This window comes from Vibrio sp. M60_M70, assembly GCF_037162085.1.
In the GTDB taxonomy this organism is placed as follows: domain Bacteria; phylum Pseudomonadota; class Gammaproteobacteria; order Enterobacterales; family Vibrionaceae; genus Vibrio; species Vibrio diabolicus.
Map to the genome: position 1 here is coordinate 2,537,546 of NZ_JARLUL010000001.1, position 115,343 is coordinate 2,652,888.

A 115,343-nucleotide genomic window follows, 5' to 3' on the forward strand; every position below is an offset into this window, starting at 1 on the left:
GCACACTGAGCACCAATCCAATTGTTCAAGGCAAGACTTACAGCTTGACCAGCAAAGATGTACGTGCAGCGCAGTACGTGGCGTTGGTGGATAACGGCCGTTCGAACATTCTTCCTCTTCATGCTAAACAGAATTTACGTATTGCGTTAGAAGAAGCATTAGAGAAGCAGTTTTCATCTCAAGGCTTCCATGCCGATCTAAACAGCAACAATGCAATTGAATTAAACGTTCAAGAAGCATTAGTTAACGTAAAGCATTCGGTGATGGAAAATGAGATGGACGCAAAAGTCGTGCTTGAAATCACCGCAGAAACACCAGAAGGCAAGCTGGTCAAAACTTACACAGGCACTGCGAAGCGTTCTGGCACATTGAGTGCGTCTGATGCCGACATTGAGCAAACACTGAATGATGTAGTGACATTAACACTTAAAGAAATTGCCAATGATCCTGAGCTTCGTCAGTATATGCAGGAGCGTTTCTAATGTTACGCAAGGCAATTCTTTCTCTCGCGCTACTCAGCTGCAGCGTTTGGGCTGGACCAAAAGTGGCGTTTGAAACAACGTTAGGTTCATTTACTGTCGAACTGAATGAAGATAAAGCGCCGATTACGGTAGCGAACTTCCTGAAATATGTAGAAGACGGTAGCTATGAAGGCACTATTTTTCACCGCGTTATTCCAGGCTTTATGGCGCAAGGTGGTGGCTTTAACCAAGATATGCAAATGGTGAAGACTTACGCTCCAATCAAAAACGAGGGTAATAACGGTTTAAATAATGACCGTGCGACGATTGCAATGGCACGCACCAACGCGCCTGACTCTGCTACTCGTCAGTTTTTTATCAATTTAGTCGACAATGATTTTCTAAACTACGGCGCTCGTCCACCGGGTTATGCGGTATTTGGCGAGGTCACGGAAGGATTCGACATTATCCAAAAAATGGCAAAACAGCCAACTACGACGACTCGCGGTATGCGTGATGTTCCCGAGACTCAAATCGTCATCACTAAAGCAACACTACTTAAATAGCCAAAACGATAAGCCCTTTGAATAATCGAAGGGCTTTCTCTTTCAACGGCTTCATTTTATTGGATTGATTTATGTCTTCATTACCTTCCATCACTTGGTTGGAAACGGTAAAAAGTTACCTCGATAAACGACTCATGTGGGTTTTCATGTTGGGCTGCTCTAGCGGCTTTCCGTGGGTACTTATCGGTTCAAATATGTCTGGCTGGCTAAAAGACGCTGGTTTGACCCTATCCGCAATAGGTTACTTTGGTAGTGTCTTTGCGGTTTATGCAATTAACTTTCTCTGGGCGCCACTCGTAGACCGGGTGAAGCTACCAGTGCTCTATCGACTACTTGGACAAAGGCGTAGCTGGATTTTCTTCTGTCAAAGTATTGTACTCGTCGCGACGGTATTTATTGCGGGCGTGAATCCAGCAGAGAACTTGGTGTTTGCGTCTCTACTCGCCTTGTGTATTGCAACCGCATCAGCAACACAAGACATTGCGATTGATGCTTTTCGTATTGATACTTTCCCAAAATCAGAAGAATCTAAGCTGCCACAAGCTTCTGCAATGGCGGTCATTGGCTGGTGGACAGGTTATTCACTACCGGGTTATTTAGCGTTTGTTAATGCTGATAGTGTCGGTTGGAATGGCGTGTATTACGGGATGGCGGTGATAGTCGGCATTCTAATGGTCTTTACGATTTTAGTCGGTGAACCGAAGACTCAACGCGAACAACTTCAGTCTGCCGCTGAACAACGCCACAAAGAAGTGGTTGGTTCAAAAGTCGTGGCTTGGTTTACTGTGACTGTTGTAGAACCTTTCCTTGACTTCTTTAATCGCAATGGCGTCCGTGTCGCGATTACTCTTTTGCTGTTCGTTTTCCTATTCAAAATTGGCGAAGCGTTTTTGGGCAGGATGTCGATCGCGTTCTATAAAGATATTGGTTTTAGTAACGAACAAATTGGTTATTACTCCAAACTGATCGGATGGGGAGCCACTATCTTCTTTACCTTTGTCGGAAGCATGTTCAACGTCAGGTTTGGTATTGTACGTGGATTAATGATCGGCGGTATTGCTATGTCTGCCAGCAACTTGATGTTTGCTTGGATTGCATCGGTAGGCCCAAATGAGCACCTGTATTTAGCAACCATTATTGTCGATAACTTTACGACTGCTTTCTCAACCGTTGCTTTTGTTTCATTTTTGACGATTCTAACCGGACAAGCATTCTCGGCAACGCAGTATGCGTTGCTTGCCTCTTTGGGCAACTTCGGACGAACTACTCTTGCTTCTTTCAGTGGAGAACTGGTGGACTACCTCAATGACTGGAGCACGTTCTTTGTGCTTACCGCTGTTATGGTCGTGCCAAGCTTGATTATGTTGTACTCGCTACGACATTACTTTGATGCTCTATTGGAAAAAGCACGTCACAAGCACTAAGAAGCGCATCAAAAAACCACCGAATTCGGTGGTTTTTGTTTTGCGAGATATGAGATAAGAGGTCTATGGGTATAGCCCTTTACCAAACATATTAAATATACGTGCCACACCTTGAGTAAAGATCATCGGCTCAGTCAGTACGGTTAAACACAAGCAATCTTCTCCGGCCTTAGTGTAAGGGCTGTGCTTCACTGACGCGTCTCGAATCATCAAGTCGCCCTCTTCATATTGGCCGTCCTCATCACTAAACCCACCATGTAGGATCAATGTAGATTCTAAGCCTTTGTGCGTATGTTGAGGGATTTGCACATCTTCTCCGATGTACATTAAGCTAACACGAGCATCTTCCCCTAGATCAATCTGAGCACTGAAAACCTTGCCTCCGTAACTTCTCCATGACCCTACGAGGTCAGAGAAACGCGCTAATGTTTTGGGAAGCTCAAAGCTCTTTCCTGCAACATTCACTGCGGCAGGATCTCGGATAACGATGTTATCTGTCGCTGGCTCCGCATTGATAATATCATTGAACATATCGTCGAATTCAGGGACATATTCAGAGGGGATGTCGCTCACGATATTCGCTTGGCTGGCTTCGACTTGGTTCACATAAGCTCGGCACTTGGTGCATGTTTCTAAATGGGTTGCGACCACAAGACCAGAAACTGCATCAATGCTTCCCGAAGCGTATGCTTCTAACAAGCTGTTATCTGGGTGTTTGTTCATAGTTGCTCCGTATGCATTGAATGCCTTAGCTTTTCTACTGCAAGCCTCAGCCTGGATTTTACGGTACCGAGGGGTATATCAAATAATTCAGCGACCTGCTGATGAGGTAGCTCCTCAAGATACACCGCTTGTAAAACGTCTCTCTGATTTTTCGGTAAAATATCTAAAAATTTAACCACCTGCTCTTTCAACATGTCTTGCTCTGGTGAATAGTGATCAACAAGATCTGGTGGATAATATTCTGACGGCCAAATGTCATCAGAATGAATGTGTAACTCCTTACCTTTCTGCTTTCTCAACAGATCAAAGCATAGGTTTCGGATTATGGTGTATATCCAAGTCGATAACGCGCTCTTTTCCCCATCATAGAGGTGCGCTTTCTGCCAAACTGTCGCCATGGTCTCTTGCACCATCTCCATAGCAACTTGCTCATTACCAACATGTTTGTAAGCGAATTGCTTCAGCTTGGGTGCGTAAAAACGGAATACAAAAGCGAATGCGTCTTTATCTCGAGCCTTCACTTTGTCCATGTAATCGTTCCAATCACTGCGCCCCAGTTTTTTTGGGCTATCACTCATCATAATCGGCCTTAATTTTAGGGAGAAGTCATCTCCTCCCATTCGTCCTAATCGGTAACGTCATCAACCAACAAGTTGAAGCCACCGTTGTTCCCATCATCAATGGCAACCACCTGATACACAACACCATTCATCACATTGACTGGTGCTGAATCAACAGCAACCGTACTTGGATCGCCTGCCACTGTCACGGTTACATAATAGGTACCTTCAGCGACATATAATCCCTGAACGCTATCTTTGTACGCAAAATTAGCAATAGTTGGATCACTTCCATCTATTCCAGCGCTTGTAGTGAGATAAATATCCACCATTTCCGCTACGGGATTCGCCGCCGCATGTGTCACATTCAGCGTCGCGCTAGTTGCCACTGCACGTCTCATGTCTTCAACAACTAGAGGTTCGATATCAATCGCTGGGCTAACAACACCGACTGCGTAAACACTGTAATCCATTCCGCCCGCAACCATTAATCCGTCAACATCGATAATAGGATTGGTTGTTGTGCCATCCACGTAAACGTCAATATCGTAAGCGCCAGCATCGAGATCCAAATAACCACGAATCTCTTTGAACGCTAAGTCGGCAAGAGGACCGAAGGCCGCCCCGTTAACGTTGACATCGACGATTGGCGCTCCATCGACAAGATGTCCAACTCTTACTTCAGCTTGGCTGCCCATATCCTCGATTATAGAAGATCCTGAACCATCCAATACCAACAACTTAACTGGTGACGTGCTATTTGAATCTCCGGTACTGATAGCGGCAATCGTCAAGTTTGAATTAGCAGCAAGAGATATTGTGCCCGAGTCAAAAGCAACGCTATCCCCAACAGCAAGTCGAACTTGGTACTCACCAGCGGGGATGTTCAATACGTCTGTAGATGCTTTATATGCAAGATTCATAAGCGGTGTCGCGCTAGCAAGATCAGCCCCGGGCTCAGTGACGTAGAGATCAACGGCAGGAACGCCAGACGCTGCATGGACAACTTGAACATCTAAACTATTGGCATCAGCCATTGAATCGGCGCTGCGAGTCACAACTAAAGGTTCTACTGGGTTTGGCGAACCATCGGCATCACCAACAACGAACACGTTGTAATTGAGGTCTGAATCGAGATCTAATTCTGTTTTAGGTATTACAGTCGCGGTTTCATCGCCTGGAAGTTGAACATCAACTTGAATTGAGTTCATGCCCTCACGTAACTTCATGTAACCAGAACCCATACCATAATCAACACCTGTCAATGATGATTTATCGTTTATCCACACATTTGCAAGCGGCGCATCAGAAGACGCATGTACTGCTTGCAAATTGGAATACTCGATGGTGTCGCTGTCGGAGCCACACGCCGCCAGTCCTAATGCCGCCACCATAGTTAGCGCAGCTCTGCTAAATCCTTTCATATCCTTGCCTCTTTGTTAGTCGGGGCTTCTATGGCTTCTGTCAGAAATTGCAACGCAGGAATGCAGTTCTCTGCGCCAACGAGCTGTTCGAACAGATTGCAGTCTAAAGGAAGTAATTCAAGCCAGCGCTGGGTCACCCAAGCTGAGTCATCGTAAAAACGATGCTGGTAGAGATTTCCAAGTTGAGGAAACTCTTCATAAACATGGGATAACTGCTTGCTTAAATAGAAGAAATCTGGTGAGTTGTCTGGATGTTGCCAATTTTCTAACCATTCGACCTCTGCATGGCGTAAGCCGTCCGCATCTGCACGAACTCGTTTGACAACAAAGCGTTTCTCACCAGCGACTGTAATACCAAGAAGACCATCACTGAGTGTTTCAAAATCAACGATCCTGACCAAAGTTCCGATAGATGAAACATTTCCCACGTCTTTAGGGTCACCTTCATTACCTACTAGGCAAACTCCAAAACCCACATTTTGTAGGCTGCATTCCTTTACCATTCGCTTATATCGTGGCTCAAAAATGCGCAGATTCATTTTACCTTCAGGGAGTACAACTGAAGTGAGTGGGAATAACATGACTTCTTTCATTCAAACGTCCTCTTTGATTCACCGATACATACGAATCCCTTATCACTCCGATCACTAACGATTTATGTTGGTTAATCGACTGGCTTAAAAAGTCATAAAATCGCTTACGCAAACGATCCAAATCACATATTTATTGCAATCAAATGCAACAAACAAAAAGTTCCGTAAATAAAGATAATTTCGTGACGCAACTCACCAAAAACGTTCAATTTTGCACCCTTTATCACTTTCATTTGGGATTTTTATCGCTATTATTCCCGCCAATTGGAAAGCGCAGCACAGATTGCGTGTTCTGAATCATTACAAACATAGAGAGTCCCCTTATGCGTAAATCACTTTTAGCTCTTAGCCTTCTAGCGGCTACTTCAGCTCCAGTTATGGCTGCTGACTACTCAGATGGCGATATCCACAAGAACGATTACAAGTGGATGCAGTTCAACATCATGGGCGCAATAAATGAGAAAGGTCCTTACGAATCAACTCACGATTACCTAGAAATGGAATTTGGCGGTCGCTCTGGTATTTTCGACCTTTACGGCTACGTTGATGTATTCAACCTAACTTCCGACAGCAGCAGTGATAAAGCTGATAAAGATGGTAAAATCTTTATGAAGTTCGCCCCTCGTATGTCTCTAGACGCTATTACTGGTAAAGACTTATCTTTCGGTCCAGTACAAGAGCTTTACTTGTCTACTCTTTTTGAATGGGACGGTAACAATGGCGGTGTTAACACTCAGAAAGTAGGTCTTGGTTCTGACGTAATGGTTCCTTGGTTTGGTAAAATGGGTCTAAACCTTTACGGCACTTACGACTCAAACCAAAAAGATTGGAACGGTTTCCAAATCTCGACTAACTGGTTCAAACCATTCTACTTCTTCGAGAACGGTTCATTCATCTCTTACCAAGGTTACATCGATTACCAATTTGGTATGAAAGACGAGTATTCTCAAGTTAGTAATGGCGGTGCTATGTTCAACGGTATCTACTGGCACTCTGACCGCTTCGCGGTAGGTTACGGTCTGAAGCTATACCATGACGTATATGGTTTCGAAGATGGTACTGGTCTACCATGGGATTCTTCGACAAAATCTGAGTCTTCAGGCGTAGGTCACTACGTAGCTGTAACTTACAAGTTCTAATTGAACCACTAAGTTTCATCAAAAATGGCGCCTTTCGGCGCCATTTTTATTTGCTTTCCTTTTTTCCCTCATTATCCTTGCAGCAAACCTTTTTAATGAGAGCGTTTGGTGAATATCCTTATCCTCGGTCCAGGTGCGGTGGGCTCACTCTGGGCAACAAAATTTCAGCTTGCCGGACACAATGTTTCATTGTGGGGAAGAAGTTCAGAGAGACAACAATCACTTCAGTTGGATGACACACCTGCAACCGTATTCAGTAATCAAGATATTTCCTCCGTAAATAAAGCGGATCTCATTTTGATCACGGTAAAAGTTTGGCAAGTGGAAGACGCCATTCAGCCTTTACTGCCTCATATCAACGCTGACACGATTATCATGCTGATGCACAATGGTATGGGTACCGCCTCTGGCGTGGAGAAGGCTCTGCCAAACAATCCGATAGTGCTCGCCACAACGACGCACGGCGCATACAAACCAGATAACCAACACGTACTGCATACCGGTCACGGAACAACGCAAGTGGGTGGTTATAATGACAAAGGAATGCAGTGCGCTTTTCTGCAAGATGTTATGCATCATGCCCTTCCAGAGGCCATTTGGAATCCACACATCCAATCTGCGTTATGGACTAAGTTAGCAATTAACTGCGCGATTAACCCACTGACTGCGATTCACCAGTGTAAGAATGGTGAGCTTGCGCAGCCCGAGTTTAAGATACAACTCGAAAGCATCACTCAAGAACTGGTTGAAGTAATGAGTAAAGAAGGTATTGCTATCGAGTATCGCTCTCTTTTCGATACGGTAATGCAAGTGGTGAACGCCACAGCTGAGAACTATTCTTCAATGAAGCAAGACGTATTCCATCAACGTCGAACGGAAATTGATTTTATAACCGGATACTTGTTAAAGGCTGCCGAGAAACATCGCATCAATACGCCTGAGAATTTAAAACTTTACCAACGCATCAAACAAATAGAACAAAGCTGGACAGAACAATGAGTAAGAAAATCTTAGTGCCAATCGCTCCGGGCACCGAAGAAATGGAAGCCGTCACCGTTATCGACATGATGGTTCGCGCGGGTTATGACGTTACGGTAGCGAGTGCTGCTTTTGATGGCTCATTGACGATGAAAGCTTCTCGCGGAGTCACATTAACAGCCGATTGTAAGCTGGTCGATATCGCTGATGATGAGTTTGACGCCATAGCGCTTTCTGGTGGTGTTGGTGGTGCAGAAATTTTTCGTGATAGTACGGTGATGATAGAAATCCTTAAGCAGCACATCTACGAGGGAAAGTTGGTCGCTGCTATCTGCGCAGCACCGGCGTTGGTATTGCAACACCATGATCTTTTCCCACAATCACTGATGACCTGTCACCCGAGCTTTCAGTCACATATCCCGGAAGAGAAGTGGCGCAGCAAACGCGTGACCTTTGATATCAACCACAACCTGATCACCAGTCAAGGTCCGGGCACTGCTTTAGAGTTCGCTATGGAAGTAATCATTCAACTCTCAGGTAAAAAACACGCATGGTCAGTTGCTGAACCAATGATCCCTCTGCCTACTCTGCATTACCATAAGCTTGGTGAAGAATAATGTTTGACGTAAATGCTGTACGTGAGCAATTTCCCGCTCTAAATCAATCCGTCTACGATACGCCCTTAGTGTATCTAGATAGCGCAGCGACAACGCAAAAACCGCAATGTGTGATTGATGTCATCAGTCATTACTACAGTGCGCAAAATGCCAATGTTCACCGTGGCAGTCATAGTTTAACGGCTAATGCCACCAGCCAATTTGAAGCGGCACGAGAACGAGTGGCAAACTTTATTGGTGCAAACAGCTCTAAAGAAATCATTTGGACGCGAGGCGCGACCGAAGCACTTAACTTAATTGCACAAACTTACGCCCGCAGCACGTTACAACCGGGTGATGAGATCTTGATTAGCGAGATGGAGCACCACGCTAACATCGTGCCTTGGCAAATCGTGGCAGAGCAAACGGGCGCCAAAGTCATAAAAGTTCCAATGACATCAGATTGCCAGTTCGACATCAGCGCGTTTAAGGTGCTTCTGTCTGACCGCTGTAAAATTGTTGCTTGTGCGCAAATCACCAATGTGACGGGCTCTCGTCAGCCTATTGAGAAAATCATCTCCATGGCACATGCGGTAGGCGCGGTTGTTGTTGTTGATGGTGCACAAGGTATTGTTCATGAACCGTTGAACTTGGCTGAACTCGATGTTGATTTTTATGTCTTTTCTGGCCACAAGCTGTATGCACCTGCAGGGATTGGCGTGCTGTATGGCAAGCTTGAACTTTTAGAAGCGATGCCACCATGGCACGGCGGCGGCAAAATGGTCGAAAGAGTCTCGTTTGAAAAAACCACCTTTTCTGCCTTGCCGGGTAAGTTTGAAGCGGGTACACCGAACGTCGCAGGCGCAATTGCTTTAGCAAAAGCTATCGATTGGTACCAAGGCTTTAACCAAACCGAAGTAGAGGCACATCTGCATTCTCTGCAGTACAAAGCTTACCAAGCACTAAGCCAGTTGGACGACATTCAAATCCTCGGTTACCAACCGAGCGCTTCAGTGCTTACCTTTGTGATGGATGGCGTTCATCACCAAGACATGGCGACGCTGCTCGATCAACAAGGCATTGCGGTACGAGCAGGACACCACTGCGCTCACCCATTGATGGATGCGCTAAACGTTAAAGGCACGGTACGCGTTTCTTTTGGTATTTATAACACGGCTGAAGATGTGGATAGACTCATCGCCGCCGTAGAAAAAGCCGTCGACATGCTATAACCCCAACGGTTTGATTTGGAGTAACCAACAAGGTTACTCCATCTGCCTATCCAGAGTCGCCACGCAATTTCTGCCATTTCTTTTCGCAGCATAAAGCGCTTTATCTGCATGCGCATACAAACGTTTGGTGGTTTCATTTCTGCCTATTTCCACCACGCCTACACTCACCGTGACCGGAATTTCAATCTTTTCAAATTCGAACTGACAATTTTGAATGTGGGAACGAACTTCCTCTCCTACCTCTTTCGCCGCCGATAGAGAGGTTTCTGGCAAAATAATCGCAAACTCCTCCCCTCCGACTCTTGCAAAAATTTCGTCTTTGACGAGTAAGTGAGAAACCAAATCAGCTAACGTCTCTAAGACATAATCCCCCGCATCATGACCACGTTTATCATTGATGACTTTAAAAAAATCCAAATCAAATAATAACAACGCGGAGTGATAATCCAGAGCTTGGGATTTAATAACTTCTTCTGTGAGCTTTTCGAAAAAGATACGTCGATTGTAGATGTTGGTAAGAGCATCAATTTGGCTTTGATGGCGAAGAAGGGTTTCAACTCGGTGGCGATTGGAGATGTTGCGTGTAAGAATAAGGACAACGCGACGACCTCGGTATTTTATAGTGAGTGGGCAGATCTTGCCTTCGTAGTATAGGTCGCCTCTTGGCCCACTGTTAGCATCTATTCCCTGAATGCTGTCGGCGCACATCTTGTACTCGATCGTCACAATACTGTCTTGTTTCAGTGACCGATTTATCTGTTCGATAAACCAGTCAGCTTTATCTTTCTCAAGTACGCTGTGCAGCGTCTCACCTATCAAATTACTTCCATCGTGATAGGCTTTTTTATCTGTTCCTCCAAAAACATCAATATAGATACCATCTTCACTCAGAATAAAAGTGGGGTCTGGCATTCCGGATAACACGTCTTGCGCATGTTCCAAGGTGAATTGCATATAGGGAGGTTCCTAGCATTTGTATCTAAGTAACCCAATCGCTTCCAAGTGTGTTTCCACATTGGGGAATAGGAGCGAATGGGGCATATGTCTATTATCTAATATAGACAAATTTTAAATACAATTGAGTTTATAAAAACCAAGTGGGCAATATAATGAACCAGGATCAATAGAATGGTTAATTAACGCTAAAATAGTCGACCATTTGCATACTTTTTATCCATATGCAAAAAATATCTCAACTCAGATACAAAAAACGCCAAACAGCTAGGCTATTCGGCGTTTTTTTAAGAATTGGGAAAATGACTCGTTACACGGCGGTTTGCTTAATCTGCTCTACAATAGCTTTCAAGCCATTACCACGTGACGGGCTTAAATGGGAGACAAGCCCCAGTTGATCAAAATAAGCATCAATATCAAATGCTTGAATTTGATCGGCCGTTTTACCGTCATAAGCTGCCATTACCAAGGCAATCAACCCACGGACGATACGCGCATCGGAGTCCGCACAAAAATGCCAAACGCCATCTTGCTCTTGGCTCACTAGCCACACCAAGCTTTCACAGCCCGAAACGGTAACTTGTTCTGATTTCAGCTCTTCTGGCATTTGTGGCAGCTTTTTACCCCACTGAATAACCTGACGGTAACGATCTTCCCAGCCTTTAAATTGCTGCATAGTCGCTACAATGTCTTCGCTGGTGATATCTGTACCAAATGGAGAAACGGGAAAATCTGTCATGATGCGCTCTTCTTCTAGTTTACTTCTTATATTTTGAAATCAACTTCTCAACGATTCGCGATACCGCGACAAAGCCAAACGTTGCAGTTACAACAGTCGCCGCACCAAAACCGCTAGCACAATCCATACGTTTTGGGCCTTCCGCTGTCGACTTCACACCACACACTGAACCGTCTGCTTGAGGATACTTCAGCTGCTCGGTTGAAAACACGCAATCAATACCAAACTTACGAGCCGGATTCTTAGGGAAGTTATGATGACGACGCAAGGTGTCTTTGATTTTCTTCGCTAGAGGATCTTGGATCGTTTTCGTTAAGTCAGCGACCATGATCTGCGTTGGGTCAACCTGACCACCAGCACCACCCGTGGTGATCACTTTGATCTTGTTGCTGCGGCAATACGCCAACAAAGACGCCTTCGCTTTTACGCTGTCAATGGCATCCAACACGTAATCAAACTCTTTGCTTAAGTACTCATGTTGATTGTCTGGCGTGATGAAATCATCAATCAGATTAACTTTACACTCTGGGTTGATCAATTTGACACGCTCGGCCATCACTTCAATCTTGCTTTGGCCAACGGTGCCCGTCATCGCATGAATTTGGCGGTTAATGTTCGTGACACAAACATCGTCCATATCAATCAGAGTTAGCTCACCGATCCCCGTACGAGCCAGCGCTTCCACCGCCCATGAACCCACGCCACCAATACCAATAACACAAACGTGTGCAGCGCGAAGAATGTCCACTTCGCTGTTGCCATAAAGACGACGAGTGCCGCCAAAGCGTTGATTGTAGCTGTCAGATGCTGGGGTATCGAGTTCACGCATATTGAAGTCCAGATGATCGATAGAAAAACAAAGAGTGCGATTTATACGCACTCTTTGATGAAATGTCTAGATAAGAGAGTGTTCCTCTCTCTTGGACGACTATTGTAGCTTTTCTGGCGGTAAAGCCCAAGGCGCTTGAGTTGGTGAGTTTTCTAACCCAAGTTTCCACACTCGACCAAAATGCTTGTAGTGCCCTGCTTCCGTTCCTGCTCTCGCACCAATGCCATGATACAGATCCAAATGGTTCTGTTTTACCGCACCACCAGTGTCTAAAACGATCAGCATTCGCAGTTGATGCGCACCACTCCACGTACCATCGGCATTCAGCAGGGGCACTTCCGCCAAGATTGGCGTACCCATTGGTAAGATAGAACGGTCACCCGCGACGGCGGCCATTGGCAACAACGGAATACCAGCCGAGCCTGTTACTGGCGCTTCTGCTTTTGGCGCAAAGAAAACGTAAGAAGGGTTTTGCTCCAACAACTCGCGCACTGTCGAATCGTCGTTGTCCATCACCCACTCTTTGATTGCTTTGAGGGACATTTTTTCACGCGGGACTTCACCACGTTCAATCAAAATGCGGCCAATGCTGACGTAAGCTTTATTGTTTTTACCCGCGTACGCAAAGTACTCCAACGTATCATCATCTTCAAAATGCACGTAGCCACTGCCTTGCACTTCCATCATAAATGGGTCGATACGATTAGGCGCGTAACCTAGCACCAAACCTTGTCCATCTAGTGCTCCATTGTAGATCTCCGCGCGAGTCGGACAATCTGATGAGCAGTTTGGCTTGCCATAAACTGGGTACTTAAAAATGTCGTTTGGTGTATGACGCAGTTCCATCACGGGAGAAAAGTATCCGGTAAACAACACATTACCTTTTTTATCACCACCACCCAATTGCGCGGCTTGAATGCCAAACGCACTCAACGCACTGGTATCTCCGCTCTGTTGCGCCCACTCACTTAATCGTTGATATAACGGTTGGTACATCTTCGCCATGGATGGTGACTTTATCACCACTTGCTCAGCTTGCTTGTTAAATTCAGTAAAATCGCGTGGTTTGTTAGACTCAACCACATCCACTTGATTGAGGATCTGAGGAAACTCACCATCAAGATATTGCTGAGCACGATCATTTTGTTGAGCACAGCCAAAGAGTAGGCTCAAAGAGATAATAGGAAGGAGTTTTTTTAACACGTGTCTTTTCCGTAAAAGAGAATAGCAAAAGGATGGCAAACAAATGCATACGACGCAATTGAAAAGCAACGACAAAATGTTTCAACGCTAAGCCAATCCGTTTACTCGTTGTGAATTCATTCAGTTAATGCAACATGATAGCAGCGGAAGAATTACGGAATTGTCCGGATTATGTTTGAAAGTAAGATTTACTGATTGAGAGATGAAATTGTGATCATCCATGTGACTCACAGACGCAAGGACTCTCAGCTTAAGAGACAATAATAAAAACGACTATCTTACCGCAATCCTTGCACGCCCCTCCAAACGGAATACAGGTAGATAATGTGCATTGGCATCCAGTTTCATTTCTGCATGCTGCTTACCCACAAAATTGAAGTGCCGCTCATTTGAACCCATTCGATACGAAAACGAATCCCCATCGAATTCAAAACTGGTAGCCACTGTAGAACCATTTACGGTAACACCGCGCTCACTCAACACAAATTCTTCACGAGCATAAGGCGCAACATCTTGCTCAACCCAGCGACCATAAATAGTCGATTTAGGAATAGGCGGATTAATGGTTCGAGTAATCAAATCACTATACAGCATGCACACGACAACGGTTCCAACTATCGCTATAAGCATGAGAGAACGCTCTAGCCACTTACGAAGCATTGATTTAGATGACGTTTTTGACAGATTTGAAGCAGTGATCGCAGCATTCTTATTAACAGCAGAAGACATGAGGTTCACGTATTGAGAAAAGACGCGCTCATTGTAACTCTCCCCTTCAACGGGACCAAGAACCTACCTCAATATGTTTGTGCTTTATTCCAAAATTTCACCTTGCCACCAAGTGAATAAAAAGGCATTATTTTGACATAATTAAACAAAGGAATGGCTGTAGTGAAAATTCGTAGTACTGCTCTCGTAAAAGGATTCCGTCAATCAACACCTTATGTCAATGCTCACCGCGGAAAAACCATGGTGATCATGCTGGGCGGAGAAGCCGTCGCACACAAAAATTTTGGCAATATTATTAATGATATCGCACTCATGCACAGCCTCGGAATTAAAGTCGTGGTGGTATATGGTGCACGTCCTCAAATTAATCAGCTGCTAGAAAAACAAGACCTCACTACGCCTTACCACAAAAATATCCGCATTACGGATGAATCGGCTTTATCTGTTGTTATGCAAGCTGCCGGACAACTTCAACTTGCGATTACTGCGCGCCTATCAATGAGCCTCAACAACACTCCGATGGCAGGCACCCAGCTCAATGTCGTTAGCGGAAACTACATCATTGCCCAACCACTCGGCGTTGATGATGGTGTGGACTATTGCCATAGTGGACGTATTCGCCGCATTGACACCGATGCTATCAACCGCACTCTTGATCAAGGTTCAATTGTTCTGCTAGGTCCCATTGCTAGCTCTGTGACTGGCGAGTGCTTCAATTTATTATCGGAAGAAGTCGCCACCCAACTAGCGATAAAGCTGGGTGCGGATAAGCTGATTGGTTTTTGCTCCGAACAAGGTGTCATTGATGACAACGGCAATGCTGTCGCCGAGTTACTGCCAATTGAGGCGGAGCATGTCATCAAAACACTCTCTGAAAATACGTCTCCTGACCTAGATTACAACACTGGGACACTGCGCTTTCTTAAAGGCTCTATTGCCGCTTGCCGTGCCGGAGTACCTCGTAGCCACTTGATCAGTTATAAAGTAGATGGCGCCTTAATTCAGGAGTTGTTCTCTTTCGACGGCATCGGAACCCAAGTTGTTATGGCGAGTGCTGAACAAGTGAGGCAAGCTAATATTGACGATATTGGCGGTATCTTAGACCTCATTCGCCCGTTAGAAGAACAAGGTGTACTGGTTAGGCGCTCTCGAGAGCAGCTAGAGCAAGAGATTGGAAAATTTACCATCATCGAAAAAGACGGTTTGATTATTGGCTGTGCTGCCCTTTATCCATACCCAGAAGAGCGTAAAGCTGAGATGGCTTGCGTAGCAATTCACCCTGACTATCGTGATGGAAACCGAGGTTTGTTACTGCTCAACTACATGAAACATCGTTCTAAATCCGAAACCATTGATCAGATTTTTGTCCTCACGACACACAGTTTGCATTGGTTTAGAGAGCAAGGTTTTTACGAAGTCAGTGTCGACTATTTGCCTGGAGCCAAACAAGGGTTATATAACTTCCAGCGTAAGTCCAAAATCTTAGCGTTAGATTTATAGCTTAACCTTAAATCAGGGAGCGAAACTTAACGTTCCACTATACCAACTAACCTCAAAGGGCAGGATTCAGTTCATTAACGCTCAACCCTGCACATCGAGCTTGTTTAGGAACGAGTTTGTTTAGGAGTAAGGCCACACATAAACCCTACTCCGGACTAGCGGGTCATCATGTAAACCCAACTTAGAAATGCGCAAACCATTGCTTGATTTTTGTTCCAATCTTATCTTTTAAATATACATTTGGTTGGCTATACTCTGCTCGCTAGTGATTGGTTTTTAACCAATACGAATGGATCTAGGTGATGTAATGTAGCCTTCACCCTAAAATACTGGGCAATTGAAAAACTAGTTAGCTCCGTATTGCACACCAAGGACAGTTGTTAATCTGACTTTAAATAAGCCGAGACGAGCACTGTTATGAGAACAATCATTTGTAATTCGCTTCAAAGCTTCTGGGATATGGCTGACAATCAGTTTTTAGAAGGCCTAGACGTCCACTGTGTTTTCCCCGTAAATGACGCTGTCCGAGATTTTATTCTTGCTTATCAACAGCAATACAAAATACGCAGCGTGTCTTTTACCAATGCGTTTGCAAAACATGCATAAAAGAAGACCGAGCCATAAGCTCGGTCTTCTTTTACGTACGTAATCAATTCAAAACAAAATCATAGCCAACAAAGATGCAAAAATAGTGACTACGATAAAGATTAAAATAGTCCAGTACACTACCCCAATACTTATGAACCACTTTGGGCAAACTCTACGAATATCTGTTAGCTTTCTTTTTTTGGCCAACTTAGGAAATGCAACTGCGGCAACAAGGGCTAATCCATGTATTAAGGCCCCAAAGTGACATCCAGAAACTAAAGCAAGCTCAATATCTGTATAATGCTCACTAGTGTACGCATAGCGCTTTACTTTTTGCGGCGTGGTAACAATAAGCAAAATACCTACTATCAGGTACCAAAAAACTAACAAAGCACCTGCAACAAAAAATGTAATAAAAGAAACTTCTAATAACTGCAAACTTCACCGACCTTCTATTCCAGCTCTCAAGTAATAGACATCCAAACCACCATTGAGCCTAAAGTGATCATAGCTAGAAGCAATAAAACGCTTATATAAATACGGCAAATTCCGATGAATAGACCGGAGCAAACTTGATGAATATCAGCAAAGCCCCTTCTCCTCGCTAAAGTTGGTAAAGCGACCGCCGCAACTAAGCCTACACCATGTACTAAAGCACCAAAGTGAAAACCCGAGACTAAGGCTAACTCTACTTCTGAATAATGTTTCGGATTAAAAGCAAACCGCTTCACCTTTGGCGGTATAAAAAATATAAAAATTGCTCCGATAATAACGAACCATAAAAACGCGACTCCTCCGGCGATAAAGAAGGTTAGAAAGGACGAGTCGAGCAAACTCATATTCAGTTGCCTTTGATATGCGAATGAGAAAGGAGAAATATACCTTTAAGGAAGAATATTACTCAATAGCAATCCATTTTTCATGAAAACGAAATGGCGGATATAAGACCCGCCACAAAGAATCATCTTCGAAAATGTCACAATCACAAGTAAAAATTAATTCGTAAGCCGCTGTACTAATCCACTCGTGCGAGTCGTTTTCACCTTAATACCTCGCTTCAGAACGTTGAGTTCGGCGTAAAGAGCTAAACGCTTTTTCGCGCGGGTAATGCCTGTGTAAATCAACTCACGAGTTAATATCGGGCTAAAGTCTGGTGGCAAAATCATCAGGGTGTAATCAAATTCACTGCCTTGCGATTTGTGGATGGTCATGGCGTAAGCCGTTTCATGTTCAGGTACTCGGCTTGGCAAGACCGATTTCACACTGCCGTCAGGTAACTCGAAAAAGACTTTCAAACGCGGTTCTTCTTCACTGTCATCTCGCATGCAAATACCAATATCACCGTTATACAAACCTAGACCATGATCATTACGCGTAACCATGACAGGTCTACCGTGATACCAAATTTCATCCTGAACCTGAATGAACTTGCGCGCCGCGAGCGCTTTCTCGATGCGCTGGTTTAGCCCAGCAACACCAAAGTCACCTTCACGAATCGCGCAAAGCAGTCGGCATTGGTTGAAGGTATCTAATACCGCTTTGGCTTTACGCGTTAGCGACTCTGGCTCTCCGGTTTCAGGATCGGTTTCCTGTTGTCCAATGCGTTTGAGGTAACGACCGTATTCCTGCACCAACGTCTGCATCATTTGGTTGTAGTGCTGACTACTTAGCGCGAAATGTTCGATATCAGAAAAGTCACGCGACCAGACGTTATCTACGCTCGCAGCAGAACCGGAGTTAACCGCTTTTGCCAACTGACCAATGCCTGAGCGAGCGTCAAATCGGTAACTCTTTTGCAGCATACATAAACTATCGGCAATGCTAGATGCACTGTTACCCGTATGGGCTAAAGTATCGAAACCCGTCAGTTTTGCAATGGCTGACGCCTGCTCTTTTCCATAACCCAATGCATGGAACGAACAGATATCACCCAACACGGCCCCTGCTTCAACTGAAGCAAGTTGATCTTTATCACCTAGCAAAATCAGCCGCGCATGTTTCGGTAAGGCATCAACCACTTTGTACATCATTGGTAAATCGACCATCGACGCTTCGTCGATAACTAAAATATCCAAATGCAGTGGATTTTGCTTGTTGTGACGAAATTCTGCGCTATTTGGAATCGCGCCCAGCAACCGATGCAAGGTGCTCGATTCAGTCGGAATTTTGGCTTTTAGCTCCGGAGAAACTGGCAGCTCTTGCACCGCTTTACCAATGGACTCGGTTAATCGCGCCGCCGCTTTCCCCGTCGGGGCCACCAGCTTGATGGTTAGGTTTTTCTCGTGCGTCGCCTGTTCAATCAAAGCGGCAAGCAATTTGGTTACTGTCGTCGTTTTACCCGTGCCTGGACCACCAGAAATCACAGCAAATCGACGGGTTAACGCAACTGCCGCCGCGACTTTTTGCCAGTTCACGCAAGCCGAGAGTGGTACGAGTTCATCCAGTATTTGCAAATCTTGAACCTTGCGCGCATTGCTAAGCACGGAATCAATGGCGTGCCAATCCAACGATTCGCTTGCAACTACGTCAAGGTGGTCACACACCAATTGCTGACGCAACACTTGGTTGCTGCTTCCCGCTTCTACTGCTTTGCCTAACGCGTTAAACAGAAAATGGTATTGGCGTGCAAACAGATGGTTGAGCAAGTCCGATAATCGCGCTAACTCTTGCGACTGCAAGTTCACTACAGCGCCCAACTGATTGAGCTTTTCCGCCAGTGTCACTTCATAATTCCAATAGCGGTGCAGATACAGACGCTCACCATCGAACATCAGCGGCAAGGCTTCTCCTTGCGCGCCAACCACGCTGGAATTTTGTAATACTTCAATCCAGTCTATGCCTTGCAACTGTGTGTTGAGCGCCAATGCCGACTCACCAAACAGCCCTAGCTTACTGGCTAAATCCGTAGATTGCCCTTGTGCATCGAACAGAGACAGACAGATATGTCCTTTGCCAAGCTCACTACTGACAACACCCGCGATAAACGCCAATGCTTGGTTGTCAGGCTGTTCATCATTAGTTTGAGAATCAATAAAGCAGGCGAATTGGTAGTCGAGCTGACGAAGCGCGCCTTTGTGCGCCAAGCGTTCCAACACTACCAATAGGCTATCTTGGTCAGAATGAAGATTGTGATTTGTCGTCATTAAAGTAGCTCCATCTGCCCGGCTTGAGTTGAGCGCGTTTCAAGTACTTGACCATCAATCAAACGATCCATCTCTTGTAAGAACTCTAAGGTTGGTTTCGCGGCAAAAATGCCGTGGTCACTCTGCCCATCCATGCCGCGCAAGAACAAGTAATACACGCCACCGAAGTGCTGCTCATATTGATAATTCGCCAATCGGCTGCGTAGGAAACGATGCAGTGCTAACGCATAAATCTGATACTGCAAATCGTAGCGGTGATCCGCCATGGCCGATTTCAGAGCCTCACCATGGTAGCTCGTTACATCGTCGCCAAGATGATTCGATTTCCAGTCAAGCACGTAGTATTTACCTTGATGTTCAAACACCAAGTCGATAAAACCTTTGAGCATGCCTTGCACGGTTTGGAAACCTAAATCCCCCGCTTTCGCCGACAACGGATCGTGACGTTGAATGACTCGGTTTAACGCCGGTGCAGACAACACTTCAATCGGCAACAAAAATTCCATCTCCACCAAACGTTGCGACGGTGCTTTTTGATTCAGCAGCAAAGACTTACCATCCAACGGCGTTGCGAGTACGGTATCAATCAATTGTTGTAAAATGGGCAACCACTCTTCATCGAGCTGTTCGCTTTCCATCAAACCAAGGATGATTTGTGTATTCTCTTCAGTAGTGGCTGGCTGAGTAAATTCAATTTCCTCAAACAAGCTGTGCAGGAACGTACCCGGACGCGCACCACGAGGGAAGGTAAAAATAGAGCGCTCTGGCTCCACCAAATCCGCTTCGTCTTGCTCTTCAGATGAGTCGATATCAAAACCCGTAATCTCAATCGTGGCATCATGCTCGGCGTGATGAGAGCCTTGCTTGACCAAGCCAGAATAACTGGTGATGCGCCAGTTTCTGTCGATAGGGTTTTGCAGTTCTTTCGCGCTAAGATCGTGTATTTCTTCTTGTGGCGCTACGTACTTCTCTTCGAGTTGCTGCGGCGGTTCGGCCACAACGACACAATCAAGCTCGTCTTGTTGCTTTGTTAAACCTTGGTGCAAATCGTTGATGCCACCTTCTTGACCATTTTGAATCAAATAGCCAATCGCACTGCGGTGTACGCCGGTTGGCTCTTTGGTCGAACGGCCATTGCGCAAAGGTGAGGCACCGATAAAACACGCATACACAGCACGCGTTAGTGCCACGTATATCAAGCGTAAGTCTTCCGCCAAACGCTCTTTATCCGCTTGCTTCATGGACGCATCGTTGCCAGTGATATCCAGTACCGTGCGGTCATTGGCTGCATCGTAATATTTGGCTTCACTGGCTTCTCGATAGCTGAACACAAACGGCAGAAATACGAGGTCATACTCCAAGCCTTTTGATTTGTGAATAGTTACGATCTGCACTAAGTTACGTTCCGATTCTAAACGTTGGATTTTGTCATCACTGCCACCCAAACCGTTTTCCGCATCACTGATAGACTGAGCGAGCCAACGCAGCAGACCGTGGTCGCTATCCAGTTCATTACTGGCTTGTTGAAGCAGTTCACCGATGTGCATTAAATCGGTAAGTACTCGCTCACCATTCTCACCCTGTGAACTCGCACCTTCTTCTAGTAATCGCTCGGCAATATGGCGTTTGCTGATCACCGCGCGTAACATCGGCAGCACACCACGCTGAACCCAAAGTTTGCGATATTCTTTGAATTCGTTTACGGCATTTTCCCACACCACTTCATCGTTATTAAGCGCATCCAAACTTGCTGCATCGAGGGCAAACAGCTCAGAGGCAAGACTTGCACGCAGCGCACGGTCATTTTCTGGAGTCAGCACCGCTTGCAGCAAACGCTGTAGATCCTGCGCCACCGAACTGGTAAACACACTGTCTCGGTTAGACAGGTACACACTGGCAATGCCTTGGTCTGCTAGCGCTTGTTTGATCATTCGACCTTCACTACCTGTTCGAACCAACACCGCGATATCGCCCGCTTGAACCGCTTTCTGTTTTTCGCCATTCACCAGACACGCTTGCCCCTGTTGAGCCTGCGTCAAAATAGTTTGGATTTGGCTTGCGGTCGCCTCTGCCATTCGAGTCAAATACTCGCCTTTTGGTAGCGGTTTATCGTCCGCTTCTTGCAACCAATAAGTCAGCGCGGGTTGCTTTTGGCCACCCATAGTCCAAATGCGTTTTTCGGCATTGGGACTGTACTTAACGGGTAAGAACGGAATATCCGAATCATAGATAAATGGACTGTCTGGCAAAGCAAATACTTGGTTTACCGCCTGCACCATATCGGCACTTGAACGCCAGTTGGTTCCTAACGTGTAGTGGGCACTTACTTGGTTACGCGCTTTGATGTAAGTGAAAATGTCTGCGCCACGAAAGCCATAAATCGCCTGCTTGGGGTCACCGATCATAAACAAACCACATTCCGGGTTGTTCAGATAAATACGGCTGAAAATACTGTATTGAAGCGGGTCAGTATCTTGGAACTCGTCAATCATTGCGACAGGGTACAAAGTACGAATACGCGCCGCTAAAAGCTCGCTTTCGTCCGTATCGATAGAAGCAGAAAGTTGCGTCAGCAAATCATCGAAAGAGAGCCACTGTTTTTGATTTTTCGCATTGGCCAGCATCACACGACAATGCTCAATCGCATGCGCAAGCAGTGGCGCTTTTAAGCTGATTGGATTGGCAAGAAATGTTTCAATGGCTTCAAATACCGCGTGCTGCGGCGCACTGCCTTTCGGTGTTTTTTCCAACAAGACGTTTTGCGCGAATTTCTCCAGCTTGTCTGGATAATCGTAACCTGTAGTTTCCGTTGCCGCCCAAGCGTTTACCGCCTCCAACCACGTCGGCAGAGACTTTTTGGTGTAGCTGCGCTTGTTAATATCTGAATCTGAAATCAGCGTTAAGAAGTCATCTTGGCTTTCTCGCCACTGTGCTTTTAATTCATCAATTTTTTTCAAATTTTCAGTATGAAGATCAGCCAAACTGCCTTTCATTGCAGGAACAGAAAGGCTTAACGGCGCACCGGTTAAGTAATTGCTGATGTCAGACAACAACGCAGATGGAGAGCCCCATAGCTGGCGAATTTCTCCAGCCAAGGTAAATGGCAACGGGTAAAAGTTGCGGCGCCAGTAATCGGCTACAACTTGCGCTTTTAGGTGACTTTCATCGGTCACAAACTCGTTATTAAATCGGCTGCCAGATTCAAACGCATTTTGCGTTAGCATACGTTGGCAAAAACCGTGAATGGTGTAGACCGCCGCCTCGTCCATCTGACGCTCTGCCTGCAATAAAATTTCTGCGGCTTGCTTGTGATCGTCAAACTCATTAAGCAAAGGTTGGATCACCGGATCGGAACTCTGTCCACGCGCAAACGCGATTCGCGCGTCATGGATCCTTGCCCTGATACGATCGCGCAATTCCGCAGTTGCCGCTTCGGTAAAGGTTACGACCAGAATTTGGTCGACCGTAAGCGGTACGCGATGTCGAGTTTCCTCGCAGCCGTGACCAAGCAAAAGGCGCAGATATAAACCTGCAATAGTGAAGGTTTTACCTGTACCTGCTGATGCCTCGATTAACCTCGCGCCATGCAGAGGAAACGTCATCGGTTCTAGTGGCGTTGGTTGAGGTTGCTCTGTGCGGTCTAACGTATGTAGAGGGCACTCTGCACCTGACATTTGATCCATAACGCTGAATCTCTCCGGATTATTTACTAGGACGTATCACCTAATAAATGTGATCTATAGTTAAAAATTCTATTAATATGTTTAACAAGTTGGATAATTTAGAGCTTTGTGAGATCTTTCTCACGGTTATCCATAAGACGTACCGTTAGTATGCGCCCCACGAGATAAGCCAAACCTTTTTGGCGGCACAACTCAAATGAATTAAACAAAAGTATCATGGTCCCTCTGACCTTGTGGCCGTACAGCGAACGCCCTACAAAAAATAATGATTTTCTGGCGGCCACCCTACTCTTCCTTCTCTTTATCCAACTGTCTTTATTACGCTTTTACGTCATCAGCGTCTTGAACCGCTAAGCGCGCACCTTGCAGTACTAATGCTGTCAGCAAACGAACTTCTGAGGCCAACTCATCATTCCAAGCAGGCCAAATTCGAGAGATGTACGCATTATTGCCTTCGCCCGGGCTCATGAAGCCATCATTGAATGCGTCAGCCATTTTCTTCAAGGATTTCTCTTCGTCATCGACCCACTGACCGCGGCTAAAGCCCGCTTCAACACAAGCCAACGCCGTTTTCGGGAAATAAGGCAAAGGCTTAGTCATGCCTTCGAAGAACAAGCGAACTAATTCAGTCAGTAGCTGTTTGGCATACTGCGCATCGGCAATTTCTGGGTAGATCAAATGCAGCGCGCCTTCTTTACGATCGTAGCCAATCAGATGAGTTTTCTTGGCATAACCCGACGCCGACATGGCAAGGTGATCGATCCACGCTGCAAGGTAATCCTGCGAGCGAATCTTACCGCTTCGGTAACGAATCAACCCAGATTGGTAACACTGGGTTAGCCAACCTGTTAGGCGAACGTTTTTCTCTTCGCCTTCATTTCGCTCAAACAAGGAATCAAACGTCAGGTCGATTTCCAAATCGTCTTGAGGCGCACCAGATAAAAACGCCAGTTTGTCCACCAGCTCTTCCGCCTGAACTCGGTTGGTTTCAAACTCGATATCACCAAACGCCCCCACCGGCAGTTTGCCTTGCGCGCGCTGTTGACTCATAAAGTGTTTAAGCACCTCTGTTTTTTTCTCTGGCTGCATCAATGTCGTTTCAAGCAAGGTTTCTAACAGCTCATCACGCATTTGATAACTTTCCAAACCACCTAAAACAAAGGGTTCGTCGTCTTCCATCACCGGCAGTGGCGGTTCAAAGATTACTTTTAAACGACGATTGAAAAAATACTGCACAGGTAAGCGCCAGAAACGTTGCAACTCGACTAAGTCGAGCTCAAGTGGGTACGTCGCTCCTAACAGATAGTCGTCTAATGCCCGATTAAAATCACGACGAACATAGCCTTGCGATTGACTACTTTGAGTCAATGCCGCTGGAATCCACTCTTTCGCGTAGCTAGCGTGCGTGCCTTGGAACGCACTTGGGCTAAACGGCACCATGGCGTGGGTATTCACCAACGCATTTAATAAGTTGTCGCCAGACTCATCAACGGGCAACGCTTCATCACCACTTAAACAATAGTTTTGGTGGCAGTATTCCATCAGCTCAGAAACCAGAACCGAAGGCACTCGCTCGGTGTTGTCTTGGATTGAACGGCCAACATAACTGATGTAGAGCGTTTGCTGTGCAGACAACATCGCTTCGAGGAATAGGTAACGGTCATCATCTCGGCGCGAACGGTCGCCCGGTTTGGCTCTTCCCGTCATCAAGTCAAAGCCTTCTGGCGGCATGGAACGTGGGTACACGCCGTCATTCATCCCCAGTAGACAAACGGTTCTAAACGGAATAGAGCGCATCGGCATCAGAGTACAAAAGTTCACTTGACCAGCCAGGAAGCGCTGGCTGACTCGTGTGCCAGATAATTTGTCTTGAAGGTATTGGCTGATGATCGACGGCGATAACGCATCATCAAATGCGGCATCAGCTAATTGCTCTTTGAGTTGGTTGAGCGTATCGCGAATGGATTTGAGCGCCATTTCGCCTTCTAACTCAACTGAGAAGAAATCATCCAGCAGTGAAACCAAAGTCTCTCGCCAACCATCAATAGTCTGAACATAAGAAAGTTTGCTGCGATAAGTGCTAATTTGTTGGATAAAGTGTGCCAACTTACCCGCAAGCTCTGCACCCATGCCTTGCACTTCGTTGTACGGAGACAAACTGCCTTGCTCGGTTTCAAACAAACCTGCGGATTCTGGCATCGCGTAGCCGAGCAACATGCGTTGAATACCAAATTGCCATGTGTTTTGACGGGTTTCCGGCAGTTCAAATTCGCGTCCGGTATTGGCATCCAACCCCCAGCGAATTCCCGATTCCTCAACCCATTGTTTGGCTTGTAAGAAATCATCTTCGCTGAGTTCAAAACGCTTTAATATCGCCGGAGTTTCCAGAAGTTCGAGTAGTTCTGATGCCAAACAGCGCGTATTGGGTAAGTTCACCAACTGCATAAATGCGGCCAGAATTGGGCTCTCTTGATCGGCGGTTCGGTCAGAAATCGAATATGGAATAAAACGCTCACCCGGCGCGTTACCAAAGACCGCCTGAATCGCAGGGCTGTAAGCGTTGATGTCCGCGACCATCACGATAATATCGCGCGGTTTTAACGTTGGGTCAGCATCGAACATCGCCAACAGTTGATCATGCAGCACTTCCACTTCGCGCATCGGGCTGTGACAAGCGTGTAGGCTCAGTGATTTATCACCCAAGCTAACCACTTGTTTGTGATGACTGTTTTCAATCTGTTGGTCATCTTGATGTTCTTCAAGATTGAGAATATCCGCTTGCAATTGATGGAGCAGACTGTCGCGCTCAACATCAACAAAGGCTTCAATTTCATGAGATTCCAGCTGAGACAACAGATACATATTGTCGCGCCCGAGTTTACCCATGGATGCCAACAGACTGTTTCCGACCACATCGGTGTGCAGCTCATCGATCACATTATCTTCCAGTGATCCTTTCAGTTGCTCAGTTTCACCTTGCACTTCCGAGTGATCGTCCTGCCACACAACGTGCTGACGATGTTTCGCCGCCAAACGAGCCAGATATTTGCGATCTCGAACTTCACCCCAGTAATAACGACATGGGTTGGTGAACATCAGATGCACGTCGATGTGTTCGCCAATTGCTTTTAGCGCATCCATATAGCGAGGCGGCAACGAAGAAATACCAAAAACAAACAAACGCTGGGGTAAATGGTCAAAATTGCCGTTAAAACTCTCTAACGTGTCGATAAAGTGCTCATAAAGGTTGGCACGGTGATAGGGAGACTGTCCTAATGACACAGTGTGATCATACAACGCTTGCCATAAGATCGGCTGCCACGGATGCTCATCTTCCAGCTCTGGCACACTCTGCCCAGCTTCCCAACTTGCGATCCATTCCGGACGATACACCAAGTAACCATCGAAAATATCGGCAATTTTCTCAGCCAGCTGATACAGCTTAGAGTGATCACTGTCATCTTTGAGGTACTGCGCTAACGGCGAAAACACGTCTTGGTTGAGAAGCCCCGGTAGCAGATGCATCAGCTTCCACGTCATCGCTTCTTTGTTAAACGCACTGCGCTTGGGCACGTCTGGCAACACCTGCGTAAACATTTCCCAAATGAAGGTTGCAGGGAGCGGAAAGTCAATGTTCGCGGCAACACCAAACTCTTTGGCCAATTCCATTTTTAGCCACTGGGACATGCCCGGACTTTGAACCAGAATTTGTTCTTTTTCGAACGGGTTTTCCAGCGGACTGATTCGAATCAGTTCGACAAGGAGTGATTTAAGAACGTCAACTTGGTTGGAGTGATAAACAGTAAACAAATTGGGAATACCGAGCGCCGATTGAAACTGTTAGCTAGCTTAGCACAGCCCGATTTAAACCCGCAGTGATCTCGCGTTCGGAAAAAACAAAAGGTTATATATCACTCAAATAGAGTATGAATCTTCTGAATTTTCACATGTCAATCAAGTATGACACTTCCATACAAAATGTGACATTCGTCGCAACTATTCCATAATAAAAAACACTGTTTTATACTCCCTCTACCCATAATTTATAAACAAACAAAAAGTATGTTTCGCAAACTGTCTTCCAGCAGCGCTTGGCTGATTGCTTTTTTTGCTTGCTTTGCAGTGTATCTGTCGATCGCTTGTTATCCTTTTGTGTTGTCTAACAATCAGAATGAACCGCTAACCTTGTTGCAAGGTTACTATTTAGTTTCGACTCAATATGGCTGGCTGGGCTTGATCGCTCTTCCATTTATGTTGTTGAGTTTATTGCTCTCTTTTCTACCGACTCGAGCATTCAAAGGCATCGTGATCGCTATCGCGATCTGTCTATTGATCATGTTTAAAATCGATATCCTCGTTTTTCAGCAATACAAACTTCACATCAACGCCCTATTAATCCGTATGTTTTTCGAAGGTGGCGGTGATGTCTTCGATATTTCTTGGATGAGTTGGCTAATCTTCATCAGTGAAATTGCCATTCTGGTGATCGGGCTCGCCTGTACCGTTTGGGTAAGTAATAAACTGGCACAAAGCCGAGCTAAGTTCGTTTTGATCAGCGTCTGGTTTGCTGTATTGCTCAGTACACAGATGATTCATGCGTACAAAAACGCGCTTTACGACGATGAAGTCAGTCAGTTTTCGAATAACTGGCCACTTTACTACCCGCTGACGGCCCGTAAATTTATTTACAAACACGACCTAGTGGATGAGAACATTGCATCGAAGAACCGCGTAGAGTTAACCAACATTGAACGTAGCTCACTCAACTACCCGCTTGCGCCGATTCAAGTGCAAAGCAAAGAGAAACAGCCCAATGTTTTGTTTATCTTGGTTGACGCGTGGCGCTACAGTGATGCGACGCCGGAAGTCATGCCAAATGTCAGCAAGTTCGCCGAAAAGACAGTGAATTTCACACAACACATGAGCGGCGGCAACTCAACTCAAGCGGGTATTTTCAGCCTGTTTTACAGCTTGCCAGCGACCTACTGGGAAAGCTTTTACGCAAGCCAACGCTCTCCTGTTTTTATGGATACGCTGCAAGCAGAAGGCTACCGCATGGGCATTTTTGGCTCAGCACCGCTCACCAGCCCGCCACTTTCTCGCACGGTATTCAAAAAAGTGTCGGACTTGACCTTGAAACAAACTGGGGAAACAGCTGTCGAGCGCGATCAGCAGATCACAGACAAGTTCATCGAGTTCCAAAAGCAGGACAGCGACAAACCGTACTTTGGTTTTCTGTTCTACGATGCCGCCCACGGCACGGTGTTTCCTGAACCTGAATTTGCGAAATTCAAACCATACTGGGAACGCGTTGACCACATTTTACTCAACAACGATTTTGACGCTTCGCTTTACCACAATCGATACAAGAACTCGTTGTACTACATCGATAGCTTGATTGGTGATGTGCTGAAAAACGTCGACTTAGACAACACCATTGTGGTGATTTCATCAGATCATGGTGAAGAGTTTAACGACCATAAGATGAACTATTGGGGCCACACGGGTAACTACAGTGACGTTCAAGTACATGTGCCTCTTTACGTGTACATGCCAAATCGTCAACCAGAGCAAATTGATTACCGCACGACCCATTTTGACGTCGTGCCAACCATGATGAATACGCTGTTTGACGTTCAAGGCACAACGAGTTCATACAGTGTTGGTCATAACTTGTTTGATAGCTCTGCCCCTCGCGATTGGTATATTGCTGGCAGCTACTACAACTATGCATTGGTCGGCAAAGAATTGATGCTTGTGGTCAATCCTGGCGGGCACTCTCAGCAACTGAATCGCCAGTTAAAAGTCGAGAAAGAACAGAAAGTTCCTGTCGATATCATTCGTCATTCTCTGGATGAGATGTCGCGATTTTACAAAAAAGGCTAGTGTCCAACATCGACGCCGATTGAAATAAAAAAGCCTCTTGGTTGTAAGACCAAGAGGCTTTTTCCTATCTGCTATTTAAGCGTGATGAGCGTGCATCAAGCGTGGCTGAATCAACAAGTTGTTGATGTATTGTAAGGCCACATAAGAGACAACAAATGTTGCCACAATCAACTCAAGACCAGCTAAGCCTCGCACTTGTTGAACATAGTGCGCAGCCAATCCTTGCAACTCCATCCAATTCGCCATTTTAAACAGCGCCGTCGCACCGATCACCATCGGGAAAGTGAACGCCGCATAGCCTGGGCTAAATGGCAGTCTAAGCAATTTAAAGAATGCGAGGTAAATGATGGCTGTCATCAATACCGCGATACCAAATAGCATAGCGATGATCACTGGTGATGGTGTCGCAGTGACCGTTAAGTACCCCGCCAATGATAGACTTGCTGGCGCTGCCATGATTGCCATTGTTGGTTTCGCTGCATCCGGAATTTCATGGGTAAACATGAAACGGTAAATCATCATCGGCAACATGATCGCGTACGCCACCATACCAAACATCAATGCACCTTGTGCCACTGGCGCTAACATCGGGTTGCCAGAGAAAGACACATCCGCAACGATGATACCCACTGGCGGTACAAACCAACTAGGAACCATGTGGTGCAATTCAAAATCTTTGGCGCGATGGTAAACAAAGCTCACCAAGAACACGATGTGCAAAACCACCGCAATCAGCCAAAGCGCATCGCCAGCTAATGGGTAAAAATGGCCGAGAGAGTTCGATACCACCATAGTGCCCATCGCAAATGTCGGAACCACGCTGCCCACAACCGGATGAGCCAGATCTTGTCTCAATAGATGGTTATGTAGCAAAAACTTGGTTGCTAATATAGCCAACAATACGCTCGCGATACCCGCACTAATCCACTGTCCGTAGCCATGTAATTCGGCGAAGTTTTCCCAGCTCCAGCCTAAGCTTGCAATACCAAGAGCCAAACCCGCCATCGGAGTTGGTGCTCCCATTACTTTTGCTTTTGTTCTTTGAATCATGATGACCTCAACCAGACTCACTCTTGATGGAGCGTATAATACGCTTGCACTTCGTTCTGATATATCTAATTATTTAAAACAAACGTTCAAAATTACTTAACGGTGGGGTATGGCAAGTCACATTTCTCTTAAACAACTGAAAGTGTTTACGACGATCACGCAGCACAAAACGCTCACAGCAGCTTCTGATAGTCTCTTTTTATCGAAAGCGGCAGTGAGCATGGCACTCTCAGAATTAGAAAAGCAGATCGGCCATCACTTGTTTGATCGTGTTAATAACCGACTAATTTTGAACCAAGAAGGTCAAAAACTGCTGCCACTGGCGGATGAATTACTCAACCGAGCCAAAGACATCGAGAGCATTTTCGATGGCGACCAAGCGCTATCGGGCCAACTTCGCATTGGTGCCAGCGACACCATTGGCAACCAAGTCGCGCCCTATTTGCTTAGCGAATTTCGTCAGCAAACGAACCATCATTCTCAAAGTCTGTTCATTTCTAACTCCGCACAAATCTGCGACATGCTGACCGATTACGAGTTAGATATAGCCCTCATTGAGGGCAAAACACTTCACCCTGAATTGCAGTCCACCCAGTTTAGCGAAGATGAAATGTGCGTGATTTGCGCGCCCGATTACCCAGCCGCGCACAAAGGGCCAGTAAACTTAACCGAGCTAGAAAACAGCGAATGGATATTACGAGAGGCTGGATCTGGTTCACGCGAATTTTTTATGCGCGTTGTCGCGCCGCGCTTGGAACATTGGCATGAAGCTTTTCAGCTCAATACCACCGAAGCGTTGATCAACTCAGTATCGGCGGGGTTAGGCTTGGGCTGCTTGTCACGCTTGTCTGCTGAGCCTGCTATTCGTGACGGTCGCGTGCAACTGCTCGACATGCCTTTGGATATGAAACGTCGCTTCTGGCTACTGGTTCACAAAGAGAAATACCAAAGCCCACTACTCAGAACGTTTATCGAATTTTGCCAAGATTGGGAACGACCAAATAACCTTTATCTAGAGAATACGCCCTCCAAGTGAAACGGAGATAGTTTAAATGCTGGTCAGTTAGTTGTACGTGTCTCTCATTCTTAGGCTTGTCGCTAGACTTAACTGGTCAAAAACTGTATAAAAAGCCAGTATCAATACACCAAGTTAGGGGACCAACCATGGCTGTAATCGTCAAGTACGTGGTAGAACGCAATGGAGAAGAGAAAATGACTTTTACCTCTAAAGCGGAAGCTGACGCATACGATAAAATGCTAGACATGGCAGACGAACTATTCACGCTGCTAGGTAAAAGTGAACTTCTAGAAGACGAAGGTAAGCAAGAAGATCTTGCGATGTACCTCGCTCAAAACAAAGAAGAAGTGCTTTACGCACTGGGTGCAAAACGCAAACCAGCACCAAAGAAAGCAAAAAAGCTTGAATCTGTAGAAGACGACAAGCAAGAAGACGCTGCATAAGCCTCTCATTTATTAAAGAAACGCCGCATCATGTGGCGTTTTTTGTATCTGAAGGCATACATCATCATGGAAAGATCGCCCTTTCTTTCGAGCACAGATACGACAAATCGCCTTATTTCATTTCAACAAACACCCGCTAATTGACCACCTCACAACCACATTTCTCATCAGACAGACATATCTCCCAAAAGACAAAAGGTATCCATCTACAGACTTTATCTATTTCCCCTCTTTAAACTCCCTAGCACTCTCATTATGATGGCTGACAACTTAATTATTTCTTGTCAGTGAACAGACGAGACACAAGACTCAACATATGGAGATCAACTATGGCTTTCTTTTCTCTAGCCTTTGGTACAGCGACTAAAAACCGCGATGGCAAAATCATTGAAGCGTTTTTTCCAAACCCAGTTCTTAACCCAAATGAAGAGCTTGTTAACGCACTAGCAGCAGTAGCCGGTTACGAACAAGGCAACCAAGCTATCGAGATCTCTGCAGCACAAAGCGCAGAACTTGCGGCGGCTTTCGAAGCAAACGGCGATGCAGCAAACGCATCTTTCGCAACCAAAGCAGCAGAATCAGCACAGCCGCTTGTACTGGTTATCCTAGCTACGGATGAACAACCACAATCTGTTGCTGAAGGCTTCCTAAAACTTCAACTTATCTCCAACCGTCTAGTTAAGCCACACGGCACAGTACTGGATGGCATCTTCGGTCTACTACACAACATCGCATGGACTAACGAAGGTCCAATCGACCTACCTGAACTGGCTGAGCGTCAAATCGAAGCTCGCCTAGCTGGCCGTACGCTAAGCGTAGATTGCGTAGACAAGTTCCCTAAAATGGTGGACTACGTGGTTCCAACTGGCGTTCGTATCGCAGATACTTCTCGCGTACGTCTTGGTGCACACGTTGGCGAAGGCACAACGGTAATGCACGAAGGCTTCATCAACTTCAACGCGGGTACAACAGGCGTGAGCATGGTTGAAGGTCGTATCTCTGCTGGCGTAGTGGTTGGTAACGGCTCTGACATCGGCGGCGGCGCATCTATCATGGGTACGCTATCTGGCGGCGGCAAAGTGGTGGTTTCTATCGGTGAAAACTCTCTACTAGGCGCGAACGCAGGTCTTGGCTTCCCAATGGGTGACCGTTGTACTATCGAATCAGGTCTATACGTAACTGCTGGTTCAAAAGTGCGCATGCTAGATTCTGCTGGCCAAGAAGTAGAAGTAGTGAAAGCACGCGATCTTGCCGGTGTTTCTGACCTACTGTTCCGTCGTAACTCTGTAACAGGTCAAATCGAGTGTCTTGCAAACAAGAGCGCGGTTGAACTGAACAGCGAATTGCATAAAAACAACTAATAAATAGTTAAGAAAAATCCCCCAGCAGGAAACTGTTGGGGGATTTTTTAGCTTACAGCAAAATGCGTGATTACTGATTTAAAAAGCTGACCGCTTTATCTGGGAAGTCAGTAAACAAACCATCCACCTTCACTTGGTTGTAGTACACATCCATCATGCCTTCAAAACTGTCCGTGTACGCTGGAATGCGTCCTGGATCGGCACGGAACGTGTATGGATGCACTTGCAAGCCAGCGTCTTTTGCAGCCTTCATCAACGGCTTGATGATGATATTGTCTTTGGTTGACTTATCATCCACCAGCATCGGCTTCCAAGGTCCAATACCTTCGGCGTAACTCGCCACTTTCTTCATGCCGTCGGCTTCGAACATCCAATCATAGCTGTATGGCGTTGCTGTATCGCCTTTGTACACCATAGTTTCGTTCCAATCGGTGTAAGCCATGAGCTGAACGAGCTTTAAATCCATGTCCATTGCGGGCATCAACTCACTGTTAATGCGTTGCAGTTCGTTCGCATCAAAACACTGCAGGTAAACTTTGTCGTCTTGCGAGTCGTAACCGTACTGCTTCAAGACTTTAAGCACCGCTTTAGAAATGTCCTTACCTTCATGACGATGGAACCAAGGCGCTTTAATTTCTGGGTAAATACCGATGTCGTAACCCAACGTCTTGTTAAGTCCTTGGATCAGCTCAACCTCTTCAGCAAACGTCGGCACGGTAAAATCCGATTTCCACATTGGGAATCGTGTCGGATAACCAGCGACCTTATTACCTTTGTCATCGATATTAAAGCCTTCAGTTACTCGCAGCGATTTGATTTCCGCCAGTGTGAAATCAATCGCGTAGTAGCGACCGTCTTTGCGTGCGCGATCAGGAAAACGCTCCGCAACATCCGTTACACGATCTAGATAATGGTCATGCAACACGACCAACTGGTCGTCTTTCGTCATTACCACATCTTGCTCTATGTAGTCAGGTTTCATTGCGTAAGCAAGCGCTTTGGCTTCTAGCGTGTGCTCAGGCAAGTAACCCGATGCGCCACGGTGTGCAATTACAAGCGGTTTCGCAATCGCACCAGCTGAGAGGCTAAGTGCTAAAAAAGTAAGACATACTGACTTTGTTTTCATTGTTATTTCCTTGATAAAGCGAAGAGGCAGTATTCCACTGCCTCTTTAAATAAATATTACGCTAGCGCTTCCTTTTCGCGCTCTTTTTGCTCGTGGTGCGCACGCTCACCTAAGAAGGCGTACATCAAACACACAATAGAAGTAATACAAGAACCAACTAAGATGATAAAGCCACCATCCCAGCCAAAGTGGTCTACCGTGTAACCCAGAATCGCGTTTGCAGCCACCGCACCACCTAAGTATCCAAATAAACCAGTAAGACCAGCAGCAGTACCGGCGGCTTTCTTCGGAGCGAGTTCAAGTGCGTACAAGCCAATCAGCATAACCGGACCATAGATTAGGAAGCCAATTGCAATCAGCGCCATCATGTCCACCATTGGGTTACCAGCAGGGTTAAACCAGTAAACCATCACTGCAACGGTCACTAACACCATAAATAAGATGCCAGCAGGTGCACGACGACCTTTGAACAATTTGTCTGAAATCCAACCACACAATAATGTGCCTGGAATGCCGGCCCATTCGTATAAGAAGTAAGCCCATGACGATTTATCTACCGAGAAATCCTTCGCTTCTTTTAGATAAACAGGTGCCCAGTCCAGTACGCCGTAGCGAATTAGGTAAACAAATGCGTTTGCAATTGCAATCGACCAAAGCAGCTTGTTGTTGAATACATACTTAAAGAAGATTTCCTTGGCTGTCATTTCTTGTTCGTGCGACTTGTCATAGTCATCAGGATAATCGTCTTTATACTCTTCGATCGGTGGCAAACCACAAGATTGAGGCGTATCGCGAACCGTCATCCAAACAAACACAGCAACCAACGTGGCGAAAAATGCAGGAACATAAAATGCAGTGCGCCAATCATCGTTAAATGCCCACAGGCCAAGAATAAATAGTGGACCAATCAAACCGCCACCCACGTTGTGTGCCACGTTCCAAACCGAAACGATCTCACCACGCTCTTTACGTGACCACCAGTGCACCATGGTTCGTCCACATGCGGGCCACCCCATGCCTTGGAACCAACCGTTCAAGAAAAGCAAAATGAACATCGCAGTGACGCTGCCAGTCGCCCATGGCATAAAGCCAAAGCAAAACATCACTAATGCAGACATCAGTAGGCCGCCACTAAGGAAATAGCGAGGGTTGGAGCGGTCAGAAACGCTGCCCATTAGAAATTTAGAGAGACCATATGCAATGGAAACAGCTGCCAGCGCGACACCTAAGTCACCGCGGCTAAAGCCTTGCTCGATAAGATAAGGCATCGCCAAACTGAAGTTTTTACGAACCAGATAGTAACCGGCGTAGCCAACAAATATACCGATAAAGAGTTGCCAACGGAGGCGAGAGTAGGTGCTATCGATACTGCCTGGGGACAGACGATCAATGTGCGCCTTAGGTTTGAATATTCCAAACATAGGAACCTCATTATTTTGTATGCGATGGTAAAAAACACAAAAGGAGCGAACGAAACAAATAAAATCTTCGTTCGAAAGTTCATGAATTGTATTGAGTTAGGATTTTATTTCTGTGACAAATGTTGCACATGAATTAAATATAAGTAAATACAGTAAATTAGAGCGCATTAATTAGACCATCGTTCAACTTTACTCATAATTAGTTAATATGAAACTGATGTTTCAACCTCTCATTTGAGCATTCCAATTCGAAACCAATGAAACAAAGGCTCGAATAAGAACACAAATTAACCGTAAAAAGGGTGTTTCACATCCATCCTTGTTACGCGAAACCACTAAATAACTAAAAAGATGAAAAATGTTCGCGCTTAGTATCAAACGAAATAACAAAACTAATGTTATCTGAACTCAAACCTAGACAGTGATTCACGAACACAAGACATAAACCATATTTATTTTCCTCTCCATTTTCATAATTAACACTAATTTGGATAACAAGTTCCTCTCGAGATATAAACATAGCAACGCATTTTCTTATATCACCGCTAGTCCTTGATGTACTTGACCTCACCTTACCTCTTTAGGGTTAATTACTACGCAAAATCTGAGTAATAAATCCCCAAGCACGTAGCAGCTTCACAAAACTCCTCTTACCAGTTGTGCATTCTTTTTCACATCGGTAATTTGAGCGCTTCCAAAACACACTTCGTAGCAAAGAAGTTCTTTTCGTTTTTTTCTTTTTCGATTAAAAGATGCGCCATTTAACAAAAACGAAGACTTTGATTAACAATTTTATGCTCAAACGCTCACTTTTAACGCGCGTTTGTTTTCGCAAACGTTTATATGTGCACAATAGTATCGTGCTAGACAGGCAAAAATGATCAAAGGACTTTTAACATGACAACGAACAAACACCCCTCTCTGCTCGGAGAATGTTTGGCCGAGTTTATCGGTACAGGACTACTTATCTTCTTCGGCGTAGGCTGTGTCGCAGCCTTAGTTCTAACAGGCGCATCATTTGGACAATGGGAAATCAGTATTGTATGGGGCCTAGGTGTCGCCATCGCTATTTACTGTACTGCCGGCGTTTCAGGCGCGCACATCAACCCAGCGGTAACCATCGCACTCGCTATGTTCCATGGTTTTGATAAGGCGAAAGTGGTGCCATACATCATCGCCCAAATGCTTGGCGCATTCTGCTCTGCTGCGTTGGTTTACAGCTTATACAGCAACCTTTTCACCGACTACGAAATCGCACATAACTTCGTCCGCAGTAGCCAAGATGCACTAGCAACCGCTGGTATCTTCTCAACCTATCCACATGCTTCCCTCTCTTTCTTTGGCGCTTTTGCTGTGGAATTCGTTATCACTGCCGTGCTGATGTTTGCGATTTTGGCTTTGGGCGATGAAAATAACGGCGCTGCACGAGGTGCAATGAACCCGCTGTTAATCGGTATTTTGATTGCCGTAATCGGTGGTTCTCTTGGCCCACTAACTGGCTTCGCGATGAACCCTGCGCGCGACTTTGGACCGAAACTGTTCGCTTACTTCGCAGGCTGGGATTACGCTCTGACAGGTGCTAAAGACATTCCTTACTTTATCGTGCCTTTACTTGCTCCGATTGCAGGTGCGTGCTTTGGTGGTTGGTTGTACCCAAAAGCGATTGCAGCTTACCTTCCACAACAAGGCCACGGCTGTACAATTCCAAACCAATGTGAGACGGAAGAAGAAACAGAAGAAGCTAGAGCTTAAAACTGACGCAACTCGAACATTTACTAAAATATAAATAACGAAACAAAAGGATTCTTACCATGACTGAGCAAAAATACATTGTTGCCCTAGACCAAGGTACGACAAGCTCTCGCGCAGTAATTCTTGATCATGACGCGAACATCGTAAGCGTCGCACAGCGCGAATTTACTCAGATTTATCCAGAGGCAGGTTGGGTAGAGCATGACCCAATGGAAATCTGGGCAACACAAAGCTCTACGTTGGTAGAAGCTCTAGCTAAGTCTGGCATCCGTAGCGACCAATTGGCGGCTATCGGTATTACTAACCAGCGTGAAACCACCATCGTCTGGAATAAAGAAACAGGCAAACCCGTTTACAATGCGATCGTATGGCAATGTCGCCGTACTGCTGACATCTGTGAAGATTTAAAAGCGCGTGGTCTAGAGAACTACGTACGTGACAACACAGGTTTGGTGCTTGACCCTTACTTCTCAGGTACCAAAGTGAAATGGATTCTGGACAATGTTGAAGGCGCGCGCGAAGACGCAGAAGCAGGCAAGCTGTTGTTCGGTACCGTCGATACTTGGTTAGTTTGGAAGATGACTCAAGGCCGCGTTCACGTGACCGACTACACTAACGCATCGCGTACCATGCTATTTAACATCAACGATCTATGTTGGGATCAGAAAATGTTAGATGAGCTTGGTATCCCAGCATCTATGATGCCAGAAGTAAAACGTTCATCGGAAGTTTACGGTAAGACCAACATTGGTGGTAAAGGCGGTACTCGTATTCCTATTTCTGGTATTGCTGGCGACCAACAAGCTGCGCTTTACGGCCAAATGTGTGTTGAAGCGGGTCAGGCGAAAAACACTTACGGCACGGGTTGTTTCTTGCTAATGAATACGGGCCAAGAAAAAGTCACTTCGACGCACGGCCTACTGACAACTTTGGCTTGTGGTCCGAAAGGTGAGCCTGCTTATGCGCTTGAAGGTGCCGTATTCATGGGTGGTGCTTCTATCCAATGGCTACGTGATGAATTAAAAATCCTGAACGGTGCAGAAGACTCTGAATATTTCGCAACCAAAGTGGATACCTCAAACGGCGTTTATGTCGTGCCTGCCTTTACTGGTTTAGGCGCACCATACTGGGATGCCTACGCACGTGGCACGATTGTCGGCCTTACTCGCGGCGTGAACTCAAACCACATTATCCGTGCGACTTTGGAAGGCATCGCTTACCAAACTCGTGACGTACTGGATGCGATGCAAGCCGATTCAGGTATTAAGTTGGCGAATCTTCGCGTCGATGGCGGTGCGGTAGCGAACAACTTCCTAATGCAGTTCCAATCCGATGTATTGAATACAGAAGTACACCGCCCTCAAGTAACAGAAGTGACGGCTCTTGGTGCAGCCTACCTTGCAGGCCTTGCCGTGGGTTACTGGGACAGCATTGACGAGTTGCAGAATAAAGCGGTGCTTGATCGCACGTTTGAGCCGCACGATGATGAAGAAAAGCGCAATCGTCGTTACAAGGGGTGGAAACGCGCAGTGAAATGTGCGCAAACCTGGTCTGAACTTCACGACGAAGAAGATTAATCTCACCTCCATACGAAAAAAGAGCGCCATTTGTGCGCTCTTTTTGCGCTTTGCCCCTGATTCCTGAACTCGCTTACTTCTCACAACGCGCAAATTCGAGCACAATAGAGCTTCGAATTTGAAGCATTGGCCGTTACCAATGCACAAGGGAGTGGTAAGTGAAGCAAATACCTCGACACCAACAGATTGTTGAGTTGGTGAAAAAACAAGGCTATGTCAGCACGGATGAGTTGGTAGAAAGATTCAATGTCAGCCCACAAACCATCCGACGCGATCTCAATGAACTCGCCGACGACAACAAAATTCGTCGTTATCACGGTGGTGCAACCATCCCTCTCAGTTCTGAAAACACATCTTACAACACGCGTAAAGCGCTCAACTTCAATGAAAAAGATGTCATTGCAGACGAGGTGGTCAAGCACATTCCTGATGGCGCGACTCTATTTATTGATATCGGCACCACACCAGAAGCGGTTGCGCGAGCGCTCAATAAAAACCATAAACAGCTACGCGTGGTTACCAACAATATCAACGTGGCAACCATTCTCTTCCCCAACCCAGAGATCAAAGTCATCTTAGCTGGCGGTGAAGTTCGAAGTCGCGATGGAGGCATTGTTGGAGAAGCCACTCTCGACTTCGTTAAACAGTTCCGTCTCGACTTTGGCATTCTTGGCATCAGTGGTATCGACTTTGATGGCTCGCTATTAGACTTTGATTACCACGAAGTCAGGGTCAAACAAGCGATCATCGACAACAGCCGCAGTGTATTTCTCGCCGTCGACCACACCAAATTTGGGCGGAATGCCATGGTGAAGCTAGGCAATATCGCTCAGCTCAACATGATCTTTACCAACAAGCAGCCACCAGAAGAAATCTTGTCGATTTTAAAAGAAGCTTCAATTCCGCTTGAAGTCGTTGAAGCGAACGAGACAAACTTCGAAAACGAGTAGTTTCAATCATTAATTTGCCTCTCAAATGACCTCTGTCTTAATTAGGCAGAGGTTTTTTTGTGCCTAAATCACACAAAACGCTCACAAACGAAAATAATAGATGATCACAAACGAAACCTAAGCTAGGATTAGATCATGTTCTAAAATGCTCGTTCGCTCACCAAGAGGTCAAATTTATGAGTATACAAAAAAATGCTTCCACTACTAGCTCATCCACTACCTTAGACTTGATCGTAATTGGTGGCGGCATCAACGGGGCTGGTATTGCGGCAGACGCAGCTGGCCGCGGTTTGAGTGTTGGCCTATACGAAGCAAATGACTTCGCGTCCGCTACTTCTTCGGCAAGTTCTAAACTGATCCACGGCGGTTTACGCTACCTTGAACACTACGAGTTTCGTTTGGTTTCGGAAGCGCTCGCAGAGCGTGAAGTTATTCTTCGCAAAGCGCCTCACGTTGCCCTACCAATGCGTTTCCGTTTGCCTCATCGCCCATTCCTACGCCCAGCTTGGATGATTCGTTGTGGTCTGTTCCTTTACGATAACTTGGGTAAACGTACGACTCTGCCAGGCAGCAAAACAGTCAACTTAGCGAAATCGGGCTTGCTAAAACCAGAAATGAAAACCGGTTTCGAATACTCTGACTGTTGGGTTGATGACGCGCGTTTAGTATTACTTAACGTTCTGGCTGCTCGTGAAAACCATGCAGAAGTACGTAACTACTGCCGCGTAGAAAAAGCACACCGTGAAGGTGGTATCTGGCATGTCACAATTCATGACGTGATGACAGACCAACGTTTCGAACGCAAAGCAAAAGCACTAGTAAACGCAGCTGGCCCTTGGGTAAAACAGTTCTTTGATGATGGATTAGAGCAAGCCTCTCCTCGTAACATTCGCTTAATCAAAGGCTCGCACATCGTTGTTCCTCGTATCCACAACGAACCGCAAGCCTACATTCTTCAAAACAAAGACAACCGCATCGTATTTATGATTCCTTACTTAGATAAGTTCTCAATCATTGGTACAACAGATGTGGAATACAAAGGTGACCCACGCGAAGTGGCAATCTCAGATGACGAAGTCGATTACCTCATCGACATCGTAAACCAACACTTTGTCCACCAGCTGACTCGCGAAGATGTGGTTTGGACATACAGCGGTGTTCGTCCTTTATGTGACGATGAATCTGACTCTCCGCAAGCGATCACACGAGACTACACGCTAGAACTCGATGCGGAATACGACCATGCACCTCTGCTTTCTGTCTTTGGTGGTAAGCTGACGACCTACCGTAAGCTGGGTGAAGCGGCAATGAAAAAGCTAGCTCCTTTCCTACCAGAGATGGGAAGCGACTGGACGGCAAATCAAACCCTACCTGGTGGTAACTTCAGCTGTAGTCGTGAACAATTAGCTAAACAAATTCATGCTAAATACGCTTGGGCGCCAGAAGCATTGATTCTTCGTTACGTGACACAATTTGGTACCCAAACGTGGAACTTAATGGAAGGCACAGCAAGCGAAGCTGACCTTGGACACGCGTTCTCATCGCAAGCCGGCGGTGTTTACCAACGTGAGATCGACTACTTAATGAACCATGAAATGGCAATGACCGATGAAGACATTTTGTGGCGTCGTACCAAGCTTGGTCTGTACATGAACGACGAAGAAAAGCTGGCTTTATCGGACTATTTAAAAGAAAAGCTACAGCAGAAAGTGGTTAATCTTTCTCAAGTTGGCTAGCTGCTCCTCCCCTCCCCACTAGAAAGCCTGCCTCACTGCAGGCTTTTTTATTTTGCTGTTTTTACACCACACTTTGGCTTGCTTCACTTGATTACAAATAAGAGCAACTATTCATAGACATTTAGCGTTAAATGCAATCATACTCATTTAAATAATTACCCCTGAATAACTTCATGGCGCTAGGTTCAGAACGTTATCACTGATGCACTTCCCGGAAAATAATGCAGCGGAAGAACAGGCTCTTTCCGAGTTATTTGGGGAAAGGCTCAGACAAGGAAAAGAAAATGGGTTTTATGATTGAACATTGGGATTTTTCAACCCCAGAAGCAACTCAGCAATCCACAACGGCGGAGCAGATTCAAGCCAAACATTGGTACCATTGTGAGCGGCTGCATCCCGATATTCGGGGCTGGCTAGAACAAAACCAAGTGCCACGTGCCACTGTTGATCACCTGTTAGCCGACGAGAGCCGACCGTCTTTCCACCCTTTGGATGACGAGAACTTCATGTTGATTTTACGAGGCGTCAATATGAATGGCGATGCTTCACCAGAAGACATGCTCAGTATTCGAATTCTCTATTTTCAAGGCGCACTGATTTCAACACGTAAGATCCCATCGCGTGCCATCATGGAAATTCGTCAAGCCTTGGCGGAACACAAAGGTCCGAAAAGCCTTGCTGGTTTACTTCATCAGATTATTGAAGGATTAAATAGCAAAATAGACGTTTACCTCGATACGATTGAAGAGACGTTAAACCAGTTTGATGTGAATGATGAATCGACGTACAAGCATATGGCGACTCAAAAAGCGCTTATCTCCATCAAACGTTTTATTCGCCCTCAGCAATATGCTATTCGAGATCTCGTTGAATCAGAGTCCGAGTTGGTGGCTTTAAGGCCCCATCAATATCGCTTCGCCCACAATAATATTACGCGCATAAATGAAACACTTGAGTTTTATCTTGGAGAAGTCGCTCTCTTTCAAGAAGAAATCAAACATCATCGTGACGAGAAAACTAATAAAAACAGTTATCTATTTACCTTGGTGGCGACTATTTTCTTACCAACCAGCTTCCTAACAGGTTTGCTTGGCATCAACATTGGCGGTATGCCAGGCGTGGAATCCGCCATGGCGTTCACCTGGTTCTGTATCGCTTTAATTGTCATCTTTGCTCTAGAGTGGTGGCTATTCAAACGCTTGGGGTTCACGAATAAAACGGACGACGAAGACGAATAAGCGCTAATCCTATAAAGAACAAAAATCAAAAGAGGAGCGCGCGGCTCCTCTTTCTCTACTCACATTAGCGCCCTATCCGGGATGACCATCAACGCGAGGGGTAATAAGCATCACGCCAAAGCGCCAAACAAACAGGCCAAATGCGACAATCCACAATCCGCCACTGATATTAATCCACAGCATCATATTTGCAGGATCAAATATCACGGCAAAACTGCGAACCAAAGCTGCCGCGGTAATCGCCGCAAACGCAAGGCTCATGTTCGGACCTTTGTAGATCATGCGACCAGTATGTCCCATCGTCACGCGTGCGATCATCGCTAAAATCAAGCCGCCTAATGCACCTATCGCAAACAGGTGAATCAGGTTATGGCTGGCAAATGCATCTCCCCAAGTGCCTCGCAAAATTAAGCTTAGTGGCAAACACAAATACGCAGCATGCAGCGACCACACTAAAGGCTCGCTCAGGGTTAACCAAGGTTTCCAGCGAACAAAACGCACCAACTGAGCAACTCCTGCAAACAGCATCAACGGATTACCTAGTTCTGCAAACGTCACAGGGAAAAAGCTCAGCACAAATAGCATTACCAACGGCAAGTTCGCGAACCAATCTAACCAAGCCAATGGTTGCGCTTTTTCGAAATTAAATCGACGCGCAGTAAAGAATGGAATCACACGCCCGCCCATGACCGACAGCAACAACGTAAACCACCACAACATCGCCTGCCATACAGCAGAAGAGCTAAACGGCGGCATGCCTTTTATTGTTGCGTAGCTTGCAAAGTTCGCAAAAATGGCCAAAAGAAACAGCGGCACAAAAAACAGATTACGCCAACCTTTGGCTCGATAAACACGAATGCCTACCTCATAGGCAACAAACAACAAAAATACCGCTTCAATGCTGCTGGTTAACCATAACGGCGCTGGCGTCCAAAGCAATATTCGGGGCGCGAGCCATAAGCCAAATAAGACCAAAAGCGTGTAATGCTTGGTACCATTAATGCCAGTCCAGTTTTGTACCGCGGTCAGTACAAAACCAACCACAATCGCCATCGAAAAGCCGAACAACATTTCATGTACGTGCCACCATAATGCCGGTACAGCTAATGCGTTTGGCTGTCCGCTCTGGAACATCCACACCCACAACGCGATCGCAACAATGGCGTAAATCGACCCAAACAGAAAAAACGGCCGAAAGCCTAATCGCAGCCATGCGGGGATTTTTTCTTCCACTTTTTTATCGGTGATATTCAGCATTATCTTGCCCTCAAGCGTCTCTTGATGCTGGTTAACTCAACTACAATATTGATGCTACCACAAACATGCATAAAAAATACATGTTAAGAGTTAAGATTATACTTAAGAGGTAAAGTTGTGCTTCAGAGGCGGGTTAGGTATAAACGGTGAGAGACACAACCATCAGTTAAGGGATGCAACGAAGATGTACATATTTGGCTATGGCAGTTTGATTAATTCTGCGTCACGTAAGTTAACCGGACAAACGGGAGAAGCCATTCCCGTCATTGCTCATGGACTGGTGCGATACTGGGGAAAAATTGATGACAGCTACACTCTGTCTCCTCTGGTTGTAAACCAAGGCGATGGGCAGGTCAACGGCGTTTTACTCGAAGTGAATGAAGAGGCTCTCGCAGAATTCGATCGCCGTGAGCGTGGTTATCATCGTATTCAAATTCAGCCAGATCAAATCGAATCGGACGCGAACTTTAACCAAGAACATAGCATCTGGGTTTACGTAAAAGATGAGCCATTACCACCGTGCGTAAAAAGCCCAATCATGCAAAGCTATGTCGATACCGTGCTAGCAGGTTGCTTGGAAGTATCTCATGCGTTTGCAGAGCATTTTGTGCGTCACACCATTGGCTGGCAACACGCAAAAGAAAATGACCGCCACCAACCTAAATATGGCAACCTTGCAGGCGTGCAAGAGCATCATTACGAGTTGATTGATAATCTAATCAAAAAAGGAGCCTAACGGCTCCTTTTTAGTATCTATGTTTTGCTTATGCGAGCTTAAAACTTGTAATCAACGCCAACGTACAGGCTGTCAAAATCAAATTCAAGATCGCCACCACCTTCAACATCGATGGTTACTGTAGAAGCACGGTAGCCACCAGAAACAACCAGACCTGAAGCAAATTCATAACCCACTTCAGCACCATAGTTAAAGCCTGCATCGCTACCATCAGTCTTACCAGTGAAACCAGAAAGGTTTGATTTTGCCTCTAAATCAACCCCCGTTACACCTAGACCAACAACAGCACCAACATAAAAACCAGTGCCAGAGAATTGGTACTTAGGTTTAGCATTAAGGTTGAATGAATAACCTTCAACAGTAGCTTCTAACCAATTACCCGCGCCCGATGCTTTTTCTTCGAAGCTACCGTAGTAAATGTACTCACCTTCTAAAGCCAATTTGAAGTTTTCTGAATATTGCAGCTCTTTACCTACCGCAATACCCAAACCTGTAGCTGAAGAGCTGTAAGAGTGACCTTCAACTTCAAGATCAGAGTTAAGAATATCTGCGCCAACATACCAGTTACCTTTTGCTTGAACTGACGCTGAAGCAACCACTGCACCTAAAGCCAATAATGGCAATACTTTTTTCATTATAATTTCCTATATTTTTCATACTGTTAAACAGTTTTTAAAGCGCGGAGATTATGAATAGAGTTGAATATATTCCTATTGATTTATTTATAAAATGAGACACAAAACATAAACACGAACAATAAAACGTTTGCTTGATTAAACTCTAAACAACTCTCACCCCAGTCGGCATCGCTCTTTCTGGCGTTAGCAACACACTTTCGGATTCATCATCCGTTTCTGCGCACAACAACATACATTCTGAGGTTTCGCCGCGCATTTTGGCTTTGGCAAGATTACACAACACGACCACTTGTTTGCCCATCAACTCTTCCTCGGTGTAATAAGGTACTAAGCTGGTTACGGTTTGCAGTGTTTTTTCACCAATATCAATTTGCACAATGTACAGCTTGTCTGCATTTTGATGACGAGCCACTTCAATGATTTTTCCGGTACGAATTTCCAGTTTGGCAAAATCAGAGTAAGCGATAGTTTCCATAATTAAAACCTCAGTAAAGTTTTACTAAAAAGATAACGTTTACACTATCAGTAAGCTTAATAAATACAAGTGGTAAAGATCTCATTTCCGAAAGCAACCCCCTATCAAATTGCACTTATTACACAATGGGTGTTTAATACTTCCAGTCAAAATTTTTAGCCACTAAAGGTTCTATATGGCAACGATCAAGGATGTCGCGAAAGAAGCCGGTGTTTCGGTCGCAACGGTTTCTCGCGTGATCAACAAGTCCCCAAAAGCCAGCCAATCATCGGTAGAGTCGGTCACCAAAGCAATGAGCAAATTGGGTTACAGACCCAATGCCGCAGCTCGTGCCTTGGTGAGCCAAAGCACAAATACCATGGGTGTGTTGGTGAGTGATGTGTCCGATCCTTTCTTCGGCACACTGGTCAAATCAGTCGATAATGTCGCGCGCGAAAATGGCAAACATATCTTGATTGGCAACGGTTACCATAATCCAGAAGATGAGCGTCAAGCCTTAGAATTGCTGATCAACAGCCGTTGCGATGCAATAGTCATCCACTCGAAAGGCTTATCTGATGAGGATCTAATTGGCTACGCCCAAGAAGTAAAAGGTATGGTGCTTATCAATCGTCATATCCCAGAGCTGGCTGAACGCTGTATTTCCCTTGATAACCGCAAAGGAGCATTCCTCGCAACAGAATATTTGATTCGTCATGGGCATCGCAAAATCGCTTGCATTGCCTCATCCCACGATATCGAAGATACCGATGAGCGCTTGCAAGGTTACCAAGCCGCATTGAAAGAACATGGTATTGAACTCTCCAAAAGCTACATCGAATACGGTGAGCCCAACAGTGATGGTGGCGAAGTTGCGATGACTAACCTGTTAACCAAATCTTTGGAGATTACTGGAGTAGTGGCCTACAACGACTACATGGCCGCTGGCGCACTGGCAGCGTTGGATCAAAATGGCATTGACGTACCAAGTAAGGTTTCTATGGTCGGGTTCGATGATGGCTTAATCGCCCGCTTTGTTCACCCTAGCTTGACTACTATTCGCTACCCAATCGAGATGATGGCAGAACGAGCCGCCCGTTTGGCTTTGGCGCTATCTCGTGACGAAAAAATTGAAGACGAAACCATTATTTTTAGCCCAACTTTAGTACGAAGAAATTCTGTTGAGCGTTGTTGATGGTGGATAACCTGTAAATTGAAAACGAAAGCCCGCTCAGGTTATTGAGCGGGCTTTTTCTTTGAGCACTTGTCGAGACGATATGGATTCTAGCTCAAGGCTTCGTTCGGTTTTGCAGACTTCACGTCAACGCCTTCCGCAAACTCACCACGCTGTAATTTTTCTCGTAAAATCGCGTGTTGGTCTTCGGTAAATGTGTAGCGAGACATAATGAAAATGCGCACTAGAGCTCCCAATGCCGGTAGCAACGCAATACAGAAGAACATACCACTGAGCGCGGTTTCCGGTTGCGCCGCATTTGGTACATAGCCAATCATCGTCAAGATAACCCCCGTTAAGCCGCCCGCTACTGCAACAGAGAGTTTGCCTGTAAAGGTCTGTCCCGAGAACGTGATCGCCGCGGTACGTTTGCCGCTGTGGTAGTAAGAGTACTCTACTGTGTCTGCAATCATGGCCGAGATAAGAGGGTTGGTCATCATAAAGATGCCTGTAATCACCGCTAACCACGCCATCACGACCGTTGGATTATCATAGCCAGTAAAATAGAACCCAATGCGAGCGATGATCTCTAAAACGCACAGCGCAATAAAGATGTCACGTTTTTTGAAACGCTTTGTCAGCACAGGCGTAGCTAAACACGCAATCGCACTTACCAAAGTGATGGTACCAATCAGAGAGACTAAACCTGCGTCACCCATGTTGTATGTGAAGAAGAAAATGTATAAGCCATTCACCAGATTGAAGAACACATTCATGAAAAACGCTGCCAGAATAAAAAACAACGGCTTGTTTTTACGAACGGCTTGAAAGGTTTGTTTTAGCGTGACTTTTTCACAGCTCTTCGTCGAGATGCGTTCTTTGGTGTTATAAAAACCGTTCAGCATGAAGAACAAACCCGCGATCATCAACACAATCACAGCTGGTAAGTAACCCTGATCTGCTCGGCCATCAGCGAAGTAAGCGCTCAGTTTCGGGAACACAACCAAAGTTGCACCAATACCTGCATTCACCCCTAACATGGCACAAGTTGCCGCTTTTGCTCGCTCTTGCGGTTCATCCGTCATAACAGAAGACATAGACCAAAACGGCACATCAGAAATGGTGTAAAGCGTACCCCAAAGAATGTAAGTGATACCGGCATACATCACTTTTGTCGACGTATCAGCATCAATGTTATAGAACGCGGCAACCGTGACCAGAACAATCAGAATCGGCGTAAACAGCATGTAAGGGCGGAATTTACCAAAGCGAGAGTCTAGCGTGTCCATGTATCCGGCAATGAGCGGATCGTTCACCGCATCCCACACACGAGCAATCAAAAAAATCGTACTCGCCGCAATTGGAGAAATGCCCAAAATATCGGTATAGAAATAAAGAATAAAAGAGCCGACTAGACCAAAGCTAAAGCACTGGCCTACCCCATAGCCGAAGTAAGACATCAGCTCCTTATTGGTGAGTTTGTTTTGTAGAGTAGTCATTGTTCACGTCTCAATTGATTTTATTGTAAATAATAAACCGACCCATTTCTCAGAGTCGGCTCACAGGCAATTAATCCACTTCTGCGAGTGTTTTGATCAATTGCACTTCGCTTGCGTCATACGGCTGTCCTTGCTCATCAAGCAGATCGTGGAACCATTGGCTCGCATAGTTTGCATCGCTACGTTTTATCTCTGGCCAAGGCAGATGCGTTTGTGTTTTTCCTTTCACTAATCCCCACTGGTAGCAGCCAATGTTTTTCTGTTTAAAGACCGGAAGCTGTTCGTGCATGTACGATTGCGCATGACGAGCAAGCCACTCAGTACACATCATTGGTCGGTTGTAGCTTTCTACAATTTCAACGGCTTTATGGAACAGATCGAGTGGTAAGTAAGCGTGGAAAGTAATGATGTCCGACTGCTCCATCGCTTTGCGATCGGTTGGGTGTTCATAAATCGGCAGGTTTCGGTCAAGAATGCTTGGCGCATGCCAAGCGCCGACGGTGAGAGGCTGAGTTGGGTTTTCTTCACGTGCCCACTCAAACGCTTGTTCCATCAGCTCATGACTAAAGGTTTCCATTTCTTCGTCGTAAGCAATCTCACCCGTGGTGGTGAAAATCATGCGGTTGGTTGGCTCGTTATAGAGATCCCAAATAACGATTCGAGGGTCATTTTTGTAGGTAGAGATGATGTCGCGAATATACGCTTCGACCTCACCCCACATAGATTTGTCCATCACCACATTGCGACCAGGACTTGCTGCTGCTTGGCTGTTGTGCAAATCCGGTACTGGCGCTTTTTGTTCACCAAGATAAGGATGGTCGCCCGAAAAACCGCAGTCATCCATCGGCGTGAGCATCACTTTGATTTGATTGCGTTCGCAAATATCCAGAAAGCGCTCAATTCGCGCATGTAAACCATCGCGATCCGCTTGCCAAACTATAAATGGTAAGTTGGTACGTAAAGTGTTGTAACCCACATCATGCGCCCAAGCTAACTCTTGTTCCATCACCTCAGGTGCAAAAGATTCCGCTTGCCACATCTCATTCCAGTTAACCGCTGTGCGCGGTAAATAGTTAAAGCCACGTAGCCAGCCATGCTCTTTTTGCCATTGCCACGCTTTCTCTTCCGACCATCTTTTCATCTTACTCACCTTAAAACTAAATTACTAACTAATAATATTAGCTAATATATTAATTAATAATTTAATGACTAGGTGCTCAAAGAATAAACGTGGTGAAAATCACAGCTTTTAAGTTGCTCTGACTTACTTTTGTGATCTTTATCTTTAAAGGATGATCCGAACTTAATCTTTAGCTAATATCTTTAGCTAACGAAATTACGTAAAAGAGCAGAATGGCTAAAAAAATCACCATGAGTGACATTGCGGCGGCGGCTGGCGTCTCTCAGTCGACCGTATCGCTGGTATTGAATGGCTCAACTTCCGTAAAAATCGCGGAAGCGACCAAACGTAAAGTGCTCGAAACCGCAGAATCACTTGGCTACAAAAACAAAAAGGTTGCCCATGCTTTGGGACGCCCTAAAAAGATCGCATTGGTGATCAACGGCTTAACCAGTTATGACCCATTTATCGATGCCATCAATGCAGCGAGAGAAGAAGCGTGGTCAAACGACTACATTTTGGTGACGTTCAATTACAGCCATGATGAAGTGTTGGCAAGCAAGATTGAGTCGGAGATCAACGGCGGTGATTACGCAGGCTTGGTTTACGCATCCAGTATGACGCGAGAGTTGGAGCAGCAACGCGTCACAACTTCCTTACCGACTGTGCTGCTGAACTGCACCAACGAAGAACACACCGAAACGCCAAGTATTTTGCCGGCCGATATGATTGGAGCTTACAAAGCAGTTTCACACCTCACAGCGCAAGGTTATCGTCGCATTGCCATGCTGTCTGGTGAAAGTTGGATGCTAGCCAGTAAGCAACGTGCCGATGGTTATCGTCAGGCTCTCATTGATGCAGACATCATTCCTAACTCAGAGTATTTAGTCGATGCAAACTGGTCGCTAAAAGAAGCGCACCAGCAAACACTGTCTCTACTGAATATGGAGCAGCCGCCGGAAGCGATTTTCTGTGGCAGCGACTATATGGCAATGGGGTGCTACCAAGCGATAGCGGAATTGGGGTTGAAGATTCCTCAGGATGTTGCCGTTGTCGGTTACGATAATCAGCAAATCGCCTCTGAAAGCTTTCCAGCATTAACGTCGGTTGAACTGCCCTACTCAGACATGGGTAAACTCGCAATCGAATCGTTGATGGCACTGATTGAAGGGCAACCGTTGCTTTCTAACAAACGCAAAGTAGAGGGTGAGCTCATCGTTCGAACCTCTTCGATAAAAACAAAAAAGGTGGGTATGTAGCCCACCATAACACCCAAAGTCGTTGGAGTTGCAGCATCGCTGCCGCTGCAAGTTCAAAGGGCAGAAGTGCTATCTAAAATTCAAACTGATAAGTAGTTTGATGCTGATAGCAATCCCCAGAGCTCAACACCCCATTGTTGAGTCCCCATTCTGGTTTGTTTGGCCCGTCTGGAAAGTACTGCGTTTCCAACGCAAGGCCGTCATAGCGTTCGTAAGTTTTACTTGCACCTGGCGTACCGGCTAAGAAATTACCTGAATAAAACTGGATGGCAGGCTTGGTGGTTTTCACCTTCATCACCACATCTTCTTTTGGTGCAATTAAAACCGCAGCGACAGATACGCCATCGGTCACTTCAGGCATGAATACAAAGGCGTGATCGTAGCCACCAGCAGTTTTCTGATCTTGCTCAGCAAGAAATTCTTGGCCAATCGATTTTGGCTCGGTGAAGTCGAAACTGGTACCCGAAACTGTTTTTTGTTCACCGGTAGGAATTAACCCCGCATCCGTTGGCAAGTAATGCCCAGCATTGAGCTGTAAAGTATGATCCAAACTTTTCGCGCGGCTCGCCTCACCAGCCAAGTTAAAGTAGGCGTGATTGGTTAAATTCACTGGTGATGTTTTGTCGGTCGTAGCATCATAGGCGATAGCTAGTTCATTCTCGTCAGTGAGCGTGTACGTCACCTTCACATCGAGATTTCCCGGATAGCCTTGGTCACCGTCCGGGGAGCGAAGTGAAAAAGTGACCTGTTGATCATTTTGCTCTTCAACCTTCCAGCGGCGTTTATCAAACCCTTCTAGGCCACCGTGCAGTGAGTTTTCACCGTTATTGATACCAAGTTGATACTTCTCTCCGTCGATCTCAAACTGCCCTTTCGCAATTCGGTTAGCAAAGCGGCCAACAATGGAACCGAAGTAAGCGTCTTGCTTCATGTGTTCAGCCATATTTGGTGAGCGCAACAACACTTCACGGTTTTCACCATTTACCGGTAATGTGCAACTCAACCACGTCGCACCGATATCCATAAACGACGCTGTCATACCATTCGCGTTGGTCAAATGAATCAGATTCACAGTTTGGCCATCAAACGACGGCGTTTGCGCCATCGCTTGTTCTAGTTGTTGAAAATAGGCTTTCATCATCATTCCTTACAGCACTTCAACCAAACCCGCACCATTTTTGGCTTGGCAAACATAAATCGACTCTTTTAAGCCCGTAGCTGCTTGGTACTTCACTTCAACTGCCGCTTTCACATCATCAACCAGTGCTGGCGGTACAAGTGCCACGATGCAACCACCAAAGCCACCGCCAGTCATGCGCACGCCGCCTTGCTCGCCAATCACTTCTTTCACCATCTCAACTAACGTATCGATTTCTTTGACTGTGATTTCGAAATCATCACGCATAGAAGCATGAGACTCAGCCATCAGTTCACCCATACGCTTCATGTCGTGTGCACGAAGTGCTTGTGCTGCTTCTACCGTGCGGTCGTTTTCTGTGATTACGTGACGAGCACGTTTTGCTACTAGCTCGTCAAGTTCAGACACTTTCTCGTTAAACTGTTCAATGGTCACATCACGCAAAGCTTTCACACCGAAAATGCGCGCCGCTTCTTCACATTGCTGACGACGAGTGTTGTATTCACTGTCGACCAAACCACGTTTTTTATTCGAGTTTATGATCACGACGGCCATGTCTTCTGGCATAGAGACCGCTTCTGTTTCAAGGCTACGGCAATCTAATAGCATCGCATGATTTTCACGCCCTTCCGCTGAAATCATTTGATCCATGATGCCGCAGTTGCAACCGACGAATTCGTTCTCAGCTTGCTGACCGTTTAACGCGATTTCGGCTTGGCTGATTTCAAGATTGAACAGCACTTTAAACGTTTGACCGATCACCACTTCCAATGCCGCCGATGAGCTCAAACCCGCGCCTTGAGGCACGTTGCCGCTGACTGAAATATCCGCCCCAGTAAACTGATAGCCACGCGCCAGAAGACACTTCACCACGCCGCGAATGTAGTTCGCCCACATTTTGTCTTGCTGGAAGGTAATGGCTTGCGTGATATCGAATTCGTCAACTGCGTTGCCGTAATCGACCGACACCACACGCACGATATTGTCTTCACGCTTTGCCGCCGCCACGACCGTTTGGTAGTTAATGGCACACGGTAGGACAAAACCATCGTTGTAATCGGTGTGCTCACCAATCAAGTTCACACGACCAGGCGCTTGAATAATATGGCTAGGTGCGTAGCCCAACACTTGCTCAAATGACGCTTTCACATTTTGGATAAGTTCAGACATAGGGACGTTCTCTTAAAATAGTAATTTGTGTGGGATAGCGCGTTGAGCCTAACTTTCTATCTGTAAAGTCGCGCTATCCCGTTATTCGTAATCAGTCCAATTTAAAGACTTAGCATTCTTTGTAGTGGACATCACTCACATCACGCAGACGCTGCGCCGCTTGCTCTGCGGTGAGGTCACGTTGGCTTTCTGCCAGCATTTCGTAGCCCACCATGAACTTACGAACCGTGGCACTGCGCAGTAGTGGCGGATAAAAAAGTGCATGAAGCTGCCAATGGTCGATGTCTGTGCCCTGGTCAAAAAACGGCGCGTAGTGCCAGCCCATCGAGTAAGGGAAAGAGCATTGGAATAAATTATCGTAACGGCTGGTCAGCTTCTTAATCGCTAGCGCTAAATCGTCTCGTTGCTCATCGCTGAGTTCGCTCATGCGACGAATGTGCGTTTTCGGCAACAACATGGTTTCGAACGGCCAAGCAGCCCAGTAAGGCACCACCGCCAGCCAGTGTTCGGTTTCCACCACGATGCGTGAGCCGTCTTTGAGTTCCGCTTGTACGTAATCCACCAGCAAGTTGCTGCCGTGTTCTTGGTAGTAGGCTTTTAGGTTGTGCTCTTTGCGCTCGATCTCATTTGGTAAGAAGCTGTTCGCCCAGATTTGACCGTGTGGATGCGGCTGAGAACAGCCCATGGTTTCACCTTTGTTTTCGAACGCCTGAACCCAAACGAACTCTTTGCCGAGCTCTTCAATTTGTTCGTTCCATGTATCTATCACGCCACGAATTTTATCCACTGGCAGCTCTGGTAAGGTTTTGCTGTGATCTGGCGAGAAGCAAATCACTCGGCTCAAACCACGCACGCCTTGCGTTTTGAATAGCGGGTTGTTTGACTCCGGTGCATCTGGTGAATCCACCATCAGCGCAGCAAAATCGTTATTGAACACATAAGTGCCTTGGTAGTCTGGATTAACATCGCCAGAGATACGTTCGTTGGTTGGACAAAGGAAACATTTACCGTCATAGCTTGGTAGCTCATCCAACGCGGGCTTTTCATCTGCGCCACTCCAAGGGCGTTTTGCACGGTGAGGTGAAACCAAAATCCATTGCCCAGTCAGAGGGTTGTAACGGCGGTGTGGATGATCCACTGGGTTAAATTCGACATTCGACATGTTACTTACTCAACTCTTTAAAATTCTTCAAACTCAGCTTCCCAAAACCGTGAGAAGCGCAGATGGCAACGCGGCGACTGCAATTACTCCGGGGAATAGCCACTAGGGTTATTTGACTGCCAGTTCCACGTATCGGCGGTCATTTCAGCTACCGTGCGTGTTGCTTTCCAACCTAGTTCACGCTCGGCTTTTTCCGTGCTTGCCCAACATTCAGCAATATCCCCAGGACGACGCGGGCATAACTCGTAAGGCACTGGTTTACCGCAAGCGGTCGCGAACGCATCCACCATCTCAAGTACGCTCGAGCCTTTACCTGTACCTAAGTTGTAAATGTGCAAACCCGATTTCTCACCCACCGATTTCAAAGCCGCAATATGGCCGTCGGCCAGATCCATCACATGGATGTAATCACGTACGCCAGTGCCGTCAGGGGTTGGATAGTCGTTACCGAATACCGCGAGTTTTTCTCGGCGACCAACAGCGACTTGGGCGATAAATGGCATCAGGTTATTGGGAATGCCTTGTGGGTCTTCCCCCATGCAGCCCGATGGGTGCGCGCCAACTGGGTTGAAGTAACGCAGTAAGGTGATGCTCCAATCGTTTTCAGCATGGAACAGATCGCTTAAGCATTGCTCCACCATATATTTGCTGCGTCCGTATGGGTTGGTGGTTGCGCCTGTTGGTGAATCTTCCGTAATCGGCACTATTTCAGGGTCACCGTAAACCGTTGCCGATGAACTGAATACGATGCTTTTCACGCCCGCTTTACGCATGCTGCGCGCTAACACCAATGAGCCATTGACGTTGTTGTCGTAGTACTCAAGTGGTTTTGCCACCGATTCGCCAACCGCTTTGAGGCCAGCAAAGTGGATCACGGCTTGGATGTCGTGCTGCGCGAATACCGTATCCAAAAAGGCTTCGTCACGGATGTCACCTTGGTGGAACGCAGGCTGTTTGCCAGTCAGCGCTTCAATACGGTTTAACACTTCCAGTTTGGCGTTACACAAGTTATCAACGATGATAGGTTCCATTCCCGCTTCAATCATCTGAACGCAAGTGTGACTACCGATGTATCCCATACCGCCTGTGACAAGAACTTTCACTTTTTGCTTCTCCACGTTTGCTGCTTTCTGTTCATACCTCACTCTGATGCGCTAAAAGCCAATCGCCATTGCATCGAATCGGTACGCCCATTTCTTAACTGGCTAAAAGTCTAGCAACCAATCTCGATCCAGATCCGTGATCGAATTCAAACTGTGTAAACGTTTCCACAAAATTACAAAAAAGCCTTATTTTAGATGCAGACTTTAGTTAAATTAAACCGGGAAGATGATGAGCAGTGAAGATGAGTCGAACAGATACCGCTCTCTTTCGTGGATCGCACGATTTTACTAAAAGTTTGTGCATCCCTAAGTAGCTGTTTACAATAGCCAGATTATTGAGTTCTCACTTGGAGAAGTGAGCAATGCCAACGGGAAATGTACATGGCAACACTAAAAGATATCGCCACTGAAGCGGGCGTCTCACTTGCAACTGTATCGCGAGTTTTGAATGACGATCCGACGTTGAGCGTTAAAGAAGAAACCAAACGCCGCATTTTAGAAATCGCAGAAAAGCTGGAGTACCGCACCAGCAGCTCGAAGAAAGCCACCAAAGAAGCCAAGCAAAAACATCACTTTTTGGCCTTGTACAATTACAAACAAGAAGCAGAAGTGAACGACCCGTACTACTTGTCGATTCGTCATGGGATTGAAACTCAGTGCGACAAACTCGGCATTACGCTAACCAATTGCTACAACAGCGAAATTGATGTTGAAACGCAGAAGATCACGGGTGTCCTTTTAGTCGGGAAAGTCGACCAAAAGGTGGTCAATAAGTTACCTAAACGCCTAGCCGATAGCATCTGTTACATTGACTTTTCAGATCCAACTAGCCCTTACGATTGCGTTGATATCGACCTTGTAAGAATCAGCAAGCAAGTGGTTGATTTCTTTGTACAACAAGGCTACGAGCGCATCGGATTTATTGGTGGACAAGACGAGCCCAACACCGCAGACATTCGTGAAAATGCGTTTGTGGACTACGGCAGTCTAAAAGGTGTGGTTTCTGAAGACGACATTTATCGTGGCGATTTCTCTAGCTTGTCCGGTTATGACTTAGCGAAAGAGATGCTGGCCAAAGGCGATTTCCCAAAAGCGATGTTCATTGCTTCGGACTCCATTGCGATTGGTGTGTTACGAGCAGTGCATGAGTTTGGTTTAAACATTCCTGATGATATTGCGCTGATCAGCGTGAACGACATTCCTACCGCGCGCTTTACCTTCCCTCCTCTATCTACCGTTCGTATTCATTCTGAAATGATGGGGATTCAAGGCGTGAACTTGTTAGTAGAAAAATACCGTGACGGACGCGCACTGCCCCTTCAAGTGTACGTTCCAAGCAAGCTCAAGCTACGCGGCACAACTCGATAAAAACCCTCAAAACTGCTCAAATAAGGCACTGAATTTTCAGTGCTTTTTTATTTCTTCTTTTATTTTCTACCGAATTTTTACTGTTTTTACTTTCCAAAACAATCTAGAACGCATTCCTTTACGCTGATCACATCTTGCTCAACATTGGTCATTTAAAATGTGACCAAGTCAAAGTAAAACGTTTTCACCAATTTATTTTAGTAAAACTTTTACTAATATCTTTCTCAGATTATTCATAAGCATTTTTCACAATACATCGGCCGTTGTTTTTGCACTGATGTTGAGCCGCGATGAAACCAATCCGCACTCCAACATAAGCGCACCAAGCCGAGGGGAGATCAAAACGTGAACAATTGGGAAAACTTCCAACACTTACACGAGAATCGTATGGCACCGCGTGCGTACTTTTTCTCCTACGACTCTGTTCAGAGCGCACAAACCTTTCAACGTGAACTGAGTCGCCGCTTTATGTTGCTCAGCGGCCAATGGACATTCCGTTATTTCACCAACCCAATGTTGGTACCTGATGAGTTTTACTCACAAACAATGAACGACTGGGGACACATTACCGTCCCAAACATGTGGCAAATGGAAGGCCACGGCGATCTGCAATACACCGATGAGGGCTTCCCATTCCCGATCGACGTCCCGTTTGTACCAACCGACAACCCAACGGGCGCTTATCAACGCACATTTACACTTGGTCCACAGTGGGATAACCAACAAACCATCATCAAGTTCGACGGCGTGGAAACCTACTTTGAAGTGTACATAAACGGCGAGTACGTCGGCTTTAGTAAAGGCAGCCGACTCACAGCGGAATTCGACATTTCCAAGTTCGTCCAACAAGGCGAAAACTTACTCTCTGTACGCGTGATGCAATGGGCTGATTCCACTTACATTGAAGACCAAGACATGTGGTGGACGGCGGGGATCTTCCGTGATGTTTACCTAATCGGAAAAGAGAACATTCACGTCCAAGATCTCACCATTCGCACCGATTTCGCCGACGATTACCAAAGTGCGACGCTCAGTGTTCAAATCGAATTGGAAAACCTTTCCACCGCTATCGCGTCTGGCTATACGCTAGAATACGCGCTGCATGACAAAGGCACTGTCGTAGCCAGTGGTCAATGCGATTCACTGACTATCCAAAACCACCACTCAACAAGCTTTGAGATTGATATGGTGAACCCAACTCATTGGACGGCTGAAAATCCTTACCTTTACCACTTGTTCATCACCTTAAAAGATCACCAAGGCAACATAGTGGAAGTGATCCCACAACGCGTGGGTTTCCGTGATATCAAAGTGCGTGATGGCCTGTTCTACATCAACAATCAATACGTGATGCTGCATGGTGTCAACCGTCATGACAACGACCACCTAAAAGGTCGCGCAGTGGGCATGGACCGCGTGGAAAAAGATCTGATTTTGATGAAGCAACACAACATCAACTCGGTTCGCACTGCACACTACCCGAACGACCCACGCTTCTACGAGCTGTGTGATATTTACGGCCTGTTTGTGATGGCAGAAACCGATGTGGAAACCCACGGCTTTGCCAACGTTGGCGACCTGAGCCGTATCACCAATGATCCTGCTTGGGAAGCAGTGTTTGTCGATCGCGCAGTGCGTCATGTTCATGCGCAAAAGAACCACCCTTCTATCATCATGTGGTCACTCGGTAACGAATCGGGTTATGGCTGTAACATCCGTGCGATGTATGCAGCGACCAAAGCAATTGATGACACCCGTTTGGTTCATTATGAAGAAGACCGCGATGCTGAAGTCGTCGATGTGATTTCGACGATGTACTCACGCGCTCAACTGATGAATTACTTTGGCGAACACCCACACGAGAAGCCACGCATTATCTGCGAATACGCACACGCGATGGGTAACGGGCCGGGTGGTCTGACGGAATACCAAAACGTGTTCTATGCGCACGACCACATTCAAGGTCACTACGTTTGGGAATGGTGTGATCACGGCATTCTAGCGCGTGATGAACACGGTCAAGAGTTCTACAAATACGGCGGCGATTACGGCGACTACCCAAACAACTACAACTTCTGCATGGATGGTCTGATTTACCCAGATCAAACCCCGGGCCCTGGCCTGAAAGAATACAAACAAGTCATTGCACCGGTGAAAATCCGCGCCGTTGAAGGTTGCTATGACCGCTTTATCGTTGAGAACAAATTGTGGTTCTCCAACCTCGATGATTACACCATTACTGCTGACGTGCGTGCCGAAGGTGAAACCTTGCGAAGCGTGCAGTTTAAAGTCGAAGCTTTGGTCGCCAACAGCGAACGTAAAGTGACCATCGACCTGCCAGAATTGGATGAGCGCGAAGCCTTTGTTAACTTCACCGTACGCAAAGACAGTCGCACGCTTTACAGCGAAGCCAACCATGAAATTGCGGTGTATCAGTTCCAACTGAAAGAAAACACCGCGACGTTGCCTGCGCTGGTCAACCACAATATTCAACCCTTGGCGCTTGAAGAAAGCCGCCTAGAGCACGTGATCACAGGTCATAACTTCGCGCTTACTTTCTCGAAAGTAAACGGCAAGCTGACTTCTTGGCGCGTAAATGGCGAAGAGATCATTCAATCAGAGCCTAGACTGAACTTCTTCAAACCGATGATTGATAACCACAAACAAGAGTATGAAGGTTTGTGGCACCCAGCGCATCTGCAAATCATGCAGGAGCACTTCCGCACACTTGCTGTGGAAGCAACCAATGATTCCGTCTTGATTACGACCACCAGCATCATTGCGCCGCCGGTCTTTGATTTTGGCATGCGTTGTACCTATCGCTATCAAATCAATGCTCAAGGCCATTTGAACGTGGAACTGAGCGGCGAACGTTACGGCGACTACCCTCACGTGATTCCGGTCATCGGCTTGGATTTGGGCATTAACGGCAGCTTTGACCAAGTGAGTTACTACGGTCGTGGCCCAGAAGAAAACTACCAAGACAGTCGCCAAGCTAACCTCATTGATGTTTACCACAGCACCGTCGAGGACATGTTCGAGAACTACCCGTTCCCGCAAAACAACGGCAACCGCCAACACGTGCGCTGGGCCTCACTCACCAACCGTCATGGCACAGGGTTATTGGTGAAACCTCAGCAAGAAATCAACTTCAGTGCGTGGTTCTACACCAACCAAAATCTGCATGAAGCACAACATACGATCGAGCTAGAAAAGAGTGGCTACATCACCCTTAACCTTGACCATCAAGTGATGGGCTTGGGTTCAAACTCATGGGGCAGCGAAGTGCTCGACTCTTACCGCGTGTACATGGACGAGTTCCGTTACGGTTTGACGCTGATGCCACTGCAAGCAGGCGATTGCAACGCACACGTGATGGCAAACCATGATTTCGACAACGCGTTTTTCACTCAAACCAATACTCAACCAGTCAACGAGGCGTAACCCATGATCGTGTTAGACAGCTTAGAGCAATTCAAACAGGTATATCGCAACGGTCGTAAATGGAACCGCTGTGTGGAAGCCATTGGCAACATCGGCAACATCAAAGATGGCGTGATGCACTCGATTGGCGATTCACTGGTTTACATGGTTGAAGATGGCATCGCGAAACAAACCGAAACGTTCATCGGTAACCGTCGTTACTTCGATGTGCATTACTACCTCGAAGGCCGAGAAACCGTTGAGTTCGCGGATAAAACCGCGTTGACACTAGAACAAACTTATCGTGATGAAACCGACCGCGAATTTTTTTCTGGTCAGGGTGAAATACGTGAGCTTTGCGAAGGCCAAGTAGCGATTTTTGAAAACAGTGAAGCGTACCGCTTCCATGGAGACAACCGCGTAAGAAAAGTGGTGCTCAAAGTGACCATCGAAGATGGCTACTTCCTAAATAAATAAAACAAGAGAAGGGCTGTGGTCACAGCATTACAAGCCCTTCCTCCCTACAATTCCAACGTGATTCACCGGAGATAGAACATGTCTGAATCCAAACGTAATACGATAGGCAAATTCGGGTTGTTGTCCCTCACCTTTGCTGCAGTATTTAGCTTTAACAACGTAATCAATAATAACATCGAGATCGGTCTAGCTTCTGCGCCAATGTTCTTTCTGGCGACCATTTTTTATTTCATCCCTTTCTGTTTGATCATCGCAGAATTCGTATCTCTGAATAAAGATTCTGAAGCGGGGGTCTACGCATGGGTAAAAAGCTCACTCGGCGGTCGCTGGGCGTTTATCTCTGCCTACACTTACTGGTTCGTTAACCTATTCTTCTTCACGTCCTTGCTGCCGCGTGTTATCGCTTATGCGTCTTACGCGTTCTTGGGCTATGAATACATTCTGACGCCATTCACCACTACCGTGCTCAGTATGATTTTGTTTGCGTTTGCGACCTACGTATCGACGAACGGCGCGAAAATGCTGGGGCCAATTACGTCGGTGACCTCCTCCCTCATGCTGCTACTGACAATGTCGTACATTTTACTGGCTGGCGCAGCGTTGATCGGCGGCGTAGAACCAGCTGACCCAATTACTGTAGAAGCGATGATCCCTGATTTCAGCTGGGCATTTTTAGGCATTACTACATGGATCTTTATGGCGGCAGGCGGTGCGGAATCGGTCGCGGTTTACGTAAACGATGTGAAAGGCGGCTCGAAATCGTTCGTTAAAGTCATCATCATCGCAGGTATCTTTATCGGTGTGCTTTACTCAGTCGCGTCTGTGTTGATTAACGTATTTGTTCCTAGCGAAACCCTAAAATACACGGGCGGATCGGTTCAAGTATTTGAAGGTTTGGCTGCGTACTTTGGTTTGCCAGAAATATTGATGAACCGCTTTGTAGGCTTGGTATCCTTCACCGCTATGTTTGGCTCTCTACTGATGTGGACAGCAACGCCAGTGAAAATCTTCTTCTCTGAGATTCCAGAAGGCATTTTTGGTAAGAAAACCGTAGAGCTGAACGAAAACGGTGTGCCAGCTCGCGCAGCTTGGTATCAGTTCCTTATCGTCATTCCATTGATGATCATCCCAACATTAGGTTCTAACACCGCTCAAGATCTGATGAACACGGTGATCAACATGACGGCAGCCGCCTCGATGCTCCCACCATTGTTCATCATGTTGGCGTACCTGAATCTGCGCTTGAAACTGGACCACGTCGAGCGTGATTTCAAAATGGGCTCACGCAAAATGGGCATCGCTACCGTATCGGTACTGATCGCTATCTTTACGGTTGGTTTCTTAGCATCGACCTTCCCTACTGGGGCCGACATCATGACCATCATTTTCTACAACGTTGGCGGTATCGTGATTTTCCTTGGCTTTGCTTGGTGGAAGTACAGCCAATACGAAAAATCATTGAATCAAGAAGAGCGTATAAAAGAAGCCGCGCCAGCTTCGCAAGCGGTATAACACAGACTCTCAATGACAAACATTCTGGGCACCCTTTGGTGCCCTTTTTTATATGTGAGAGGTGATGGTCGAAGAAACCAGCTCGCGTAGCCAAATGCCTTTGTCTTCATTGTTTCGGCTTGAATGCCACAGCATGGCAATATCAAAATCCGCAACGGCGATCGGCGGCTTAATAGTAATGAGATCGTCCGAAAAGCCCTCCGCCAACGCCATTTTTTCTGGCACGATGGCAATGAGATCGCGCTTTTTCAATAAATGCCGAATAGTGAGAAAGTTGCGCGACGCCACGGTGACTTTACGGCTCAAGCCATGTTCTGCGAGCTTTTGGTCTACTTGTGTCTTTAAGCTCCCATCGGGACTTACCAGAGCTTGCTCTATGTTCGCGAACGCTTCCAGAGACAGCTGTGTTTCCCCTTTCAATACCTGTTTATCACACATACACACGTGTTTTTCCGTGTACAAGTACAAGCTCTCAAAGTTGTCATCCAACACTGGCATGCTGCCAATAATGACATCGAGCTTTTCGTGCTCAGTTAATGCCACGTAGTTGCTACGATTGACGTTAATAAAACTGATCTGGGCCTCTGGTGCGCGCTGGCGTATTTCGTCATAAAGCCGAGGAGCAAAAATAAACTCGGCATAATCCGTTAACCCAATGCGACATACACCTGCATAATTTTCAGGCTGGAAGGCAGACTTAGTGAGCAAGTCTTTGGCGATAGAGTCCAGCAAATGATGCACGGTTGGCGCGATGTGGTGAGCGTGCTCGGTGGGCTCCATCTTGTGCCCTTTTCGCTCAAAAAGCGGGTCGTCAAACAACAACCTTAAACGAGACAAACTATGACTCATCGCCGACTGGCTAACGTAACTTTTCTCTGCCGCGACGCTAACGCTTCGATGGCGATACAAGTAGGAAAACGTCACCAATAAGTTCAAGTCAATGTTGCGCCACTGAATGTCCTCTTTCACCTCAGCCCCCTTATCCCATTTCATTCATAAATGAAATTAAATTTATCAATTTGAGTCATTTTAGAGCATCCGATAAATTAGCAACAATGCTTTTTAGATAAACAGGCTCGACATGTTCACCATCTTCAAAACTTTTTTCTGGCTGGGTTGGTTCAGCTTCGGCGGCCCTGCGGCTCATATTGGTTATTTTCGCCAAACCTTTGTTGAGAAACTGAAATGGCTTGATGACAGCGAGTACGCGCAAATTGTCGCGCTCAGTCAGTTTTTGCCGGGACCGGGATCAAGCCAAGTTGGCTTTGCTTTAGGCTATAAACGTGGCGGTTTAGGTGGCGCATGCGCAGCATTTGTCGGATTCACGCTTCCTTCGGTGATCATCATGTTGGCGCTGGCGATGGTGAGCAGCCAAATCACCGACACCGCAGTGTTCCAAAACATCGTTCACGGCCTAAAACTGCTCGCAGTCGTCGTCGTGGCGGATGCGGCTTGGGGCATGTACAAAAACTTCTGCCAAAGCAAACTGACCGCGGGTTTGTGCGTCGCGACTGCGATTGCGTTGCTGGTGGCACCAAGCATCATGACGCAAATGTTCGTGTTGCTCGTAGCAGGTTTTGTCGGTACGCGATATCTGAAGAAAGACTCCGCGCCATCAACCGAGCCGTTTAAACCGTCTATAGCGCCATTGGCTCTATTTGCGGTGCTTTTACTCGGCTTACCGTTAGTGGCTCATACGTTGCCTATGCTTGGGCTGTTTAGTGATTTTTTCCAAGCTGGTAGCTTAGTGTTTGGTGGTGGTCATGTGGTTCTGCCGCTTCTGCAAAACATTGTTGGCGACCAGCTTAGCCAAGATGCATTTTTAACAGGCTACGCCGCTGCACAAGCTGTACCGGGGCCAATGTTCACCTTTGCGACTTTTATCGGTTATGAGCTTTCGGATACGCCAATTTTAGGTGCTCTGATCGCAACGCTTGGCGTATTCCTCCCAGGGTTTCTTTTACTGCTTGGCGTTCTTAAAAACTGGCAAGCACTGGCAGGCAAACCGCTGGTCTCCGGCGCCATCAACGGTGTCAATGCCTCAGTAGTAGGATTGCTACTCGCGGCACTTTACCAGCCAGTATTTAGCAGCGCAGTTGTTGCTCCCATCGACATGGCGTTAGTGATTGCGGGTTTCTATCTACACAAAAAGGTCAACCTATCGCTGCTGTGGATGATCGTGTTTTTTGTGGCAGCAGGCCTTGTCACTGGCATGATGTAAAAATCTTAAACGACAAACTCTTAGCGGGCACTTAAATACAAGTGCCCGTTTTCTCAACTAAGCTTAATGACATTGGAAGGATAGAGATGATGGATCGTCGATGGAACAAGACAACAATTACCAGATCAACGTAAGTTGGCAGCAAAAAGCAGCGACTTGGCTCCAGTCTATGAAGAACGAGTTATTGATCGATAAGATTTTCTACACCTATTGCTTTATCTCGACTGCTGTCATTTATCTTTGTTCTTTATATCTCGATTTTCCTATTGATTACTCTTTTACCACTTACCTTGAAACGCTCATGCAAGCTTTGTATGTCACAGGTTTAAGCTGGTGTATCTATTATTATTTCTATCTCATACTGCGCAAAGAAAAACAGCCAGCAAAGCGCTTCATACGAAAACTGAAGCATCTTATTTTTCCACTGCACCGCCCTGTATCAGTGTTTGTTTCGATGATGGCACTTAACCTGATTTTCTCTAACCACACGTTTTTGAAATCACTTATTCCAATCATCAATCCTTTTAAATGGGATCTAACCTTTGCGAATATTGATACGCTGTTGCACTTCGGCGTTGCACCTTGGGAATTGACCCATGCATTATTCTCCAATGCTTGGGCCTCACTGGTGCTAAACGTTGCCTACAACGCATGGTTTTTTTGTATGTGGGGGATACTCATCTTTTTCCTTATCTACAAAAAATACCCGTTGGTAAGGCAACAGTTTTTACTCACGTTCGCATTGTCTTGGATGATTCTTGGCGTTTTCTTCGCCACGTTACTTTCTTCAGCAGGTCCTTGCTACGTGGAGCTTATTACTGGAGATGAACAGTTTGTTCCTCTGATGAAAACGCTCGAAGCCCAAAGCCAATATCTTACCAATGTGGACGCAGGGCAATTATGGGCATTGCCTACACAGCAATATCTTTGGAATGAGTACATCGCGAATGCCAATGGTATTGGCTCTGGCATTTCGGCAATGCCGAGTTTGCACGTTTCCATTGCTGTTTTGATGGCGCTATCAATTTATAGACTCAACAAAACCACCGGCTACTTTGCTTACGCTTTCGCCGTCATCATTCAAATCGGTTCGGTACATTTAGCCTGGCATTATGCGATTGATGGTTACCTCGCAACACTCTTAACAGTGATGTTATGGAAGATAGTTGGTTGGGCTTTGCGGCGCTATGCTTCTTACCCTGAAAGAAGCGAATGAACGGCTACTTGAACAAACACCTTTGCAACGGCACTACTCCCCAGACATGAAAAAGTCCCCAAAAATGAAAAAGCCACTCCATCTTGCTGAGTGGCTTTATTTTTAAATAGACTGTGAAGTTATTGGAGAAGCGCGGTAGAGGTATCCCCTCGCTCTCTTACCATTGCTAATGCTCGCTCTAAGTTTTTATTTGCCAGTTCATAGTAGGCCGGATTCTTATCAATAGCCTGTTGCAGATAAGGAATCGCCTCGCCTGGTTTGCCTTGAAGGATCAAGAAGTAACCAACATTGTTGAGTGCTTCCGGCTCTGTCATGTGTCGACTAAAAATACTCAGAGCTTGTCGTGGTTGATCTTTTGCCAGTGCAATGAGACCCAAGTTATTGATTCCCTTTTCATCCCCCGGCTTAATGCTCAGCGCAGCTTGAGTAAAGTGCGCCGCTTTTGAATAAGCTTTTTCCATGTAGTAGGAATAGCCTAGGCTGACTAAAGCGTTGACGTTTCTTGAATCAATATCCAACGCTTTTCGAATTAATGCCTGCGCAATATCGTGGTCGCCACGAATGTCGTAAAGCACACCTAGACCAGAGTAAGCAGAAACCGGTGATTTATCATCATAGCGATACGTTGCAACGCTCTCAGCTGTAATATTGTCTTTGGTGATAATAGGATCGCCATCCATACGAATTTGGTCAGCATTCAAAGCGCGGATGTAGTAACTCTTCCCGACGTCCTTTTCGCCACGTTTCGTATACAGAGTGCCAAGTTCTGTGAGGGAGCCAATGTGATCAGGGTTCTCTGCTAAAGATGCTCGAAATGATTTATCCGCAAGTTCTGAATTCTCTCTTGCCAAATGGATACGCCCCACGGTGTATAAGGTTTTGTCTTTATGGACCGCATTCGGGAAAGAGAGCGAGCGAATGTATTCATACAACGCTAAGTCGACATTTTTATTGCTTAATGCAATATCCCCTCGAGAGATTGCCTCCTCCTCTGTTTTTGGAGGTTCATCATTGGTGAGTGACTCAACGGGCTTACCTGAGTACAGCGTTGAATCGAAGTCTGATGACTGTTCAGTTGTTGAACATGCGGTAAGCACCAACAACGAGATGATGACGTATTTCTTAATCCACATAACGATCCCTATTTTGCTTTTTAATTAGAAAATGCCTCAGCCAATGAAATTAACGCAGGTCCAATAGCCACGATGAAAAAACATGGCCAAATAAACAGCACCATTGGAAACATCATTTTGACTGGGATTTTTGCAGCAATTTCTTCTGCAGCTTGTTGACGCTTATCCCTATAGTCTTCGGTATACTCACGCAAGGAGTTGACTAAGCTCCCACCTATTCGAGAGGCGTGGCTAAGCATGCTCACCAGCCCCATCAATTCTTCTAATCCTGTCCTTAATACTAGCTCTCTTAAGGCTTCAGGCATTGGTTTACCCGCTTTAATTTTATTGCACACCGTGTCTATTTCATCGGCAAGCTCTGGGTGCGAGATAACCAGCTCATCTGCAACGCGACGCAAAGCCGCATTAAAGCCAAGCCCTGACTCGGTACAAACCACTAGCAAATCGAGCATGTCGGGCACACCTGCACGAATCGCTTGCTGACGCTTGTTGACCATTCGGCGCAACATAAAATCAGGAATCAGAAGCCCAATAAATACGGATAACGCCATGTAGGTGTACAGATATTTAGATTCCGGAATCGAGAAATACACCAGTGCTGCCACCATCACACCTAGTATTGTTGTGACCGATTTAATGGCATAAAACATCGACAATGCATTGCTTTCATGAAACCCAGCATGCATCAGTTTATTGCGTGTCGTTTGGCGCTCTTTTTCACTGGTTGGCGAAGTTAAAGGCGCTAACGACTCCAATGTGTCAGCCATTTTTTTGTTGTGGTGAGAGACTTCCTTTTTATCACCAGACAGTTCGGCTAACTTTCTTTTAATTGGCGAGTTGACCCCGATAATTATCGAGCCCAGCGTCATCACCACTAACACGGTGGTGATAAGGATCAACCCCATGAGTAACGTCTCTTGGCCGACAGCAAAACCGTTTAACCATCCTTGAATGCTTTCCATAGCTACACCTCAATATTGACGATTTTACGAATCCACAGCGTGCCGATAAATAAGGCCACCATCCCACCAATCACCATTTTGATCCCCATTGGGTGTGTATGAAGCAGCTCAATATACTCAGGCCGAACGAGTGAAATGATGACGTACAACCCAAAAGGCGCCAATACTAATACCCATGCCGACATTCGAGATTCCGCCGAAATGGTTTTGATTTTTCGAGCGAGTTTGAAACGAGCACGTAGGATATGAGAGAGCTTTTCAATGTTTTCGACTAAGTTACCACCCGTTTCTTTTTGCAGTAACACCGCACTCGAGAAAGCAAGCATGGATACCGTAGGGGTTCTTTCCGACATTTGCATAATCGCCAAGCGGAGGTCATAACCATAGTTGAGTAAGTTAAAGGTATTCATGAACTCAGGGCCAAGCGGCGCACTGACCTCTCTGCCTACTTCCCCAAACGCTTGTGTAATTGGCTGACCGGCCTGTAGTACTCGCTTAATGATATCGAGCGCCTCTGGCAGTTGCTCTTCGAACTTCATTAAACGATCTGCAATTCTTTTCTGTAGGTAGAAGTAAACCGACACCCAACAAGCGACAGCAACACCGGCACAGAGGTACCAGACTTGCCCGAATAAGAACAGAAATAGCCCAACCGCAACCCCACCGAGGAAGGTGAGAAAAATAAACCGACTGAACCCCATGTGTATCCCAGCCAATTCCAATTTCTTCTTAAAGTTATCGAATAGGCTGAACCTCACAAGCCATCGCTCTAATGGAGAAAGGTTTTTGAGCGAGTTTTCCCTTAGTAGGGAAATACTCTCTTGATCGATGTGTTTATGGCTTTCGTGTATCCGCTTAATTAACTGCTTATGCTTAACCTTTTTACCCGCAGAAGGCAGAATTAATGCCTGGCTAATAAAGAATACGGACAAAAAAAGCAGCACAAGAAAAAGGGGGAATTGACTATCCATAGCAATCTCCTAACGGGCTTTTTCATTGAATATTTCAAATGGTACGTCTAAGCCTCGTTTTACTAATTGGTCATGACAGCTTGGTACAATCCCTGTTGCCATGTAATCACCTAACACATTACCTTCTTGATCGACCCCTCTCCTTTGGAAGGTGAAGATCTCCGACATGGTGATAACGTCGCCTTCCATGCCATTGATTTCTTGTACGCTGACCATGCGGCGTTTACCGTCTTCTTGGCGATCCATTTGCACGACAATATTGATGGCGGAGGCAATCTGCGCTCTCAAGTTTTTGGTCGACACATTCCAACCCGCCATCGAGAACATATTCTCAATACGGCTCAACGCATCCCTTGGTGTGTTAGCGTGAATGGTGGCCAGCGACCCATCATGACCCGTGTTCATTGCCGATAACATATCCACCGCTTCTGAGCCACGAACCTCACCAACAACTATCCGGTCAGGACGCATACGTAGCGAGTTTTTCACTAAATCGCGCTGAGATATTTCGCCTTTACCCTCGATGTTAGAAGGACGTGTTTCTAAGCGAATAATATGTGGTTGTTGGAGTTGTAACTCTGCCGAATCCTCAATGGTCACAATACGTTGATCACTTGGAATGAAGCCCGACAAAATATTCAGAGTGGTTGTTTTACCAGAGCCTGTACCACCAGATATCAGGATATTCATTTCCCCCACGACCGCAGCATTGAGAAACTTCGCCATCTCTGGAGATAACGAACCAAGCTCTAATAGGTTATCCATATTCAAACGTTCAACCGCAAAACGTCGAATAGAAACGGAAGGGCCATCAATGGCAAGAGGAGGAATAATCGCATTGAAACGCGAACCATCTTTGAGTCGAGCATCCACCATTGGTGATGCTTCATCGATTCTTCGTCCAACCTGGCTAACAATGCGATCAATGATGTTGCGCAAATGGCGCTCATCTAAGAAGGTATGGGGCGTTTTCTCGAGCTTACCAAAACGTTCGACAAAGATATTTTTCGGACCATTGACCAAGATATCTGAGATCGTTGGGTCTTCAAGCAGCGGTTCCAGCGGCCCTAGACCAAACACTTCATCTTCAATTTGATGTATCACGCGATTGCGAGCTTCAGAGCTCAACGGGTGTGTTTGATCTTCAGCAATGAGCTGAACGACCGCTTCGCGTAACTCCTCTTTCGCGCGATCTTCTTGCAAGTGCGATAGAAGCCCGAGATCCAAGGTATCCAGTAGCTTTTTGTGATAGTAGTGTTTGATCGAGAGATCTTGTTCTAGCTGTTTTTTCTGCTCCTCGATCGCTTTCATCTTGGCTTCAACAGGCGATAAAGCCCTTTGCTCATCTGACGTATCTTCGTCAGATTTTGCCAACTCGACATTCACAACTTTGGATTCTTTTGTTTCATCTACGGAATTGAAAGAACTCCCGACGCCTTTCCGTTTGAAAAACATAACTCCCCCTTACTAAGAAAATAGTTTTTTGATCCAACTTTGATTCTCTTTGGTCGGACTTTCTAATAAGTGCGATATTTCAGCCAAAGAAGCTTTCAGCGCACTATTTTTCTTAGATTGAACAATTGGGTTACCCAAATTAGCGCTCTCGATAGCAATAGCAAAATTATTAGGTACTAAATGTATCGCATGTCCACTAACTGCATTTTCAATGTCTTTCAAAGATATTGTTGATTTCTTTTCAAAACGATTAACAATCAGTTCAACCTGATGACTACTTAAACCATAGTCTAATTCTAAAGAACGTATGTAGCTGACAGCATGCTTAACCGAAGTAACATTCTGCTGCATAATTAAAAAGATATGCGTAGCCGGAGAAACAATTTGTTGATAAACATGCTCAACACCATGAGACAAATCCACAATAATATGTGAGTAAAACTGTCTCAGAATAGGTAATAACTTACTGACTTGAACGGCGTGTTTATGATTATCCTTGGTATCATTTTGGTTAAAACATAAATAATTCAAACCTGAAGGATGTTGATATACGAGACCTTCTAGTGATAACTCATCCAAATCATTAACAGAATCAATCACATCATTAATATTGTATTTTGGCTTACAGTTTAAATAATCGGCCGCATCACTAAACTGCATATCTAAGTCAATGAGCAATACTTTACTCTTCGCGTAACTTGACAGTTCTATCGCGGTGTTGATCGCCAGTGTTGTTGCACCCGAACCACCTTTTGTATTGATAAATAAAGTTAAATCGCCCATTTGTTTATTGGCAATCTTTTCATCCGCGGTCGATTTTAATAGCGGATAAAGCTCACCAAGATCAACAGAACGCGACAAATAGTCTGTTGCACCAAGCCTCAATGCCATTTTGAGAGATGCCGTATCGTTTTCATCACCAAAGACAATCAAAGCGGTGTGATTATGCTGTAAGCTACTGTCACTAGAGTACACATGAGCCACTTTCTGCGCCCAACTTTCACCGGTTTCAATATAAATAAGATCGGGAATTTGCTTATTTTTAACAAAGTCTAAATTAAAAGACTCTAGCTCTATCCAATCAATATTTAGATTGACACATTCGGATAATTCATCAGCAATATGAATTTTAAAGTTTGACGTAGAATAAACTATCCAAACTATCAAGTTAGTTTTTAAACTTTTATATGTTTCTTCATTTATTTTAACTGGTTTCAACATAAAGCTACTCCATTAGCAATCCGTAATGACATTGGTCCCTTCGGGTCTAAGTATTCCTAAACTCTCTGCAGGCAATATAGTTTCAAAAGCTGGAGTACTCCCTACTGCATTAATTAAAGCAGCTAAAACAAAAAACTGAAAAGTATAATTTACCGCTCTTGCTCGAACATATTTAATTTGAGAAAACTGCGCATTTAATACGTCATTAGACGCTGGAGGGGTAGAAAGAAAGCCTGATACATCAACACTTGCACCAGCTTCATCAAGATAATCTATCTGTAAATTACTCGCAGAAAAGCCTGATGGATAGAGATCTGATACAGCTGGTAAGTTAGGAATGTCATCCCTATCAGCGATATAGCACACGGTAGCAAGCCTCGCAGCTCTTCGTGTTACCTCATTGACCATTTGCACCGAAAAGAAATAGATCGCAAACTCGATGATCAAAAACAGGACTAATATAACGGCCAAAGCGATGACCGAGAACTCAAGCTGCGTCACTCCTTTTTGTTTCGTTATCAATCGTTTCATGGGCCTGTCCTCATAGACGTGGTCGCCCCAATGCTAAATTGCAAAGAAGTGGTCGAAAAAGGTAAGGTCGAGAATATCGGCACGTAATTGTAAGTCGCCGATAGAGTGACCACCTTATTGGTACTCGTTGGTTGGGTAATGACAATATCATCCACACTGATATGGTCTATCACAGGTGTAGTAGAGGCAATTGGGCTTCCATACACAACGACATTCTTGATGCTGGTTTCGTCAGCAATTGACTCAAAGTTCAACGTGCCGTACGTATCAACGACGGCATACCTTGCCCCATTCTGCAGCGCTTTATTGACCTCGGTATACTGAATAAAAGCTCGGCTCACATCGATCACTAAAACGGTTAGCATCAATAGCACTGGCAAGGCGAGAATAAACTCTATGATTGCCAGCCCTTGTTGACTGCAAATATTTGGCCTTTGATGCTTTCTATTTGAATACAACATATCAAGAGGCCCCGCTAAACGGATCTTTGTATAGATGGATACGGTAGAAGCCTTTATCTGTCGGATCCGTGCCAGTAGAACCGTTATTAATTAAACAATCATAAAGAAATTGCCCAAATACTGATGATTGACCTGAGTTACTGACTTTTTGTAGTAAAAAGAAGCAACCAAAGCCCAAAACATCAAAATCAGACTTACCTGTCGAGGCCGTACAATCTACGATAGGGATACGCAAAATACGGCGTCCGTTCAGACCACCATCACCGGTATAACTACTGCCATCACAAGCACCACCGCTTTCACAAGAGCTTAGCTCCTGACGATAGTTGGCGTAATACAGGTCACCTGCGTACTCCGCATCGGTCTCAGCCAAAACATCGGGCTGTCTCACGTATTTGTCTGGTAAAACCGTTCCGTCATTTTTAATCGGTCCCGAAAAGTCGTTGAGCCTCACATTCAGTCCCTGTGCAACTGGACCTGCACTATTACCTGGTTTAGTCGTAACGGTATCGCCAATTGAGGCGCAACCGTTGTAAGCACCAGACAATGCATCACGAACTAAGGCTGCACCACTATTACCCGTTTCTTGCCCAAAATCGAGTAACTGAAAGTTCCCGGGCCCCATATCGGTGTTATTCTGATCCCCGACTTTCAGCTCATGCACTAGAGAAGGATCCATATCTACATTAGGGTCGTAACCCGGCGGACGATACCCCCATGCATCACTCACATCACCAGCAGGATCACCACACATGGCGATTGGCGTTAAATTACACGTATATGCAATAGCCGCACTCCGCCCTGCAACCGCACTCGCAGAGACCTCTTTATCAATCCCAAACAAACCACTCAGATACTGCGTTAGGCTAATATCGGTGACCGCTACGCGGACATAAATATCGTACTCCCCCAATGGCGGTGTAAAACTTGCTGCACTTACAAACGTCTGCATATCATGCGAGAATGTCACCGCTGTATTACTGTCACTAAACGTCAGCTCAGAATTTCCAGGCTCGGTTGATATTCCACTAAGCGTTGTTCTCACTGCTGTTTCAGCCTGATTCACATCCTCTGTCTTATCGGCAACGACAGCACCTGCAAGGGCCGCAGTATCGACCGCATTCTGTAAACGTGTTTTATTAAGAACTTGGTGGTTTAAATCAATACCAAACGCCGCAACGCCCAGTAGAATCAACAAAACCAAGCTTATCAACACTAAGGTAATCCCTTTCTGGGTTCGCCTTGGTGCTATATGCATATTCCTTCGCATAGCCCCTCCTAAGTGAACATATCACTTACTCATCTTTGGCTACCCCGTTGTTGTTATATACCTCTAAGCTAACTTGTGTACGCTCACCACTACCTTCCGGTAAATAACCCAAATTCTCATACCACGCTTCTGGATTAAGAGTTTGTTCAGCGCGCAACTGGCTAACCGAGATACCAAGCTCGGGGTCATTCGCACAGCCAAACAAGCCGAATGATGTGAAACAAATGGTCATTATCATTATGCTTTTCATCTTGCTCTCCCACTTATAGACTGTGCCCAAACTTGCCCTCAGAGCCACCTTCTGACGAACCGTATTGAATAAAGTTGTTGTTAGTATCTTCTTCGCTGATGTCGTTTAGCTGGTATCTATCAAAATCCAACTCAGCACCTTTACCAAGCAAATAGAACTCCACATCGTTCGGAGCCACAAAGCCATCCGTTGGCAGTGTGATTCGACGTCGATCGATTGGGGTTGCTAATCGAGGGGTGACCAGAATGACAAGTTCTGTTTCCCCTGAGGTAAACTCTTCACTCTTGAACAAGCGCCCCAAAACAGGTAAATCACTCGCTCCAGGTATGCCATCCGCGACATTACGTGCGTTTTCACTCAATAAGCCTGCAATACCAATGGTTTGGCCATCAGCCAGCTCAATCGTGGTGCCAGCACTTCGTTTGGTGATTGGCGGAATAAAGAACGTGGCATTCACTTCGTTTGGATTAAACGTCAGCACACCTGAGTTGGAGATTTCACTCACATTGACGTTCAATTTGAGGTTGATTCTCTTATCACTCAAAATAAACGGAACGAAGTCGAGTTGAACACCGTACTCTTTATAATCGATGGTAATACCATCTTCATTTGGTACTGGAATTGGGAATTCACCACCAGCGACAAACTCGGCTTGCGTACCACTTAATGCGGTAAGGCTAGGCTCTGCTAACACTTTCGCCACGCCATTTTGTTTCGCCACATCAAGCGCGAAGGTAAACAAGGTATTACTGTCGATAAACGACCCAAGAAAACCGAAATCTTCGACTGTTGGAACGTTCAAAATCGGTCCAATGCCATCGATACCGCCACCAGCAGTCGTACCACCCCAGGTAAAGTCTCCACTTCTTTGGAAAAAGTGGAAGTTTGAGTCAAAGCGTCTTACTAGTGTGCGCTGCACTTCGGCAACGGTCACTTCTAGCGTCACCTGTTGAGCCCCGCCAATAGAAAGTAGATTGATCACCATGCTGTCATCATCTTTAGAGCTGTCATCTTCTTCATCTGCCGCTTCACCTAAAGCGAAGGTTTCAGCAATTTTGACCGCAGTGTCCATATTTTGCTGACTGCTGACCAAGCCTCTAAGTACCACTTTTTCTTGCGCACTGTGCACCTCGATATTTTCATCCGGCAAGAACTGATAAAGCTTCGACTTAAGCGTGTTTAGATCATGCGTGACTTCCACGTTAAACTGCTCAATTAACCGGCCTCGGCGATCCCACACCGACACATTCGTGGTACCTAACTTCTTACCAATAAGAAACAGCTCGTTCGATCTGAGCACTAAAATATCCAAGACTTCTGGATCCCCTAATGTCACTTTCTTCGCTTGGCCGGATATCATCAATTGGGTTGATTGGTGATGCGCAACGGTCACGACTTTTCCTGACTGCACCGTGGCTGCGTTAACAGACAAGCTGACAAAAAGTAACTGGCTAACGAGTAATATTATTGTTTTCATAATTCACCTAATTGCTGACTCGGACACTGGATGCCTGAGATCCCTTAATAATGGTCACACTAGGTCGTGGCGTGTATTTTCTTGCTACAACAGGTTTATCCACTTCATGAGGGTTGCGTAGAGCAAGTTGAATGTCGCCTTTGCTGTTCGCCGATAGGAGCTTTTCAGCCTCTTTCGGTGTTACTTCTAAAGTCACCGCACGCACAATAACGGGTTTGTTATCATTGGTTTTGGCTGTTTGGTCGACCGCAAGGACGTTGATGTTTTTAAGCACCGTTTTTGTTGTGGCGTTTTTACCTTGTCCATAACTCACGGTATTCAATACATCGACCTTATTGCCCGGTAACAAGAACCCAGCCACACCGATAACGTCATTGACACGAATGGTGATTGCTCGTTTGTTTTCAGGGATTAAAGCAGCAAGTGTCGCGCCCTCACCGGGCAATGCAAGACGATTCGAGTTAACCAGCTCGCCCGCATAAATGGTATTGGCAACAATTCTTCCCAATGCCTGTTCTTGTACTTTTAGCGTTTCATCGTCTATCCAATCCACTTCCATGAGCTTAGTAGACAAATGTTTCTCAGATAGAATGGTCCCTGGCTCTAGTTCCATGGCGGCAACTAAAACTGGGTGTCTTTCGACCTCTTCTAACTCGACAGTTGGTTGGTTTCTGCCATCCATCCATTGTTTAGCGATCAACACGGCGGCAAGGCCGAAAACAATGGAGAGCAACAGCAACATGATGACTTGAGTCCGACTCATAATTTAGATCTCCCTATTCATCCACTGTGAAGTACAGTCCCCAGGCACGGGTTAAAATGTCTGATGAGACGACCTTCTCTTTCCCTTCGAACACCAAAATATCGCGGCTAATACCGAGTAAGTCTTTTGGTAAACAAGGGTAGTTGGCGACATCATTGTCGCGATGTAACTGACTTAACGTATCGAAAAACTCAGTCACAAGCGTCATTTGGTAATCTTTAGCAAGCGAAACCCAAAGCGCTTGATAATCTGTCAAACCAAGCGGTGTAAACTCTATCTTGTAACCCAAACGACGTAAAAAAGCGGGGTCTGCAATTTTGCTTGGTGCAAAGTTGGAGGAGAATGCCAGAGTGAGCATAAACGGCACCGTGACTTGTTGACCATTTGGCAAAGCTAGATGGTCAAATAAGTACTCCATTGGAACGATCCATCTGTTTAGCAGGGCATCAACAGGCATTGACTGACGACCAAGGTCATCAATCACCAAGATTCCGTTGTTAGCCATCATTTGCAGTGGCGCAATCCATACACGATTATGCTCGCTGTGGTTTACCTCAAGCATATCCAATGTCAGCTCACCGCCCACTTGAATGTTTGGTCTTTCACAAAGAACCCAGCGTTTGTCGTAATGCGTTTCCAACTTAACGAAAACCTGAGAATGGGAGTTGTCTAAACGACGGTGATGATGCTCTGAGAACACTTTGATGATGTTGCCATCGGCATATACGGCATAAGGAATGAATACCGAAGTGTTCATTGCATTGAGCACTCTTGATGCGACGTAACTTTTACCGGTACCCGCATGACCATACAGCAACAAAGCACGACCCGAGTTAATGGCCGGCCCTAAAACGGGTATCAAATGATCCGAACCAAACACGTCAGACAGCGCTCGCTCAACATCATTGCGATTAATAGGATGCTTGCGAAGATCTTGTCCCTCAACAACCGTCCAATATTCTTCCAAAGAGACGGGAACAGGACCGATATACGGATCTTTTCTATACGCAATGTCTGCTTCTGCAAGCCCAAGCTCAGTTAAACTGTAGCGTACGTTGGAATACGATGTACTCAACTTGTCTGATGCTGGCTGATAAACTTCTACCCAACTTCGCTTTCTTAACTGCGCCAAAGCAAGCTCGACAATATTCGAAACAATACAAAGCCGTTGCGTTAATTCGATTAAGTCACATTTGGGATAGGCAGACAGATGTTTCAACACTAGGTTTTCAACAACTGAAGACGGCACGCCAAGGCCCTCGACAGACGAAGGCACCTTTGGTGGATTTATTTGTGGCACGAGTTTTTCCCAATACACAGAGCCCATCACACTTCCCCTCTTGAAGTTGCCTAGTCAACTGATGCTGCATGCCATTTTTTATTATTATTTAATGGGTGTAGGAGAAATAAGCTAATCCAATTACGATTATCGGCGCGAAAGGAATGACTAACGGCTTATTAGACCTAAAGCCTGGTGTTACTTTTTCTAAGCAATACCCTTTTATCTGGTGTGATAGAGCAACACTAGTCGATGACACGTGTAACATTAGATAAAAAATGCCCACGATGCCTCCAGCAAGTATTATTCCAGTAGACGCTTCCCCAAGGTTACTCAGACCCAGCCATGCCCCTATGACGGCGAGTAATTTAACGTCTCCTCCAGCCATTACTTTGAACAGATACAGCGCGAAACACACTGCAAACGCAACCAGTCCACCATACGCATGCTCCAAAAGACTCACGCTCGGGCTGTACAATACGTTTGCAGTGACAGCGACCAGAAGCAACAAAACGGCTTTATTAGGAATCCTGTGCTTCTGGGCGTCTGATACACCTATCGCAATCAGCAGTGACCAAATGACTAACTCACTAAGCATTACTTTGCTTTAATTTCAGATGCTACTGATGTGAACTTAGCGGCTAACGTAGTCCAGAAACCAGATGAAATGAAAGCTGTCACAATCAGAGCGGCGCCCAAGATGTATTCAAGCAGTGTTAGACCTTCTTCATCTTCCATGAAGTCCTTGATTAGGTTGCGAAAGTTGTCCATAAGTTTATCCCCTTGTTTAACATTTTCTCGCTTGTTAATGATGCAAGTGCATATCCACCTGAATCATGATTAAACATTAGTCACCGAGAATTAGGGGGTTAGGACTTTTTTGCCAAAGGTTGGTACTTTCTTGCCTACCTGCGCTTCAGAATCAAAATGTATCAATAACGAGACACATCACCACCAACTATGTGACACCTTTCACACTTGCAGTATGACTATATAAGCCTAAGCTTAATAAACGAAAGGGTGAGGTCTGAAGCTCAAGGAATGAGGCTCGACTGACCTCAATACATACTAACGTTGGTGTAGTACGTACTGAGCGGGATTCATATGGATAGACTGACCAAAGCTTATTGGATTGGAGAGACTCTTTGCTCGCTGCCGGAATCACTTCGCTGTGAGTTTGATAAGAGCTTTGAGATTATGGACTGTAGCAAAGATATCTCTGTGCTTAGCGATAAAGAACACAGCTATTTCTTCTACTACATGACTTGCGATCATCGAGAGCACCTGAAAGGCGTCATCACGCTCTGTGAAAATCTCGACAAAAAACTGATCGTTATACATCCAACCGATATCGAGCCTCACTTACCGCCAAAGCATATTTGTGCGGAATATTATACGTTGAATGAATTCACCCTCCCGATTTGGCTATCGCAGATAAAATTGAAATACTTTTTGCACAGCAAGGTCGACGAAGAACAAATTTCGGTCGATAAACTCTTTTCTCGAAGCGGAAAGTCGAATTTTTCTGACGTGGTTCATTACATCGCCAATAACGTCCATAAAGACCTAAGAGAAGAGGAAGCTGCTGCGCTTTGTCACTACTCACCGAACTACTTTTCCAAAGTATTCCATCGCAAAGTTGGTATGTGCTTTCGTGATTATGTCACTGCGAAACGCATTTCATTAGCAAAGAAAATGCTCGTTGAAAATGAATCCATGAAAATTGCCTACATCGCTTATCAGTGTGGATACCGAGATGTCTCTTACTTTTCTCGAATTTTTAAGAAAAAAACAGGCCTGTCCCCAGCGAATTATCGGCAACAGTTTTAGGCGCTATTAGTACCGACTTTAGGGGTAACTAACGCTATCCTCCCCACATATTTCATCAAAATGCATTCCCGTGTCGTTATTTAACATGCTAAAGTTAACAATGCGTTAACAATTATAAATACAACGAGAAGACATGGAGTCACTAAAAATGAATCAGCCGAATCTAAACAGCGCTGCTGGTTGCGCTCTCCCACCACCAAATGAAATGATTCTCAGATGGGCTCAAGAGCGCCCAAATGAGGTCTATCTAAAACAAATTATTAACCGACAATTTGTTGAATACACGTTCGCTGATGTTGCCGATCAAGCCTTAAAACTCGTCAGTGCACTACGCAACCTCGGAGTACAGCCTGGTGACAAAGTAGCATTAGTATCTAAAAACTGTGCAGAGTGGTTTATTTGCGATCTTGCGATGATGCTTGGCGATTATGTCAGTGTGCCAATCTTTCCTACCGCCGGCGCGGACACCATCGAATACTGTGTGACTCATAGTGAAAGTAAAGCGCTCATTGGCGGAAAACTCGATGATCCTAAAGCAACCCAGCAAGTCATTGATGCAATGCCGGAGCTTATTAGTATCTCGCTCCCCTACGATACTGCACCAAAATGTCAGTATGAATACCAAGCACTCATTGCCGATGCAATGCCAAGTGAAGAGCGTCCACAGCACTACGACGATAAGCTAATGTCTTTGGTGTATACCTCTGGTACGTCAGGGTTACCGAAAGGTGCGATGCTGACCTACGGAGCGTTTAACTGGTCCGTACAACAACTGATAAACCATATCGGTATTCAAGAAAATGATCGTCTATTTTCTTACTTACCTTTGGCTCATATTACAGAGCGCGTCTACATTTTTGGCTCATCCATCATGGGTGGTGTACCAACAGCATTTCCAGAATCATTGGACACCTTTATCGAAGATGTAAAAATGCACCGCCCGACTCTGTTTATCTCAGTCCCGCGATTATGGACGCTATTCCAACAACGTATTCAAGACAAACTTCCACAGAAGAAGCTCAACATTCTATTGAAAATCCCATTCGTCAATTCTCTGATCAAGAAAAAGCTCGCAGAAGGGTTGGGGTTGGATCAGGCTCGAGTATTAGGCTGTGGCTCTGCCCCGGTATCACCAGCGCTGCTGGAATGGTACCACTCTGTAGGACTCAATATTACTGAAGCTTGGGGGATGACAGAATCATTTGCCTATAGCACGCTCAACTACCCATTTAGAGCTGACAAAATTGGTAGTGTCGGTAATGCTGGACCAGGTATTGAGTTAAAAATCGCTGACGATGATGAAATCATGGTGCGTGGCAAAGGGCTATTTTCTGGCTACTACAAAAATGACATTGCCACCCAAGAGTCTTTTGATTCAGAGGGCTGGCTACACACAGGCGATATCGGCTCTATCGACTCAGATGGTTACCTAACCATTCAAGGCCGTAAAAAAGATAACTTTAAAACCGCCAAAGGTAAGTTTGTCTCTCCAGTTCCTATCGAGAAAAAACTTTTCGAATACAGTCGCGTAGAGATGATGTGTCTAATCGGTTTAGGGCTACCAGCCCCGATTCTTTTGGTTGTGCCACATGATTTCCCTAACTTTGATCGAGAGCGGTACGCACGAACCACCCGCAAAGTCATTGCAAAAATGAATCAAGAACTCGCCTCTCATGAGCAAATCAAAGGCGTATTAATGATTAAAGAGCCTTGGAGCATTGAAAATGGCGTATTGACGCCAACACTCAAAATTAAACGTCATGTGCTTGAGCAAAAGTATCATGAAATTGGTCACAACTGGCCGAAAGGTGAATTGGTTGTGTGGGAAGAAGACTTATAGCCTTGTCTGCACTCCTCAATATCATTGGGGAGTGCAGTTTAATTCTGAGCTTGAATCAAACTCATAAACTACTCTCTCCAAAAAGGCTTCCTCACTTCACTATTAATCTCCTTTTCATCTAATCCTATATCGTCCCAAAGATGTTCTGGTAACTCTCTCAAGTGACGACGTGTCTTGTAGTTTCTTCTCCAACTAGCAAGTTTAGAATAAATTAACTGTAATCCGGTCTGATGGTCAGCTGATAAAGTGCGCTCACAAGTGTGTGTCATGTTTTCCATGTAACCAACTCCTATAACAATGTTGACCACTTAATAATCAGCGACTACGCTGATATCCTCAAACGATAGAATCTGCCATTGAGTTAAGGAAAACTAATGTGAAAGATCGAATGCCTCCTTTACAGGGCTTGTATTACTTCTTCGTTGCAGCAAAGGAAGGAAGCTTTAAAACAGCGGCAAAAGAATTGTTTGTTACGCCAGCCGCAATTAGTCAGCAAATTCGTCATCTTGAAGAGTTTTTAGGAACGGACTTATTTGTTCGCCAGCACAGAAAAATCGTGCTCACACCTGAGGGAGAGCTGCTGTTTACTCAGGCTGAAAGAGGGTTTGCTCATTTGCAGCAAGGGGTTAGATTGGTTAATCAAGATCCTAATCCTAACCACCTTTCGATATCAACACTCCCCTCTTTCGCTCACCATTGGTTAGTCCCGAAAATTACGGCTTTTCGTCAGCGTCACCCTGATATCGCCTTACTATTAGAACCAACCAATGATTTGGTGTCTTTTCAAGATAGTCAGATCGATTTGTGTGTCCGTTACGGTTTAGGAAAATACCCTAATTTAGAATCACAATGGTTAATGGATGAAGCTTTTTATCCTGCCTGTCACCCGGTATATCAGAAAGAGCACGGAATCTATCGCATTGAAGATTTAAGCAAAGCAGAGCTCATCGAAGACGTATGGCCAGATCTGGACTGGAACATGTGGTTAGCGAGACTTGGTCATTCAGCCGCAAAGCCTGCTTTAAAATACAGTGGCTCACACTTAGTGTTAGAAGCCGCGTTATCACTACAAGGCGTAGCGCTCGTCAAACACAGTTTAGCTCATCAATATTTCCGTTCAGGCAAACTGGTCCGAATTGGTGATATAGCCATTAAACCCAAATTTGCGTATTACCTGTGCGCTCCAAAAGGCTACTTAAAGCGACCTAAAGCCCAATTGTTTGCACAATGGTTGAGAGAAGAAATAGAAACATTTGAAAAGTCAGTGATACCAGATTTTAAAACCATCGACCTCAATGTTAGTAATACTGGCTCAGCTTCAGAATAGTCGGTAAACAACACCAAAGACGTATATCAGCGAAACCAAAACGCGCTGTGTATAAGCGGTTAGATACAAAAAGCCCCGCACTAGGCGGGGCTTTCAAGTTATAGAGTTAACTTAAGAATTACTTCTTAGCGTTACGCTCTTTAACGTCAGCAATTACTTGCTCAGCAACGTTTGCTGGACATGGTGCGTAGTGTGAGAACTCCATAGAGAACTGACCACGACCAGAAGTCATTGTACGTAGAGTACCGATGTAACCAAACATTTCTGATAGAGGTACATCACCCTTGATACGTACGCCAGTAGACGCAGCTTGTTGGTCTTTGATCATACCACGACGACGGTTAAGGTCACCGATTACGTCACCAACGTGATCTTCTGGAGTGAACACGTCAACTTTCATGATTGGTTCAAGAAGTTGCGCGCCAGCTTTAGGCATAGACTGACGGAATGCGCCTTTAGCAGCGATTTCGTAAGCGATTGCTGAAGAGTCAACTGCGTGGAAACCACCGTCGAATAGTTCAACTTCAACGTCTAGAGTTGGGAAGCCAGCTAGAACACCGTGCTCCATCATTGACGCAAAGCCTTTCTCAACTGCAGGCCAGAATTCTTTAGGTACGTTACCACCAACAACTGTTGACTTGAACGTGAAGCCAGAGTTTGGCTCACCTGGTTTGATGCGGTAATCGATCTTACCGAACTGACCAGAACCACCAGACTGTTTCTTGTGCGTGTAGCTGTCTTCGATTGCTTGAGTGATAGTTTCACGGTAAGCAACCTGTGGAGCACCAACTTCTAGCTCAACGCCGTAAGTACGCTTAAGGATATCTACCTTGATGTCTAGGTGAAGTTCACCCATACCTTTCAGGATAGTTTCGCCTGAATCTTCATCAGTCTCAACTTGGAATGATGGATCTTCTGCAACCATTTTACCGATCGCGATACCCATCTTCTCAGAACCGCCTTTATCTTTAGGCTTAACTGCGATAGAAATTACTGGATCTGGGAAGATCATTGGCTCAAGAGTACATTCGTGCTTAGGATCACATAGAGTGTGACCAGTTTGAACGTTCTTCATACCAACTACAGCGATGATGTCACCAGCTTGTGCTGAATCGATCTCGTTACGCTCGTCTGCGTGCATCTCAACCATACGGCCGATACGCTCTGTTTTACCAGTTGCAGAGTTAAGTACTGTGTCACCTTTCTTCATCTTACCAGAGTAGATGCGGATAAAGGTTAGAGCACCAAAACGGTCGTCCATGATCTTAAATGCAAGCGCACGTAGTGGCTCGTCTGCAGATACAGTCGCAACTTCACCAGCTGGCTCACCAGTCTCTGAATCAGTTAGAGGCTGTGGATCAACTTCTGTTGGAGATGGTAGGTAATCAATTACCGCGTCAAGAATAAGTTGGATACCTTTGTTCTTGTACGCTGAACCACAGTAAGTTGGGAAGAATGCTAGATCACGAGTACCTTTACGGATACAACGTTTGATGTCTTCTAGAGATGGCTCTTCGCCTTCTTCTAGGTAAGCCATCATTAGATCTTCGTCTTGCTCTAGAGCAGTTTCGATTAGCATTTCACGGTATTCAGCAGCTTTTTCTACCATGTCTGCTGGAATATCTTGAACTTCGTAGTTCTCTGGCTGGCCAGACTCATCCCATACGTAAGCTTGTTGGCTTAGTACGTCTACAACACCTACGAAATCTTCTTCGATACCGATAGGTAGAGTCATAACTAGAGGTGTAGCACCTAGTACGTTTTGTACTTGATCTACAACTTTGTAGAAATCTGCGCCCATACGGTCTAGTTTGTTAACGAAGATCAGACGTGATACGTGTGATTCGTCAGCGTAACGCCAGTTAGTTTCTGACTGAGGCTCAACACCACCAGAACCACAGAATACACCGATACCACCGTCAAGTACTTTTAGAGAACGGTAAACTTCGATAGTGAAGTCAACGTGTCCAGGAGTATCGATGATGTTTAGACGGTGATCGTTCCAGAAACAAGTTGTTGCTGCAGACTGGATTGTGATACCACGTTCAGCTTCCTGCTCCATGAAGTCAGTTGTAGTTGAACCGTCGTGTGTATCACCGATCTTATGGATCTTACCAGTTAGCTTTAGGATACGCTCTGTAGAGGTAGTTTTACCCGCGTCTACGTGAGCAAAAATACCAATGTTTCTGTATTTTGATAAATCAGTCATTGTCTTACTCTGTTAATAAGGTATAAAGTGCGCGCAGAGTATATCACATTCTGTCAATACTGATACCCTTGCGTGCGGATGGAAGAAAAAAATTTTAACGTGAAATTTCCGTCCCCAAAGCATAGTCAAACACAGCAATTTATGTACTTTATTCGCATTTTATTGAGGACGGATAGAACAGTTTGTGATTACACAAATACCATTCTTATGAGCATTACAGCTCGTCAAACGCCTCTATAGCTTCCGACAATTTCTTAACGCCGTGAATTTGCATGCCAGGAATGCCGCCTTTCGGCATGTTGGCTGCAGGCACAATGGCTTTCTTGAAACCATGTTTGAACGCTTCATTCAAACGTTCTTGCCCACTTGGCACAGGACGGATTTCGCCTGCAAGCCCGACCTCACCAAAAATAACCACATCTTTGGGAAGTGGACGGTCACGAAAACTCGATAAAAGCGCCATAACTAACGCAAGATCGGCACTCGTCTCCGTCACCTTAACACCGCCAACCACATTAACAAAGACATCTTGGTCTGCCATTTGTAAGCCACCATGCTTATGCAACACAGCGAGCAAAAGTGATAAGCGGTTCTGCTCCAAACCGACCGCAACACGGCGAGGGTTTGCCAATTGCGAGTAATCCACCAACGCTTGAATCTCTACTAATAGAGGACGCGTACCTTCCCAAACCACCATAACAGAAGAACCAGATGTTTCTTCTTCACCACGAGAAAGGAAAATCGCGGATGGGTTACTCACTTCTTTCAACCCTTGGCCTGTCATTGCAAAAACACCGAGCTCATTCACAGCGCCAAAGCGGTTTTTATGACTACGCAATGTGCGAAAGCGGCTATCAGTACCACCATCAAGCAGCACTGAACAGTCTATAATGTGCTCAAGAACTTTAGGGCCCGCAAGGGTACCATCTTTTGTTACGTGACCAACAATAAATACCGCGACGTTATTCTGTTTTGCGTATCGTGTCAGAGCTGTTGCAGATTCACGTACTTGAGCAACACTGCCCGGTGACGATTGAACATCTGAAACGTGCATTACCTGAATCGAGTCAATCACCATAATGCGAGGTTGCTCTTTTTCGGCAATTTGGCAAATTTTGTCGACGTTCGTTTCCGATAGCATTTTTAAATGATCTTTCGGCAAGCCTAGTCGAGAAGCACGCATCGCCACCTGCTGCAACGATTCTTCACCTGTTACATAGAGCGTTGGCATTTGCGCAGACAAACTACACATGGTTTGCAGCAACAAGGTGGATTTACCAGCGCCAGGGTTACCACCAATCAAAATAGCGGCGCCGGGTACAACGCCCCCACCTAATACGCGGTCAAGTTCTTTAAACCCACTGGTGAAGCGTGGCACTTCCTGCAGATCAATTTCGGATAACGTTTGAACTGTAGCTTCTGTTGCGGAGCCCGCGTAGCCGGATAAACGTTCATTACGAGCAACCGTTGGCGATGCAGCGATACGGACTTCTGTTATCGTATTCCACGAACCACATGCGTTACACTGCCCCTGCCAACGGGGAAAATCCGCGCCACAATCATTACAAACATACGCTCGTTTTGCTTTCGCCATGATGCCTCGATTTTTTCTACAAATGTGACTAAGCACAGCCAAGTCAGACCTTAACTGAAATGAACTATTGATATACTTAAGTTTTACTTCGCTTAGCCGATACAATTTAAAGTAACGACATACTCTAACAGAAATAATGCAGCAATCTGAAATTCTCTCGATCGCAGAACGACTCATTCCCGTTTACGGTTCGGATGACTTTGACTTTGTCCTTGGCCAATTGACCGAGGAAGAGCCGCCTTCGGCCAAAATCTTAGTGAAAATGGAACTTAACCGCTTGATGGCTCCGTGCAAAAAAAGCATCGATCTGCGCGGTCGCGTCCAAGGTGAATGTCGCGAGTATATTTTGGATGGTATTCCACATTGGTTAGATGACGTTGCTTTCAACGCTTACCATAAAAACATCAAAAAGTTTGGCGGCTACACTGAGGGAATGTGGGAAGCTTTGGTCAACACACGGAATAACTTTCGCGTAATGAGCAAACGTCTTACTCAACAAAAAACGCAATCGTTAACGGATCCTAAAAGCCCTTTCTTAGCGGAGCCCGTTCACCTCGGCTATGACTTAAAGCGCCAAGAAAAGCGCTTGAAAGTCCAATCTCAAGTCGAGATTTGCCGATCTAAAGGGCAACTTCTGCATGGGTTAAGCATTGACTTATCCTGCTCTGGCGCAAAGTTCAAAGTCCCAAGTGCGTTTAAATATAACCTTGGGGAGATTATTCAGGTCACGTTTACTGAGTTTGCCAGCAAATCTCAGGTTGCCGGTATAGAGAAACCGCTGGCGTACCGCATACTTGCGGTTGATGACTGTTACGAGAATGACTCAGTTCGATACCTCAGAACCATACGTTTAACTGAAACCAATGTCGTTACTCGAGTGATCGATGAAGCGCTCAACAGCGCAGCGAAAAGAGCTCGTCACGATAATCAAGATAAGATCATTCGAGCTCGAACTCGTGGTTATGAGCACATCGCGCTTAAGCACACCAGCAGCTTACCTCTATTCTTTGATGGCAGTGAGCTGAAACTCGCTATGTTGACGCCAAACAATCAAAAGCTTTGGCAGTACTGGCATGATGAAAGGAACCAGCAAATGTTTGGATCCTTATTTAATGAGAAGCGAGTCGCGTCACTCATTAAACCTGGCGTTAAAGGCACCACAAACGTCCTTTATTCATTTACTCACGAGCACGAAAACCGAACCTATTTCTATTCGATGCTTCGTCCTGAGGCCACTCGTGAACAACGCCAGCTATTTTGGCATTTAGGTGCTAAACGTGAAAGTTGGCGCGCGTTTAGAATTTCGATATTTGAACTGTCAGAGCAAGAACAGGAAGACTTAGCCGCTTTCTCTCCGCAGTTAGCTGAAACGTCCCAATCATTGACTCACATTGGCATCTTGCAAGAAATTGCTGACGAAAAATCAGGGCAGGATTATCTGCTCACTGAAAAGCCGCGCTTACCCGCAAATACGTTAAATGCATTTCGCCATCCGAGAAGAATTATAGGCAACCCGAAAGGCATTTATTTTGATGCCAAGTCTCGTCGTAAAGAGCCTCGTTACCGATTTAAGACCCCAATAGAACTGCGTTCTGGGCCCGTCACAGCGATCGGCAGCACCGTCGATATTTCAAAGCGAGGGCTCGGCATTAAACTGGACGAACCTACCATGTTGCGCTCTGGGCAAGAGGTTCAGGTCAACTTCCGAGAGTTACAACTCTACGACAAAAAGCTGCCTTTAACGTCGGTGCCATACCGGGTAATTCGTGTTAGCCCAGATGGCTGTAGCGTACAGTTAGTTATTGATGAAAGCAGCCACACCATTAAAGTGATCGCCTTTTTCAACAGCATTATCGAGCACAATCAAGATAAGTTGATCCCGCAAAAAGAAATGCTACCGAGTAATGCGTTACTTGAAAGACTGCACAGCATGTTGCTCTCTCGAACTCTGAGCACACCCATTTTTATTAGTAAAACTGCGTCGTCTTCAATCAAAACCCCCGTTATTGGGGTGAATTTGCCGCTACCTAAGCACATTGAGCTTTTTGCCCGCCTTGGACACGATCAACTGTTGTCACTTGAACCTATCTTTAAAGGTCGAACAAGCACATTAATCGCAGAGCCGATAAAGCGTGTAGAAGGTGCTCAAGCAAGACATCAGGATATCTACATTAGCGCAGCCAAAGTCGGCAATAAAATTACAGGCATTGAGTCTAAGCTTCATCAAGAGTTCAACAGCGTAAAAGAACGGATTCAATTTATAAAGAAAGCGCGAATGATGGGTGACTTCTACGTGATTCGCTTATCTACAGCCCCAATTTTCGATCCGATGACATCGTTGCTGCAACAAGATTTAAGTGACTTAACCCAATTTGGTGTACATCAAGCGAGCAAATTAGAAAAGGAGCTGACCGCTTTGGTCGGTTACAGTGAGTTTGAAGACATTACGGAAGAAGTTGTAATTAGATTGGAGTTAACCGAGTAAATTTAGAGCCATACCAAGTCAACGAAAAACACCGCCAGAAAGGCGGTGTTTTTTGAATGGATAAATTAAGGTTTTGCTTTCCAGCTGACCTTTTGCTGCTTCACCAGGGCACCAGATAAAATACAGAGCACGCCGCCTAAGCCTGCAAAGCGAATCGCAGATTGCGCTTGAGCTTCCACTTTAGGTTTTGCGTGGTACGCGATACCTAAGCCCGCCACCGACATCATCACAAGATCGTTAGCGCCATCACCGACAGCAACCGTGTTGTGCTGCTCAATTTCGTATTCATCCGCCAATTCCACCAGGATGTCTGACTTCATCTGCGCGGTAACCACATCGCCAAGTACGTTCCCGGTGAGCTTACCATCAATGATTTCTAACTGATTAGAGCGAGCAAAATCTAAATCGACTTTATCTTTGATGTAATCCGAGAAGTAAGTAAAACCACCGGAAGCAATCGCTGTTTTCCAACCTAGTGCTTTTAACGTTGCGATTAACGCTTCAAAGTCCGGCATAAATGGCAATTGGGAACGAACTTGTTCAAGAATTGACTCATCAGCTCCTTTGAGCTTGCCTACGCGTTGACGCAAGCTTTGCTCAAAATCCAGTTCACCTTGCATCGCACGTTCAGTAACTTCTGCCACCTCATCCCCGACTCCGGCCAATTTTGCGATTTCATCAATACACTCTATCTGGATTGCCGTTGAGTCCATGTCAAATACAATCAAACCTTGGGTTGAGAGATCTGGAACTTCATTAAGCGAGGCGTAATCCAAGTTGAGGCTTTGTAAGATCGTTTCGTGTTGAGGGGTCAACTCTCCTGCCATCAAGGCGACTTCATATTGGCCAACTTTCCACGTTTCTAACACGGGGTTGTAGACACCTGTGAAGAAATCAATGTCTTCAAAATGACGTGGCGAAAGGTATTCTGCAAACACTATCCAGTTTGCTTTTGCTTTATCTAGTTGGGAGGCAAATCGAGTCTCGGGTAATCGTTTTAAAAGTGTCGTATGTTTTCTGATAGGCAAGCTTTTTGACGCGTCCATGTATATAATCCCTTATGACTTTGCTAAAACGTTACCTCAACAAACTAAAAAGGCAAGTCTTTGTTTTATTTTAAATGGATGAGTAAAGAGCATGAGTGAATCCTTGTTCTCAGTAAGGAATGCCCTAAGAATTCTGGCACTAGTCCTACTGTGTGTGATGTTGTTTATCACGATCAAAAACAGTGTTGTGATCAGTAAGGGCAACGAGAAAATTCAAGCACAGCAGCTTGAGACACTCACCAAAGTTTTGATTTCACAGGCGTCTCTTTCTGCCAGTGAAATGATTTTGACCAAAGATCAAGAACGCTTACTTAAGCTGACAAACCAGCTAGCACAAGACCGTTTGGTGTTTGATGCGACAATATATGATGCACAAGGCGTACGTTTAGCGTCTAGTGAAGACGCGCTATCGGTACGCGAAGTTTTAGGCTTAGACACGCCCTTGGCAACAGCTTCCATTGGCCGCCAGCAGTTGGTTGAACCAGTATTTGCCGATGAAGCACTCATCGGTTTTGTTCGCGTTACCTTTGAGACAGGTCGTGTAACCGCGATTTCTGACCACCACTATCGTAAAAGTGATCGCTACATGTACATGATGGTGCTAATGAGTTTTGTGTGCGGCATGTTATTCATTATGATTTTACGTAGACAGCCTATCCGCCGTAAAAAAACGCAAAACCTACTGCTAACCAAATAGTCAGTCGGTAATCGACATCTAATACAAAAACAGCCCGCATTGTGCGGGCTGTTTTTTTAGTTCTTAATGTCAAGAAACTAAGATGACTCTTTGTCGCTTATTCTTCGTCGCCTAGCAATACTGAATCTAGTGCGATTAGCATCATGTCGTTGAATGTTGTTTGACGCTCATCAGAAGTTGTTTGCTCACCCGTTTTGATGTGATCTGATACCGTACAGATTGTCAGAGCTTTTGCACCGTATTCTGCCGCTACGCCGTAAATACCCGCCGCTTCCATTTCAACACCAACAATGCCGTACTTGTCCATTACGTCGAACATTTCTGGATCTGGCGTATAGAAAAGCTCCGCTGAAAACAGGTTACCTACTTTCACATCAATGCCACGTGCTTTTGCTGCGTCTTCTGCCGCGCGAACCATTTTGTAGTCTGCGATTGCTGCAAAGTCATGGCCTTTAAAACGGATACGGTTCACTTTAGAATCCGTACACGCGCCCATGCCGATCACAACATCACGCACTTTGATGTCTTCGTTTACTGCGCCACAGCTACCAACACGGATGATTTTCTTCACGCCGAAGTCTTTAATTAGCTCCGTTGCGTAAATCGAGCATGATGGGATACCCATACCGTGGCCCATAACCGAGATCTTACGGCCTTTGTATGTGCCTGTGTAACCGAACATATTACGCACATCACACACTTGCACAACGTCTTCAAGGAAGGTTTCTGCGATGTATTTTGCACGTAGCGGGTCACCCGGCATCAGTACGACGTCTGCGAATGCACCCATTTCAGCATTGATATGTGGAGTTGCCATTTTCTTTTCCTTAACCTTTCTCTAGCGCTCCGCGCTTAAGGCGATATAAGCCAGAGTATTCTCATTTCCGACAAGCAGTACTTGCATACTGCAAACATAAAACTAGGAGCATTCAGCTCCTAGTTTTCAATATCCTAATTATAGGAAATTCTTACCGTAATCCATTGGAGAAGTACCGAAGTAGCTCGCCAATGTTTGGCCGATGTCTGCGAATGTTTCGCGGCGGCCAAGAGAGCCTGCTGGCACTTTTTGACCGTAAACCAATACTGGGATGTGCTCACGAGTATGGTCAGTACCTGGCCATGTTGGATCACAGCCGTGGTCTGCTGTTAGGATAAGCACGTCATCTTCACCCATCAGTTCTAGCACTTCATTGATGCGACCATCAAAGTACTCAAGCGCTGCAGCGTAACCCGCTACATCACGGCGGTGGCCGTAAGCTGAATCGAAGTCAACGAAGTTAGTGAATACGATGGTGTTATCACCCGCTTCTTTGATCGCTTCTTTCGTTGCTTCAAATAGTGCTGGAATGCCTGTTGCTTTGGTTTTCTTAGTGATCCCACAACCTGCATAAATATCTGAAATCTTACCGATGGAATGAACCTGACCGCCCTTCTCATCAACTAACTTTTGTAAGATAGTCGCTGATGGTGGCTCTACAGATAGGTCACGACGGTTACCCGTACGCTCAAATTGACCTTTACCCGGACCAATGAATGGGCGCGCGATTACACGGCCGATGTTGTAATCTTCTAGTTCTTCACGCGCAATTTGGCAAAGCTCTAGTAGACGATCCAGGCCGAATGTCTCTTCGTGACAGGCGATTTGGAATACAGAGTCCGCAGAGGTGTAGAAGATTGGCTGCCCAGTTTTCATGTGCTCTTCACCCAAGTCATCAAGAACTTGAGTACCAGATGCGTGGCAGTTACCTAGGAAACCGTCAAGACCCGCGCGCTCAAGGATGCGATCCGTCAGCTCTTTAGGGAAGCTGTTTGCTTTGTCTGTGAAGTAACCCCAGTCAAACAGAACAGGAACACCTGCGATTTCCCAGTGACCAGACGGCGTATCTTTACCAGAAGAAAGCTCTGCTGCGTGACCGTACGCACCAATGATTTCTGCATCTGCGTCTAGGCCTGGTGCAAAGCGTCCTGTTGACTCTTTATGTGCCATTGCCAAACCAAGTTTGGATAGGTTTGGCAGGCGAAGTGCGCCTTGACGTTGGTCGTTATCTGCTAAGCCTTTTTCACATTGTTCTGCGATGTGGCCTAGTGTGTCTGAACCTACATCACCAAATTTCTCAGCGTCAGCGGTTGCACCAATACCGAATGAGTCTAGTACTAAAATAAATGCTCTTTTCATTGCTCGTTCCTTAGGCCCACTCGGCTTTTTATTATGGTTGAGTAGGCCTTGTGTAATTACTTGTTCTATTAAATATCTTCTGCACGAATTTGGCGGTAAACCTCTGGAGTTGGTGTGTACTCACCACCTACTTTGATTGCACTGCGCAGTGCTTTTGCCGCTTCTTCCCACTGCTCTTCGCTGCGAGCGTGGATAACGGCAAGAGGTTTATCGCTATCTGCAACTTCACCCAAGCGGATGAACTCGTCGAAACCTACGGCATAGTCGATTTCATCAGTAGCAACACGGCGACCACCACCCATAGCAACGACAGCCATGCCAATAGCACGCGTGTCCATCGCTGAAACAATGCCCGTTTCCGTCGCGTAAACTGGCTTGATAATTTCCGCTTTTTCTAGGTAGTTATCGTAGTTTTCTACGAAGTCTGCTGGGCCGCCAAGACCAGCAACCATCTTGCCGAAGCATGCTGCTGCTTTGCCGTTGTCTAGTGCTTCCATCAATTTCGCACGTGCGTCTTCTGTGTTCTCAGCCAGTTTGCCAAGTACCAGCATTTCTGCACAAGAAGCCATGGTGACTTCAAGTAGGCGTGGGTTACGGTATTCACCCGTTAGGAAACGAACCGCTTCACGAACTTCCACCGCATTACCTGCCGAAGAGGCCAATACTTGGTTCATGTCTGTCAGGATTGCAGTGGTCTTAGTACCCGCACCGTTTGCTACTGCAACGATTGATTTTGCTAGCTCTTCAGACGCTTCGTAAGTTGGCATGAATGCACCAGAGCCGACTTTAACGTCCATCACTAGCGACTCCAGACCCGCCGCCAATTTCTTAGAAAGAATGGAAGCCGTGATCAGAGAAATGTTGTCTACGGTTGCGGTAATATCACGAGTCGCGTAAACACGCTTATCCGCAGGAGCTAGGTCACCGGTTTGACCGATGATCGCCACACCAGCGTCTTTAGTTACTTGCCCAAACACATCGTTGCTTGGTGTGATGTTGTAGCCAGGAATAGACTCAAGCTTATCTAGAGTACCGCCTGTGTGGCCAAGACCACGGCCAGAGATCATTGGTACGAAACCGCCACATGCTGCCACCATAGGGCCAAGCATCAAAGACGTTACGTCACCCACACCGCCGGTAGAGTGTTTGTCGACAATTGGGCCACCAAAGTTCATGTGGCTCCAGTCGATAACCATGCCCGAATCACGCATTGCACACGTTAGGGCGATGCGCTCATCCATGGTCATTTCATTGAAGAAAATCGTCATAGCAAACGCCGCGATCTGACCTTCAGATACGGTGTTATTTGCTACGCCTTGAATAAAGAAGTTGATTTCGTCTGCGGTAAGTACTTCACCGTCACGTTTTTTACGAATGATTTCTTGTGGTAAATACATTAGTGCCTCCCATGCTCTCAGTGAGCCATGGTTAAGTAGGATAGAAGAGGTTTGGTAGCACCCGTTTAGGTGCTACCGTTCAGACATATTATTGGGATTAGTACGCTGCTGGATCAGCAGTTTCGTCTGTCACTTCTAATGTATTTAGTAGGTTAGTTAGCAGGCTAGACGCACCGAAACGGTAGTGACGGGCATCAACCCAGTTGTCACCTAGGATTTCGTCAGCCATTGCTAGGTATGCAGCTGCGTCTTCAGCAGTGCGCACACCACCTGCTGGTTTGAAACCAACAGTTTCTGCAACACCCATGTCGCGAATCACTTCAAGCATCATGCGTGCGTATTCTGGTGTTGCGTTTACTGGCACTTTACCCGTTGAAGTTTTAATGAAGTCAGCACCTGCTTCAATACAGATTTGAGATGCTTTCTTGATTAGTGCTTCTTCTTTTAGTTCACCCGTTTCGATGATCACTTTAAGAAGAATGTCACCACAAGCCTCTTTACATTGCTTAACTAGTTCGAAGCCTACTTTCTCATCACCCGCCATTAGCGCGCGGTATGGGAAAACAACGTCAACTTCGTCTGCACCGTAAGCAACCGCCGCTTTTGTTTCAGCAACAGCGATTTCGATGTCGTCGTTACCGTGTGGGAAGTTCGTTACTGTTGCAATGCGAACCTCTGGCGTACCTTGCTCACGAAGTGTCTTCTTAGCAATAGGAATAAAGCGAGGGTAAATACAAATTGCAGCTGTGTTGCCTACTGCTGTTTTCGCGTCATGACATAATGAGATCACTTTTGCATCAGTGTCATCGTCATTCAACGTAGTTAGGTCCATAAGTTTAAGTGCACGTAGCGCTGCTGCTTTTAAATCGCTCATTTCTATCTCCGATCAATATTCAAAAAATTCACTACTCAGCCTTACATCACGTCTCTAACTATAATCAACAAGTCGAGACAATGTGAGTAAATGGCTAAACAGTCTATTAATGAACGGACTTGGTTCCCTGAAGACTCGGCATATACAGCGAAAATTTCATATGCCAATTGCTATCCTTGTCACCGCACAGTACCAGTTTGGCCTATGGCACAACAATCTATGATTGCGGTGTCTTTAATATCACATCACACAGCAAAACGCCTATTAGATCTGATATTGCTGGGCAAGTCATTTGCCCATCGATTATGTAATATTCATTACGTGATTAAGTATCAACCTTAACCACTATCCTGTGATTAATACATTATAGAGTTTCACCGCAAAACTGTAGCACCAAATAGAGCGCAAACGGTTTGTATCTCAAAATTTCCTAGCCCCTATTCCATCGGCTGCGTAACTCCTAGACTGAGTCCGGCACCCGGTGAGATTTTAGAGCCCGAAAAACGAAAAATGCCCCGCAGCAATCTCTTGCTACAGGGCATGATGTAAAACGGCGTCTATATATTAAGAACCGATTCTAATTATAGTGCTGCAAGGCTTAAGCAGAAGCCTGCAATTGTCGCTGCCATAAGGTTAGACAACGTACCTGCAAGCACAGCTTTAACACCCATGCGAGCGATGTCACTACGACGGTTTGGTGCAAGGCTACCTAGACCACCAAGTAGAATCGCGATAGAAGAAAGGTTCGCGAAACCACATAGTGCGAATGAGATGATAGCTGTTGTCTTCTCAGACATTACTTCACCAGTTGCCGCGATTACTTGAGCGTTTTCACCTAGGTATGGTGTGAAGTTCAAGTAAGCAACGAATTCGTTCACTACGATTTTCTGACCGATGAATGAACCAGCAGTTACTGCTTCAGCCCATGGAACACCGATTAGGAATGCTAGTGGAGAGAATGCGTAACCTAGGATTAGCTCTAGCGTTAGTTCTGGCATGCCGAACCAACCACCGATGCCACCTAGCATACCGTTGATCAGCGCGATTAGACCAACGAATGCGATTAGCATTGCACCTACGTTAAGCGCAAGTTGTAGACCAGAAGCCGCACCGCCCGCTGCTGCGTCGATTACGTTTACTGGTTTGTCGTCGCCGCCGTCCATCGCTTCTTCGATACTTTCGTGAGGCTGGTCAGTCTCTGGGTGAAGGATTTTAGCGAATAGTAGACCACCTGGTGCCGCCATGAATGATGCTGCTACTAGGTACTCTAGTGGAACACCCATTGAAGCGTAGCCCGCGAGTACACCACCAGCAACAGAAGCTAGACCACCACACATTACCGCGAATAGCTCTGATTGAGTCATTTTTGGAACGAATGGACGAACAACTAGAGGTGCTTCTGTTTGACCTACGAAAATGTTTGCTGCTGCTGACATTGATTCCGCACGTGAAGTGCCCAGCGCTTTTTGTAGTGCGCCACCAAGAATCTTGATAACCCATTGCATAACGCCAATGTAGTAAAGAACTGAAATCAGTGCAGAGAAGAAGATCAGTGTAGGAAGAACACGGAATGCGAAGATGAAACCGCCGCCGCCGAATACTTCGAACATCTTGTCAGAAACAAGACCACCGAACAGGAATGATGAACCATCGTTACCGTAGTTGATAACGTTAGAAACACCTGAAGAGAAACCGTTTAGTAGATCACGGCCCCAAGGTACATACAGAACAAATGCACCTAATGCGAATTGGATAGCGAATGCGCCACCCACAGTTCTTAGATTGATAGCTTTTCGGTTATTAGAAAATGCCACTGCAATCGCAAGAAGCACTACCATACCGATTAGGCTCATAAACAGGCTCATAGTTTATGACTTCCTTATAAGTTATTTATTGGCGTGTTACAAAATGGAGCTATAAAGCGGGAGCAATTATACTCATGCAGAATCAATTAAAGTAATGCCAGCCTCACACTTTCCTATAAGATTCATGATTGATTCAGCCAGCTTTGTGAGTTAATTCACAATAAGCAGGAAAACGTTTTCTATTTCAAACCACATCTTTAGATTTTATTCACATATCGAGAAAGCAAAATTGCTATTTTTCCATAACTGAGAGGCAATCGATTGCTTTGAGCCGTTATGCAACTCTACGAGCTCATTAAAGACGTGAATGAGTTTGGCTGGGTGATTCGACTCCCCTTGATATCCAAGTATAGGCATATCCGGTGCATCTGTTTCGATCACGAGATGTTTGAGTGGTAATTTTTGAATTGCGTCGCGCGTTTTCTTCGCTCTTGGGTAGGTGATGGTTCCTCCTACACCGATAAAAAAACCTAATTTGACCCACTCGATTGCTTGCTGATAACTCCCAGAGAAAGCATGTAGCACACCGCCCCGAGGGAGCTTCGCCGCTTTAACCATTTGAATAAGGCGATTGTGCGCTTTTCGGCTATGTAAAATAACTGGGAGTTCGAAGCGTCTAGCCAGTTCAAATTGAACTTCAAGTGTCTTTTCTTGCAACTGTGGGTCAACATCAATGGCAAAATCTAGCCCACACTCTCCTATTGCCACGCACTGGGGAGCATTTTTTTAGATAATGTTCCAATTCAGCAAAGTGCTGCTCGACGTTACCTTCAAGAAAATACGGATGAAACCCAAGGGCGTAATACAAATTGGCATGTTGATCTGCCAAGGTTTGAATACGAGCCCAGTTTTGAGGTCCCACTGAAGGAATCAGAATTCTTGTCACGCCTTGCGTTTGAGCTAGCTCAAGTTGATGTGCAAAGTCACCTTGGAATACATCAAAGTCAAAGTGACAATGGGTATCAAAGAGCTTCATCTTGAGACTTTTTATCTGTACCGACAAACTGAGAATCAGAAAATAGCAGAGCTTCACTGTTCTCTTCATTTTGATGGGCAGGATCTTTTCGATACGGAACGCAGCTGCGTTTTTGATCAGGGGTTAACCCCATCTCCTTGCACCAGTCGTCGTAACGCTTCAATCCTCGTTTAAACCAGTTCATACCTCATCCTTATAAAAAACGCCCTTGGCTAAGTTTATAGCCAAGGGCGTTTTAAAATCTAGTTTGCGTTAAAGCTTACCCAAACCGCTTTTTGATTAGTGCTCACGCGTCGCACGGAAATCAATATCAGGGAAACGCTCTTTCGCCAAGTTTAAGTTAACCATTGTTGGTGCAATATACGTTAGGTTATCACCACCATCCAATGCTAAGTTTGCTTGGTTCTTACGTTGGAACTCATCCAGTTTCTTCGCATCATCACACTCAACCCAACGCGCAGTTGCAACGTTAATGCCTTCATAAATAGCTTCAACGTTATATTCAGACTTCAAACGAGCCACAACAACATCGAACTGAAGTACACCAACGGCACCAACGATCAGATCGTTGTTTTGTAGTGGACGGAATACCTGTACCGCACCTTCTTCTGATAGTTGCACCAAGCCTTTTAGTAGCTGTTTCTGCTTTAGTGGATCTTTCAGGCGAATACGACGAAACAGCTCCGGGGCGAAGTTCGGAATACCAGAGAATTTCAGTGACTCACCTTGAGTAAAGGTATCACCAATCTGGATAGTACCGTGGTTATGCAGACCAATGATATCACCCGCGTAAGCGTGTTCTGCACGTGAACGGTCACCAGCCATAAAGGTTACGGCATCAGAGATACTCACCTGCTTGCCAAGACGAACGTGGTTCATCTTCATACCCTGCGTGTAAGTACCCGATACAATACGCATGAATGCGATACGGTCACGGTGTTTCGGGTCCATGTTTGCTTGGATCTTGAATACGAAACCAGAGAACTTCTCTTCTGTCGCTTCAACTTCACGCTCAACCGCTTGACGCGTTTTCGGTGCTGGTGCCCACTCTGTTAGACCGTCTAGCATGTGGTCTACACCGAAGTTACCTAATGCGGTACCGAAGTAAACTGGCGTCAGGTCACCTGTTAAGAACATTTCCAAATCAAACTCAGGGCAAGCACCCATAACAAGCTCAAGCTCTTCTCGAACACTTTCCGCAAGGCCTGCACCGACTTTTTCATCAAGCTCTGGGTTATCTAGACCTTTGATGATTCGAACTTCTTGAATCTCATGACCGTGACCAGATTCGTATAAAATCGTTTCATCACGGTGAATGTGGTACACACCTTTAAACTCTTTACCACAGCCGATTGGCCACGTGATAGGCGCACACATCATGCCCAATTCGTTTTCTACTTCGTCCAATACTTCCATTGGATCACGAACGTCACGGTCAAGTTTGTTCATAAAGGTCACGATTGGCGTATCACGTAGACGGGTTACTTCCATCAACTTACGAGTACGATCCTCGACACCTTTCGCAGCATCGATAACCATCAAACACGAGTCGACTGCCGTTAGAGTACGATATGTATCTTCCGAGAAGTCTTCGTGTCCAGGAGTATCAAGTAGGTTTACCAGGCAATCATTGTAAGGGAACTGCATCACAGACGTGGTTACCGAGATACCACGTTCCTTTTCCATTTCCATCCAGTCTGATTTTGCGTGCTGTGCATTACCACGACCTTTAACCGTACCTGCTTTTTGAATCGCGTTTCCGAATAAAAGGACTTTTTCAGTAATGGTGGTTTTACCCGCATCCGGGTGAGAAATAATAGCGAACGTTCTACGTTTAGACACTTCGCTTAGAAAAGGTGTATTTGACATGAAACTGGTCTTCTTTGATGTCTGAATGCTTGCTCGAAAAGCAAACACGCTTTTTAGATTCAATATTGCGCGGTATTCTCGCTTATTATTGCCTCAGGGGCAACTGATCGCTTTAGGGGCGACTTCCCTTATGGGATGCGTTAACGTTAGTGAAAGAAGAGATAACTCATGATGATCGCATCTTCTTTTCCCGTGCCAGTTTTCGCAGGGTAATAGTTATGACGTCGATCAACTTCATTGAATCCAGCTTGTTCATAAATATAAATAGCAGGCTTATTACTCTCTCGCACCTCAAGCCAAGCACTCTCCGCTTTTGATTGCTCACAATGTTCTAAGAACGCATCCAACAGTTTTTGACCATAGCCTTTACCCTGAAGATGCGGCGCGATAGCAATATTCAGCAACGTAACTTCACCGACAATATTCTGCGCATAGAAGTAGCCAATCACCATCTCGCCATCGAGCATCACATGATGACATGCTCCACGGCTGGATAAATCACGTACCAAAGACTCTGCCCACGGATGCGAGTGTGCTTGCTGCTCAATTTGCCAAACTTGATCTAAGTGCTCAGCGCACATTGGTAAGATTTTAGTTGTCATTATTTACCTAGGGGTTCATGTGCAATACCAATTGCAGTAAAACGGGGATTAATGCTTATTTGCTCGAATTGTTGTAAGAACAAATCTGTTGCCAAAGTGCACGTTTTTGTTGGGTATTCCCATCCACATCTTGCAACAATGGCGATGTCAGCGGTTTAGTGTCAGGCAATACTTCGGCTTCACACCCAGCAAACCAAACCCACTCAAGCTCGTGCTGGCCAAGTAATGGAAATCGCTCTGGCTCAATATGTAACGCTTGGTCAAGCGTTAACTTCATACTCTTTAGGATGTTTTCAAACAAAACCGCCGTCTCATTCTCTGGACATACCGGAGAGATCAACAGGAGTTTGCAAGAACTTTGCAAATCGATTTTTGGCGATTGGTAACCTGCCAATCTATCTGGGTGTACCAGCTCCCATGTGCTGATGCCCATTTCGTGTAAATACTGTTTCTCGTTAATTGACATTTTCCGTCACCTATTTGAACGAGGGCAATCCTAACAAATAATCGTGATTATACCTAAAGGACTTCAAGGAACACCTCAATACATTGGAATGATTGAACTGTTCTGCCTATGACAATGGCCATACCGTAGGTATAACATATGAGGTACATTATGAAATTCTTACCTACACTGCTGCTTTGCGCACTGGTAGCCGCCACCAGCATGAGTGTTTTTGCTAATAGCAGCGATGAGTGGGAGCTGATTGCAACGAAAACCGTCAAATTCCAAACAGAAACGGATACCGTGACACCAAATAGCCTATTTCGAAATCGCAGCTTCAGTAAAATTAAACTGAAATGTGTGCAGGGCACGGTAGACATTAACGACTTAAAAGTCTTGATGACGGACGGTAGTGAGAAAAAGCTAACCTCTATGGGTGTGCTAACAAGTGGATTATCGACTCGTGCATGGAGCCTTCCTGGCTCAAAAGAAGCGAAGCTAAAACAGATTGAAATGACTTACAGTAGTTGGGGCAGCAGAAAACTCAATGTTTTAGGGCTAAGTAAGAAAGCAAAAATAGAGGTTTGGGGTAAGAAGAAAAGTGACCAGTCATCCTAATCTCCCTATCTCAGTTTTCAATGAACTAAGAAAGAAGCCCACTGAGTTAGTGGGCTTCTTTCATTTACAGTTCAGAGAACTCTGGCGCGTAATCTATGCGTCCGGAGCGTCCGGCACATTGACCTTCGACCAACTCTGCGATACGAAATGCACCTTTAGGAACATCCCAAGCGCATTCGAATCCCATCTCGTCGCATGATTGAAAACCCTGGCGCGCGTAATAATCAGGATCACCCAACACCACACACACTGGATAGCCAAAATCACGCAGTGAATCAAAACCTTCTTTGATCAACTCTGCAGCGATGCCTTGGCGACGGTAATCTTCATGAACAGCCAATGGCGCCAGCCCTTGCCACGACAAATCTTCACCATTTAAGGTCACTGGGCTAAATAAAGCATGGCCTATCACCTCTCCCTCATCTGTACACGCGACTAAGGAAAGTGTGAATTTGCTGTTTTCGCGCAAACGCATCACAAGCTTAGCTTCAGCTTCCGTCGGGAAGGCGTGTTTCAATAAGCGGTCAATGGTAAGAATGTCCGCAGGGGCTTCAGTTCGAATAAGCATTCGCTACTCCGGTTGGTTGTGCAGGCGCTTGAACTCCTTTCTGAACAAAATCAGCCAATTGATTCAAGGCGACTTGCATTGCTTTCGGTAACTGCTCTAAGTCGACACTGTCCATTAAGTTTTTCACTTCTAAGCCAAGCTCAGTATCGCCTTCAATTGAAAGGCGACGTTGGAAGAACAGTGTGTCAGGGTCTTCTTTACGACCAGCAATCAGTACTAGGTCGTTTAGATTACCACTAAAACTCACATCTTCCTGAACTGGTTTTTCAGCTACCACTAATTTTTCGTCTTGATAGCTGATGTACCATGCTAAGTTCAAGTCTTTAATCGCAACTTTTAACCACTTGTCTTCAAGGAACTCAAAGTCACCATCTTCCAAGGCTTCTTTAAACACCATTTTTAGCCCTTCCAGCAATGCTTTTTGCTGAATTGGCTGTGGTAATAACTGGACTGGAGAACGCAAAATGTTGGCTGCGTTCTTTACTAGTTGACTGCGAATCTTGTTTAACACGTTCATTATCCGTTACTTTGTCATTAGGTTGCCTATATTAAGCAATCGTGGCAATGAGATTACTGTTATGTATCAATAAAGTGCTTATTTTAGATTGGTGGATTATTGTTCACTAACGCTTCTTTTTTTGAAGTTACGTGTATTATTGATGCGAACAGGTGGATAAACACTTTTACAACCGTATTTTCAAAGTTATAGTTATCTGAGCGTATCCATGTGATTGTCGACTGTAAAGTTAAAACCGCGAGCCCTTTAATGGCAAGCGATACTGTGACTTGATAGTAGACCGCCGCAGGCTTATCAGGGTGTCGCTTTTTATACACGGACGAATAATCTGGCTCATTGGAGATCGGTAATACCCTAATGCCTTCCCAGCAATTAAAACATTGGTTTGCCACGCTAACCTCAAATAGCCCTTTCTTCTTTGCCATTCTTGATAAAAAACACAATTATCGAATGGTAAGTGACCGTTACTGCGATATCGCAGGTTTAAGTCATGAGGAAATCATCGGCTTAAACGATTGCCAGGTACTGGGTGAGCAGTTTTATAAAAAGCTGGCCCCTTACTATCAGCGTGCATTCAAAGGAACGCATGTCGAAGCCGAAATCACCCTCGATGAAACCGACCTTGAAACCAGCCTGCACTTTAGTCTGTCACCGGTTTTTGAAGGTAACGAAATTCGCTTTGTCGTTTTTCACGCCGTGGATACTTCAGAAAAGCAGATCCTCGTACGCTCCTTAGAGGAGTCCGAAAGTAAGTTTGCGAAATTAACACAACTACTGCCTGACGGTCTGCTGCTTATCGAAGATGACATTATCATCTCTGCCAACCCTGCATCAGCACGCCTTCTGGGACTGAACTCTCCCCATGAGTTGCTAGGCGAAGAGCTCAGCCGTTTATTCATCGATGAAAACAGCAAAAAAGTGTTTAGTCATCGTTTGAGTACATTAATTTCTGACAAGCCTTTTGTTTGCTTAACCAGCGCGAGATGTGGCTTTGAACGAAAAGTTCAGTTACACGCTGATTCCACGGCGATATTAGGCAGCGAGTCTCAAATCATCTTGATCCAAGACGCTGACGATACACCTAAGAATTTGTCTTCTGCATCGAATGAAGACATACATATTGATTCGCTCACCAAACTGTACAACCGCTTTGGTTTTACCAAACGTTTGGAACAGCTGATCAAAAAGCAAACGCCGCTTCTGGTGTTCTATTTGGATATCGATAACTTCAAAAACATTAATGATTCACTTGGTCACCACATTGGCGATAAAGTGATTCAAGAGGTATCGGCCCGTCTTAAACGATTACTGCCAAATCAAGCGATTATTGGTCATTTGGGTGGCGATGAGTTTGGCGTCATTCTGCCAGAACCAGAAAATACCCGCATGGCTGAAATTTTGTCAGATCGTATTATCTCGTTGATCAACCAGCCTTTCGACTTGCACCACTTCAGTAAACGCCTTGCGTGCTCAATTGGTAGCGTTCGTTACCCTGAAGACGGGCAAGATGCGAGAATCCTGCTACAAAATGCCGATACTGCGATGTATGAAGCCAAAGATCGTGGCCGAAATCGCTTGATCAAATTTAACGACCAGATGAACAAAGAAGCGCGCATGCGTTTGTGGCTTGAAATCGAACTGCAAAAAGCATTGCAGCAGAACGGTTTGGAGGTGTGGTATCAACCAAAGGTTAACGCGCGTGACTTCAGCATTAACGGTGCCGAAGCGCTCGTTCGTTGGAAACACCCCGTCGAAGGTTACATTAGCCCAGGTTCATTCATTCCTGTCGCCGAGCGTGCAGGGTTAATCGAACACCTTGGACGCGTCGTGATGCATGATGTTTTCAATACGGTAAAACGTTGGAAACAACAAGGCATACTGCCAGGTCGTGTCGCTATCAACCTCTCTCCCGAGCAATTTGGTAACCCACAGCTGATCGACTTTATGGAAAAGTTGCTTCGCACTACCGAGCTTGATCCAAGCTGCATTACCTTCGAGCTAACCGAAAGTGCCGTGATGAGTGATAGCGAACATACACTGCAAATGCTGAATGCGATTAAGAAACTGGGCTTCGCCCTCTCTATCGATGACTTTGGTACTGGTTACTCTTCCCTTTCCTACTTAGCGCGCTTCCCTATCGACGAGCTGAAAATCGACCGCGCGTTTATTAACGATATCGACACGCTACCCAAACAGGTCACTGTGATTGAAAACATCATTAATCTGGGTAAGTCACTCGACTTGACGGTCGTTGCCGAGGGGGTGGAAACCCACCAGCAAGCTACTTTGCTCTCTAACCTTCAATGTAATGCGATTCAAGGATTCCATTTTTATCGCCCACAGCCAAAACATGAAATTGAAGAGCTGTTTGTACAGAATCGTCGTCACAAGAACTAACCCCGACTCGATATCCTTACTCTCAAGGGGTAAATATCGACTTTATTGAGCTAAACCTAACTTAGGTCAATTTCGCTATTCATAATTCTTCATAAAATGCGGACACCTTTTTATTCTCAATGATTGTGAGCATATGGAACTCTTGTGTCCCGCGGGTAACCTGCCTGCGTTAAAAACTGCGATTGATTGCGGTGCCGATGCCGTCTACATTGGCTTCAAAGATGATACCAACGCCCGTCACTTTGCTGGCCTCAACTTTAACGGCAAAAAGTTAGAAAAAGCGGTGCAATACGTTCACGACCGCGACAAAAAAATTCATGTCGCGTTGAATACCTTCGCTCATCCCAATGGCTTCGAGCGCTGGACGAACGCGGTAGACAATGCAGCGGCACTGGGTGTGGACGCGTTGATTGTTGCAGACATTGCCGTGCTGGAGTATACAGCTCGCAAATATCCCGATCTGGAGCTACACCTTTCAGTGCAAGCATCAGCGACCAACGTCGCAGCCATTGATTTTTATAAACAGAACTTCAACGTAAAACGTGTGGTACTACCTCGCGTCTTATCGATTCATCAGGTCAAACAGCTTTCGCGCAACATCACTAGCGATGTCGAGCTAGAAGTCTTTGCTTTTGGTAGCCTTTGTATTATGTCCGAAGGCCGTTGTTATTTGTCATCATACATGACGGGTGAGTCACCAAACACTGTGGGTGCCTGTTCTCCTGCCAAATACGTTCGTTGGCAAGAAACTGAACAAGGTCTTGAGTCTCGTCTAAACAATATCCTAATTGACCGCTACTGCGCAGGAGAAAACGCGGGCTACCCTACACTTTGTAAAGGTCGTTTTGAAACAGAAATTGATGGTGAGAAAAAACGCTATCATGCTCTGGAAGAGCCAACCAGTTTGAACACCCTTTCGATGCTGCCAGAACTGTTTGCCGCTAATGTCGCGTCTGTAAAAATTGAAGGGCGCCAACGCAGCCCAGCTTACGTAGAGCAAGTCACTCGAACATGGCGAGCCGCGATCGATCGCTACCAAGCCAACCCAGAAGCTTACCAAGTTGAAGCCGCATGGGATGCGACGCTCGCAAATGTGTCAGAAGGAACGCAAACCACCCTAGGTGCTTACCACCGTAAATGGCAGTAGAGGTTAAGATGGATAACTCAATGAAATACGCACTTGGCCCACTACTCTATTTTTGGCCAAAACAAGATGTAGAAGCCTTCTACCAACAAGCAAAACAAAGCTCTGCAGACATTATTTACCTGGGTGAATCGGTTTGCTCTAAACGCAGAGAAATGAAACCAGCCCACTGGTTGGAAATCGCCAAAGACTTATCTGCCTCTGGCAAGCAAGTCGTTATCTCTACGATGGCGCTACTGGAAGCACCGAGTGAAGTAAACATCATGAAGAAGTACATCAATAACGGTGACTTCGCCATTGAGGCTAATGACGTATCGGCGGTTCAATTAGCATCAGAGCATAAAGTGCCTTTCGTCGTTGGTCCTGCAATCAATACTTATAACGCACACACGCTCAACTTATTTTTGAAGCAAGGTATGATGCGTTGGTGCATGCCTGTCGAGCTCTCTCGCGAATGGTTAAACGATACTTTAGTTCAGTGTGACGAGCTTGGTATTCGTAACAAGTTTGAAGTTGAGGTATTTAGCCACGGTTATTTGCCTTTAGCATATTCCGCTCGCTGTTTCACAGCCCGAGCTGAAAACCGAGCGAAAGACGATTGCGAAACCTGCTGTATCAAATACCCTACGGGTATCCAGGTCAGCAGCCAAGAAGGGCAAGAAGTCTTTAACCTTAACGGCATTCAAACGCAATCAGGGTATTGTTACAACCTGATCAATGACTTACCAAGCATGCAAGGGCTGGTTGATGTGGTCCGATTAAGCCCTCTGGGTGTGAGTACACTTTCTGAGTTAGAGCATTTTCGCTCAAACGAGCACGGCGACAACCCTGAAAAACTCGAAAGCCGCCAATGCAATGGCTATTGGCATCAGCTAGCTGGCTTAGAAGTAAAAAACATTTAGCTCCCCAAAAAGAAAAGCGAGGCCCAACCTCGCTTTTCTCTATCAGCCATTATTAACAGGCTTGCACTGTTGGCTCAGCCGAAGCTTCGTTTAGCAGCTTTTTCACATCCCGCCACAACATACTGACCACGACTAAACTCAGCGCAATATTGGACAATGGGAAAGCCAGCCAAATGCCTGTCACGCCAAACAGTTTCGGCATAACGAACAAAAACGGTAGTTGAACCAACATGTTGCCGAGTGTCACAAACATGGCTTTGCTGCCTTTGTTTACCGATTGGTAGTACGCAGCCGCCACGACTAAAAAGCCATCTAGAAACAACGCAAACATGTGTAAACGAATCCCGATCACCGTGCTATCAATCAACTGTTGATCAGCATTGTTAAACACCGAGACCAACTCGTACGGGAAAAGGTTCATCAAACCAACAAACGCCACACCACCAAGCACAGATGTCCCCATTGCGACTTGCAGTAATTTTCTGACGTTCGCCTGGTTGCGCGCCCCGTGATTGAAACTCACTAGAGGTTGCATACCGTTCGCGATTCCCTCTGCAATCAGATAGTAAACCGTCACGATGTACCCCAAAATGGCGTACGCTCCGATCAACATTGCACTTCCGTACTGAGCAAATAATGCGTTGTGCATTGCCACCATCACAGAGCCGTACGCGTACATAAAGAAGCTAGATGTACCGATCATTATAATCTTTGGTGCAACATCAACTTGAACCTTAAAGTCACTGATTCGAAGGCGTAAGGTCGCTTTTGAAGTAAAGAAGTAACCAATACCAAGCACGGTTACCACCAATTGTGCCAGCGCTGTAGCAATGGCCGCTCCGGTTAACTCCCACCCTAACCAAGCAATAAATACGTAGTCTAATACAATATTAATGACAGCACCGATGACCATCAGCATCGTTGCTAAATTCGGGCTGTCGTCATTGCGTAAAAGAAATGGAACCGCGATAGAGCCTAGTGTAAATACGCACGCGACAATCAGAATATGCAGATATTGCAGCGCGAGTTCAAACACTCGCCCTTCCGCCCCCTGCCAGCGAATAAATTCATCTGAAAAATAGAACAATATGGTAGCAACGACCGGCATCAATATCGCCAACAACCCCAATCCGGTCGTTAAAATACGCTTCGCGCCCTCATGATCGTTTTCTCCTTGCTTAATCGACGTTAGCGCACCAGTCCCCACCCCAATCATCATCCCTATACCAAGGATAGAACCGATGATCGGCCACGCAACATTGATCCCTGCTAATCCGTCAGCACCAACATAACGGCCAATAAAAATGCCATCAACTATTTGATATAAAGAGTAATCACATAAAAAATTTTGTTAGTTGGATGGGTGAGTGGGTGAGTAAGCCCGTATCAGTTAGGGTTTAAATAAGAAGTCTCCTACTACCCCCCCAAAAAAGCCAACTAACAAAAAAAATTTTGTTAGTTCTCTATTCTTTGCTTTCTCTCTTTACCTCATCCCTGTCTGTAAATATTGTATACCAGAAGTATTGGCACTTTCTGTTAGTGTTATTCTAGTACGACATTGGCACATGAATGTGCCAACACCATAAGTAAGTTTACTATTTCTGTTAGTTATCAATTAAACTGATTGAGCCATTACTGAGTGCAAGCACTCATTCGCTAGGCATCAATAACTTTCCTTGACAACTTTTCTACTTCATCAATCAACAAACTAGATAAACTTACCTGTCTTTTATTAACTGCTGTTTCTGTAGTGATTGCTTCTCTCAATACCTTTTCACTGCCCAAAAAATACAGAGACTTTTCTGCTCTAGTAATTGCAGTGTAAACCCAAGAGTTATCCATAACTCGACTTCTAAAAAGTGGAACTATCACCTGTTCGAACTGACTTCCTTGAGCCTTATGTAACGTAATAGCATAAGCCAACTCCAAGTCATCAATGTGATTATAAGTAACGTCAATTACAGCACCCGTATCTGTTTCGACCTTTACTATTGCTTTAACAAGATCATGATTACAGACCTCAATAATCTTACCTAAAGTGCCATTCTGAATATCAAGCTTGTAGTCATTTTTCGTAAAGATGACAGGATCATTAAGACGCAACCCAACATCCTCAAACTCACCATCAAATAAAAGAAACACCTTCTTACCGTATGGATTTTTAATTGCTTGGCAATGCTCATTGATTTCACGAGTCAACTTTCTGGTCGGAGTGATAATCTGACAATTTCCTCCCAATTCTAAATACAGCTCGACTGCTGAATCTACTAAGGAATCATAAGGTGTGCTCTTAAAGCTGATATTCTTAAAGGATAGGTTTTCAGGAATGATTTTTTTCGGACTTGGTTTGAGTAAAAAGGGATTCCAGAAGATTCCTTTTGTCGCTGCACTACATCCAGCTTCACCGTACTAACAACATCACTTCGAACAATTTCGCTCAAGACCAACCCTGAACCAATCGGTGCTAACTGAGCGTCATCTCCAACAAATATAATTCTCGTAGATGGAGGTATCTTCATTATGAGACGGTACAAGCTAAGGATATCGACCATTGAAGTTTCATCGATAATTAAAAGTGTCGGCTTATCTGACTCAAATTCACTTTCATCAAGCATCGCTAACCTATGAATTGTATAAGTTGGCATATGAATCGATTCACTTAGCCTTTTCGTTGCTCGACCTGAAAGAGCTGTAGCAAATATTTTAAATCCAGAGTACCGATAAGCATCAACAATTGCTTTAAGAACTGTTGTTTTACCTGTGCCTGCACCGCCAGTAATGCAAAGCACTTTAGTCTCTAAGCTTCTTACTACTGCTTCCCCTTGCTTATAAGAGAGAGGGAAAGGTATGCCTTCTAAGGCTTTTCGGTGTGATTCATCAAATACGGTCAACCATTCATGTTTCTGAGATAACTTAGCAAGTCGCTTTGCTATGACTTTCTCCATAATGTAAGTACCAGTATTATGAATTCTTTCACTATTGGGATCGTAGTAGACAGCCAAAGAACTATGGGCATTAATAATAGCTTCTTCGGCTAAATCTTCATCGTTTGCAAGACTAGCGATCCGACTAAATAATATCGAAACATCAGCTACAGTATGTCCTTCAGAGCAATAGTCTCTCATCGCAGACTCAACCATTGCATTAAGCCTTCTCAGATCATCCTCTTCAATATCAAAGTACATCTGTGCAATATTGTCTGTTTCTTCAAACGACAGACCAAAATGCTGTAGTAAATAAGGGTTTTCTTTTACTTGCTCGACTGAGTTCGCTTTGTGGTATCTAAAAAGCCTTGCTTGAACTCGTGGTGGTATTTTCTTCTCAGCAAACCATGATGCGTAACGTAGGTTTTCGTATTTTCTATATCCAGCGATCAAAGCCTCAGCCGAATCTACGGTTAAAACCTTTTTTAGTGACGTTATATCTTTCTGAGAGAGGATTTCGAAAACTGTTCCACCAAAGGTATCAAAAAGCAACCTAGCCTTAGCCTCACCAATACCAACGAAATCTTTTTCTTTAGAGATAAAACCAATAAACTCTTCAGCAGTTTCAGGCAAGACAATTTTGATCTTGTACGGTTCAACAAAGCTCACTTCTGTCATTTCATACCCAGAGTTATCTTTGATTCGAACTTCAGGCTTACCTAGCAGTTCATAGATTTGTCCGACTCTCGGCTCCACCTCAAACTTACTTTCCGAGCAATAAATGGCAGCATATGATCTCGCTGATACTTTATTAGAGCGGTGACTACCTCTAACAAAAACACCATAGAACATATACTTATTGTCTCGGAGTGGGAATGCACTAGTAACACGCACATAGAATCTCAGATTTTCTTTCGATGACATCAAAGCACTCCCAATTCAGCAATAACCTCTTCTAACTCTTGATATCGCTCTAACTTTGCCTTAAGGACTAGAATTTCTTGCTGCGCTCGACTCAGTTGAGTTTCTAGTCTTTGAACTTCAGTAAAGCGTTTGTTTCTTTTCGGGGTTGAAGCGATTTCTTGATCTGGTTTTGAAGTGACCACTATAGGCAGTATTCCAATGCCTCTAAGAGAGTTTTCGAACTTTTCCAAATCTTTCACGATAACATCATTTTGGGTTAGAGCTGATTTGCCAATACCTGCGGCTTTAGCTACTTTAGTTCGATTTAACTTGCCACGATATACCATGCTTATTAGCATCGATTTGATTTCACGATTTAATTCCAATTCCTTATTATCCAGTAGCCCCTCATCAACAGAAGAAATCCACGCTCGAAACTTATCAATATTTTCTTCTTTCAATCCGTTAGACATACTACCTCCTAGAAGTATTCTCATTCAAAATGCGATAAACGGTTTGTCGGGATATCCCATACTGCCTGGCGATTTGAGCTTTTGGTATACGCTGTTCATTTAGAGCTATTACAGCTTTTCGTATATTGCTTGGTATTGAGGGACGACCAATTGGGTTGTCTGAACTTGTTGAGCTAACCTTTTGACATTCAGAAAGGAGGTAATTTTCAAATTTGGCAAATGAATCAAATAAACTGAGGCTAACTACTGATGAGTCCGTTTCATTTTCCGATAACGTTATATTTTCAGCAACGAAGACAATAGAAGCACCTTGAGAAAGGATTTGCTGAGAGCGATGATGCAAATCACTTAAGCTTGTAGCTAGCAAACTAAAAGACTCAACATAAACACTATCCCCACGCTCTAAAAAGCAAATACACTCGCTGAGAGCCTCACTGTTAGAGCCAGGCTTGGCTTTTACCTCTTCGATAAAAACTTTATCTAGCTCGATAGGTACTAGTTTTGATTGAATAGAGTGAATTTGCTCCATCCTACTCACTAAACCAATCTTTCTTGACATCACCCCCCCTCACCAATATGTAATATTAAACTTAGTATTTTTGTTACAAAGTGTCAAAAAACCGTTTTGTTACACATTTTATATTTACCGAAAGCACAAAAAAGCGAGGTTCGTTATTACAAACCTCACCCTTGTTTTTACATGTCTTGCTAACGGCTCAAAACACAGCAAATCTTGATGAGTATCATCTTCCTGAATGAAAGTTGCATAACTTCACTATTTAGCATAAAAGTTTGAACTCTACACAACTCAATAGCTTACAATAAGAAACAAATTTCATTTTAATGTAACTTATTAAGGGATTTATATGCCTTTCAGCGAAATGATGAATGACACAGTAGATATTATCAAAGCAAATGGTGAGCCAACAATTAAAGGGATAAAAGCCAGCGTTCAAGAAAAAATGACCTTTATTCATCGCTCTGATATTTTAATTGAATCAGGAGATCTCATTCAAAGAAGAGCTAGTAATGGAAGTATCTCAAACTACAAGGTAATAGATCCTGGTTTTCACGAATCTTTTGGTAGTATCAAGGCTCATTACCAAATCAAGCACCAAAACCTAAGCATTCAAGAAGCAGAAAAAATGATTCAAAGTATCACTTATAATTTTGGGTCAATCTCAGCAGAACAAATGCAAGTTGGTAATGAAAACACCCAAAACACCACGATCAATATTCAACAGCTTGTTGAAAAGGTAGCCTCCAGTGATGATACTGAAGCAAAAAACAAGCTAAAGCAGTTACTTGAAAACAGCACTGTTGCTAGCGTATTAGGAGCTAGTGTTTCTGGCTTATTGAGCATGCTATAAAAAGTAAAATCCGCATCTCTAAGTTAAGGTGAAGAAAGCATTATGGGGTATTTATATCTTACAATTGCGATAATTGCAGAAGTGATTGGAACAAGTGCTCTAAAAGCATCAGAAGGGTTCACCCAAACATTACCTAGCATTGTGGCAATTATTGGTTACGGAGTTGCTTTTTATTTTCTATCACTAGTACTAAAAGCCATTCCTGTTGGAGTTGCTTACGCTATATGGTCAGGGCTTGGGGTCGTTCTCGTTGCAATCGTAGGAACTGTTGTATTCAATCAAAAGTTAGATTTAGCAGCCATCATTGGGATGCTCTTGATTATTGCTGGAGTATTTGTAATGAACATATTTTCAACATCAGTAAAACACTAACCTGAAATGTAGTAACTCATACTCGACCTTGCATATCCGTTGGCTAGTCACGACTAGATCATACAGTGGAAGTGTTGGTATCGTAGCTAACAAATAGACAGAAGCGAGTTACGCGAAATCTGATAAGCCGCCTATCTCAGATTAGCAAAAGTATCTTGAAACCTTAAACGCTTGTTATATTTCGGTGCTTAAGACTCTATTTGAGACATCTGCTTTCTTCAGGCATTATTAACCTATATTAACAACCAATTGTAAAAAGTAGTCATGGCATTTGCTGACATTTCTGTTCCTGATGTCCTAATACTCGTAATCGTGGGCTTAGTTCAAGTATTAAGCATCGGATTCTTGACTAAAGGATATTTACCTAAAAAAGGCGAGCTACGTGCTCTAAGTGAAGAACAGTCTTTTCTAAGAGAGCAGCTTGCTCAAAACACAGAAGTAGTTGAAACAATTCGAGATGAGCTAGCTCAAAAAACTTGGGCTAAGCAGCAGCTATGGGAACCCAAAAAAGAAGCATATGACCAAGTTTGGGCAAATATGCTTGATATGAAAGAGTTTGTATCAGAACGACTTTCGATAGATGAAACTTACTATGAAATCTTTCTCAACTACTGTGGATTTGCTGGTAGCTTTGATGATCATACCCCTGAGGACATTATAAATAGCTTCTATGAAAATGCAGAGATCGAAATAGCGCAGCAAAAAGACTGGTTTAACAAAACGTATAACACTGAGCAATATATAAAAGAACAAGATGCGAAGAAAAGCACATACATCCTAAATATGAAAAAGTGCTTGAAGAATATAGAATTACAGTCGTTATATTTATCACCAGAAGTCAGTAGAGTAGCTGATTTTCTTAAAGAGTTGATTTCAAAGCATTTTAAAGATAATTCATATACTTGGCACATTTATGAACAGGAAGGACTGACCGAATCTGAGTGGTATGAACACATCATTTCAGAGTACAAAAAATTACTAAAATCAATAGATTCTGAAATGGAACATTTACGAATACTGGTTGAAAAAGAGCTATATATTTCCAAGAATTAATGACACCCGACAGGGATGACCAAAGAAATACAAAGCCCTGTTAAGGTGTGAGCAACGCTACCACCAGACCTAAACCATCTCGCTGTAAACACAAAACTCAACCTTGAACTAAAGGGAATCACTCTTAAATGCTTTGTTATACGTTTTTTTGTTCCACAGCCAACCTTCCTTTAGCACCAGCCTCTTTTTGTAAGAAATGCACTAATTTTTGAAAGTCAGGGGTAGATTTTAAGCTTCTACTTATAAACAACACATTACTGTCACTCGATGAATAAATTTCTTTAACACCACTATCAGATAGATTTCCTACCACTAAACTAAACCTCAGGCCAGGTATATGAAACACAACATGTTGATAGCCATCATGACTTTTCACTGTTGGGAATGCCATAACTGGATAGGTAACATCCTGATTGTCTACATAAACAGCTAAAAACAAATCTAAAGAGCTATCTTTAGCAGTACCATTTAGCAAAAATTCTGAGAAGCAGTTCATATAGTTATGTCGAATAATGCCACTAGTTTTCGGCATGCCATAATGACTCCACTCTGTTACCGACATTCGCCAAGCAATACTAACGGCAAAATACATAAAGTGGCTTGCAGTTTTGACATTTGGGGGAGAAACCAAGTCTCCTCATTATAGTTTGCGAATTTTTTAAATTTAGTGATTTTTGTAGCAAGCTTAAAACCGTTACGACGAGCAATAAGTGGGAGTACTGCATCTTCACCAAACTTAGAAAGCTTTGATTCGCAACTAGCACAAAGCAAGTGCTTTTTTGCTTGCTTAGATGTATATGCTGCGCTTTTATCTCGACCCGAGACCCACACCATATTTTGCCCATCACTCGGAAACCCTTGACTTATCACGCGATAGATAGACTTAGGCATGAAATGGCTATCTAATAGCCTGCCTTTTTTCCGACATAAGGAGCAAGTCCCATTCATGATAACTCCTAAAACGTATAACGCCGCGTTAAGTGGTGCGCAACGCAGACCACCACACCGAAACCATTGTTCCGTAAGTACTAAAGCTAAATAAACCGAGAATGCCGAGCGTTGGGAATCCGTCTTAAACGCTTGTTAGCCATCATTTCGCTTTATCTTTGCAACGCTGTCACGCGCATTCGTTAACTTTAATATTTCCAAAGAAAAAACCATGTTAAGGAGAAAGCGCCCTGACCTTAGGGTATTGCATGTGTCCTCTTGAGGTATGTTATGGTGCTTATTAGTAGCTTGTACTGCGTCGATATATAGATTTTTAAGTTCAGGGTTATGTGCAAACATAGCTTCTAGCTGATCCCTAATCGGTCCATCATCGAGACTTAAGGGAGTTGAGCTATGGGCAAATACATTTCTCAGCTTTCGAAATGTATTGAACATTAACTGCTGTTTGCTCGTAATTAGTCCCAACCTATACGAAATTTCTATTTTTGAAGAGAAAGTTCCTAGCGAACCATTATGCTCAAAAATAGGGTCTCTTTTCTTATCGCTATCAACTAGCTTTTCTTTTATTAGGTTTTCTAGTGCTACATCAATCATGGAAGC

102 protein-coding genes and 2 pseudogenes (2 of these 104 running past the window's edge) are annotated in these 115,343 nt (G+C 45.2%); 39 read left to right on the plus strand and 65 right to left on the minus strand.

The window, feature by feature from the left end; genetic code table 11:
- The 3 genes from P4S59_RS11805 to P4S59_RS11815 all read left to right on the plus strand — a co-directional run.
- A protein-coding gene (locus P4S59_RS11805) for a YajG family lipoprotein (protein ID WP_012841484.1) crosses the window boundary here: on the plus strand, window positions 1-482 show its 3' portion. 88 nt of this gene lie to the left of the window's left edge; 482 of the gene's 570 nt are visible here — the last part of the coding sequence; its start codon lies off the left edge, out of view; its stop codon occupies window positions 480-482.
- Window positions 482-1,027: a peptidylprolyl isomerase gene (locus P4S59_RS11810; protein ID WP_053809811.1), complete on the plus strand. Its 546-nt coding sequence runs from the start codon at window positions 482-484 to the stop codon at window positions 1,025-1,027. Before P4S59_RS11805 ends, P4S59_RS11810 begins: the two co-directional genes overlap by 1 nt.
- A gap of 71 nt (window positions 1,028-1,098) precedes the next feature.
- Window positions 1,099-2,451, plus strand: coding sequence for an AmpG family muropeptide MFS transporter (locus P4S59_RS11815; RefSeq protein ID WP_006742554.1), 1,353 nt, complete (start codon window positions 1,099-1,101; stop codon window positions 2,449-2,451).
- Between the two features lie 63 nt (window positions 2,452-2,514).
- Here P4S59_RS11815 and P4S59_RS11820 read toward each other — a convergent pair whose 3' ends face one another.
- From P4S59_RS11820 to P4S59_RS11835, 4 genes are read right to left on the minus strand one after another with little or no spacing between them, the layout of a single operon-like run.
- Window positions 2,515-3,174, minus strand: coding sequence for a ChrR family anti-sigma-E factor (locus tag P4S59_RS11820; protein WP_048625904.1), 660 nt, complete (start codon window positions 3,172-3,174; stop codon window positions 2,515-2,517).
- On the minus strand, window positions 3,171-3,755 hold the full coding sequence (locus P4S59_RS11825) for an RNA polymerase sigma factor (RefSeq protein ID WP_005380255.1): 585 nt from the start codon (window positions 3,753-3,755) through the stop codon (window positions 3,171-3,173). Before P4S59_RS11825 ends, P4S59_RS11820 begins: the two co-directional genes overlap by 4 nt.
- A 44-nt stretch (window positions 3,756-3,799) precedes the next feature.
- Complete coding sequence (locus P4S59_RS11830; RefSeq protein ID WP_167426298.1) at window positions 3,800-5,158, minus strand: DUF4397 domain-containing protein; 1,359 nt, start codon at window positions 5,156-5,158, stop codon at window positions 3,800-3,802.
- Window positions 5,155-5,751, minus strand: coding sequence for an LON peptidase substrate-binding domain-containing protein (locus P4S59_RS11835; protein WP_053809813.1), 597 nt, complete (start codon window positions 5,749-5,751; stop codon window positions 5,155-5,157). Before P4S59_RS11835 ends, P4S59_RS11830 begins: the two co-directional genes overlap by 4 nt.
- Before the next feature lie 323 nt (window positions 5,752-6,074).
- Here P4S59_RS11835 and P4S59_RS11840 point away from each other — a divergent pair, with 323 nt between their 5' ends.
- The 4 genes from P4S59_RS11840 (at window position 6,075) to csdA (ending at window position 9,696) form a co-directional block, all read left to right on the plus strand.
- The gene (locus P4S59_RS11840; protein WP_033905541.1) at window positions 6,075-6,890 is read left to right on the plus strand and encodes a nucleoside-specific channel-forming Tsx family protein; all 816 of its coding nucleotides are present in this window, start codon (window positions 6,075-6,077) and stop codon (window positions 6,888-6,890) included.
- 108 nt (window positions 6,891-6,998) lie between these two features.
- Window positions 6,999-7,889, plus strand: coding sequence for a 2-dehydropantoate 2-reductase (gene panE / locus P4S59_RS11845; protein WP_139060065.1), 891 nt, complete (start codon window positions 6,999-7,001; stop codon window positions 7,887-7,889).
- Entirely contained in the window at window positions 7,886-8,485 is a 600-nt protein-coding gene (locus tag P4S59_RS11850; protein ID WP_006742560.1) for a DJ-1 family glyoxalase III, read from the plus strand. Before panE ends, P4S59_RS11850 begins: the two co-directional genes overlap by 4 nt.
- Window positions 8,485-9,696, plus strand: coding sequence for a cysteine desulfurase CsdA (gene csdA / locus P4S59_RS11855; protein ID WP_337168443.1), 1,212 nt, complete (start codon window positions 8,485-8,487; stop codon window positions 9,694-9,696). The genes P4S59_RS11850 and csdA overlap by 1 nt, the downstream gene beginning before the upstream one ends.
- Before the next feature lie 33 nt (window positions 9,697-9,729).
- Here csdA and P4S59_RS11860 read toward each other — a convergent pair whose 3' ends face one another.
- From P4S59_RS11860 to P4S59_RS11880, 5 genes are all read right to left on the minus strand, one after another.
- Window positions 9,730-10,650: a GGDEF domain-containing protein gene (locus tag P4S59_RS11860; protein ID WP_337168444.1), complete on the minus strand. Its 921-nt coding sequence runs from the start codon at window positions 10,648-10,650 to the stop codon at window positions 9,730-9,732.
- A 310-nt stretch (window positions 10,651-10,960) separates the two neighbouring features.
- Window positions 10,961-11,389, minus strand: coding sequence for a cysteine desulfurase sulfur acceptor subunit CsdE (gene csdE / locus P4S59_RS11865; protein WP_053809816.1), 429 nt, complete (start codon window positions 11,387-11,389; stop codon window positions 10,961-10,963).
- Window positions 11,390-11,408: 19 nt separating this feature from the next.
- Window positions 11,409-12,218, minus strand: a complete 810-nt coding sequence (tcdA, locus tag P4S59_RS11870; RefSeq protein ID WP_005380241.1) for a tRNA cyclic N6-threonylcarbamoyladenosine(37) synthase TcdA — start codon at window positions 12,216-12,218, stop codon at window positions 11,409-11,411.
- A gap of 99 nt (window positions 12,219-12,317) precedes the next feature.
- On the minus strand, window positions 12,318-13,421 hold the full coding sequence (gene mltA, locus P4S59_RS11875; RefSeq protein ID WP_337168445.1) for a murein transglycosylase A: 1,104 nt from the start codon (window positions 13,419-13,421) through the stop codon (window positions 12,318-12,320).
- A gap of 273 nt (window positions 13,422-13,694) precedes the next feature.
- Window positions 13,695-14,150, minus strand: a complete 456-nt coding sequence (locus P4S59_RS11880; RefSeq protein WP_182036631.1) for a DUF2850 domain-containing protein — start codon at window positions 14,148-14,150, stop codon at window positions 13,695-13,697.
- 162 nt (window positions 14,151-14,312) lie between these two features.
- On the opposite strand from P4S59_RS11880, the gene argA reads away from it, so the two are divergent.
- Complete coding sequence (gene argA / locus P4S59_RS11885; RefSeq protein WP_012841478.1) at window positions 14,313-15,650, plus strand: amino-acid N-acetyltransferase; 1,338 nt, start codon at window positions 14,313-14,315, stop codon at window positions 15,648-15,650.
- Between the two features lie 417 nt (window positions 15,651-16,067).
- Window positions 16,068-16,256 (plus strand): hypothetical protein, encoded by a 189-nt coding sequence (locus P4S59_RS11890; RefSeq protein ID WP_074191720.1) that lies wholly within the window; start codon window positions 16,068-16,070, stop codon window positions 16,254-16,256.
- A 48-nt stretch (window positions 16,257-16,304) separates the two neighbouring features.
- On the opposite strand, the gene P4S59_RS11895 is transcribed toward P4S59_RS11890, so the two are convergent.
- From P4S59_RS11895 to recC, 5 genes are all read right to left on the minus strand, one after another.
- Window positions 16,305-16,676 carry a hypothetical protein gene (locus tag P4S59_RS11895; RefSeq protein ID WP_337168446.1) on the minus strand — a complete coding sequence of 124 codons (372 nt, stop codon included), beginning with the start codon at window positions 16,674-16,676 and terminating at the stop codon, window positions 16,305-16,307.
- A 26-nt stretch (window positions 16,677-16,702) separates the two neighbouring features.
- On the minus strand, window positions 16,703-17,077 hold the full coding sequence (locus tag P4S59_RS11900; RefSeq protein ID WP_054867163.1) for a hypothetical protein: 375 nt from the start codon (window positions 17,075-17,077) through the stop codon (window positions 16,703-16,705).
- A gap of 156 nt (window positions 17,078-17,233) precedes the next feature.
- A complete protein-coding gene (gene recD, locus P4S59_RS11905; RefSeq protein ID WP_337168447.1) occupies window positions 17,234-19,381 on the minus strand; it encodes an exodeoxyribonuclease V subunit alpha in 2,148 nt (715 codons plus the stop codon).
- A complete protein-coding gene (gene recB / locus P4S59_RS11910) occupies window positions 19,381-23,055 on the minus strand; it encodes an exodeoxyribonuclease V subunit beta (RefSeq protein ID WP_337168649.1) in 3,675 nt (1,224 codons plus the stop codon). Before recB ends, recD begins: the two co-directional genes overlap by 1 nt.
- 327 nt (window positions 23,056-23,382) lie before the next feature.
- Entirely contained in the window at window positions 23,383-26,874 is a 3,492-nt protein-coding gene (recC, locus tag P4S59_RS11915; RefSeq protein ID WP_337168448.1) for an exodeoxyribonuclease V subunit gamma, read from the minus strand.
- 252 nt (window positions 26,875-27,126) lie between these two features.
- Here recC and P4S59_RS11920 point away from each other — a divergent pair, with 252 nt between their 5' ends.
- Window positions 27,127-28,950, plus strand: a complete 1,824-nt coding sequence (locus P4S59_RS11920; RefSeq protein ID WP_337168449.1) for a DUF3413 domain-containing protein — start codon at window positions 27,127-27,129, stop codon at window positions 28,948-28,950.
- Between the two features lie 75 nt (window positions 28,951-29,025).
- On the opposite strand, the gene P4S59_RS11925 is transcribed toward P4S59_RS11920, so the two are convergent.
- Entirely contained in the window at window positions 29,026-30,000 is a 975-nt protein-coding gene (locus tag P4S59_RS11925) for a TDT family transporter (RefSeq protein ID WP_023584104.1), read from the minus strand.
- Between the two features lie 109 nt (window positions 30,001-30,109).
- Between P4S59_RS11925 and P4S59_RS11930 the strand changes: the two genes are divergently transcribed.
- The 3 genes from P4S59_RS11930 (at window position 30,110) to dapD (ending at window position 32,822) form a co-directional block, all read left to right on the plus strand.
- Window positions 30,110-31,036 (plus strand): LysR family transcriptional regulator, encoded by a 927-nt coding sequence (locus P4S59_RS11930; RefSeq protein ID WP_145532635.1) that lies wholly within the window; start codon window positions 30,110-30,112, stop codon window positions 31,034-31,036.
- A gap of 128 nt (window positions 31,037-31,164) precedes the next feature.
- Window positions 31,165-31,461: a YebG family protein gene (locus P4S59_RS11935; protein WP_046875002.1), complete on the plus strand. Its 297-nt coding sequence runs from the start codon at window positions 31,165-31,167 to the stop codon at window positions 31,459-31,461.
- A 329-nt stretch (window positions 31,462-31,790) separates the two neighbouring features.
- Window positions 31,791-32,822 carry a 2,3,4,5-tetrahydropyridine-2,6-dicarboxylate N-succinyltransferase gene (dapD, locus tag P4S59_RS11940; RefSeq protein ID WP_012841475.1) on the plus strand — a complete coding sequence of 344 codons (1,032 nt, stop codon included), beginning with the start codon at window positions 31,791-31,793 and terminating at the stop codon, window positions 32,820-32,822.
- Window positions 32,823-32,892: 70 nt separating this feature from the next.
- On the opposite strand, the gene glpQ is transcribed toward dapD, so the two are convergent.
- Both glpQ and glpT read right to left on the minus strand, forming a co-directional pair.
- Window positions 32,893-33,948 (minus strand): glycerophosphodiester phosphodiesterase, encoded by a 1,056-nt coding sequence (gene glpQ, locus P4S59_RS11945; RefSeq protein ID WP_150919325.1) that lies wholly within the window; start codon window positions 33,946-33,948, stop codon window positions 32,893-32,895.
- Between the two features lie 56 nt (window positions 33,949-34,004).
- Window positions 34,005-35,369: a glycerol-3-phosphate transporter gene (gene glpT / locus P4S59_RS11950; RefSeq protein WP_006742417.1), complete on the minus strand. Its 1,365-nt coding sequence runs from the start codon at window positions 35,367-35,369 to the stop codon at window positions 34,005-34,007.
- 897 nt (window positions 35,370-36,266) lie between these two features.
- On the opposite strand from glpT, the gene P4S59_RS11955 reads away from it, so the two are divergent.
- From P4S59_RS11955 to P4S59_RS11975, 5 genes are all read left to right on the plus strand, one after another.
- Window positions 36,267-37,121 carry an MIP/aquaporin family protein gene (locus tag P4S59_RS11955; RefSeq protein WP_046875005.1) on the plus strand — a complete coding sequence of 285 codons (855 nt, stop codon included), beginning with the start codon at window positions 36,267-36,269 and terminating at the stop codon, window positions 37,119-37,121.
- Window positions 37,122-37,180: 59 nt separating this feature from the next.
- On the plus strand, window positions 37,181-38,698 hold the full coding sequence (gene glpK, locus P4S59_RS11960) for a glycerol kinase GlpK (protein WP_006742415.1): 1,518 nt from the start codon (window positions 37,181-37,183) through the stop codon (window positions 38,696-38,698).
- A gap of 158 nt (window positions 38,699-38,856) precedes the next feature.
- Complete coding sequence (locus tag P4S59_RS11965; protein WP_006742414.1) at window positions 38,857-39,648, plus strand: DeoR/GlpR family transcriptional regulator; 792 nt, start codon at window positions 38,857-38,859, stop codon at window positions 39,646-39,648.
- A gap of 176 nt (window positions 39,649-39,824) precedes the next feature.
- Window positions 39,825-41,384, plus strand: a complete 1,560-nt coding sequence (glpD, locus tag P4S59_RS11970; protein WP_074191728.1) for a glycerol-3-phosphate dehydrogenase — start codon at window positions 39,825-39,827, stop codon at window positions 41,382-41,384.
- A 284-nt stretch (window positions 41,385-41,668) separates the two neighbouring features.
- On the plus strand, window positions 41,669-42,622 hold the full coding sequence (locus tag P4S59_RS11975) for a CorA family divalent cation transporter (RefSeq protein WP_012841472.1): 954 nt from the start codon (window positions 41,669-41,671) through the stop codon (window positions 42,620-42,622).
- A 72-nt stretch (window positions 42,623-42,694) separates the two neighbouring features.
- Here P4S59_RS11975 and P4S59_RS11980 read toward each other — a convergent pair whose 3' ends face one another.
- The gene (locus P4S59_RS11980) at window positions 42,695-43,879 is read right to left on the minus strand and encodes an NnrS family protein (protein ID WP_337168450.1); all 1,185 of its coding nucleotides are present in this window, start codon (window positions 43,877-43,879) and stop codon (window positions 42,695-42,697) included.
- Window positions 43,880-44,063: 184 nt separating this feature from the next.
- Here P4S59_RS11980 and P4S59_RS11985 point away from each other — a divergent pair, with 184 nt between their 5' ends.
- On the plus strand, window positions 44,064-44,615 hold the full coding sequence (locus P4S59_RS11985) for a gamma-glutamylcyclotransferase family protein (protein WP_114323574.1): 552 nt from the start codon (window positions 44,064-44,066) through the stop codon (window positions 44,613-44,615).
- Window positions 44,616-44,653: 38 nt separating this feature from the next.
- Here the strand turns inward: P4S59_RS11985 and P4S59_RS11990 are convergent, their stop codons facing one another.
- Both P4S59_RS11990 and P4S59_RS11995 read right to left on the minus strand, forming a co-directional pair.
- A complete protein-coding gene (locus tag P4S59_RS11990; protein ID WP_012841470.1) occupies window positions 44,654-45,250 on the minus strand; it encodes an outer membrane beta-barrel protein in 597 nt (198 codons plus the stop codon).
- A gap of 145 nt (window positions 45,251-45,395) precedes the next feature.
- Window positions 45,396-45,728, minus strand: coding sequence for a tRNA-binding protein (locus P4S59_RS11995; protein WP_337168451.1), 333 nt, complete (start codon window positions 45,726-45,728; stop codon window positions 45,396-45,398).
- A gap of 175 nt (window positions 45,729-45,903) precedes the next feature.
- On the opposite strand from P4S59_RS11995, the gene P4S59_RS12000 reads away from it, so the two are divergent.
- Window positions 45,904-46,902, plus strand: coding sequence for a substrate-binding domain-containing protein (locus P4S59_RS12000; protein WP_053809256.1), 999 nt, complete (start codon window positions 45,904-45,906; stop codon window positions 46,900-46,902).
- Window positions 46,903-46,991: 89 nt separating this feature from the next.
- Here P4S59_RS12000 and P4S59_RS12005 read toward each other — a convergent pair whose 3' ends face one another.
- Both P4S59_RS12005 and P4S59_RS12010 read right to left on the minus strand, forming a co-directional pair.
- Window positions 46,992-48,380, minus strand: a complete 1,389-nt coding sequence (locus tag P4S59_RS12005; RefSeq protein ID WP_337168452.1) for an MFS transporter — start codon at window positions 48,378-48,380, stop codon at window positions 46,992-46,994.
- 70 nt (window positions 48,381-48,450) lie between these two features.
- Window positions 48,451-49,521 carry a cellulase family glycosylhydrolase gene (locus P4S59_RS12010; protein ID WP_337168453.1) on the minus strand — a complete coding sequence of 357 codons (1,071 nt, stop codon included), beginning with the start codon at window positions 49,519-49,521 and terminating at the stop codon, window positions 48,451-48,453.
- A 212-nt stretch (window positions 49,522-49,733) separates the two neighbouring features.
- Between P4S59_RS12010 and P4S59_RS12015 the strand changes: the two genes are divergently transcribed.
- Complete coding sequence (locus P4S59_RS12015; protein ID WP_237284004.1) at window positions 49,734-50,759, plus strand: LacI family DNA-binding transcriptional regulator; 1,026 nt, start codon at window positions 49,734-49,736, stop codon at window positions 50,757-50,759.
- 73 nt (window positions 50,760-50,832) lie between these two features.
- Here P4S59_RS12015 and galM read toward each other — a convergent pair whose 3' ends face one another.
- The 4 genes from galM to galE form a co-directional block, all read right to left on the minus strand.
- Complete coding sequence (galM, locus tag P4S59_RS12020) at window positions 50,833-51,897, minus strand: galactose-1-epimerase (protein WP_237284003.1); 1,065 nt, start codon at window positions 51,895-51,897, stop codon at window positions 50,833-50,835.
- 9 nt (window positions 51,898-51,906) lie between these two features.
- Window positions 51,907-53,067, minus strand: a complete 1,161-nt coding sequence (gene galK / locus P4S59_RS12025) for a galactokinase (protein ID WP_337168454.1) — start codon at window positions 53,065-53,067, stop codon at window positions 51,907-51,909.
- A 109-nt stretch (window positions 53,068-53,176) separates the two neighbouring features.
- Window positions 53,177-54,229, minus strand: coding sequence for a UDP-glucose--hexose-1-phosphate uridylyltransferase (locus P4S59_RS12030; RefSeq protein WP_140064431.1), 1,053 nt, complete (start codon window positions 54,227-54,229; stop codon window positions 53,177-53,179).
- Between the two features lie 83 nt (window positions 54,230-54,312).
- Window positions 54,313-55,332, minus strand: a complete 1,020-nt coding sequence (gene galE, locus P4S59_RS12035) for a UDP-glucose 4-epimerase GalE (RefSeq protein WP_337168650.1) — start codon at window positions 55,330-55,332, stop codon at window positions 54,313-54,315.
- A gap of 381 nt (window positions 55,333-55,713) precedes the next feature.
- Between galE and ebgR the strand changes: the two genes are divergently transcribed.
- The 4 genes from ebgR (at window position 55,714) to P4S59_RS12055 (ending at window position 62,112) form a co-directional block, all read left to right on the plus strand.
- Window positions 55,714-56,700, plus strand: coding sequence for a transcriptional regulator EbgR (ebgR, locus tag P4S59_RS12040; protein ID WP_005494135.1), 987 nt, complete (start codon window positions 55,714-55,716; stop codon window positions 56,698-56,700).
- A gap of 345 nt (window positions 56,701-57,045) precedes the next feature.
- Window positions 57,046-60,144, plus strand: coding sequence for a beta-galactosidase subunit alpha (ebgA, locus tag P4S59_RS12045; RefSeq protein ID WP_337168455.1), 3,099 nt, complete (start codon window positions 57,046-57,048; stop codon window positions 60,142-60,144).
- A gap of 3 nt (window positions 60,145-60,147) precedes the next feature.
- Window positions 60,148-60,600 (plus strand): beta-galactosidase subunit beta, encoded by a 453-nt coding sequence (locus P4S59_RS12050; protein ID WP_029829476.1) that lies wholly within the window; start codon window positions 60,148-60,150, stop codon window positions 60,598-60,600.
- 78 nt (window positions 60,601-60,678) lie between these two features.
- The gene (locus P4S59_RS12055) at window positions 60,679-62,112 is read left to right on the plus strand and encodes an amino acid permease (RefSeq protein WP_005456559.1); all 1,434 of its coding nucleotides are present in this window, start codon (window positions 60,679-60,681) and stop codon (window positions 62,110-62,112) included.
- A 48-nt stretch (window positions 62,113-62,160) separates the two neighbouring features.
- Here the strand turns inward: P4S59_RS12055 and P4S59_RS12060 are convergent, their stop codons facing one another.
- Complete coding sequence (locus tag P4S59_RS12060; RefSeq protein ID WP_069540281.1) at window positions 62,161-63,081, minus strand: LysR family transcriptional regulator; 921 nt, start codon at window positions 63,079-63,081, stop codon at window positions 62,161-62,163.
- A 112-nt stretch (window positions 63,082-63,193) separates the two neighbouring features.
- Between P4S59_RS12060 and chrA the strand changes: the two genes are divergently transcribed.
- Window positions 63,194-64,333, plus strand: a complete 1,140-nt coding sequence (gene chrA / locus P4S59_RS12065; RefSeq protein WP_337168457.1) for a chromate efflux transporter — start codon at window positions 63,194-63,196, stop codon at window positions 64,331-64,333.
- 100 nt (window positions 64,334-64,433) lie between these two features.
- Window positions 64,434-65,549, plus strand: a complete 1,116-nt coding sequence (locus P4S59_RS12070) for a phosphatase PAP2 family protein (protein WP_337168458.1) — start codon at window positions 64,434-64,436, stop codon at window positions 65,547-65,549.
- Between the two features lie 119 nt (window positions 65,550-65,668).
- On the opposite strand, the gene P4S59_RS12075 is transcribed toward P4S59_RS12070, so the two are convergent.
- The 14 genes from P4S59_RS12075 to P4S59_RS12140 all read right to left on the minus strand — a co-directional run bounded on the left by P4S59_RS12075 (window position 65,669) and on the right by P4S59_RS12140 (window position 78,093).
- A complete protein-coding gene (locus P4S59_RS12075) occupies window positions 65,669-66,682 on the minus strand; it encodes a tetratricopeptide repeat protein (RefSeq protein ID WP_006742396.1) in 1,014 nt (337 codons plus the stop codon).
- 20 nt (window positions 66,683-66,702) lie between these two features.
- Window positions 66,703-67,644 (minus strand): type II secretion system F family protein, encoded by a 942-nt coding sequence (locus tag P4S59_RS12080; RefSeq protein ID WP_164666308.1) that lies wholly within the window; start codon window positions 67,642-67,644, stop codon window positions 66,703-66,705.
- A 2-nt stretch (window positions 67,645-67,646) separates the two neighbouring features.
- Window positions 67,647-68,615 carry a type II secretion system F family protein gene (locus P4S59_RS12085; protein ID WP_006742394.1) on the minus strand — a complete coding sequence of 323 codons (969 nt, stop codon included), beginning with the start codon at window positions 68,613-68,615 and terminating at the stop codon, window positions 67,647-67,649.
- A gap of 9 nt (window positions 68,616-68,624) precedes the next feature.
- Window positions 68,625-70,070, minus strand: coding sequence for a CpaF family protein (locus P4S59_RS12090; protein WP_006742393.1), 1,446 nt, complete (start codon window positions 70,068-70,070; stop codon window positions 68,625-68,627).
- A gap of 12 nt (window positions 70,071-70,082) precedes the next feature.
- The gene (locus P4S59_RS12095; RefSeq protein WP_006742392.1) at window positions 70,083-71,291 is read right to left on the minus strand and encodes an AAA family ATPase; all 1,209 of its coding nucleotides are present in this window, start codon (window positions 71,289-71,291) and stop codon (window positions 70,083-70,085) included.
- A 12-nt stretch (window positions 71,292-71,303) separates the two neighbouring features.
- Window positions 71,304-71,822 (minus strand): TadE/TadG family type IV pilus assembly protein, encoded by a 519-nt coding sequence (locus P4S59_RS12100; RefSeq protein WP_041852895.1) that lies wholly within the window; start codon window positions 71,820-71,822, stop codon window positions 71,304-71,306.
- Entirely contained in the window at window positions 71,819-72,283 is a 465-nt protein-coding gene (locus tag P4S59_RS12105; RefSeq protein WP_048625932.1) for a TadE/TadG family type IV pilus assembly protein, read from the minus strand. Before P4S59_RS12105 ends, P4S59_RS12100 begins: the two co-directional genes overlap by 4 nt.
- A 1-nt stretch (window position 72,284) precedes the next feature.
- The gene (locus tag P4S59_RS12110) at window positions 72,285-73,553 is read right to left on the minus strand and encodes a pilus assembly protein TadG-related protein (RefSeq protein ID WP_337168459.1); all 1,269 of its coding nucleotides are present in this window, start codon (window positions 73,551-73,553) and stop codon (window positions 72,285-72,287) included.
- A 25-nt stretch (window positions 73,554-73,578) separates the two neighbouring features.
- Complete coding sequence (locus P4S59_RS12115; protein WP_012841463.1) at window positions 73,579-73,803, minus strand: hypothetical protein; 225 nt, start codon at window positions 73,801-73,803, stop codon at window positions 73,579-73,581.
- A gap of 13 nt (window positions 73,804-73,816) precedes the next feature.
- A complete protein-coding gene (locus P4S59_RS12120) occupies window positions 73,817-75,280 on the minus strand; it encodes a type II and III secretion system protein family protein (RefSeq protein WP_006742390.1) in 1,464 nt (487 codons plus the stop codon).
- 7 nt (window positions 75,281-75,287) lie between these two features.
- Entirely contained in the window at window positions 75,288-76,043 is a 756-nt protein-coding gene (cpaB, locus tag P4S59_RS12125; RefSeq protein ID WP_006742389.1) for a Flp pilus assembly protein CpaB, read from the minus strand.
- 13 nt (window positions 76,044-76,056) lie between these two features.
- Window positions 76,057-77,370: an AAA family ATPase gene (locus tag P4S59_RS12130; RefSeq protein ID WP_337168460.1), complete on the minus strand. Its 1,314-nt coding sequence runs from the start codon at window positions 77,368-77,370 to the stop codon at window positions 76,057-76,059.
- 61 nt (window positions 77,371-77,431) lie between these two features.
- Window positions 77,432-77,920, minus strand: coding sequence for an A24 family peptidase (locus P4S59_RS12135; RefSeq protein WP_337168461.1), 489 nt, complete (start codon window positions 77,918-77,920; stop codon window positions 77,432-77,434).
- Window positions 77,920-78,093 (minus strand): Flp family type IVb pilin, encoded by a 174-nt coding sequence (locus P4S59_RS12140; RefSeq protein WP_140292279.1) that lies wholly within the window; start codon window positions 78,091-78,093, stop codon window positions 77,920-77,922. Before P4S59_RS12140 ends, P4S59_RS12135 begins: the two co-directional genes overlap by 1 nt.
- A 333-nt stretch (window positions 78,094-78,426) precedes the next feature.
- Between P4S59_RS12140 and P4S59_RS12145 the strand changes: the two genes are divergently transcribed.
- The gene (locus tag P4S59_RS12145; protein ID WP_337168462.1) at window positions 78,427-79,152 is read left to right on the plus strand and encodes a helix-turn-helix domain-containing protein; all 726 of its coding nucleotides are present in this window, start codon (window positions 78,427-78,429) and stop codon (window positions 79,150-79,152) included.
- A gap of 148 nt (window positions 79,153-79,300) precedes the next feature.
- Window positions 79,301-80,992, plus strand: coding sequence for an AMP-binding protein (locus P4S59_RS12150; RefSeq protein WP_337168651.1), 1,692 nt, complete (start codon window positions 79,301-79,303; stop codon window positions 80,990-80,992).
- Window positions 80,993-81,060: 68 nt separating this feature from the next.
- On the opposite strand, the gene P4S59_RS12155 is transcribed toward P4S59_RS12150, so the two are convergent.
- Window positions 81,061-81,270, minus strand: coding sequence for a DUF1127 domain-containing protein (locus P4S59_RS12155; protein ID WP_047008935.1), 210 nt, complete (start codon window positions 81,268-81,270; stop codon window positions 81,061-81,063).
- 98 nt (window positions 81,271-81,368) lie between these two features.
- On the opposite strand from P4S59_RS12155, the gene P4S59_RS12160 reads away from it, so the two are divergent.
- The gene (locus P4S59_RS12160; protein ID WP_065645470.1) at window positions 81,369-82,319 is read left to right on the plus strand and encodes a LysR substrate-binding domain-containing protein; all 951 of its coding nucleotides are present in this window, start codon (window positions 81,369-81,371) and stop codon (window positions 82,317-82,319) included.
- A gap of 118 nt (window positions 82,320-82,437) precedes the next feature.
- Here P4S59_RS12160 and fusA read toward each other — a convergent pair whose 3' ends face one another.
- Together fusA and radA are read right to left on the minus strand one after the other, a co-directional pair.
- On the minus strand, window positions 82,438-84,528 hold the full coding sequence (gene fusA / locus P4S59_RS12165; protein ID WP_337168463.1) for an elongation factor G: 2,091 nt from the start codon (window positions 84,526-84,528) through the stop codon (window positions 82,438-82,440).
- Window positions 84,529-84,742: 214 nt separating this feature from the next.
- On the minus strand, window positions 84,743-86,122 hold the full coding sequence (radA, locus tag P4S59_RS12170; protein WP_012841458.1) for a DNA repair protein RadA: 1,380 nt from the start codon (window positions 86,120-86,122) through the stop codon (window positions 84,743-84,745).
- 136 nt (window positions 86,123-86,258) lie between these two features.
- On the opposite strand from radA, the gene P4S59_RS12175 reads away from it, so the two are divergent.
- On the plus strand, window positions 86,259-88,607 hold the full coding sequence (locus P4S59_RS12175; protein ID WP_145473524.1) for a PilZ domain-containing protein: 2,349 nt from the start codon (window positions 86,259-86,261) through the stop codon (window positions 88,605-88,607).
- Window positions 88,608-88,672: 65 nt separating this feature from the next.
- Here the strand turns inward: P4S59_RS12175 and serB are convergent, their stop codons facing one another.
- Entirely contained in the window at window positions 88,673-89,653 is a 981-nt protein-coding gene (gene serB, locus P4S59_RS12180) for a phosphoserine phosphatase (protein ID WP_046875038.1), read from the minus strand.
- 91 nt (window positions 89,654-89,744) lie between these two features.
- On the opposite strand from serB, the gene P4S59_RS12185 reads away from it, so the two are divergent.
- On the plus strand, window positions 89,745-90,350 hold the full coding sequence (locus P4S59_RS12185; protein WP_337168464.1) for a YtjB family periplasmic protein: 606 nt from the start codon (window positions 89,745-89,747) through the stop codon (window positions 90,348-90,350).
- Window positions 90,351-90,447: 97 nt separating this feature from the next.
- On the opposite strand, the gene deoD is transcribed toward P4S59_RS12185, so the two are convergent.
- The 10 genes and pseudogenes from deoD to P4S59_RS12235 all read right to left on the minus strand — a co-directional run bounded on the left by deoD (window position 90,448) and on the right by P4S59_RS12235 (window position 100,575).
- Entirely contained in the window at window positions 90,448-91,167 is a 720-nt protein-coding gene (gene deoD / locus P4S59_RS12190; protein WP_006742381.1) for a purine-nucleoside phosphorylase, read from the minus strand.
- A gap of 138 nt (window positions 91,168-91,305) precedes the next feature.
- Window positions 91,306-92,526: a phosphopentomutase gene (locus P4S59_RS12195; protein WP_047008941.1), complete on the minus strand. Its 1,221-nt coding sequence runs from the start codon at window positions 92,524-92,526 to the stop codon at window positions 91,306-91,308.
- 68 nt (window positions 92,527-92,594) lie between these two features.
- Window positions 92,595-93,923, minus strand: coding sequence for a thymidine phosphorylase (gene deoA, locus P4S59_RS12200; RefSeq protein WP_048625940.1), 1,329 nt, complete (start codon window positions 93,921-93,923; stop codon window positions 92,595-92,597).
- Window positions 93,924-94,020: 97 nt separating this feature from the next.
- A complete protein-coding gene (deoC, locus tag P4S59_RS12205) occupies window positions 94,021-94,797 on the minus strand; it encodes a deoxyribose-phosphate aldolase (protein WP_006742378.1) in 777 nt (258 codons plus the stop codon).
- 581 nt (window positions 94,798-95,378) lie between these two features.
- Complete coding sequence (locus tag P4S59_RS12210; RefSeq protein ID WP_006742377.1) at window positions 95,379-96,662, minus strand: NupC/NupG family nucleoside CNT transporter; 1,284 nt, start codon at window positions 96,660-96,662, stop codon at window positions 95,379-95,381.
- Between the two features lie 204 nt (window positions 96,663-96,866).
- Window positions 96,867-97,638, minus strand: a pseudogene (locus P4S59_RS12215) (TatD family hydrolase).
- Complete coding sequence (locus P4S59_RS12220; protein WP_046875042.1) at window positions 97,625-97,822, minus strand: DUF5363 family protein; 198 nt, start codon at window positions 97,820-97,822, stop codon at window positions 97,625-97,627. Before P4S59_RS12220 ends, P4S59_RS12215 begins: the two are co-directional and overlap by 14 nt.
- 95 nt (window positions 97,823-97,917) lie before the next feature.
- Complete coding sequence (gene prfC / locus P4S59_RS12225) at window positions 97,918-99,507, minus strand: peptide chain release factor 3 (RefSeq protein ID WP_012841453.1); 1,590 nt, start codon at window positions 99,505-99,507, stop codon at window positions 97,918-97,920.
- 146 nt (window positions 99,508-99,653) lie between these two features.
- Window positions 99,654-100,109, minus strand: coding sequence for a ribosomal protein S18-alanine N-acetyltransferase (rimI, locus tag P4S59_RS12230; RefSeq protein ID WP_005394641.1), 456 nt, complete (start codon window positions 100,107-100,109; stop codon window positions 99,654-99,656).
- A gap of 55 nt (window positions 100,110-100,164) precedes the next feature.
- Complete coding sequence (locus tag P4S59_RS12235) at window positions 100,165-100,575, minus strand: DNA polymerase III subunit psi (protein WP_005394642.1); 411 nt, start codon at window positions 100,573-100,575, stop codon at window positions 100,165-100,167.
- 150 nt (window positions 100,576-100,725) lie between these two features.
- On the opposite strand from P4S59_RS12235, the gene P4S59_RS12240 reads away from it, so the two are divergent.
- Entirely contained in the window at window positions 100,726-101,172 is a 447-nt protein-coding gene (locus P4S59_RS12240; protein ID WP_053809238.1) for a hypothetical protein, read from the plus strand.
- 64 nt (window positions 101,173-101,236) lie between these two features.
- Here the strand turns inward: P4S59_RS12240 and P4S59_RS12245 are convergent, their stop codons facing one another.
- Window positions 101,237-101,740 carry a GNAT family N-acetyltransferase gene (locus P4S59_RS12245; protein ID WP_012841450.1) on the minus strand — a complete coding sequence of 168 codons (504 nt, stop codon included), beginning with the start codon at window positions 101,738-101,740 and terminating at the stop codon, window positions 101,237-101,239.
- The gene (ubiT, locus tag P4S59_RS12250) at window positions 101,724-102,251 is read right to left on the minus strand and encodes a ubiquinone anaerobic biosynthesis accessory factor UbiT (protein ID WP_005394645.1); all 528 of its coding nucleotides are present in this window, start codon (window positions 102,249-102,251) and stop codon (window positions 101,724-101,726) included. Before ubiT ends, P4S59_RS12245 begins: the two co-directional genes overlap by 17 nt.
- Window positions 102,252-102,614: 363 nt before the next feature.
- Between ubiT and P4S59_RS12255 the strand changes: the two genes are divergently transcribed.
- The 3 genes from P4S59_RS12255 to P4S59_RS12265 all read left to right on the plus strand — a co-directional run bounded on the left by P4S59_RS12255 (window position 102,615) and on the right by P4S59_RS12265 (window position 106,700).
- Entirely contained in the window at window positions 102,615-104,654 is a 2,040-nt protein-coding gene (locus tag P4S59_RS12255) for a sensor domain-containing protein (RefSeq protein WP_337168465.1), read from the plus strand.
- 133 nt (window positions 104,655-104,787) lie between these two features.
- Window positions 104,788-105,801 (plus strand): ubiquinone anaerobic biosynthesis protein UbiU, encoded by a 1,014-nt coding sequence (gene ubiU, locus P4S59_RS12260; RefSeq protein WP_337168466.1) that lies wholly within the window; start codon window positions 104,788-104,790, stop codon window positions 105,799-105,801.
- Between the two features lie 20 nt (window positions 105,802-105,821).
- Window positions 105,822-106,700, plus strand: a complete 879-nt coding sequence (locus tag P4S59_RS12265; protein WP_085342718.1) for a U32 family peptidase — start codon at window positions 105,822-105,824, stop codon at window positions 106,698-106,700.
- 52 nt (window positions 106,701-106,752) lie between these two features.
- Here P4S59_RS12265 and P4S59_RS12270 read toward each other — a convergent pair.
- From P4S59_RS12270 to P4S59_RS12290, 5 genes and pseudogenes are all read right to left on the minus strand, one after another.
- A pseudogene (locus tag P4S59_RS12270) lies at window positions 106,753-108,027 on the minus strand (MATE family efflux transporter); the annotation flags it as partial.
- A 329-nt stretch (window positions 108,028-108,356) separates the two neighbouring features.
- On the minus strand, window positions 108,357-108,899 hold the full coding sequence (locus tag P4S59_RS12275) for an ATP-dependent RecD-like DNA helicase (protein ID WP_337168467.1): 543 nt from the start codon (window positions 108,897-108,899) through the stop codon (window positions 108,357-108,359).
- 68 nt (window positions 108,900-108,967) lie between these two features.
- Window positions 108,968-110,548 (minus strand): AAA family ATPase, encoded by a 1,581-nt coding sequence (locus P4S59_RS12280; protein WP_337168468.1) that lies wholly within the window; start codon window positions 110,546-110,548, stop codon window positions 108,968-108,970.
- Window positions 110,548-111,000, minus strand: a complete 453-nt coding sequence (locus P4S59_RS12285; protein WP_337168469.1) for a VPA1267 family protein — start codon at window positions 110,998-111,000, stop codon at window positions 110,548-110,550. Before P4S59_RS12285 ends, P4S59_RS12280 begins: the two co-directional genes overlap by 1 nt.
- Before the next feature lies 1 nt (window position 111,001).
- A complete protein-coding gene (locus tag P4S59_RS12290) occupies window positions 111,002-111,559 on the minus strand; it encodes a recombinase family protein (protein ID WP_065274799.1) in 558 nt (185 codons plus the stop codon).
- Between the two features lie 307 nt (window positions 111,560-111,866).
- Here P4S59_RS12290 and P4S59_RS12295 point away from each other — a divergent pair, with 307 nt between their 5' ends.
- From P4S59_RS12295 to P4S59_RS12305, 3 genes are all read left to right on the plus strand, one after another.
- A complete protein-coding gene (locus tag P4S59_RS12295) occupies window positions 111,867-112,370 on the plus strand; it encodes a hypothetical protein (RefSeq protein ID WP_256964278.1) in 504 nt (167 codons plus the stop codon).
- A 39-nt stretch (window positions 112,371-112,409) separates the two neighbouring features.
- Window positions 112,410-112,742, plus strand: a complete 333-nt coding sequence (locus P4S59_RS12300; protein ID WP_213889688.1) for a DMT family transporter — start codon at window positions 112,410-112,412, stop codon at window positions 112,740-112,742.
- 264 nt (window positions 112,743-113,006) lie between these two features.
- On the plus strand, window positions 113,007-113,795 hold the full coding sequence (locus P4S59_RS12305; protein WP_337168470.1) for a hypothetical protein: 789 nt from the start codon (window positions 113,007-113,009) through the stop codon (window positions 113,793-113,795).
- Between the two features lie 136 nt (window positions 113,796-113,931).
- Here P4S59_RS12305 and P4S59_RS12310 read toward each other — a convergent pair whose 3' ends face one another.
- The 3 genes from P4S59_RS12310 to P4S59_RS12320 form a co-directional block, all read right to left on the minus strand.
- On the minus strand, window positions 113,932-114,327 hold the full coding sequence (locus P4S59_RS12310; RefSeq protein WP_337168471.1) for a hypothetical protein: 396 nt from the start codon (window positions 114,325-114,327) through the stop codon (window positions 113,932-113,934).
- A gap of 20 nt (window positions 114,328-114,347) precedes the next feature.
- On the minus strand, window positions 114,348-114,743 hold the full coding sequence (locus tag P4S59_RS12315) for a hypothetical protein (RefSeq protein WP_337168472.1): 396 nt from the start codon (window positions 114,741-114,743) through the stop codon (window positions 114,348-114,350).
- A 135-nt stretch (window positions 114,744-114,878) separates the two neighbouring features.
- Window positions 114,879-115,343, minus strand: partial view of a DUF4145 domain-containing protein gene (locus tag P4S59_RS12320; protein ID WP_065274804.1) — the 3' portion only. The gene runs 69 nt beyond the window's last position; the window shows 465 of its 534 coding nt (coding positions 70-534); its start codon lies off the right edge, out of view; the stop codon is at window positions 114,879-114,881.

What these genes read in the sequence shown, in the direction of transcription:
- P4S59_RS12315 (WP_337168472.1), bottom strand. Translation starts at nt 114,743, where the DNA reads ATGAATGGGACTTGCTCCTTATGTCGGAAAAAAGGCAGGCTATTAGAT.
- P4S59_RS12255 (WP_337168465.1), top strand. Translation starts at nt 102,615, where the DNA reads ATGCCTTCCCAGCAATTAAAACATTGGTTTGCCACGCTAACCTCAAAT.
- P4S59_RS12220 (WP_046875042.1), bottom strand. Translation starts at nt 97,822, where the DNA reads ATGAACTGGTTTAAACGAGGATTGAAGCGTTACGACGACTGGTGCAAG.
- csdA (WP_337168443.1), top strand. Translation starts at nt 8,485, where the DNA reads ATGTTTGACGTAAATGCTGTACGTGAGCAATTTCCCGCTCTAAATCAA.
- P4S59_RS12130 (WP_337168460.1), bottom strand. Translation starts at nt 77,370, where the DNA reads ATGGGCTCTGTGTATTGGGAAAAACTCGTGCCACAAATAAATCCACCA.
- P4S59_RS12140 (WP_140292279.1), bottom strand. Translation starts at nt 78,093, where the DNA reads ATGGACAACTTTCGCAACCTAATCAAGGACTTCATGGAAGATGAAGAA.
- ubiU (WP_337168466.1), top strand. Translation starts at nt 104,788, where the DNA reads ATGGAACTCTTGTGTCCCGCGGGTAACCTGCCTGCGTTAAAAACTGCG.
- rimI (WP_005394641.1), bottom strand. Translation starts at nt 100,109, where the DNA reads ATGACAACTAAAATCTTACCAATGTGCGCTGAGCACTTAGATCAAGTT.
- P4S59_RS11880 (WP_182036631.1), bottom strand. Translation starts at nt 14,150, where the DNA reads ATGTCTTCTGCTGTTAATAAGAATGCTGCGATCACTGCTTCAAATCTG.
- P4S59_RS12000 (WP_053809256.1), top strand. Translation starts at nt 45,904, where the DNA reads ATGGCAACGATCAAGGATGTCGCGAAAGAAGCCGGTGTTTCGGTCGCA.
- P4S59_RS12155 (WP_047008935.1), bottom strand. Translation starts at nt 81,270, where the DNA reads ATGGAAAACATGACACACACTTGTGAGCGCACTTTATCAGCTGACCAT.
- deoA (WP_048625940.1), bottom strand. Translation starts at nt 93,923, where the DNA reads ATGTATTTACCACAAGAAATCATTCGTAAAAAACGTGACGGTGAAGTA.
- P4S59_RS12290 (WP_065274799.1), bottom strand. Translation starts at nt 111,559, where the DNA reads ATGTCAAGAAAGATTGGTTTAGTGAGTAGGATGGAGCAAATTCACTCT.
- P4S59_RS12285 (WP_337168469.1), bottom strand. Translation starts at nt 111,000, where the DNA reads ATGTCTAACGGATTGAAAGAAGAAAATATTGATAAGTTTCGAGCGTGG.
- P4S59_RS12135 (WP_337168461.1), bottom strand. Translation starts at nt 77,920, where the DNA reads ATGCTTAGTGAGTTAGTCATTTGGTCACTGCTGATTGCGATAGGTGTA.
- P4S59_RS11825 (WP_005380255.1), bottom strand. Translation starts at nt 3,755, where the DNA reads ATGATGAGTGATAGCCCAAAAAAACTGGGGCGCAGTGATTGGAACGAT.
- galM (WP_237284003.1), bottom strand. Translation starts at nt 51,897, where the DNA reads ATGAAAGCCTATTTTCAACAACTAGAACAAGCGATGGCGCAAACGCCG.
- P4S59_RS11995 (WP_337168451.1), bottom strand. Translation starts at nt 45,728, where the DNA reads ATGGAAACTATCGCTTACTCTGATTTTGCCAAACTGGAAATTCGTACC.
- P4S59_RS12070 (WP_337168458.1), top strand. Translation starts at nt 64,434, where the DNA reads ATGGAACAAGACAACAATTACCAGATCAACGTAAGTTGGCAGCAAAAA.
- chrA (WP_337168457.1), top strand. Translation starts at nt 63,194, where the DNA reads ATGTTCACCATCTTCAAAACTTTTTTCTGGCTGGGTTGGTTCAGCTTC.
- P4S59_RS11900 (WP_054867163.1), bottom strand. Translation starts at nt 17,077, where the DNA reads ATGAGTTTGCTCGACTCGTCCTTTCTAACCTTCTTTATCGCCGGAGGA.
- P4S59_RS12195 (WP_047008941.1), bottom strand. Translation starts at nt 92,526, where the DNA reads ATGAAAAGAGCATTTATTTTAGTACTAGACTCATTCGGTATTGGTGCA.
- glpT (WP_006742417.1), bottom strand. Translation starts at nt 35,369, where the DNA reads ATGTTTGGAATATTCAAACCTAAGGCGCACATTGATCGTCTGTCCCCA.
- P4S59_RS12240 (WP_053809238.1), top strand. Translation starts at nt 100,726, where the DNA reads ATGAAATTCTTACCTACACTGCTGCTTTGCGCACTGGTAGCCGCCACC.
- P4S59_RS11860 (WP_337168444.1), bottom strand. Translation starts at nt 10,650, where the DNA reads ATGCAATTCACCTTGGAACATGCGCAAGACGTGTTATCCGGAATGCCA.
- deoD (WP_006742381.1), bottom strand. Translation starts at nt 91,167, where the DNA reads ATGGCAACTCCACATATCAATGCTGAAATGGGTGCATTCGCAGACGTC.
- recB (WP_337168649.1), bottom strand. Translation starts at nt 23,055, where the DNA reads ATGTCAGGTGCAGAGTGCCCTCTACATACGTTAGACCGCACAGAGCAA.
- P4S59_RS12075 (WP_006742396.1), bottom strand. Translation starts at nt 66,682, where the DNA reads ATGTGGATTAAGAAATACGTCATCATCTCGTTGTTGGTGCTTACCGCA.
- P4S59_RS11835 (WP_053809813.1), bottom strand. Translation starts at nt 5,751, where the DNA reads ATGAAAGAAGTCATGTTATTCCCACTCACTTCAGTTGTACTCCCTGAA.
- P4S59_RS12030 (WP_140064431.1), bottom strand. Translation starts at nt 54,229, where the DNA reads ATGTCGAATGTCGAATTTAACCCAGTGGATCATCCACACCGCCGTTAC.
- P4S59_RS12110 (WP_337168459.1), bottom strand. Translation starts at nt 73,553, where the DNA reads ATGCGAAGGAATATGCATATAGCACCAAGGCGAACCCAGAAAGGGATT.
- P4S59_RS11820 (WP_048625904.1), bottom strand. Translation starts at nt 3,174, where the DNA reads ATGAACAAACACCCAGATAACAGCTTGTTAGAAGCATACGCTTCGGGA.
- glpK (WP_006742415.1), top strand. Translation starts at nt 37,181, where the DNA reads ATGACTGAGCAAAAATACATTGTTGCCCTAGACCAAGGTACGACAAGC.
- P4S59_RS11955 (WP_046875005.1), top strand. Translation starts at nt 36,267, where the DNA reads ATGACAACGAACAAACACCCCTCTCTGCTCGGAGAATGTTTGGCCGAG.
- P4S59_RS11935 (WP_046875002.1), top strand. Translation starts at nt 31,165, where the DNA reads ATGGCTGTAATCGTCAAGTACGTGGTAGAACGCAATGGAGAAGAGAAA.
- P4S59_RS12210 (WP_006742377.1), bottom strand. Translation starts at nt 96,662, where the DNA reads ATGAGCCTGTTTATGAGCCTAATCGGTATGGTAGTGCTTCTTGCGATT.
- fusA (WP_337168463.1), bottom strand. Translation starts at nt 84,528, where the DNA reads ATGACTGATTTATCAAAATACAGAAACATTGGTATTTTTGCTCACGTA.
- glpD (WP_074191728.1), top strand. Translation starts at nt 39,825, where the DNA reads ATGAGTATACAAAAAAATGCTTCCACTACTAGCTCATCCACTACCTTA.
- P4S59_RS12005 (WP_337168452.1), bottom strand. Translation starts at nt 48,380, where the DNA reads ATGACTACTCTACAAAACAAACTCACCAATAAGGAGCTGATGTCTTAC.
- P4S59_RS11920 (WP_337168449.1), top strand. Translation starts at nt 27,127, where the DNA reads ATGTTTCGCAAACTGTCTTCCAGCAGCGCTTGGCTGATTGCTTTTTTT.
- P4S59_RS11925 (WP_023584104.1), bottom strand. Translation starts at nt 30,000, where the DNA reads ATGATTCAAAGAACAAAAGCAAAAGTAATGGGAGCACCAACTCCGATG.
- prfC (WP_012841453.1), bottom strand. Translation starts at nt 99,507, where the DNA reads ATGTCAAATACACCTTTTCTAAGCGAAGTGTCTAAACGTAGAACGTTC.
- P4S59_RS12100 (WP_041852895.1), bottom strand. Translation starts at nt 71,822, where the DNA reads ATGAAACGATTGATAACGAAACAAAAAGGAGTGACGCAGCTTGAGTTC.
- P4S59_RS12175 (WP_145473524.1), top strand. Translation starts at nt 86,259, where the DNA reads ATGCAGCAATCTGAAATTCTCTCGATCGCAGAACGACTCATTCCCGTT.
- P4S59_RS12090 (WP_006742393.1), bottom strand. Translation starts at nt 70,070, where the DNA reads ATGTTTTTCAAACGGAAAGGCGTCGGGAGTTCTTTCAATTCCGTAGAT.
- P4S59_RS11975 (WP_012841472.1), top strand. Translation starts at nt 41,669, where the DNA reads ATGGGTTTTATGATTGAACATTGGGATTTTTCAACCCCAGAAGCAACT.
- P4S59_RS12145 (WP_337168462.1), top strand. Translation starts at nt 78,427, where the DNA reads ATGGATAGACTGACCAAAGCTTATTGGATTGGAGAGACTCTTTGCTCG.
- ebgR (WP_005494135.1), top strand. Translation starts at nt 55,714, where the DNA reads ATGGCAACACTAAAAGATATCGCCACTGAAGCGGGCGTCTCACTTGCA.
- P4S59_RS12085 (WP_006742394.1), bottom strand. Translation starts at nt 68,615, where the DNA reads ATGGATAGTCAATTCCCCCTTTTTCTTGTGCTGCTTTTTTTGTCCGTA.
- csdE (WP_053809816.1), bottom strand. Translation starts at nt 11,389, where the DNA reads ATGACAGATTTTCCCGTTTCTCCATTTGGTACAGATATCACCAGCGAA.
- P4S59_RS12120 (WP_006742390.1), bottom strand. Translation starts at nt 75,280, where the DNA reads ATGAAAACAATAATATTACTCGTTAGCCAGTTACTTTTTGTCAGCTTG.
- galK (WP_337168454.1), bottom strand. Translation starts at nt 53,067, where the DNA reads ATGTCTGAACTTATCCAAAATGTGAAAGCGTCATTTGAGCAAGTGTTG.
- P4S59_RS12185 (WP_337168464.1), top strand. Translation starts at nt 89,745, where the DNA reads ATGAGTGAATCCTTGTTCTCAGTAAGGAATGCCCTAAGAATTCTGGCA.
- P4S59_RS12235 (WP_005394642.1), bottom strand. Translation starts at nt 100,575, where the DNA reads ATGTCAATTAACGAGAAACAGTATTTACACGAAATGGGCATCAGCACA.
- P4S59_RS11840 (WP_033905541.1), top strand. Translation starts at nt 6,075, where the DNA reads ATGCGTAAATCACTTTTAGCTCTTAGCCTTCTAGCGGCTACTTCAGCT.
- P4S59_RS12010 (WP_337168453.1), bottom strand. Translation starts at nt 49,521, where the DNA reads ATGAAAAGATGGTCGGAAGAGAAAGCGTGGCAATGGCAAAAAGAGCAT.
- P4S59_RS11980 (WP_337168450.1), bottom strand. Translation starts at nt 43,879, where the DNA reads ATGCTGAATATCACCGATAAAAAAGTGGAAGAAAAAATCCCCGCATGG.
- P4S59_RS12105 (WP_048625932.1), bottom strand. Translation starts at nt 72,283, where the DNA reads ATGTTGTATTCAAATAGAAAGCATCAAAGGCCAAATATTTGCAGTCAA.
- P4S59_RS12115 (WP_012841463.1), bottom strand. Translation starts at nt 73,803, where the DNA reads ATGAAAAGCATAATGATAATGACCATTTGTTTCACATCATTCGGCTTG.
- radA (WP_012841458.1), bottom strand. Translation starts at nt 86,122, where the DNA reads ATGGCGAAAGCAAAACGAGCGTATGTTTGTAATGATTGTGGCGCGGAT.
- P4S59_RS12295 (WP_256964278.1), top strand. Translation starts at nt 111,867, where the DNA reads ATGCCTTTCAGCGAAATGATGAATGACACAGTAGATATTATCAAAGCA.
- P4S59_RS11890 (WP_074191720.1), top strand. Translation starts at nt 16,068, where the DNA reads ATGAGAACAATCATTTGTAATTCGCTTCAAAGCTTCTGGGATATGGCT.
- P4S59_RS12265 (WP_085342718.1), top strand. Translation starts at nt 105,822, where the DNA reads ATGAAATACGCACTTGGCCCACTACTCTATTTTTGGCCAAAACAAGAT.
- P4S59_RS11830 (WP_167426298.1), bottom strand. Translation starts at nt 5,158, where the DNA reads ATGAAAGGATTTAGCAGAGCTGCGCTAACTATGGTGGCGGCATTAGGA.
- P4S59_RS11850 (WP_006742560.1), top strand. Translation starts at nt 7,886, where the DNA reads ATGAGTAAGAAAATCTTAGTGCCAATCGCTCCGGGCACCGAAGAAATG.
- P4S59_RS11985 (WP_114323574.1), top strand. Translation starts at nt 44,064, where the DNA reads ATGTACATATTTGGCTATGGCAGTTTGATTAATTCTGCGTCACGTAAG.
- deoC (WP_006742378.1), bottom strand. Translation starts at nt 94,797, where the DNA reads ATGAGCGATTTAAAAGCAGCAGCGCTACGTGCACTTAAACTTATGGAC.
- P4S59_RS12310 (WP_337168471.1), bottom strand. Translation starts at nt 114,327, where the DNA reads ATGCCGAAAACTAGTGGCATTATTCGACATAACTATATGAACTGCTTC.
- dapD (WP_012841475.1), top strand. Translation starts at nt 31,791, where the DNA reads ATGGCTTTCTTTTCTCTAGCCTTTGGTACAGCGACTAAAAACCGCGAT.
- P4S59_RS12055 (WP_005456559.1), top strand. Translation starts at nt 60,679, where the DNA reads ATGTCTGAATCCAAACGTAATACGATAGGCAAATTCGGGTTGTTGTCC.
- P4S59_RS12050 (WP_029829476.1), top strand. Translation starts at nt 60,148, where the DNA reads ATGATCGTGTTAGACAGCTTAGAGCAATTCAAACAGGTATATCGCAAC.
- P4S59_RS12015 (WP_237284004.1), top strand. Translation starts at nt 49,734, where the DNA reads ATGGCTAAAAAAATCACCATGAGTGACATTGCGGCGGCGGCTGGCGTC.
- recD (WP_337168447.1), bottom strand. Translation starts at nt 19,381, where the DNA reads ATGACGACAAATCACAATCTTCATTCTGACCAAGATAGCCTATTGGTA.
- P4S59_RS11990 (WP_012841470.1), bottom strand. Translation starts at nt 45,250, where the DNA reads ATGAAAAAAGTATTGCCATTATTGGCTTTAGGTGCAGTGGTTGCTTCA.
- P4S59_RS11930 (WP_145532635.1), top strand. Translation starts at nt 30,110, where the DNA reads ATGGCAAGTCACATTTCTCTTAAACAACTGAAAGTGTTTACGACGATC.
- P4S59_RS11810 (WP_053809811.1), top strand. Translation starts at nt 482, where the DNA reads ATGTTACGCAAGGCAATTCTTTCTCTCGCGCTACTCAGCTGCAGCGTT.
- serB (WP_046875038.1), bottom strand. Translation starts at nt 89,653, where the DNA reads ATGGACGCGTCAAAAAGCTTGCCTATCAGAAAACATACGACACTTTTA.
- P4S59_RS12095 (WP_006742392.1), bottom strand. Translation starts at nt 71,291, where the DNA reads ATGTTGAAACCAGTTAAAATAAATGAAGAAACATATAAAAGTTTAAAA.
- P4S59_RS11815 (WP_006742554.1), top strand. Translation starts at nt 1,099, where the DNA reads ATGTCTTCATTACCTTCCATCACTTGGTTGGAAACGGTAAAAAGTTAC.
- P4S59_RS12305 (WP_337168470.1), top strand. Translation starts at nt 113,007, where the DNA reads ATGGCATTTGCTGACATTTCTGTTCCTGATGTCCTAATACTCGTAATC.
- tcdA (WP_005380241.1), bottom strand. Translation starts at nt 12,218, where the DNA reads ATGCGTGAACTCGATACCCCAGCATCTGACAGCTACAATCAACGCTTT.
- P4S59_RS12245 (WP_012841450.1), bottom strand. Translation starts at nt 101,740, where the DNA reads ATGCTTATTCGAACTGAAGCCCCTGCGGACATTCTTACCATTGACCGC.
- P4S59_RS12150 (WP_337168651.1), top strand. Translation starts at nt 79,301, where the DNA reads ATGAATCAGCCGAATCTAAACAGCGCTGCTGGTTGCGCTCTCCCACCA.
- cpaB (WP_006742389.1), bottom strand. Translation starts at nt 76,043, where the DNA reads ATGAGTCGGACTCAAGTCATCATGTTGCTGTTGCTCTCCATTGTTTTC.
- glpQ (WP_150919325.1), bottom strand. Translation starts at nt 33,948, where the DNA reads ATGAAAACAAAGTCAGTATGTCTTACTTTTTTAGCACTTAGCCTCTCA.
- P4S59_RS12080 (WP_164666308.1), bottom strand. Translation starts at nt 67,644, where the DNA reads ATGGAAAGCATTCAAGGATGGTTAAACGGTTTTGCTGTCGGCCAAGAG.
- P4S59_RS12280 (WP_337168468.1), bottom strand. Translation starts at nt 110,548, where the DNA reads ATGTCATCGAAAGAAAATCTGAGATTCTATGTGCGTGTTACTAGTGCA.